Source organism: Proteus sp. TSJ240517 (genome assembly GCF_047921575.1).
GTDB lineage: Bacteria > Pseudomonadota > Gammaproteobacteria > Enterobacterales > Enterobacteriaceae > Proteus.
Window position 1 is genome coordinate 115,343 of record NZ_JBLRMH010000004.1, and the last position, 115,343, is coordinate 230,685.

Below are 115,343 nucleotides of genomic sequence, written 5' to 3' on the forward strand. Positions count from 1 at the left end.
CCGGGTTATACAAAATGACAAAGAAGCGAGGAGACAGTCGTGCTAGAAGAATACCGTAAGCACGTAGCAGAGCGTGCAGCTGAAGGTGTCGTTCCAAAACCTCTCGATGCCACACAAACAGCCGCACTTGTTGAGCTATTAAAAAATCCCCCTAAAGGTGAAGAAGAATTTCTTCTTGATTTAATTGTTAACCGCGTTCCACCCGGAGTTGATGAAGCTGCCTATGTTAAGGCGGGCTTTTTAACTGCCCTCGCGAAAGGCGAAACCACATCACCTCTTATCACACCAGAAAAAGCTGTTGAATTATTAGGCACCATGCAAGGTGGCTATAATATCCATGCATTAATTGAGTCTCTGGAAAATGATAAGTTAGCACCAATTGCAGCCAAAGCGCTTTCTCACACATTACTGATGTTTGATAACTTCTATGATGTTGAGGAAAAAGCGAAAGCAGGCAACGTTTATGCTAAGCAAATTATGCAATCTTGGGCTGATGCACAGTGGTTTACTGAGCGCCCTGCACTAGCGGAAAAAATTACTGTTACCGTATTTAAAGTCACTGGTGAAACTAATACCGATGACTTATCTCCAGCACCTGATGCTTGGTCCCGCCCTGATATCCCATTACATGCTTTAGCAATGCTGAAAAATGCGCGCGAAGGCATTGAGCCTGACCAGCCGGGTAGCGTAGGCCCAATTAAACAAATCGAAGCATTAAATAAGAAAGGCTTCCCACTGGCTTATGTTGGTGATGTTGTTGGGACTGGCTCATCACGTAAATCAGCAACTAACTCTGTACTCTGGTTTATGGGAGACGACATTCCGTTCGTTCCTAATAAACGAGGTGGTGGTGTTGTTCTTGGCGGCAAAATCGCGCCTATCTTCTTTAATACTATGGAAGATGCGGGAGCACTCCCAATCGAAGTCGATGTTTCTAAATTAAATATGGGTGATGTTATTGATATTTACCCATACAAAGGTGAAATTCGTAACCATGAAACAAATGAGTTACTGGAAACCTTTGAGCTGAAAACAGAAGTATTAATTGATGAAGTGCGTGCTGGTGGTCGTATTCCATTGATCATTGGTCGTGGATTAACGTCAAAAGCGCGTGAATCGCTAGGTTTACCGGTTAGCACATTGTTCCGTCATGCTAAACCTGTTGAAGAAAGCAACCGTGGATTCTCTTTAGCACAGAAAATGGTTGGTCGTGCTTGTGGTCGTACAGGTATTCGCCCTGGCGAATATTGCGAACCAAAAATGACCTCTGTGGGTTCACAAGATACCACAGGTCCAATGACCCGTGATGAGCTAAAAGACTTGGCGTGTCTTGGTTTCTCTGCTGATTTAGTGATGCAATCATTCTGTCATACCGCGGCCTATCCAAAACCAGTAGATGTTACAACACATCACACCTTACCTGATTTTATTATGAACCGTGGCGGAGTTTCACTGCGTCCTGGTGACGGTATTATCCACTCATGGTTAAACCGCATGTTACTGCCTGATACTGTTGGTACAGGCGGTGACTCACATACTCGTTTTCCTATTGGTATCTCATTCCCAGCAGGTTCAGGCTTAGTGGCTTTTGCTGCGGCAACAGGAGTAATGCCATTAGATATGCCAGAATCTGTTCTGGTACGTTTTAAAGGTGAAATGCAACCGGGTGTGACACTGCGTGATTTAGTTCATGCTATTCCTTATTACGCGATCCAAGACGGTTTACTGACAGTTGAGAAAAAAGGTAAGAAAAATATTTTCTCTGGTCGTATTCTTGAGATTGAAGGCTTACCAGAGCTTAAAGTAGAACAGGCATTTGAGCTTGCTGACGCATCAGCAGAGCGCTCAGCAGCAGGTTGTACGATTAAACTGGATAAAGCGCCTATCATTGAATATCTGCAATCTAATATCATCTTACTGAAATGGATGATTGCTGAAGGTTATGGCGACCGCCGTACTATCGAACGTCGTATTACATCAATGGAAAACTGGCTGAAAGATCCTCAATTACTTGAAGCTGATGCAGATGCAGAATATGCGGCTGTTATCGAAATCGATTTAAATGAGATCAAAGAGCCAATTTTATGTGCGCCGAATGATCCTGATGATGCACGTCTGCTCTCAGAAGTGGCAAACAGCAAAATTGATGAAGTGTTTATTGGTTCTTGTATGACCAATATTGGTCACTTCCGTGCCGCGGGTAAACTGCTTGATCAGCATAAAGGTCAATTACCAACACGTTTATGGGTTGCACCACCAACAAAAATGGATGCGGCACAATTAACGGAAGAAGGCTATTACAGCGTCTTTGGTAAGAGTGGTGCGCGTATCGAAGTGCCGGGTTGTTCATTGTGTATGGGTAACCAAGCACGCGTTGCTGATGGTGCAACAGTGGTTTCAACATCGACACGTAACTTCCCTAATCGTTTAGGTACAGGTGCGAATGTGTATCTTGCTTCTGCGGAGCTTGCCGCAGTTGCGTCATTATTAGGTCGTTTACCTGAGCCACAAGAGTATCTGGACTTTATGAGTAAAGTGGATGAAACCGCAGAAGATACTTATCGCTATTTAAACTTTGACCAACTAGAGCAATATACAGATAAAGCAGACCAAGTTATTTTCCAAACAACGGTATAATGATTAATTTATTGCTTTAAAGTATTTTATATGAACAAACGGGAGGCAAATGCCTCCCGTTTTTTGTTATTTTTGTCATAATAAGAATAAGATATTTTTTATCAAAAAGTAGCAGCTTAATAAGGGGCGTACACCATGGATTATGAATTTCAGCGAGATCTCACTGGCGGTATACTAGCCCGTTTTTCGATGGATCATGAAGCAATAGGCTATTGGCTGAATGATGAAATTCAGGGCGATATTAGTCTGATAGATCAAATTCTTGAAGAAATGGAAGGTATTAAAGGTAGTGAAAGACAGTGGGAATTAATCGGTAAAGAATACAGCCTTTCTATTGATGACGAAGAAGTGATGATAAGAGCGAATACATTACATTTTGAAACAGATGAAATGGAAGAGGGCATGAGTTATTACGATAACGAGAGTATTGCTTTTTGTGGGCTAGATGATTTCGCTACTATGCTACAAAAATACCGGTTATTTATTCTGGAAAATAGAAAAAATTAACAAATCCTATATATTTTTGGAATAAATCTGCCACAATATACTATTGAATTACTCTTCTTTTTATTACGTTTTTAAGTTTAAAAGGTGGTCTAATGAATGAATTACCTGCTAGTTTAGATGAAGCAACAGGTTGGTTTGTCGCCAATCAAGATCTCTTTATTCAGTATGCAGTCAATATTGTTGCCGCATTTTTGATCCTATTTATAGGTTTATTTGTGGCAAAAATGATTGGAAAAGGTGTTGCTAGAGTTTTAACGTTACGTCATATCGATGCTACTGTCGTGACATTCTTATCTGTTTTAGTGCGTTACACTGTTGTCGCTTTCACTTTAATTGCAGTATTAGGCCGATTAGGTGTACAAACGGCTTCTGTTATTGCTGTATTAGGTGCGGCTGGTTTAGCGGTTGGTTTAGCTTTACAAGGCTCACTTTCAAACTTTGCTGCTGGTGTGCTTATTGTTATTTTCCGCCCAATTCGTGCAGGCGAATATGTGATTATAGGGGCTGTGGAAGGTACCGTTAGAGATGTCCAAATTTTCTCAACGACTTTGCGCTCAGCCGATGACAGAATTATTGTTATCCCAAATAGTAAGATAATCAGTAGCGAAGTGATTAACTTAACGCGAGAGCCTGATCGCCGTACTCAAATCATTGTTGGTGTAGCGTATGATGCTGACATTGATACGGTAAAAAAAGTATTAGGTGATGTCGTTGCTAAAGACAAACGTATTCAACATGATAAAGGCGTGACTATCCGTTTACATGAAATGGCACCGTCTTCATTAAATTTTGTGGTACGAGTGTGGACAAAAAATGATGATGCGTGGCCTGTCTATTGGGACTTAATGGAAGACTTTAAACGCACATTGGATGCGAATAAAATTGGTATTCCATTCCCACAAATGGATGTCTATATGCATCAAATACAAAGTGCGACGACTAAAGCAGAATAGTCACACTAAAATAGATGATTTAGAGCCACGTTAATAACGTGGCTTTTTTGTATTTATTGCCATTAGTTTTTCTTATTATCAATAAGAATGATTCATTTCCTCTAATATCAAAACCCCTCTATTATTCATCCAATATTAAACGAATAATTATTAGGATATTTTGCATGTTCACAACTTTTTTTCAGGGGTTCTTATTAAGTGCAGCAATGATTTTACCAATAGGGGCTCAGAATGCCTTTGTTTTACAACAAGGAAGTAAAAAACAGTTTCATTTGATGAGTGCATTTTTATGCGCTTTAAGTGATGTTATTTTGATCTCGGCAGGTGTCTTTGGTGGAAGTGCCCTACTTAGCCAATCAGAAATACTTTTATTACTGATCACTTGGGGTGGAGTCGCGTTCTTATTATGGTATGGCTGGAATGCATTTAAAACTGCTTTTTCAAAAGATATTGAATTGTCACAAAGCGAAAATCAGGTAAAAAGCCGTTGGCGTGTGATCGTAACATTAGTTGCCGTAACATGGCTTAATCCTCATGTTTATTTAGATACTTTTGTTGTGATAGGTAGTATTGGCGGGCAATTAACGTCAGAACTTCGTCCTTGGTTTACATTTGGTGCGGTATTTGCCTCTATAAGCTGGTTTTTTGCGTTATCGCTCTTAGCAGCTTGGTTTTCTCCAATATTAAGCAAAGCGCGCGCTCAACGTATTATTAATCTGTTTGTAGGATGTATAATGTGGTTTATTGCTATTCAATTAGCTGCACAAGGATGGAAAACACTCTTTTAATCTTAAAGAACTTTACATCAGATATGCTAAGGTTCTTCTTAGCCATAAAAGATGGTCTTAAATTTTATTATGTCGGGGGTTTTTGTGAAATTAAAAGCAATTGTATTAGCATCCGTGTTTATGCTGGGATTACCTTCTTTTGCATTAGCGGCGTCTGAGCCAGAAGGGCCTCATATCACAACATCGGGTAATGCGACAATTAAAGCCGCTCCTGATATGGCAACATTAAATATTCAGGTTAACGAAAGAGCAAAAGATGCAGCTCAGGCTAAGAAACAAGTTGATGAGCGTGTTGCAAAATATTTTGCCTTCTTAAAAGAAAATGGTGTTGTTAAAGAAGATATTGATGCTGCTAATATCCGTACTCAACCAAATTATGAGTACGATAAAAAAGCAGAGCGTTCAGTGATTAATGGTTATACCGCAACACGTACTGTTAATGTTAAAATTAAGAAATTAGAACAGCTTAATACGTTGCTTGATGGCGCATTAGCAGCTGGTTTAAATGAGATTAATAACGTTGAATTTGGTGTCAATAATCCAGAACAATACAAAACAAAAGCACGAGAAGTTGCGATTAAAAATGCAATTGATCAAGCAACGTCAGTAGCAAAAGGTTTCGGTGCAGATTTAGGTGCTGTTTATAGCGTGAGCTATCGTGCGCCAGAAGCCACACCTTATCCAATCGCACAAGTGCGTATGGATGCAATGGCATTAAAAGCACAAGCACCTGCTGCTGTGCAAGAAACCTATGAACAGCAAAGCATCGAGTTTAAAGATTATGTTGATGTGGTTTTTGAATTAAAACGCACTAAATAATCATGTGGCGATAAAAATAAATAGGCTTCAATATGAAGCCTATTTTTTGTGTTAATAAGATAAAATAGCGTATTACTCTTCATCCTGTTTTAAAACTTTACGGCCAAAATCAATGAGTGCGTCTGTCACTTTTCTCATAGTTCTACTTTCTGGCGCAAATCGGTGCCAATAAAGCATACGTCGCTGGCAAAGCCCAGGAGTTAAATCAACCAACTCTCCGCTTTTTAGTTCATTAGCAATTTGCAGATGAGGGATCATACAACAGGTTGAACCTTGTTTAGCTAATTGCACAAAGGCTTCAGATGAGTTCACGATATGACACGGCACACTACCAGGTGATAAGCCGAAATTTTGTTGTAAAAATGCCTGATGCATATCATCAAGATGGTCAAATGCGACTGCTGGCGCTTTTAATAACGAAGATTTTGTTACGCCATTGGAAAAGTAGCGTTGAGCAAAGTCAGGAGAAGCAACGAATAGGTAATCGAGAGCGCCTAATTGATCGACAAGGCAACTTGGTAGTGCTTGTGGCTGAATACTGATTGCACCAACCACTTCGCCTCGTCTTAATCGTTCTTGAGTACGAGTTTCATCTTCTACTTGAATATTGAGACGAATAGGCAGTTGCGTTAAGACGGGATGTAAAGCAGGCAATAACCATGTTGCTAAACTGTCAGCATTCACCGCCAAAGAGAGTAAAAGAGGCGTAGAACCGCTATTTTCATCACCTAACCATTGTTCTTCAAGTAATTCTACTTGATGCAATAGCGCTAATAATTTTTGTCCTTGCTCAGTGGGTTGAGGTGGAACAGTTCTGACTAATAGCGGTTGCCCGAATAAGTTTTCTAATTGTTTGATACGCTGTGAAACGGCAGATTGTGTAATACATAACTTTTGCGCGGCTCTTTCAAAGCCACGTTCTCGAATGACGGCATCAAGGGCTTGTAATGCTCGATAATCAGGGCGTTTCATTAACAGACTCTCTTCGATTTTATATTCTATTGCTTACTATGCCATATTTTTCGTTGTAATGAGTTAAAATGTTGCTTCTCAGTTTTTGATGTGTCTCGTGCTAGTTTTGAATGCAATATGCTATTCTTAGTCCATTAACGTGATAAATAAGGTTTTTTAAATGACTCAGGATGAATTGAAAAAAGCAGTAGGTTGGGCGGCGCTTGAATATGTAAAACCAGGCACGATTGTGGGTGTCGGTACTGGCTCTACGGCTTCTCACTTTATTGATGCATTAGCAACAATGAAAGGTCAAATCGAAGGCACAGTTTCAAGTTCAGAAGCATCAACTGCAAAATTAAAAAGTTACGGCATTCCTGTTTTTGATTGTAATGAAGTTGACTCTTTAGACATTTATGTTGATGGTGCTGATGAAATTAACCATCACATGCAAATGATCAAAGGTGGCGGAGCAGCATTAACCCGTGAAAAAATTATCGCAGGTGTAGCGAAAACATTTATCTGTATTGTTGATGAATCTAAACAAGTCGACGTATTAGGTAAATTCCCACTACCAGTAGAAGTCATTCCAATGGCGCGCTCTTATGTTGCTCGTGAATTGGTCAAACTGGGTGGTTTACCTGAATATCGTGAAAATGTGGTAACGGATAACGGTAACGTTATTTTAGACGTTCATAACTTAACTATTCTTAATCCTATTGAACTGGAAAACAAAATTAACAGTATTCCAGGTGTTGTAACCGTAGGATTATTTGCTAACCGTGGTGCGAATGTTGTTTTAATGGGTACCTCTGAAGGTGTGAAAACCATTAAGTAATTCTTTTTAAGATAGGTAGCGATGGCTACCTATTTTTTAAATTATTTTAGAAACTGCAAATTCAGTGATATATATCACACGACAGTTATATCTCTCTTTAAAATCCTGCCATTTTCAAAGTCAAAATCATTTTACTCGGTAGAAAATCGCTTTCTTTACCGCTTATTCTGTCATCACAGCAATCGGTTGTATTGCCACAAAATCTATTTTTGTTATGTTGTTGAGACAGGATTTTGTTTTTCATTAAATGTAATAACGATAGGGCAGGGTAAATGGTCAAAGTATCTTTGGAAAAAGAAAAAATAAAGTTTCTACTCCTTGAAGGTGTGCACCAAAGTGCAGTAGAAAATTTAAGAGCTGCGGGTTATACCAATATTGAATATCACAAAGGCGCATTATCGGACGAAGAATTAAAAGAAGCTATCCGTGATGCACGTTTTGTTGGTCTTCGTTCCCGCACTCATTTAACAGAAGAGATTTTTGCTGCGGCTGAAAAATTAGTTGCAGTGGGATGCTTTTGTATTGGTACCAATCAGGTTGATTTAGAGGCTGCTGCCCGTCGTGGTATTCCTGTTTTCAACGCACCTTTCTCAAACACCCGTTCCGTGGCTGAGATGGTGCTTGGCGAATTACTGTTATTACTGCGTCGTATTCCTGAAGCCAATGCGAAAGCTCATCGTGGTGTTTGGGATAAACAAGCCAAAGGCTGTTTTGAAGCACGAGGTAAAAAACTGGGTATTATTGGTTATGGTCACATTGGCACACAATTAGGTATTTTAGCCGAAAGTGTGGGTTTAGATGTTTATTTCTATGATATTGAAAACAAACTGCCATTAGGTAATGCAACGCAAATTCGTCATCTCTCTGAACTGTTGAATATGTGTGACATTGTCAGCTTACATGTGCCAGAAACACCATCAACCAAGAATATGATTGGACATGAAGAAATTCAGCGTATGAAGCCGGGAGCAATTCTTGTCAACGCTTCTCGTGGTACGGTGGTTGATATTCCTGCATTGGCTCAAGCGTTAGAATCAAAACATTTATCTGGTGCTGCGGTTGACGTATTCCCATCAGAGCCGGGTGCAAATAACGATCCTAACGATCCGTTTGTTTCTGAACTTATCAAGTTCGACAATGTGATATTAACACCACATATCGGTGGTTCAACTCAAGAAGCGCAAGAAAACATTGGCTATGAAGTTGCGGGTAAATTAGCGAAATATTCAGATAACGGCTCTACATTATCTGCTGTTAATTTCCCAGAAGTATCACTGCCAAGCCACGGCGACGATGTAAACCGTTTACTGCATATTCATGAAAACCGCCCAGGTATGATGAATAGCATCAATAAAGTGTTTACTGAAGAAAATATCAACGTAGCCGCGCAATATTTACGTACGTCAGGTAACGTAGGTTATGTTGTGATCGATATTACAACACAAACGAAAGCTCAAGCTGAGTTAGTGTTACAAAAACTCAAAGCATTACCGGGAACAATCCGCGCTCGTATGCTTTACTAATTATTAATAAATTATTCGTAATATATTGAAGGCTCGAAATATCGAGCCTTTTTTGTATCTTTTAATCTTTATTTATTGAATTTGTTGCTGCCATAATTGGTAATAGAGTGCTTGGTTTTCTAATAAATGAGAGTGAGAGCCTTCTTCTAATACCTGCCCTTTATCTATTACATAAATATAATCTGAATGCGCTAATGTATTAAGACGGTGCGCAATACTAATTACGGTTCTGTTTTTACAAATCTGAGGTAAATTCGCTAAAATTTGTGCTTCAGACTCATAGTCTAATGCAGATGTTGCTTCATCTAAAATAAGAATACGTGGATTAGTTAATAAGGCTCTAGCAAGTGCAATACGCTGGCGTTGCCCGCCTGATAAATTAGAACCTCTTTCTCCTACTTGTGTATTAAATCCTAAAGGAAGTTGATTAATAAAATCTAAAGCGCCAGCAAGTCGAGCCGCTTCTGTTATTTCTTCTTCACTCGCATTCGGTTTTGATAAACGAATATTTTCAAAAATAGAGCCACTAAATAAAAAGCTCTCTTGTAAAACGATACTCATGCTTTGGCGTAGAGATAAAGGATCAGCGATAGCTAAATCCATGCCATCAATATAAATTTTTCCTTGTTGGGGCGTATAGAAACGTTGAATTAAGCGAGTAAGAGTACTTTTTCCTGAGCCAGAACGCCCTGTAATACCAATAAATTTCCCTGCTGGAATAGATAAAGAAAGTGACTCAATAACATCAGGTGTCTTGTCTGTGTAACGAAAATAGACATTTGAAAAAGTAATGCTCCCTGTTATTTTAGGAACGGTAGCTAATCCTTGGTATTGGTGTTCTGTGGGATTACTTAAAATATCACCAATACGGCGCAAAGAAATGGATGTTTGTTGAAAATCTTGCCAACATTGCGCTAAACGTAAAATAGGTTGTGTAATATGGGCGGCAAATAAATTAAACGCGATAAGTTCACCTACGGTCATTTGTGCATTAATAATGAAATTGACGCCTTGCCATAAAATAATTGCAGTAGTGATCTTATGAATAATAAAAATAAATTGCTGAGCGAATAACGCTTTTTTAGCACCTGAAAAACGTTTATTAATGTGATCGGTCAACTTGTATTGCCACTTTTCTATAAAATGATTTTCTGTCGCCGTCACTTTAATGGTTTCTATGCCATTTATCGCTTCTGTCAGTAGACTAATATTATCTGCGTTGGTTTGATATTCTTGCTTTACCCAATAACGAATGATAGGTCCTAGAATAAGCCAAAATATAAAATAAAGAACTAAAGAACTTAATGTTATCCACGTTAAGGTTGATGAATAAATAAACATCACAAAGATAAACACAGCAATAAAAATAAGATCAAGGACCATCATCAATGCTGAACCAGTAATAAATTGTCTGATATGTGAAAGCTCTTGTATACGAGCAATGATTTGTCCAGATGGGCGTTGAGTAAAAAAATGACTCGGTAAGCGGATGAGATGTTGATACGCTTTTCCTGAAAATTCAGCACTTAATTGACAAGATATAAATACATATAACTTATCTCGCAAAAAAAGATATATGGGTTCCGTGATAGCAATTAAGACGAATAGACAGCCAAATAGATGTAAATTAGATAAATTTCTCCCCGTTAAAACGGTATCGATAAATTTTTCAAAAATAATGGGATTCACTAAAGCAAAGAGTTGAATGCAACAAGATAAAATAAAAAACAGGAATAATGATTTTTTCTGCTTTAGTATAGAAGGAATAAACCAATTTAGATTAAATTTTGATAATGATGCAGAGGGCTCTTTAGCAATAAGTTGTAATGTATTAAGCTTTTTTTCTTTATCAATGACATGTTCGGTTTTTATATTATTTGTAGGATTTATAATAATTAATGTTTTTTCTTTTGTTTTTTTTAAAATATACCAAGAATCATTTATTTCTATAAGGGTATCGATAATAAGATGCTCATTATAATCGAATAAGCAGAAATCACCTTTTAATTCCAAAAGTTGAATGGCTTCAAGAATATCCCACTTATTAAGATGATCTTCTTTACCCAGGAAATGAATAACTTGCTCTTTTTTTATCTTTCCACTTTGTGTTTTTGAAAAATAAATTAGTCCATCAATAATTGATGAGTGATATTTTTTTTCTTTCTCTAAATTAATATTGTTCATGATATTAAGCACCTTATTATTTTTCTGTTAGTGCGTTATGACGGTAAACTTCTATTGGGCTTAAGAAATAGTCAATAACACGACGTCTATCGATAATAATTTCAGCGACTAAAGACATCCCAGGAGCAAGGTTATATTGTTGATTATTGCTTTCTATCATTTGCGTATTTAGTTCAATTTTTGCGGGATAAACTAAACCTAGCTGCTCATGTTGAACGGAATCTCTGGCGATATTGGTTATATTTCCTTCTAAGGTGCCATAACGAGTGTAAGGAAAAGCATCTATTTTTATCATTGCTTTTTGCCCTACATGAATAAAACCAATATCTTTATTGAGAATATTAACTTCTGCTATATTGTGCTGATTATCAGGAATTATCGTCATCACTTGTTGTGATGGCTGTAAGATACTGCCAAGTGTGTAATTTGTGATTTGTTGTACAGTACCTGTAACGGGAGAACGGACGATTTTTAGCTGTTGTCGTTTTTGGGCATGATTAAGATTTTGGCTATAAATTAATAGTTCACTTTCATACTGTTTATATTTATCATGCCATTCTAATTTTTTCTGTTTCTCTAACTGATCTAAATTTTCATTTAGTTTTTTCTCTTGACTCTTAATAAGTTGATATTCAGCATTCTTAATTGTAATGACTCGGTTTATTTCTAATAATTCTTTTTCATTTTCTAAATATTCCATTTGGCTAATTATTTTTTTTATAAAGAGCTTTTCCTTAAGAATAAAACGTTGTTTAATATTTTCTTTTAATATATTTAATGATAATAGTTCATTATGGATCATGGTTTGATTTTTATTATTCACCTCGATTTCGGCATCAATTAAATTTATATTACTTTCAAATTCATCTTTTTCTTTTTGGTAACTGATAAGAATAGATTTTTTTGTTTTTTCATCTAATTTATTAAAATGATAAAGTTTTTGTGGAGATGTTTCTTGGCTTAATGCTTGATAACGAAGTTTAAGTAACAGCAGACTATCTATTTTTTTCTGTATTCCCTTAACTTCCTCATCAACACCCAGTATATCGAGTGTTAATAATGCATCACCTTGATTTACTTTTTGTCCCTCTTTTACATGAAGGACAGCAAGGCGGCTATGCTCATAAATTTGAATAACTTGAGAATGCCCTGCAACAATAAGTTTACCTGTTGCAGATGATTGCACATTTAATTTACCTAAATAAGCCCACATAAGAAAAGCGATAACACTGAATGAAATAATTGATGCAATATAACGACTATATGGCGTTAAAGGTTTTTCAATAAGTGCAATATGATTAGGGTAGAAATCATAATTAATATTCTTTTTCTTACGCTGAAATACTTTAGAAAGTGCAGATTTTATATTTAGGTTCATACTCAACATCCTTGTTGACGTTGCCAAAGTTTTTTGTAGTGGCTATTTTTTGCAATTAATTCCTTATGTGTTCCTTCTTCAATAAGGTTGCCTTTTTCCAACACAATAATACGATGGCAAGTTCTCACCGTTGAAAGCCGATGAGCAATAATGATAACGGTTCTCTCTTTTGCAATAAGAGGAAGGTGCTCTTGGATAATAGCCTGAGATTCATCATCTAATGCGCTGGTGGCTTCATCAAAGATTAAAATTTTAGGCGAAGATAATAAGGCTCTTGCAATCGCAATACGTTGGCGTTGTCCTCCTGATAAGGATTGTCCTCCCTCTGCAATAATAGTGTCATAACCTAATGGTAGTTTTAAAATAAATTCATGAGCGCCCGTTAGTTTTGCTACGTAAATAACGTCTTCTAAAGAGGCATTTTGTCGAGTGAGTCGGATATTATCAAACACACTGAGATTAAATAAAAAATTTTGTTGTAGAATAATACCTATTTGCTGGCGTACTCTATTTAAATTAAGTTGTGAAAGAGGAATATTATCAAGTGCGATATGACCTGATTGTGGAATATAAAGACCTGAGATCATGCGTGCTAAAGTACTTTTTCCTGATCCTGATGTTCCAACAACACCAATAATTTCATGTCTTTTTATATGTAATGAAATATTATTTAAAATAGCAGGCGTATGATTTTGATAATGAAAACTGACATTATCAAAGGTAATTTTCCCTTTAATATTTGTTTCTAATATTGAACTATTTTGTTCTTTAGGAAGGTTAAGTATATCTTGTAAGTTGTAGATTGCTGTTTTTGTTTTGATATATTTTCCCCAAACATCAATAGCTGTCGCTAAAGGTTGTAAGCAATAGCCAAGTAGCATCGTAAAAGCAATAAGCTGACCTATTGTCATTGAGAGCGAAATAACTTCACAAGCCCCTACCCATAAGAGTAGTGCAACTGTTGTTTTATTTATGAATGACACAATAAAGCGAGATAAATTATCAATATTTTGAAGTTTTTCGTTTTCACCTGTTAGTTTATGAATTTGTGTATACCATTGTTGTGTAAACCTTGGTTCAAGAGAAAGGCTTTTAATTGTCTCAATACCACCTAAGCTTTCAGTAAGAAAGGCTGTATTGACTGCAACTTTTTGATAAAGATGCTGAACTGCAAATTCTATTTTTGGGGCAATTAATTTAGCTAAAATAAGATAAAGAGGAATTGTCGAAATAAATATTAATGTTAGCTTTAGCGATAATATTGCCATTGCAAATATAAATAAAAAAATAAAAGAAGAATCAACAAATAACAGTAACAGCGTTTTTGTTATAAATTCTCGAATAATATCTAATTCTTTTATTCGAGCCACAATGGCACCTGTTTGACGTGATTTAAAATAGCCGATAGGAAGTCTAAATAAATGTTGGGCGAGTTTTAGACTTAACGTTATATCAATTTTATTTGCTGTATGCTGATAAATATATTCTCGAATTCCTTTTAGTGTTCCTTCTAGAATAGCAATAAAAATCAATCCAATAATTAAAACATCTAGTGTTGATAGAGCCTGATGGATAATCACTTTATCCATAATAATTTGTATTATAAAAGGCGATGTGAGCATTAATAATTGGAGAATGAGTGAGTAAAATAAAATATTTATAAAGATAAGTTTGTATTTCTTTATTACTGTAAAAAACCATGAGAGACTAAAAAATGGGTTTTCTTTAAAACAGAGATAATAGCATTGTGAGATGTTTAATGAATTGAATTGGCTTTGACTTAGGTTTTCTGTTTTATCTGTTTGTATATTATAAATAAGATATGTATTTTTATTTTTTTTTAATAATATAAATGTATTGTTTTTATTATCTAAAAAAATAATGTGATGTTCTATTTTTTTTAAAATAAATGATTTTTTGTTTTTTTTAGTTTAAATTGATATTCAGTTTCTAATGAGTTTATAGTAGAATCTTTTTTTATTTCTATTTTTCTCTTTTTAGTTAGATTGATAATAATACTAATGCTTTTTATTATGTGACTTTTTGTTTTATTATCCATGACAATAAAATACCTTTTGTATAGCTGAAAATATAAAAAGGTATTTAATATTATTTTTTTTATCAAAAATATAAAAAAACACAGATGATAATCATTAATTTTAATCTAGCACTAATAAAAAGCTAAAAATGCCAGATCTTTTCTGGCGTAATAATTTCAGGTAATGGTACATCCCAATTCGCACTAGGAAGGTGAGCAACTTGTTGGCAAGTATGCGCTAATCCCATTGGGTAAAATGATTTTTGTTGCCAGTTTTCTAGTGTTCTATCGTAAAAACCCCCCCCCATACCTAATCGTTGACCTTGTTCATCAAATGCGACAAGTGGGGTAAAAATAATATCGATATTAGAAAGAGGGATCACCGCATTCACATTTAAAGGCGGCTCTGAAATATTAAAGCGATTTTTTACTAATGTAGTAGAAGGTGTGTAGCGTAAAAAAAGGAGGTGATGGCGATGAAAGGGATGCAATACAGGTAAGCAAACTTGTTTATTTAATGCCCATAGCTGGGAGATCAAAGGTGATGTATCAATTTCACCATCAAAAGAAAGAAACAGTGCAATCGTCTGCGCTTGTTTGATTTTAGGGTGAGTAAGAACTTGCTCGCATAGTTTTAGCGCAGCGTCCTGCTGTTGCTCTTGAGTGAGTAAACGTCTCTTTTGGCGGATAGACTTGCGTATTTCATCTCTTTGCTGAAAAAGTGAGGCTTCTATCATTCATCAACCCATCAGTAAGTCGTTAGTGTTAATGATGAAGTATCATTAACATCAATTTATTACACTTTAGAGGTAAAAAAGAGAAAAGCCAAGATTGGGTAAGGGAAAAGGGTATAAAAAAAGTTCTAAACATTAAGCATTTATAAAATACTCAGTGTTTAGAACTTAAATGGAGGTCTCCAAGATGCCGCCGCAAGCTGTAACCCTTGAACCCATGGTCCAAGGTGAACATAGTGTTGCTGCCATTAGGCTGCCTGAACGAATCGGGTATGCTCACAAGCAACAGATCACCACGTTCTATGTGTTTCGAATATCGGCTCAGGGGACTGGCCCGCTGGCAAACATCTCAGAGAAATTTGGTGGGTGTGTTAAACACCTTATCTATGAACTATTGTATTATTTTAATTGTAGAAAGCAACCTATTATCTGTGAATTTCGTGGTGTACGCGTGCTTTCTGAACAAATCTACTTCGCAGTTGAAAAAGTGCGATCATGATGCTTGCCTTGATCGTGTAAAGCTTGTTCAATGGATTGTTGTAGCATTTTTATCTTCTCTTCCATGTTGTAGGCATAGTCTCTGGTTTTTAACTTTTCTTCTGCCAACTCATGACTCATATTTAATGCCACGATAAAAATTAAGTGCTCTGTGTTGGAAACACCACTGCGTTCTTTGAGATCTTGTAATCGTTGTTCCAGTTCAGCAGCAGAAGCCAGTAAAGCATCTCTTTGTTCTGGTGGGCAATTGACACGTAATGAGCGCCCAAAAATTTGAAGATCAACGGGTTGTGCGGACATGATTCCTTCCTGACATAAAATCTGTGCTACGTGTTTAGTAGTGTATACGGTTATAACGCTGTATTAAACGCTATTACTGCAAAAATTCCAATGATTAACATGGCTTAACTGGTACAGCGACTTCTATTGATGGTAGCATATCTTGAACTATTCCCCTAAATGCGACGTTTATTCTTATGTCAAAACAGAACACATTACCGAATTATCAAACTATTGATGCATTATTACAGCAACATACAGTACCTTTAACCGCGGCTGAAATGCATGGTTTGATTACAGGATTTATTTGCGGTGCAGTGCGCGATAACAGTTGGAAAACCTTATTACACGATTTGACTAATGAGGGTTTAGCTTTTCCTAAAACGTTATCAGATCCACTTGAAGAGCTTTATCACCTCACCTATGAACAGCTCGATGACAGTGTGTTCAACTTCTCTATGTTAGTGCCTGACGAATCTGAATCTGTTTTTCTAAGAGCCGATGCCCTTGCGGGATGGGTTAATCATTTTCTTTTAGGTCTGGGTGTTGCTCAACCTAAGTTGTCTGATCATAAAGAATTGACCGAAGTGATTACTGATTTGCGTAATATTGGTGCGCTAGGTTACGAAGAAGACGAAAACCAAGAAGAACTTGAAGATGCACTTGAAGAAGTCAGTGAATATGTAAAAGTATCCGTTCAACTTTGTTATATCACTTTTGTCGCTCCAAAAGACAAAGGAAATGACAAAAAAAATGAGCAACGTGTACTACATTAATTTCATCATTAATTAGATAACCATAAAGATAAATGAAAGACAGGAGTGGGTATGAATAAGCAAGAATTTTTATCCCGTCGTCAGGCATTATTAGCTCAAATGAAGCCTGCGAGTGCAGCTATCTTTTTTGCCGCACCACCAGCGCAACGTAATGCCGATAGTGAGTATCCTTATCGCCAACATAGTGATTTCCTTTATCTAACTGGTTTCAGCGAGCCTGAAGCTATTCTTGTGCTGATTAAAAGTGATGAAACACATAATCACAGTGTGCTTTTTAATCGCGTTAGAGATTTAACCGCTGAAATTTGGTTTGGTCGTCGCCTTGGACAAGAAGCTGCACCTGAAAAATTAGGTGTTGATAAGGCGCTACCTTATGAAGATGTTGGTGAGCAACTGTACCAATTATTAAACGGGTTAGATGTTGTTTATCATGCTCAAGGTGAATATGCGTTTGCTGATGAGATAGTCTTTGGTGCATTAGAAACCTTAAGAAAAGGTTCTCGCCGTAACTTAAAAGCACCACAAACTATCATTGATTGGCGTCCAATTGTTCATGAGCAACGCCTATTTAAATCTGATTTTGAACTTGAATTACTGCGTAAAGCTGGAAAAATTACCGCATTAGCACATACGCGTGCGATGCAAAAATGTCAGCCGGGTATGTATGAATATCAACTTCAAGGTGAGATTGAACATGAGTTTACCTCTCATGGTGCGCGTTTCCCTTCGTATAATAGTATTGTCGGCAGTGGTGAAAATGGTTGTATTTTGCACTACACCGAAAACGAAACCAAAATGCGTGATGGGGATTTAGTTCTTATTGATGCAGGCTGTGAATATGAAGGTTATGCCGGTGATATCACCCGTACTTTCCCTGTTAATGGTAAATTTAGCCGTCAACAACGTGAAATTTATGACATAGTCTTAAAATCCATCAATGTTTCTTTGGAATTGTACAAACCTGGTACAAGTATCAAAGAAGTCACTGAGCATGTCGTGTATATCATGGTCGAAGGACTGGTTAAACTGGGCATTATGCACGGTGAAATCGAGCATCTTATTGAGACAAAAGCCTATCAGCGTTTCTTTATGCATAGCTTAAGCCATTGGCTAGGTCTTGATGTTCATGATGTTGGACATTATGGCACGGAGCGTGACCGCATTTTAGAACCTGGCATGGTACTGACCATTGAACCGGGACTTTACATTGCGCCAGATGCAGATGTGCCACAAGAGTATCGTGGCATTGGTATTCGCATTGAAGATGACATTGTTATCACGGAAACAGGCAATGAGAATTTAACGGCATCTGTCGTTAAAGATCCTGATGAAATTGAAGCTCTGATGGCAGGAAAAATTTAAGGCTAAAATCAGCATGAATGTGATTATTGTGGGTGGTGGAATGGCAGGTGCGACATTAGCACTTGCACTCTCTGCATTAAATAAAGGTAAGATTTCAATTTCGTTAATTGAAGCAAGAGAGCCTGACAATGGGCACCCTGGGTTTGATGCAAGAGCGATCGCATTAGCACATGGAACAGCGAAACGGTTAGAGCAAATCGGGCTTTGGTCAACATTAAAACCTTTTGTCACTCCCATTAATCATGTTCATGTCTCTGATAAAGGTCATTGTGGTTTTGTTAATATTCATGCACAAGACTATGATATCTTAGCACTGGGTTATGTTATTGAATTGCATGATGCTGGGCGTCAGCTTTTTGCTAAGTTAAAAAAACAATCTAATATCACGCTTTATTGCCCTGCTAAAGTTGAACAAGTTCAACGTAATATCGATTCTGTTGAGGTAACACTTGATGATGGTACGCAATTATCGGGTGATTTACTGATTGCTGCTGATGGTACTCATTCACCTATTGGTCACCAGTGCCATATTCAATGGCAACGAGAGCCTTATCATCAAGTGGCTGTGATCGCTAATGTCAAAACAGAAATTGATCCTCAAGGCAAAGCTTTTGAGCGTTTTACGGAGTTTGGTCCATTAGCCATGTTACCAATGAGTGAAGGGCGTAGCTCATTAGTATGGTGTCATCCTATTGAAAAATTGGATGAAGTTTCACTGTGGGATGATGAAACAACTATCGCGCATTTACAGCGTGACTTTGGCTGGCGTTTAGGAAAGATAGAGCATATTGGTAAGCGAAATTGCTACCCTTTAGCGCTACAAAAAGCTAATCAAATTATTGGTCATCGTTTAGCGTTAGTTGGAAATGCCTCGCAAACACTTCATCCTATTGCAGGACAAGGTTTTAACCTTGGTTTACGTGATGTTATGGCACTTGCCAATACGATCACCCAAGCGATTAATGCCAATACTGATATTGGTAGTTATCGAGTACTCTCTCAATATCAACAACTTCGCCAACAAGATAGAGAAAAAACAATCTCTATTACTGATGGGTTGGTGAAAGTGTTTGCAAATCGTTGTGTGCCACTGATTGTTTCTCGCAACTTAGGGCTAATGACGATGGAATTACTCCCAATGATGAGAGATAAATTGGCGCATCAAACACTTGGCTGGACAGACTAGAGCGTGTTGATCTTTGATGGTCAATTTTTATTCGAATTAAATATAGTCGCTTTTTAGGATACTTTTATTATGAAATCATTTGATGTTGTTATTGCTGGTGGTGGAATGGTTGGGCTTGCATTAGCCAGCGGATTACACGGGTGTGGATTACGTATAGCGATAATAGAAAATCACCCAGTAACGACGCTTTTTCACCCACAAGATGATTTTTCATTACGCGTATCTGCTATTAATACAGCCAGTGAAATGCTGCTGAAAAAATTAGGTGTTTGGGAAAATTTGCAAGCATTACGAACAGCACCTTATCAAGGTATGGAAGTTTGGGATCAAGATAGCTTTGGCCGTATTGAGTTTTCAGCACAAAAAGAAGGATTCAGCCACTTAGGCTCTATTATCGAAAATAACCTTATTCGTGAAGTGCTTTGGCAAAAATGTGAAAGCCATAGTGATATTACCTTCTATTCATCAACGCAAATTGAGCGTGTAGTGTGGGGGGAAAACGATGCTTTCATTACCCTTAATGATGGCGAAATGTTAACCGCAAGACTTGTTGTGGGCGCTGATGGTGCTAATTCATGGCTACGTAAACATGCTGATATTCCACTGACGTTTTGGGACTATGAACATCACGCATTAGTTGCCACTATTCGTACCGAACAACCTCATGAAAATGTTGCGCGCCAAGTTTTTCATGGCGAAGGTATTTTGGCATTTCTGCCTCTTTCTGATCCTCATACTTGTTCTATTGTTTGGTCTTTACCAAGCAACCTTGCTGAACGTTATAAAAGCGCAGAAAAAAGCTTATTTGAGCGCACATTGGGTGTGACCTTTGATATGCGTTTAGGTCAATGTGAATTAATAAGTGATCGCATGACCATACCATTAACAGGTCGTTATGCTCGCCAATTTGCCGCTCCTCGCTTAGCGTTATTAGGCGATGCTGCTCATACTATCCACCCTTTAGCTGGACAAGGTGTTAACCTTGGTTTTATGGATGTTGCAGAGTTAATTGGTGAAATTCGCCGTTTAAAAGCTGAAGGTAAAGATTTTGGTGAATATCTCTATTTGAGACGATTTGAACGCCGCCGCAAACATGCAGCCGCGGTGATGTTGGCAAGTATGCAAGGATTTCGTGAACTTTTTGCTGGCAATAACCCCGTTAAAAAACTGGTTCGAGATATCGGTCTTTCGTTAGCGGATAGTTTACCGGGGGTAAAACCTAAGTTACTTGAGCAAGCAATGGGACTTTCTGATTTACCTGAATGGTTAAGTAATAAAAATTTCACTTCAGTTGAAAAAATCTAATTTCTCTCTTATTTCACATTACTTTTATTTATATCTGACTGAAGAAATAGAACTAAAAAAATCTATTTTTTCAGTCTATTCTTTGCACTAATTCCCTTTTTTCAGTAATTCCTCGCTAAAAATGAGCGCTGATACGCATAATTGCAATCATTAGTTCTGCATACCCATATGTCTACATTATGATTAAAAGACACAATACCCTATTTTAACTTATGGTTTATTTTTTCTCACAATGCTAAGTTCAAGGGGATGGTATCGTTTGCGTTGTACGTTAATTGCTCGTATTTGTTAAATCAATGTTTAAAAATAAACTTAAGTTTGAGATTAACACTATGATTTCAAATCAAGTTTAATTTTATATTTAACAAATTACGTTCTCTGAATAATCTAAAGTAAAAGTAGAAAGAGGGAAGAATGGCAAAACAGACTCCGTTGTATGATGAGCACGTAGCCTGCGGTGCTCGTATGGTCGATTTTCATGGTTGGATGATGCCTTTGCATTATGGCTCCCAAATAGATGAACATCATATTGTACGTCGTGATGCAGGTATGTTTGATGTTTCTCATATGACCATTGTTGACTTACATGGCTCACAAGTTAAAGATTTTCTACGTTATTTATTAGCGAATGATATCGCTAAACTCACCGAAAAAGGTAAGGCGCTTTATACCGGTATGCTAAATGCATCAGGTGGTGTAATTGATGATCTTATCGTCTATTACTTTGATGACTCTTTCTATCGTCTCGTTGTGAATTCTGCCACTCGTGAAAAAGATCTCGCGTGGATTGAACAACATGCTTCAGATTATGTGGTTGATATCACTGTTCGTGACGACTTAGCATTAATCGCTGTTCAAGGTCCTCATGCACAAGAGAAAGTACAAAGCTTATTAAGCGAAGCGCAACGCCAAGTCGTTTCTGCCATGAAGCCTTTCTATGGTGTAGAGCTTGGAGACTTGTTTATTGCGACAACGGGCTATACCGGTGAAGCTGGCTATGAAATCGCAATGCCAAAAGAGCAAGCAGTCGATTTTTGGAAAAAATTATTAGCTGTGGGAGTTAAACCCGCAGGATTAGGTGCAAGAGACACATTACGCCTAGAAGCGGGAATGAACCTCTATAGCCAAGAGATGGATGAAACGATTAATCCACTTGAAGCAAATATGGGATGGACGATTGCATGGGCACCAGAAGATCGTCAATTTATTGGTAGAGAAGCATTAGAAAAATTACGCGCAACAGGCACAGATAAACTTGTTGGTCTTGTAATGCGAGAGAAAGGTGTGTTACGTGCTGGCACTGCCGTACACTTTACTGATGATTTAGGCGAGTTAAGAGAAGGTATTATTACAAGTGGTACTTTTTCGCCTACATTAGGCTTTAGTATTGCATTAGCAAGAGTTCCAGCAGGTATAAAAGATAGCGCAATTGTATTAATGCGTAATCGTGAGATGCCAGTAGAAGTGGTAAAACCTGGTTTTGTTCGTTCAGGTAAAGCATTGGTATAACACGTACAATTATTTTAAATGGAGAGTAAGGTCAATGAGTCAAATACCTAGTGAATTAAAATACGCACAATCTCATGAGTGGATCCGTTCAGAAGGCAATGGTGAATACACTATCGGTATTACTGAACATGCACAGGAATTATTAGGTGACATGGTGTTTGTTGATCTACCAGAAGTGGGTAGAGAAGTCGCAGCTGGTGATGATTGTGCGGTAGCGGAATCAGTAAAAGCAGCATCAGATATTTACGCACCATTATCGGGTGAAATTATCGCAGTAAATGAAGAGTTAGATGGTTCTCCAGAACTGGTGAACAGTGCGCCTTACGGAGAAGGTTGGTTATTTCGCATTAAAGCAAATAATGAAAGCGAATTAGATAACTTACTTGATGCCGCCGGTTATCAAGAGCTGGTAGATAGCGAAGAGTAAAACGAAGCGCCCCGTCAAATCAATGTCGGGGCGTTTTTATTTGTTAGCTTGTTATCGTAATGCTATCTCAACGCGTTTTAAGCCTTGTGCTATTTACCTATCCATTCATAGTGAATTCAGGAAATTACTTGCAATGACACAGACTTTAAATCAGTTAGAGTATCGCGATGAATTTATTCGTCGCCATATTGGCTCATCACCAGAACAGATTAAAGAGATGCTCAGTGCTGTTGGCGTCTCCTCATTAAATGAATTAACTCAAAAAATTGTTCCAGATAATATTCAATTAGAAACACCACCGAATGTGGGTGCAGGGGCAACAGAGCAAGAAGCCTTGGCTGAATTAAAAGCGATCGCCAGCCAAAATAAACGTTTTACTTCTTACATTGGAATGGGTTACGCACCTTCTTTATTGCCTCCTGTGATTTTGCGTAATTTATTAGAAAATCCAGGTTGGTATACCGCTTATACACCTTATCAGCCAGAAGTTTCTCAAGGTCGTCTAGAATCACTATTGAATTTCCAACAGGTTACAATTGATTACACGGGAATGGATCTCGCTTCCGCATCGTTGCTAGATGAAGCAACGGCCGCAGCTGAAGCAATGGCAATGGCAAAACGTGTAAGCAAATTGAAAAATGCGGATCGTTTCTTTGTCGCTGATGATATTCACCCTCAAACCTTAGATGTTGTCAGAACGCGTGCAGATACTTTTGGTTTTGAGGTTGTTGTTGATAAAGCTGAAAAAGTATTAGAGCTTGAAGGTGTCTTTGGTGTGCTATTACAACAAGTCGGCACAACGGGCGAAGTTCATGATCACAGCAAGTTATTAGCCGCACTAAAAGAGCGCAAAATAATTACCAGTGTTGCCGCTGATTTAATGGCGCTGGTGGTTCTCACTGCGCCAGGTCATCAAGGTGCTGATATCGTATTAGGTTCAGCGCAACGCTTTGGTGTCCCTATGGGTTACGGTGGCCCACATGCGGCATTCTTTGCTTGCCGTGATGAATATAAACGTGCGATGCCGGGTCGTATTATTGGTGTCTCTCGCGATGCTGCGGGTAATCGAGCATTACGTATGGCGATGCAAACGCGTGAACAGCATATTCGTCGTGAAAAAGCGAACTCGAATATTTGTACATCCCAAGTTTTACTTGCCAATATCGCGGCTATGTATGCGGTTTATCATGGGCCAGAGGGGTTAAAAACCATCGCTCAACGTATTCATCGTTTAACGGATATTTTAGCTGTGGGTTTACAACAAAACGGTATGGTATTACGCCATAAAACTTGGTTTGATACATTAACGATTGATACCGCAGATAAAGCCGCTGTATTACAACGTGCTAAAGATGCCGAAATTAACTTACGTACCGATATTGTGGGTGCTGTAGGTGTAACACTAAGCGAAATTACAACGCGTGAAGATGTATTAAAGCTTGTTGAAATTATCAGTGGTAAAGCATTCACTGGTGATATTGATGCACTTGATAAACAAGTTGCCTCCTCATCAGTATCAATTCCTGCTTCTATGCAACGTAAAGACACTGTGCTGACACATGAAAACTTTCATCAGTATCACAGTGAAACAGAAATGATGCGCTATATGCATCGTTTAGAAAATAAAGACTTAGCATTGAATCAAGCGATGATCCCATTAGGATCATGTACGATGAAACTTAATGCTGCTGCTGAAATGATCCCTATTACATGGCCTGAATTTACAGAGCTACATCCATTCTGCCCAGCCTATCAAGCGAAAGGCTATCAAGTGATGATTGGACAACTGTCCAATTGGCTTGCTGCATTAACGGGTTATGATGCGATGTGTATGCAACCAAACTCGGGTGCGCAAGGTGAATATGCGGGCTTATTAGCGATTCGTCGTTATCACCAAAGCCGTGGTGAAGGTGCGCGACATATCTGCTTGATCCCAAGTTCAGCACACGGTACTAACCCAGCTTCTGCTCATATGGCTGGCATGACAGTGGTGGTGGTCGGTTGTGATGATAACGGCAATATCGATATTGCAGACTTAAAAGCCAAAGCAGAAAAACATCAAGCTGAACTCTCTTGTGTGATGGTGACATACCCATCAACGCATGGTGTTTATGAAGAAGGTATTCGTGAAGTTTGTGAAATCATTCATCAATATGGCGGACAAGTTTATCTTGATGGTGCCAATATGAATGCGCAAGTGGGGATCACAACACCGGGCTTTATTGGTTCTGATGTTTCTCACTTAAACTTACATAAAACCTTCTGTATTCCTCATGGTGGAGGTGGTCCAGGAATGGGGCCTATTGGCGTGAAATCACATTTAGCGCCATTTGTACCAGGTCATTCTGTTGTTGAAATGGAAAATGTCACTACACAAGGTGCTGTTTCTGCGGCTCAATTTGGTAGCGCTTCAATACTACCGATTAGTTGGATGTATATTCGTATGATGGGCGCACAAGGGCTTAAACAAGCAAGCCAAGTGGCAATCTTAAATGCGAACTATATCGCACAACGTTTGAAAAATGATTATGACATTCTTTATGCTGGCGCTGATGGTTATGTCGCACATGAATGTATTATCGATATTCGCCCATTAAAAGCGAATTACGGTATCAGTGAAATGGATGTGGCTAAGCGTTTAATTGATTATGGATTCCACGCTCCAACTATGTCATTCCCTGTTGCGGGCACATTAATGATTGAGCCAACAGAGTCTGAAAGTAAAGTTGAAATTGATCGCTTTATTGAAGCTCTGCTTTCTATTCGTGCTGAAATTGCACAAGTAGATAAAGGTGTATGGCCAATTGATGACAATCCATTAGTTAATGCACCTCACACACAATATGAATTAGTGCAAGAGTGGTCACATAGTTATAGTCGTGAATGTGCGGTGTTCCCAAGTGAAGCAACGAAACAAAGCAAATATTGGCCAGCGGTTAAACGTCTGGATGATGTGTATGGCGACCGCCATTTACATTGTTCATGTGCGCCAATTAGTGACTATGAATAAGCTTTAATCTAGCTATATTCTTAAATTTAAATACCGATGGTTAAGTTAGCCATCGGTATTTTTTATTTAACAAATTCAGCATTGAATAGATTACTTCAGCCAGCCTTTTTTCTGTGCCTCTAATAATTGAGGGTAGAGATATTGCCAAAATTCAGGCCACTGTTTTTCAATAAACAGATTACGTGCTAATACTTGCTCTAAGCGGATATTATTTTCGACCCAGCTTTGACCTTTATTATGTAAATTCATCAGCATCGGCATGGTGCGATCAAGAATATTAGCAAACTGAGATTCTGGTGTTTCAGCCGCATCATATTCCAGCCATAAATTGAGGAAATATTCACTTTGTGGGGAAGGCAATAAAGAGAAAATACGTTTTGCGGCTTTTTGCTCGTGCTCTTTAATCGCTTCGCGAGCGGCAACGTCATAAACCATCACATCGCCAGCATCTATTTCGACGATATCGTGAACAAGGGCTAATTGAATAGCTCGTCCCATATCAATGTCACCCGCGTAAGGCTGAAAACTCATTGCTGCAACGGCAAAGTGCCAACTATGTTCTGCGGTATTTTCGGAACGACTATTGTCTAATACATTATTTTTACGATAAACACGTTTTAGTTTATCTAACTCCATAATAAAGTTAATAGTATCAGAGAAGGGGCCAAATGCCCCTTTTGGTAATTGTGTCATAAAAGTCCGTATTGGTTATGATAAATAAGAATTACTCTTCTTCTAAAGAATAAGGCAGTGGTTTAATGGATAAACGACTGATGTTATCGTCTTGAACTCGAAATACACTATCTGGCTCCATATCGTTATTCATAACAACTTCAGCCAAAATAGTATTATCAGCCATACGTACAGCGCTTAATACCGTTCCTGTTTTACGCCATTTATCTTCGCCTAATTGCCATTCAACGCTACCACCAATCTCTGGCAATTCAGTACCACCACCTGATAACAAATACATAGCACGTTTATTTGCGCCTCTGAATTTCGCACGAGATACCATCTCTTGCCCAGTATAACAGCCTTTTTTAAAGCAGATACTCAGCGGTAATGCTTGCAGATTTGTTGCTTGAGGTAAGAATTGCTCAATATTTGGAGTATCAATAATAGGATATCCAGCCTCAATATCTAAGGCTAACCATTGTTCACTATTACTGGTTTCTGCTTTTAATGTTGTTGCAAGATTTTTTGCTGTTTCTTCGTCTGTTACGATTAAAAAGCGTTCAGTAGGTAAAGGTAATTGCAGTATATAAGTATTATCGTGATTAACCACTTCGTTTGCTTTACGAGGGATATTTGGAAAGTAATCTGCTAATGCAAGAGCAGCACCTTGCCCTGCTAATCCTAATAAAACGCTATCTGTATTTTCAGCTAAGGTTACTTTTGAAAATACAGCATATTTTTTTAATTCAGCAAGTTGTTTTTGTGCGACATTTTTACGCAAAATATAAGCAAAACCCTCTTGCTGGTGGAATAAGCGAAGTGTACTCCACATTTTACCTTTTGCTTCACAGTGTGCAGACAATGCATGTGTTGTTGTTGGAAGTGCTGCAATATCCGTTGTTAGTTGACCTTGTAGATATTTTTCACTGTCAGCACCTGTTGCTGTTATCAGTGACCATTCATCTAAAGAAACCAGTGTTAATGGCAAATTGATTGCTGCATGAGGGCGTTTAGCCTGAGTAGAATTTTGAGTCATGATGTCACCAGCTATTAAATTAATCAGATACATCAGTTATGGTAAAAGAGTGGCAAGACAATGCAAGTCATTATTATTTTTAACGCACGGAAAATGAACTTGATAAATAACAAATGAAAGCATGTTCAATAGGTTGTCTATGAGACTAAACCTGCAAACTGTGATCATTTTGATGTTAAAAATTTTGCGATAAGACTATTATCAATGCTAGGAAGAAATAGTGGTATTTCTTGATTTGAACAATGTAAAGAGCAGAGTATGACTATCGATATAGAGAATAAAGCACGAATTAACTGGGCATGTCGTCGTGGAATGCGTGAACTGGATATTTCTATCATGCCTTTTTTCGAGAATGAGTACGATACGCTATCTGATAACGATAAAGCACTTTTTGTTCGTTTACTAGAGTGTGCAGATCCTGATTTATTTAACTGGTTAATGAATCATGGACGCCCTGATGATGATGCGCTCTATTATATGGTGAAATTAATCCAAGATCGCAATAAAGCTAGAATGGCAGAGATCGTTGATAAATATTAATAAAATAGATTATCAAATCAACGATAGGATTAAATAGTAATTAAGATTGATTAAAAATGACGCCTTTATTTTCTCATCAAATAAAGGCGTTTTCATTTTTTATGTAAAAATTTAATAATATTAAGGATACTCTAAAATTTACTGAAATAAAAAATGTAGTTGCGTTAAATTTGCGCACTACCTCTAAAAATGATCGCTTAAATCGTCTTTTTTTGATGTTTTTCGCTTTATACTTAATAAATCAGGTATGCTGACTTTATTAAAACAGCGATTAAGAAAGAATAGAAATTTCGTACTTATTATTAAGTTATATTTTTTTAATACATATTAAATCGAAAAAGTAACAATAAATAATTAAGCTAAAATATAAGATAAACTATTTGCAAGGTTAAGGAAGAAGTTACATTATAAATAGATTGGTCTTTATTATCTTTAACTTATTTATATTCGTATAGAATTATAGCAGGAGTTAATATAACTCGTGATTTTATGGAAGTCGCACCTCACAGTATCATGGTTTACTCAACTCTTCTCAACAGTTGCTTATGTTGCCTTTGAGATCGGTTTACTGTTGTATCCATGGCCTCCTGATTTTATTTATGTTTGGGTTCCATTGTTACTTTTCTTGATAGGTGGTTGGTATTTCACACAAAAGAATATTAGTCGTATCAAAGGGGATTTTATTTTACTGAATGGCAACCGAATTCAATGGAAACTGCATGAATGGCAAATAACAAAACGCCCTTGGATCAGCCGTTTTGGTGCTCGAATAACGTTAACCTCTATTCTAAATAAAAAGCAAATCACGTTATGGGTTGCTTTTGATAGTATGACTGAAAATGAGTGGCGTAACTTTTCTCAGTTATTGATGCAATATCCAGATATTTAATATCTGGATATTAAATTTATAAATTTTCTTCTACTTCACGCAGAATTTGCATACACCATTGTGATAAACGTTCATCAGTTTCTTCAAATTGGTTTACGTCATCTAATGCAAGACCAACAAAATGTTTACCATCACCAGATAAAGGTTTTGGGCTGACAAATTCATACCCATCAACAGGCCAGAACCCAATAAACTTAACACCACTTGGTAATAAATGATGGTAGAGCATACCCAGCGCATCAAGGAACCATTCGCTGTAATCAACCTGATCACCCATTCCATACATTGCAATAAGCTTATTTTTTAAATTTAATGTCGGCAATGTATCCCAAATATTGAGCCAATCTTCTTGGATCTCACCAAAATCCCAAGTTGGAATACCTAAAATAAGGATGTCATATTGTTCCATAAGCGTGATATCACACTCTTGAACATTATGAAGATCAACGAACTCTTCACCGAGAATATCACGAATTTTTTCTGCTGCCATTTCGGTGTAACAAGTGCTGGAACCGTAAAATAGACCAATTTTCATAAAGGTTTTTAGGATATTTTTGCCAATAAAGGTCACTATTGTACCAGAAAAATTTTTTTATAAGGCATAATGTAAAGGCGATAAGCTAAAGAGAGGGAGAGTAAGACTGTGTCACAAACCAAATTATCGACAAAAAAGGCAACTCATATCAATGAAGATACTGATATTATCATTGAACAATTTCTCGACAATATTTGGTTAGAGCAAGGCTTATCTGCAAATACGCTCAGCTCTTATCGCTTAGACTTACAAGCATTAGGGCAATGGCTTGCACATCACGAATTAGACTGGTTATCAGTCACTACTTTGGATTTGCAATCCTTTCTCGCAACGCGTTTAGATGAAGGCTATAAAGCCAGTAGTGCCGCGCGTCTACTCAGCACAATGCGTCGATTATTCCAGTATCTGTATCGTGAAAAATTACGTTTAGATGACCCAAGCTCATTACTGTCAACACCTAAGCTTCCTAAGCGTTTACCAAAAGATTTAAGTGAGCGACAAGTTGATGATTTACTCAATGCCCCTTGTATTGATGAGCCACTTGAATTGCGCGATAAAGCAATGCTTGAAGTCCTTTATGCATGTGGGCTTCGTGTTTCTGAATTAGTGGGATTATCCCTCTCTGATATCAGCTTACGACAAGGCGTACTACGTGTTATTGGTAAGGGCGATAAAGAACGATTAGTTCCTTTAGGTGAAGAAGCTATTTACTGGCTGGAGCAATATCTGCAATATGGAAGACCCACTTTAATGCAAGGAAAAACAGACGATATTGTTTTTCCTAGCTTAAGAGGGCAAAAAATGACACGCCAAACATTTTGGCATCGGATAAAACATTATGCAGTGATAGCAGGGATCGATACGGAAAAACTATCACCTCATGTGTTGCGTCATGCATTTGCGACACATCTCTTAAATCATGGAGCAGACTTGCGTGTTGTACAGATGTTATTGGGGCACAGTGACCTCTCTACAACACAGATTTATACCCATGTTGCAACAGAACGCTTGAAAGCGCTTCATCAGCAACATCATCCAAGGGGATAGCCGCTAAAGAGCAGGCGTTAAATAGGAATTCAAATGAAAAAGAAATTATTCTGGTTGCCAATATTATTAAGCATGGTGTCAATGCCTGTGCTTGCTGACAATGCCTCAATTGAAGCGCAACTGGCTAAAATGCAAATTAAAGCAGAAAGTATCCAACCTACACCGATTGTTGGGTTAAATGCGGTGTTATCAGACAAAGGTATTTTTTATATTACGGATGATGGTAAGTATCTAACAGCGGGCCCTATTTATAATATCAGTAATGGTGAGCCAGTCAGTATTGCCAATCAAATTATTATGAAAAAAGTAGATTCACTTAAAAATGAAATGATTGTCTATAAAGCACAAAATGAACGCCATGTGATCACTATTTTTACTGATATTAGTTGCCCCTATTGCCAAAAACTTCATCAAGAAGTACCCGAATTGAATAAACAAGGAGTGACAGTACGCTATTTAGCGTTTCCTCGTAATGGCATTAGCAACAATATTGTGAGCAAAGAAATGAATGCTGTGTGGTGTAGTGGCTTCCCTAATAAATCATTAGACAGTGCATTTAAAGGTGACAAAATTATTGCGATTGATGATTGCAAAAAAATCAATATCAATGAACATTTTAAATTAGGCACTATGATGGGGATCCAAGGCACACCTGCTATTGTATTACCTAATGCTAGTATTTATGGTGGATATATTTCTGCACAAAACCTTGTTGAATTATTAGATAAAAAAGAGAAGTAATTACGTTTTATGGTCACTATTGAACCGACATTGCGTCGTCGAATTGCACAGGCAACTCAATTACCAGATAACTTAGATCCCTTATTACGACAAATTTATGCTAATCGTGGAATAACCTCTGAAGCTCAACTAGAACGATCGTTAAAAGGCTTACTTCATTATCAAGCATTAAAAGGAATAGAAACGGCAATTTCATTACTGATTGATGCATTACAGCAACAATCTCGTATTGTTATTGTTGGCGATTTTGATGCTGATGGTGCAACAAGTACCGCACTTGCGATTAAAGCATTACGCCAAATGGGATTTAAGCAGGTTAGCTATCATATCCCTAATCGCTTTGATGATGGTTATGGTTTAAGCCCTCAAGTTGTTCATGACGTTGCTAAAAAAGGGGTTGATCTCATTATCACTGTAGATAATGGAATTTCCTCTTTTGAAGGTGTAGATGCGGCTCATGAATATGGTATTCGTGTCCTCGTTACCGATCACCATCTACCGGGACAAACCTTACCTGCCGCTGATGCGATTATTAATCCTAATCTGACAGATTGTTCTTTTTTATCTAAATCATTAGCAGGTGTTGGCGTTACTTTTTATTTAATGACGGCATTAAGAGCTGAATTAGAAAAACAAGGCTGGTTCGAGCAACAAAACTTAACTCGCCCAAATATGGCGGATTTTCTCGATTTAGTTGCACTAGGCACAGTGGCAGACGTTGTTCCTCTTGATGAAAATAACCGTATTTTTGTTTATGAAGGATTACGCCGAATTAGAGCTGGACGTTGTTGTGTGGGTATTAAAGCGTTAACAGAAGTGTCTCGTAAAGAACTATCTCAATTGGTTAGTAGTGACTTAGGTTTTTCTTTAGGGCCTCGCTTAAATGCAGCAGGGCGTCTAGATGATATGTCGGTGGGGGTTGCTTTACTCTTAACTGACAATATTGGTACTGCTCGTGAAATTGCCAATGAACTTGATGGATTAAATCAAACTCGGCGTGAAATTGAAGCGGGAATGCAAGAAGAAGCCTCAACCATTTTTCGCCAGTTTATGGGCACTCAACATGATTTACCTAATGGTTTAGCGATATATCATCCCGAATGGCATCAAGGCGTTGTGGGTATTTTAGCCTCTCGTATTAAAGAGAAATTGCATCGTCCTGTTATTGCGTTCGCACCTAGTGGTGATGGTCTGTTAAAAGGCTCTGGTCGTTCAATTAGTGGCGTACATTTGCGAGATGCCTTAGAGCGATTAAATACATTAAATCCGGGGTTGATGGTGAAATTTGGTGGGCATGCAATGGCAGCAGGGCTTTCACTTGAAGAAGATAAATTCCCTTTATTTCAGCGTCATTTTTCGTTTTTAATGGCAGAGTTAGTTTCTGACGAGCAATTGCAAGGCGTTATTTTATCTGATGGTGAGCTAACAGAAAACCAGCTATCACTACCAATTGCGGAAATGCTAAGAGAAGCTGGTCCGTGGGGACAAGCTTTTCCAGAGCCTTTATTTGACGGTAAATTCACGTTATTACAGCAACGTATTGTGGGTAGTAAGCATTTAAAAATGATGCTTCAGCCCGTAAATAGCCATCTTATGATTGATGCTATTGCCTTTAATGTTGATATTAATATGTGGCCTGATAACAGCATTAAAATGGTTGAGCTAGCGTATCGATTAGATGTGAATGAATTTAGAGGGCAACGTAATGCTCAATTGCTTGTTGAGCACATTTGGCCTTGTTAATGCGAATAAATTAAACAATTTACTGTGATATAGAGAGTCACGTTGTTATGGTAACAACTATCTGATAGACAGTTGTATATAAATGCTATAAACCCGCTGATATATCCGTTACAATATGCGGTTCAAAATTTATTCCAATTGTTTTTGAAAACAACATAAAGACGAAAAAATATGTTTGAAATCAACCCCGTAAAACACCAAATTGAAGAAGTCTCTGAAAGAACGAATGTTCTCAGGGGGTATCTTTGACTATGATGCCAAGAAAGAGCGTTTAGAAGAAGTTAACGCTGAATTAGAACAACCTGATGTATGGAACGAGCCAGAAAGGGCACAAGCATTAGGCAAAGAGCGTTCATCTCTTGAGGCTATCGTAGAAACAATCGATCAGTTAGAGCAAGGACTAGAAGATGTTTCTGGTTTACTTGAATTAGCGGTTGAAGCTGATGACGAAGAAACATTTAACGAAGCTATTGCAGAGTTAGATGGTTTAAATAAAAAGCTTGAGCAATTAGAATTCCGTCGCATGTTCTCTGGTGAATATGACAGTGCGGATTGCTACCTTGATTTACAAGCTGGCTCTGGTGGTACAGAAGCGCAAGATTGGGCAAGTATGCTGATGCGCATGTACTTACGTTGGGCTGAATCAAGAGGCTTTAAAACAGAAATTATTGAAGAATCTGACGGTGATGTTGCAGGATTAAAATCAGCGACTATCAAAATTATTGGTGAGTACGCTTATGGTTGGTTACGTACAGAAACAGGTGTTCATCGCCTAGTTCGTAAAAGCCCATTTGACTCAGGCGGCCGTCGCCATACCTCATTTAGTTCTGCCTTTATTTACCCTGAAGTTGATGACAATATTGATATTGAAATCAATCCAGCTGATTTACGTATTGACGTTTATCGCGCTTCGGGTGCGGGTGGACAGCACGTTAACAAAACAGAATCTGCGGTTCGTATTACCCACGTTCCAACAGGTCTTGTTACTCAATGCCAAAACGATCGCTCTCAGCATAAGAACAAAGATCAGGCAATGAAGCAGATGAAAGCGAAGTTATACGAGCTGGAAATGCAGAAGAAAAATGCAGATAAGCAAGTAATGGAAGATAACAAGTCCGATATTGGCTGGGGTAGTCAAATTCGTTCTTATGTTCTTGATGATTCACGTATTAAAGATTTACGTACTGGTGTGGAAACGCGTAATACACAAGCAGTATTAGACGGTGATCTTGATAAATTTATTGAAGCTAGCTTAAAAGCGGGCCTGTGAGGAAAAACATGTCGCAACAGCAACAAGGTGCGGAGCAGGCACCTGATTTAAATAACGAACTGCAAACACGCCGCGAAAAATTATCCGCTTTACGGGATAATGGTAACGCATTCCCAAATGATTTCCGCAGAGATGCGCTGTCTGACGAATTACATCAAAAGTATGATGCAATGAGTGCAGAAGAGTTAGAAGCAGCAAATGTGGAAGTTTCTATTGCAGGTCGTATGATGACTCGCCGTATTATGGGCAAGGCATCTTTCGCTACATTGCAAGACATGGGTGGTCGTATTCAGCTTTATGTTTCTCGTGATGATTTACCAGAAGGTATCTATAACGAGCAATTTAAAAAATGGGATCTCGGCGATATCTTAGGTGCTCGCGGTCGTGTTTTCAAAACGAAAACGGGTGAATTAAGTGTTCACTGTACAGAAGTGCGTTTATTAACGAAAGCACTACGCCCATTACCAGATAAATTCCACGGTTTAGCTGACCAAGAAATGCGTTATCGTCAGCGTTATTTAGATCTGATTTCTAATGAAGAATCGCGTAAAACTTTCCAAATTCGTTCACAAGTCATGGCGGGTATCCGTCAATTTATGGTGAACAAAGGCTTTATGGAAGTTGAAACGCCAATGATGCAAACCATTCCTGGTGGAGCAAGTGCGCGTCCGTTCATTACCCATCATAATGCGTTAGATATCGATATGTATCTACGTATTGCACCTGAATTATATTTAAAACGTTTAGTTGTGGGTGGTTTTGATCGTGTATTCGAAATCAACCGTAACTTCCGTAACGAAGGTGTATCACCACGTCATAACCCAGAGTTCACCATGATGGAACTCTATATGGCGTATGCAGATTACCGTGACTTGATTGAATTAACTGAAGAATTATTCCGTACATTAACTGAAAATGTACTGGGCTCTTCATTAGTGAAATATGGTGATCAAGAGTTTGATTTTGGTAAACCTTTTGCCAAATTAACCATGAAAGAAGCTATCTGCAAATATCGCCCAGAAACCGTAATGGCTGATCTTGATGATATGGATAAAGCGGTTGCTATTGCTCAATCTATTGGTATTAAGATTGAGAAAAGCTGGGGCTTAGGCCGTGTTCAGTGTGAAATTTTTGAAGAAGTTGCAGAAAGCCACTTAATTCAACCAACATTCATTATTGAATACCCAGCAGAAGTTTCTCCACTGGCTCGTCGTAACGATGATAATCCATTTATTACTGACCGCTTCGAATTCTTTATTGGTGGTCGTGAAATTGGTAATGGTTTCTCAGAACTCAATGATGCACAAGACCAAGCAGAGCGTTTTGAAGATCAAGTTCGCCAAAAAGAAGCGGGTGATGCAGAAGCAATGTTCTTCGACCATGACTATATCACGGCATTAGAACACGGCTTACCGCCAACTGCAGGTTTAGGTATTGGTATTGACCGTATGGTGATGTTATTTACTAACAGTCATACTATTCGTGATGTTATTTTATTCCCAGCAATGCGCCCTAATAAATAATTGTTATTTTAAATAACTGTTATTTTAAATAAATGGTTAATTAACGAATAGCATTAACGAATATCAATATAGTTATAAAGCCACCGAAAGGTGGCTTTATTGTTTTTTAAAACAAATGGTTATCTTTTTTTCGATGATTAAATAATCATTTAAATAAAAAGGGGATTGTCGTTCAATCAAGGAGGCGTATAATCAAAAAAATCTAATGCGGGCGTAGTTCAATGGTAGAACGAGAGCTTCCCAAGCTCTATACGAGGGTTCGATTCCCTTCGCCCGCTCCAATTTTTCATCGTGAATTTTCTTGGCTCCATAAATTTGATTGCGTAATCTGTATACAACATTAAGTTGATATTTTACATATCTAATATACTAATCTTAACGCAGGAGGTTAAAATGGCTATTACAAGTAGTACGTTCGGTCGCACCATCCTGACGGGAAAAGATGCAGAACAAATGCTTAAGCAAATAAAGAACTCTAAGCCTAATGCTAATGCTAAACGTTCTTTAGAAAATGCACGTCAGAATCGCCAAAAAACAGTAAAAAATGCATAGTTTAAATTTAGGGTAGGTTGTTGAACTAAAATGGAATTATTATAACCTAACCTAATCATCCTTCCTTTAAATCAATATCATAAACATAAAAATTTTAGTGGTGGTTCAAAAGAATATCAACCGCTAAAATCTTTCATTCAAAAAGATGCCTTATTATTCCAAGATGGTTGTATCGCTCAAACATATATTGTAGCTGATGACAATATGCGAGAAGACAAAAATAAGCCTATCGACACTTTTCCTTTTAAAATACTAGGCTACATTACATTAACTTGTAGTCAGGTTAACCTTAAAGAATATGATTTAGGTGATTGTGTTCGTGCTAGTTCATATGAATTTTTACCAGCTGTTAAAATCGCACGTTTAGCTGTTGATTCTAATAATCGGACTTCAGGAATTGGTTCAATGCTTTTTGAATATGCATTGTTAATGTCACTGGATGATATTCGTCCTATGGTTGGATGTAGGTTTTTGATAACAGATGCTAAAAAAAGTGCTATGGAATTTTATTCTAAAAAGGGAATGGAATTGCTTGATACTGAAGAAAATAAGAGTGCAGATCACCCAATTATGTTTATTGATTTGTTTACGTTGATTGAAAGTTAATTGCGTCATTCTATCCTTGCTCTACTTTTAGCTAATTTAAGAATATTCCAAACCTTATTTTCCCCTTCAATTATCCTTTTATCTCTTTAATACTTCTTATTTGTTTTTCAAGTCACTAATTTTATAGTTTGTTGATTTTAAATGAATTTGTTATTCTCATGTCAAATTATAAAAAATGATAGATAAGTAACATTTTTGCTTCCTCCATCTAACTCTTTTTATGTATAGAAAATAAAAAACCAATTTATAAAAAACTTTAGTAAAAAATTAAAATAAATTGAAAAAGTGTCGATAAAAGTACATTACGCCCTATTGGGCTTACTTTATCTTGTTAGTTGAGAAATTCGATGCGGAAACTTCGTAACATTACTATTCGTCTGATGATGTTAGTCATACTGGGGACTTTATGTGTGCTATTTGGCGGTGTCAGTCTTTATAGCGCATGGGCGCTAGAGCAAATATCCAAAGGTAATCAATCTGATAATCAAATAATAAAACAAATGGCTGCGCTCAGTCAGGGAAATGATCAGTATTTTCGATTCACTTCTCGATTAAATCGTCTCGTTGAGGAAAAAGCAGAAGGCAAAGACGTCGATTTTACACAAGTACAATTGGCGATGGAAAATATGGAAAAACAGATCACGTATATGAAATCTGTTTCTCCAGGGCCGATGGATGAAAAAGTATCAAAAGAACTAATGGACGTATGGCAAGCACTTTTTGAACAAGGCGTAAAAAAGCAGATGGAATTAGCGCTCAATGGCACTATCGAGCAATATGTACATCATGCAAAAAATGTAACACCTGCGTTGAGTCGCGAATTAGGTAATGTAAGTGAAAACTTTAATAATGCCGCAAATATAAAAATTGATAGTACGATTGAAGAAGTGGATAACCTTATTGAGGTGACACAAATTGTTATTATTATTAGTGTCATTTTAGGGGGAATTATTCTGCTCCTCACTGATCGTTATTTAGTCGCTATGTTACAAAAACCACTCGAAAATATTCGCCAACATTTTGTGAAAATTACAGAAGGTGATCTGAGTCAGTCACTAGAACCTTTTGGTAATAACTGTGCTGGGCGATTAATACCGTTATTAAATGATATGCAAAATAGTTTGCATGAAGCGGTAAGTACGATCCGAATGGGAAGTGATAGTATTTATCGTGGCGCATCTGAAATAGCCAAAGGGAATAACGATTTAGCTTCTCGTACAGAAGAGCAAGCAACAGCATTAGAGCAAACAGCAGCAAGTATGGAAGAGATAACAGCTGCCGTTAACCAGAATATGGAACACGCTTATCAAGCGAGAGAGTTGGCTGAAGTTGCATCAGTGACTGTTGAAAAAGGCAATGAATTAGCTGAATCTGTTGTGACAACAATGGACGGGATATCTAATAGTTCAAGTAAGATTGCAGATATCATCAATGTCATTAACAACATTGCGTTTCAAACAAATATACTCGCCTTAAATGCGTCAGTGGAAGCGGCAAGAGCAGGGGCTCATGGTCGAGGATTTATGGTTGTCGCTAATGAAGTGCGTAATTTAGCAGGAGATAGTGCCAAAGCAGCTAAAGAGATTGAAGTCCTTATTGCTGATTCCACTGCGCGTGTAAAAAAAGGTGCAAAATTAGTGAGTGATATGGAAAACACGATGGAAGACATTTTGATGGGAGTTAAGCAGGTAACGTCAATAATGAAAGAAATCACTATTGCATCTGAAGAGCAAAGTAAAGGTATTGGTCAAGTGAGTGTAGCTATTACTCAAATGGATGGTGTAACACAACAGAATGCTTCTTTAGTTGAACAAGTTTCAGCGGCAGCTATTTCATTAGAAAGACAAACCGAAGAATTACAGTTATCGGTACAAAAATTCAATCTTGCTCATCGTTGATATAGAGAATATTCATAAAGTGTGTCTAAGGTGGTAAGTTTTTACTCTTTAGACGCATAAACATAATAAATCTAAAGTTTAAATTCTTATTATTCGTGCTTTTATTTAAAATTAGAAATAAGTTTAACTTAATCATTGATCGAGTATTGAAACAGTAATGGTTTATAATTTTTTTCATAAGGAACAGAAAATCATTATTCAAATTAAGTGAGCCATAAATAATAATATTATTTCGTTTATACTCAATCAATTAAAAAGTACTTTTTATTTCAACTTTCATAATCAATCAGTGATTATGTTAAAGTTTAAATCGATTTGATTTTTAAAGATATAGATATAAATCCTCTCTAATATAAATAATAATAGAGAGGGCGATGAAGAATGTAGCTTTAATGTTTAGAGTATTTTTTTTATATACTGTTCGGTCTTGCTTATAATATTTTGGTATTGAGGATGATCGATATAAGCATCATTGATGGTCTTATTTATATCGTGGATCACTATTTCTTTTTGTTTATCTGTCAAAGTCAATAACAAGGCTTTTAGAACTACTTTTACTGCTGCAATTTCATACTCTATATTGACAACTTTTTTTTCCATAAGATCCTCAAAAGAACGACAATTTATTGCTGTGTGATAAATTATTTTTATATTAATTAATTGTTTATTTAAATCCAAGAAAAAATTAAATTGATAAAAGAATATACAACTTTATCGCATTTTTCGTTAGAACAGTAACTGTGAGGATATTTGAGATGTAGGAAATAGACACTCAGTAAATTTAACTTAGCGTTGTGTGAATGAAAGAAAAATCACAGTATATCCTATACAAAATAATCAATAGGATACTATTAGTACCCTATAAGAATTAGGGGATAAATTTAATAGCAATAGAAAATATCGTTTTCATTAGGTTTGAATAAGCTTTTTCACATATTGCTCAGTTAAGTTAATAACTTCATTAAGCTGAGGGTATTTGTTAGATGTATCCTCAAGCACTATAGATATATTGCCCAACATATCTCTTCGTTGTTTATCATTTAGCGTGGAAAGTAAAGATTTGATAACAATTTTTAGAGCAGCGATTTCACATTCAATTTCTTTTAAATTTTTATCCATGACTTACCTGCCAGTATTTAATGGATGAATAATATAGATAATTTTTTTGTTTATCACAATTATAGAAGCATATTATTTAGATATGTATCGCACATTATGGCTAACGTTCTTACCTAATATAAATTATTAAAAATAATTATCAAATTTTAAGTTTTATATGTGGTAGTAGATTGAAGTCTATTGATATTTTCTGACTTTAGAACGAATAAGATAAATGATTAAATTTGATCTCAAGCCCGATTCTATTTAAATCACTTTATTTTTGGTTATATAACAAACAGTTTTTAATTGTAATAATAAAGTATATCTCTTAAAGATAATCTATTTTTGTCTTTTGTTATTAAATGTTGAAGTGAGCAAGATTATTATCACTTTTTATCTATAAAATGTTAAAACTTTTATTTGTCAGTAGAGATATTATAACCAAATAAATTAAATTAACTTTGATGTTCAAAAAAAGAGCTTATGTTTTTCACATAAAGCTCTTTTTAGTCTATTTGATTATTGATTATTTTGCTTCACAAAAGCCACGTAGGCATCAACCCAGTTTTGCATAAAAGTTGCTGTTTTCTCTGAAAACTGCCCATTCTCAACCATTCCGTCATACCATTTTAGATAACATTCAGGTTGATTTAGCGTCGGCATATTTAAGAAGGCTAATGAATTACGTAAATGCTGTTGAGCTATTGCCGTACTAATATTACCAATTGAAACACCAATAATACCGGCTGGAATTTCATTCCAAGCATTCGTTCCATAAGGGCGAGAAGCTTGGTCAATCGCATTTTTAAGTACACCAGGTATTGAGCGGTTATATTCTGGTGTGACAAAGATGATACCTTGGCACGCTTTTATTTGTTGTTTGAAATCGATAACAGAAGAAGGGGTATGACTGTCATCATCTTGGTTATAGAGAGGAAGAGCACTAATATCGATAAACTGACAGGTAAATTCTTGAGGAAATAACTTAATTAAAGCATGTGCTGTTTGTCTATTAAACGAATCTTTTCTTAAACTACCGACAACGATACCAATTTTAAAATGACTCATCTTAGTTCTCCTATTTGGAAGGATAAAATGAATATCAATACCGATATTAGATATTCATTTTTTGATTTTATCTCGGTATTAAAAAACAGCAACAAAATATAAGGGTATTTTTTACACGTAAATTACGTAAATAAATGATAAAATTAGTATTATTATTTTTATTATTATCTGGTATTATTCCATCAATATAAAAAACGATCAGTTTATATGACAACATTTTTACTAAATAAATCCGATATTCAATATTTGATGTATTTAGTGTGATGTAAGTAGTGTTTTAAGAAAAAATAAATGAAATGATAGGAACACTCATTGCAACCAAGGGTGTTAGCCTATTTATTTAGTATACAGTAGGTAATAGAAAATTATAATAAAATGGCTTAAAATGCGACAACTCATATGCTCTTATTTAAGTCTGATCGGAATTAAGGAAAAATGATGTCCTTATTACAAAATAAAAAGAATGTCCTCGCTGTATTTATGGCAACCAGCGTCCTCGCCCTATCTGGGTGTGCGTGGACTGATCACACTCGTCCAATTGAAACGCCAGCGCCAACACAAACCACACAGCCTGTAGCAACTACTCAACCAGTGGCTGTTGCACAACCGCTTTCTATGGCACCTGCAGCAGAGCCTGCTGATAGTGGCGTAGATGCAAGAAAATTGGGGCTAGCACCACAAAGTGCTTGCATTAAACAACTTGATTCTTTGAAAACTTTTTCTCCATCTGACTATCAATCCATGATGAGTTCATTTAAAGAAATTAGCGAAATCAATGCGATGTACCGTAGTGTTCAAGGTACAGCAAGTAAAGATAGCTTAGATTTATTGAAAATGAGTATTGAATCAAAAACAGAAGTTTTATGTGCAAAAGTTCGCTATTTGTCGATTATGTCAGTTAATTCGACATTAAAAAAATTAGGTGAATAATTACTATGAAATTAAAGCAGAGTGTTTGTCTCGCTTTTATGCTGTTTCCAACACTATCGTTTGCCAATAATGAGTTTAATTCTGTTATTGAAGATTTTGACCGTTATTTTGAAACGCAAGAGCCAATTAAAATTGAGCCTAAAACATCTGCTACAATTTCATCGTCAACGAGAGCTGGTCAGGCTAATCGTGGAGTAAACCGCACCACAACAGCGACTCAACAAACAAAACCAGAGCAACGAGTTAAACCTTCTACGCCAGCTAAAATAGATAATCAGGCAGTCGAACCTGTTAAGACTCCTGATATCACGCTGGCAGAAAATTGCCCTGTGTTACCCGCCAGTTATTCAAAATTAAAGAGTGATTACACTCGTTATTTAACGCCGTTGCTTTCATTTGTTCCGATTAAACCACAATTTACACCAGAGGATCTTAATCGTTATAGCTACCGAAATAATGTAACGGTTTATAACCCGTTAGCTCTTTATTCAAAAGAGAGTTATACAAGGCCTCAACGTAATGACAACTTCTTGTTAGATATTATTCCAGGAACATTTTATTCTGTTACGGCCATCCCTTTTCACTTTGCATATCAGTTCAATCGCTCTGTACTCGATCATAAACAACCTCTTTTTAATAAAGAGCTATTAAATCGTTTAGCTGATACGAGAAATAAATACCAAACGTTGTATCAAAAATACACTGAACAGGCAGCTATAACAAAAGAGCATTTGGAAAAACTTCAAAATGCCAATAACCAAATTAAACAACTCGAATTGACGCTGGCTGAAACAGAAGAAAAATTAGCTACGGCGAATAACTTACTTACTGATGACACGTTAAAACAAGCTGTTTCCAAGCTACAAAGTGATTTGGAAACAATAAAAAAAGAGCGTGACTTATTAGTTAAGCAATTAGCTGAAAAAGAGAACGTATTACAGGCTACAACAGTAAAAAATACAGAATTAGCAAAACAGCAACAAGATTTTGAAAAACAAGCAGGGATACTTAAAAGCTTAGAGGCGAAATATACTCAGCTTGAGCAAGACAAAGAGCAATTAGAATCTCAGTATCAACAGGCTCAGGCTCTGTTAAAAGATGATAGCGCCAAAAAAGAGATTGATAAATTACAAAGTTCACTTGAAAGCATAAAATTAGAGCAAGAGAAGTTAATTAGCCAATTAAATGAAAAGCAGACACTACTCGCTAAAATTGAACAAGAAAAAGAAGCTATACAAGCTCAGTATGTCGAATCTCAGCAATTGCTAAATAGTAACAATGAGCAAAAAGAACAAGAATTAGCTAATTTAGAAGCAGCAAAAAATAAAGAGATAGCAACATTAGAAAATTCGTTATCAACAATAACGACTGAGCAAGATAAATTAACGAAACAACTCACAGATGTACAAAATCAATTAGCAACAATAAAGAAAGAGAAAGAAGATGTGCAGACTCAATTTGCACAGGCTCAACTTTTGCTAAAAGATGACTCTGCGAAAAAAGAGATAGATAAATTACAAAGCACATTATTGAAGATCACGTCAGAACGTGAAGATTTATCTAAAGAACTTGCATTAAAAGTGGCAGAAGCAGAAAAGCAACAAGATGCTAATAGCAAACTTGTTGAGGAACAACGTAAAGAAATAGCACAATTACAAACACAGGTTGAAAAAAATAATCAGGAACAAACTCAACTTAATAAAACGCTTTTAGCTGTCCAGCAACAAAAAGAGCAGGCAGATGAAAAACTAAAAGCAATTCCAGAATTAAAATTACAGTTAGATAATAAAATAACTGAATTAGCTGATCTGAAAAAGAGCTTATCTGCGGGTGAAAAAGCCGTTGATAGTTTAATTACTGATAAAAATAATCTGATAGCTAAGTTAGAGAAAGCGCAAAGTGAGCTATCGAATAAATATCAAACATTAGATACACAATTTAAAGAGAATAATATCGCATTAGCTCAAGTCACCACAAGCAAAACAGAAAGTGAGAAAACGTTAGTATTGCTAGAAAAACAACTCTCTGAAAAGCAAAATACGACAGATAAATTGAGAGCTCAATTAGCTGAAGCGAAAGTACAATTAGAAAAACAAAATACAGAAAGTACACAGCAAATTAGTACATTAAAGCAACAGCAAACAGAATCTATTGCTAAATTAAATGAGCAAATTAAAGCAAAAGATGCTGAATTAGCGAAAGTTAATACAGATACTAGTAATATTTTAAAAGAAAATAAAACGCTAAAAGAGCAGCTTGAGAAAATGGCGGGCGAAGGGCAAATGATTGCAGGACAACTTGCTTATGCTTATTCGATTATTGGAAAAGATAATGCCCAGCGTAATAAATCCATTTTATCTGAGATCCAAAAACAGAATTACGTACAATATGACGACAATACCTATTTTAAAATTTTAAAACAGGGTAAACCCGTTACATCAATTGCGGGCAAAACAGTTGTATTTACTATGCATGAAGAGCTAACAGATGGCACTGTGACGCTTAATTATGATAAAGCTAAGCCTCTTATTTTACCTTATCGCCAATTACCACTACCATTGAATACCTTTATTGCCAAAGCAGGTATCAATGGTAAAGCTAAAATTTATATAAAACCAGGTGGTGGTTATGGGAAAAATGGTGTTCCAGGGCAAGTGCCTCCAGAGTCCATGTCTATCGTTACAATTGAGATCTTAGATATTAAATAGAATAATTAAAAGTTAATATCAGCTCTTCTCTTTTTATTTAGAGAAGAGCTGAAATTTTATTATCGCCATAAAAATTCATCGTTCTTTAAGCAAAGATCTCTTTCTAATAACCAAATTTTTAAATTTTGACAATTTTCAGGATTTTTTGGAATACTGTTTAAAATCTTCCATAGCGGTTTTATCAATTCTGAACGTGGTGTTACACCTTGGATATAATCTAGTGTGTTATTTATTTCAAAATTAAATACTGGTTCATTTTTCCAATTCTCTAAAAGTAACTTAATATCTTTTTGTAGTAGATCATTAATCACAATGAGTCGGACTTTATCTGAATTTAGTTTGATATTAATGTCATCTAAAGATAAAAAAGAATCACTTGTATTTGATAGCTGTTTTCTTTCGAATGACTTAATATTTTCACACTGCTTAATTTGAGACTCTAGCTCTCTTTTAGTTTTATAAAGTGTGAATAGTTGAGGGGCAAGATGCTGAACCCACCAAATAAATAGAGGCTTTATAACAGCTTGAATTAAGCGCATATGTTCATTGATATTGACAGTAGCTCTCAATGATTTATCCCAATCCATTGGGGTTAACGTAGAATTTGCTTGTTGCGTATGAAATGAACTTGCTAAGCCAACAACATCACGAATTTCTTCTTTAGTGATATCAACAAAACAGTATTTTTTTCGTAAAAACCAAGTGGATTGCAATAAATTGTCTAAGCTTTCACGACATAATACTCGAGATAATATTTTTATCTGATGTGCATTAACATCACATTCAGTGTCGCCGTTTTTATTAGACTGCAAAGAAAACTGTAGATCAAACAAATCATCTACAGTTTTTTTATCACTGGTTGCCATCATTTTTTTTAGTAAAGCTAAATAGTCATAATAATGGGCTTGTGGGGTATGTTTATTTTCTTTGATCACGATATAGAACTCACTCATAAGAATAAATTTCAAGTATTCTAACTATGAATGACTTTTAGATATTATGATATTCGGTCGGATTTTTTATAATTTTAATCTGATGTTTCTCGCTTTACTTGGTGTCATATTAAAACGACGATGGTAACTTTGTGTAAAGTAAGATTGGCTTGAAAAGCCTGACTCCATTGAAATATCAACAATACTCATTTCAGTAGTCAGCAATAGTTGATGTGCGTAAATAATTCTTCTTTCGCAGATCCATGTTCTTGGTGATGTGCCATAGACGTGGTTAAAAAGCTCTTTAAATGTTGTTAACCCCATACCAAATTCACGGGCAAATTGTTTTAGCTTCCAACTTTTTAAATGGTTTTTTTCCATAAATATTTTCAAGCGATCAACTTGGCGATGACTGAGTTGACGCAATAATGCCATTAAATCTGAACCTTGTTCCGTTGACAGTAAAAGAATTAAAAGCTCTTCAATTCGTAACCGTGTGAACGCTTCAGGGCAGGATTGGGCGGTGAGATATTCAAAACCATTGCTACAAAAGTGAATAAGAGGAGAGTTTTGAAAACAAATAAAAGCACTAGAAAATTCTTCATCCCTTTCTATATTACACAAAATATCGTTGTATTTTGACATGAAATCTCTTAAGAAATCATCTGAAAGGGGTATCGCAATAATCTCTACAGGATCGGCGCCTTGTGTTTTTAATGTGTAATTGCCCTGTTGTAAAAAAAGAACTTGATCTTGGTTTGCTGTGATTGTATCCGTACAGTTTTGCAAAATAAGTGCATTTTTCCGAATAAGGAAGAGAGCTTTTTGTTCATTTTCTAGTATTTGATATTGTGGATAGAAAAAAGATTTTTTTTGAATCGCACAATTGTTTTGATTATTTTTGTCACATTGCATTGTATTCATAATTCGCCCAAAAATTATTATATGAGTATCACTGTATTTTTATAATGATAAATATAAGTACATTTATAAAAACACTTCTTTATTATTGAGTGCTATTAAAAATAAAAAGGAGACTATTTTCTTTAATTTGATGATGTTTTTTTTTAGATATTAGACACTGCATTTTGTTTTGCTAATTTAAGATAAGTCATTTTGTTAATTTAATGTGGTTTGGTATAAATTGCAAAAGAAAATTAAATAAGAAAAAATTTTTATTTGAGACAATAAAGAATGGTAAGTGCATTTGTGTAATCAATAATTTACACTTATTTTTTCAAGTGTTAAAGTTTATATATAACATGGAGTTATTCTTACTTAGTTTTCTTTACAGTGTAAATAAATAATAGATGCATTTAAAAGATAGGTATAATCATTGTTTTTTTATTGTCGTTGTTTTGTTATTTTATTGTTGTGTTTTATTTGAAAAGATAAAGTTCATAAAATGAAAGTTAAAACTAAAAAAGCAAACTAGTTTTCCCTGTTATATTAACATAAGTTATAAAAATAGATAAATAAAGATTGATTTTAACAAAAAATAAACACAAATCTCACATTTAAATCTAATTTTTTCTTGGTGATTTTTCATTTCTATTTTTACTGTGACTGATGTCTCATATTTTTATTTTTGAAAAATTAGATTGTTCTGCGGTTTTAAAATAAATATTTTGAACAATATTTTTATAAAAAAGAATATAAGTATAAAATGTTAATTTTTAATGCGAAATATTTGTCTAGATAAGTGTTTGCTACTCATAATTTATTTACATTAAAGTTTGGTGATTAAAATAGATAATCTTTGTGTTTAATTAAATATTTTTTAGCCTAAGGAACAAATCAAAAAACTAAAAGGTAATAATAGGCTTATTGCTGGCATTATGCTTGCCATCTGTTTATTAGAATGGTGAATGCATAAGTGTATTTATTGTCAGGGAGGTAAGGATATAGCTAATTATGGAGAATAAGCGAACACTGCGAAATATTATATTCAGCGGGATATGGATAATTTGGACTCTTGCCTTAATTGCTTTTTGGCGTTATCAGATGGCAGGCGAATTTTTGATTATTCTAATCCTAATTTTTAGCATTATTATTTATTATATGACGTTGAGGTTAAAAAAAGCCGCTATGTTTAGTCGTAAAACTGAAACACCAAAAGCAGCAGAGCCTGTTGCACCAGTAATAACAGAAGAGAAAAAACCGATGCCAGAGCAAAAACTATACACGATTATTGCAAAAGGAACGGTATTCCAAGGCGATATTAATGTTGAAGGCGATATCCAAATTTGGGGGAAAGTAGCTGGTAATATTAATGTCAAAGATGGCGTTATTCGTGTTATGCATGCGGGGCAAGTTGAAGGCGAATTAACAGCACCAGATATTATTATTGACGGTTTTGTAAAAGGAATTTGTGCTGCTAATAACCTAGATATCTTAGAGCATGGTGAATTACGTGGTACGAGCCGTTGTGGCAGTATGTCTATTAAGCGTGGCGGTATATTTACTGGGCAATCAGAGCAAGTTGAACATCAAGCAAAATCAGTTGCTCAACAACGCGTTGTTTCAATAAAAGAAAGCGCTAATGCAAATAAAGATAAAGTTGTTGCTCCAGTAGAAAACCAACTAAAAGAAAACAAAAAATAAAGTACCATTTTTCTTTTCATTGTTCGTTGTTTATCCTATTTTATCGCTATTGTCTTAATTTTATATAAACAGAGAATAACGATGAATTTAGATACTCCCAGACTACACCTAAGAGAATGGCGTGAGAGTGATAAAGCGCCATTTTTTTCTGAAATCAACTCTTCACCTGAAGTGATGCGCTATTTTCCTTGCACTTTATCTCAATTAGAAAGTGATAATATGGTTGAGGTTATCCGTGAAAAATTTGTTCAACAAAATGGATGGGGAATGTGGGCAGTTGAATTAAAAGAGACTCAAGAGTTTATTGGTTTTGTTGGATTAAATATTCCAGCCGCGCCTTTGCCATTTAATCCCTGCATAGAGATTGGTTGGCGTATTGCGAAAAAGTTTTGGCGAAAAGGTTATACTTATGAAGCGGCTTTAGCTGTATTTAAATTTGCTTTTGAGACTTTGCAGTTAGAGGAAGTTGTTGCTTTTACCGCAGTTTCAAACCTTCCATCTCAAGGTGTAATGCAAAAACTAGGTATGCATCAGTCTGATAATTTCTTTCATCCAGCATTAGATAAAACCCATCCTCTCGCTGAGCATGTTTTATACCGCTTGAAGAAATCCAACTTTACTTTTCAGTCGAACGAATAGTGCGTTTTTTTTCAGGAAGTGGAGGAACAGGTTTTTTATCGTCAATAAGATGGCGTATTGCTAAGATTGGATGATAAATTAACATTCGTGGACCAGCCCAACGCATGATTTGTTTCATCGTTTCTCGTTTTGCTGGTTGGTAACAATGGATAGGGCATTGTTTACAAGCGGGTTTATCTTCACCATAACGACATTTATCTAATCGGTTATAGGAATAATTGATTAATTGTTGATAATAATCTGAGTCAGCTTCAGGATGTGAATGAGCATAAAGGTGAACCATTTTTTGAATGGTTTTTTTTTCACGATTTATTCTTTTTCCTGACATACCTTTCTCTCTTAGTTGTATGTTGTATTTATTATGCATCTTATCATTAAGCAGATAGAGACGCTAAAATATTATTTAATGCGTAATAATAAAAATTTTACTAAAAAGACTTTTCTTTTTTCTTAGAATATACTACTGTATTTATATACAGTTTATTTGCCTTTAAATGGTGAAACCAATGCGTGTGGAAATTTTATTTAATAAACAATCTAAGATAACCGACTCATTATTTCCGCTCTTAGAACACGAACTGAGAAAAAAGATCATTCCAGAATATCCAGATATGCAGTTTCGTATCGCCTTTAGTAGCATGAATTCGATTCAAGTTACAGGCATAAAAGATGAAACTAAGCATGAACACATAATGGAACTTATTCAAAGTGTTTGGGAAGATGATGGCTGGTTGCAAACAGACGATGAATAAAATGTAGTAAATAAAGTAATTACGATTGTCAGAACGAATTGGCTTTTTATTTGTTTATATAAAAAGCCAATGACATAGAAAAGGAAATCACTGGCAATCGAGCTTTAAAACTGTATATCTATCAATGATGACAAATCTTATTTTCACTCGTTGTAAATCCACCTTCTGCTGGAATAAATTTACCTTTCCTTTCTAAGAAATCAACTAATTCAGTCGCTGTCATATTTTCAGCTGAACAAGTATGAAAACGTGAGTCATTGCCGAATTGTTTATGGATAGCATCAATTAGCGATGTTTTAGTAAATGCAGTCTCTGAAGAAAGGATCATTTGCAAAACTTCATGACCATGTATTGATGACATATTGAGCCCCTAAAAAATAAAAGATACATTAATTATGCATCTTTATGGGGTAGTATCTTTGTTTTTAATCATAAAAAGCGATGACAGATTATCATCGCTTAAAAAGAGCCTTATTTTTCACTTCGTTGAAGTATTTTTTGCATTTCATCTTTAAGATGAAGCTTTTCTTTTTTTAGTTTGGCAACTTCATCGTTATAGCCAGCTCCGTTAGGGCCTTCTAATTTAGCAATTTCTTGATCGAGTCGATGATGTTTATCGTAGAGAGCTTCAAAGCGGGGATCACTATTTCTTAATTGAGAAACAAGGGCTTGTTGATCTGAGAACATATAACCTCCTATGAAAAGAAATTGGGTCTCTATTTCAGTATAATCATAGATAGCTTATCTGCACGGTGATGTATCACAAATTTACATTTCATGAAAAAACGTGATTTTTCTTTTTAAAACATTCAGAATTATCCACTCATAGTACTATTTACTAAGATGTTAGCATTCAATCACTAAAAATATTAGTATTCAGATAATGAGCAATAAAAACATCTGACTAATTTTGTTAACGGCGAAGTGTTCGCTGTAAAAATGGAGAGAGTGATGAACAAAGTAATATTATCTTTAGTAGCAGCAATGTCTTTATCTGCGTGTGCACAAGCTACTGACAGTTTAGATAAAGTTGCACCTTATCCTAAGGCTCAAGAAAATCAAGTTCGTCATGTTATCGAATTAGAGAAAAAAGATAATGAAAGCAATTACCAAGTTGAATTAATTATTGGTAAAGAACTTAAAGTAGATTGCAACCATCAGTGGTTTGGTGCGGATTTAGATGAAAAGAATTTAGAAGGTTGGGGTTATAGCTATTATGTTGTTGGCGATTTAAATGGTCCAATGTCAACAATGATGGGATGTGCTGACAATACGAAAAAAGATGCCTTTGTACAGGCAAATATAGGATCAGATGCCTTTATCCGCTATAACAGCAAATTACCTATCGTTGTTTATGCACCAAAAGATGTTGATGTGAAATATCGTATTTGGTCAGCGGCTGAGACTACTCAAGATTCAGTTAAAAAATAACAGTCAACCTGATTTTAAATAAACCATCATTTGCTAAAAAGCCCTTTGTTGTTGAGACAAAGGGCTTTGTTGTTATTTAAGCTAAATATTAGCGTATAACTAAAACTGACATTTTGGCATGGCGTACAATTGATGATGCTGTTGAGCCTAATAAATAAGAGGAAACATTAGGTCTATGTGACGCAATCGCAATTAAATCAGCATCAATGTGGCGGGCATATTCTAAAATTTCATCTTTTGCGTTACCAACACCAACATTACATATAATTTGCTCATCAGGAATTTTTGCATCTTTAATCATGTCTTGTAGTGCAACAAAAGCAAGACGAGTACGTTCTGACGAGTCTTTGAATTTTTCAGGAATAGCAGCAAACTCGATACCAAAGAAAAGTTCAGCATTAGGAATAACGGTGAGGAAGTGGATCTCAGGTTTACCCACCTTTGCTATTTGTTCAATGTGAGCGATTAGTTCCTGAGAAAGTTCATCTTCTAAAATATCAATGGGAACTAGGATTTTCTTATACATTACAAACCTCACTTAGCGTTAGTTTAAAATATTTACCATTATCGCCTAATAGTAAAAAATAGCTGTGATCTGTGTTTTAAATAAGAGTGAGAATGATTATTTACTACTTTACATTATTAAGCATTAAAAATTAAAAACAGGCTGAAATAATATTAACAATATAATGAAAATAAGTTATATACCTTAACTCGTTGACAGGGAAGCAATTAATAATGTCATGTTAAAAATAAATTTCTCTTTTTCTCATTAAAAATAGAAAATGCATAAAAGAATGATTATCAATTATATTATTGTTCTGTATCTATAAGATTTTATTGATAAAAATAAGAGACAGAAAGATTTAAATATGGCATATTAATAGACAATGACATCTCAATATGATGTCTGGACAGCAATCTTAGTCCCTAAACTGGATTGTTATTCAGAGTCGTCCTTTATCCTCACCAATGAGTTATGGAACCTGAAATAACCTATGGAACTCTATTTATTTATGGCAATAGAGTAGGCTATTTAAAACCAAATAAGATTATTATTATGACACATAATCACATTGATGATATTGAGTTGGATCGGGCTGATAATAAGCAGTCTGAAAAATTTAAGGCAGCTAAGAAAAGCACGTTAGTGAGTGTTTTTGTCAATATCATTTTATCCATTTGGCAAATTACAGTGGGCTTTTTTTCACACTCTCAAGGTTTAATTGCCGATGGCATTCACTCACTCTCTGATCTTATTGCTGACTTTGTTGTTTTAATTGCCAATAAAGGTAGTCAGAAACAACCTGATGCTGATCATCCTTATGGGCATTTTCGTTATGAAAATGCGGCATCACTTATTCTTGGGACGATTTTATTAATTGTTGGTTTAGGAATGGTGTTTTCTGCCATTCATAAAATTTTAGATCCCTCTACTATTCCTGAAGTTCATAGTGTTGCTTTATATGTGGCTTTACTTGCATTAGCTGCTAAAGAAGGATTATTTCGCTATATGCTTGCTGTTGCAAAAAAAGTGGACTCAAATATGTTAGTCGCAAATGCTTGGCATGCGCGTTCTGATGCAGCTTCTTCATTAGTTGTTGCAATTGGTATTATCGGAAGTTTGGCTGGATTTAAATTTTTTGACCCATTAGCAGCATTAATTGTCGGATTATTTGTCGGTCGTATGGGATGGCGTTTTACTTATCAAGCTCTACAGGATTTAATGGACAGAGGGGCTGATAAAGAGACGCTGGAAGAGATTAAACAGATGCTGGTTTCAACACCAGGCGTGCAAGGCGTTCATGATTTAAAGACGCGTCGTTCAGGTGATTATTTACTCGTAGATGTACATCTTGAAATTAAAGGTGATCTCACCGTTAATGAAAGTCACGAGATTGTTGTTAATGCACGTAATAAGGTTTTGCAAAATAAACAGATCTTGAGTGTGATGGCTCACGTTGATCCTGCTTAAACTGATTTGCACATCTAATAAAAAAGGTAATGATAGATTTTCATTACCTTTTTTTGTATCTAAAAAAACGCTATTTACTATTTTAGAAATTGACGCAGTTTTCTTTTACGTGATCACTTAGCGCCGCAATCAGATTATCTACTGCACATTCAGCCATCGCATAGCGAGTCTCTTTTGTTGCAGAGCCTATATGTGGAACAGCAACGACATTCTTCATCGTTAATAAAGGTGAAGATGAAGATAGAGGTTCTTTTTCAAAAACATCAAGTCCAGCACCTGCGATCTCTTTTTGTTCTAATGCATGGATTAGTGCCAATTCGTCCACCACAGCTCCGCGCCCTGCATTAATTAAATAAGCGTCAGGTTTCATCATCGAAAATTGTTTCTGTCCCATTAAATGATGCGTTTCTGGTGTTAATGGTAACGTGATACAGACGAAATCAGATTGCTGTAATAAGGTCTCTAAAGTGCAATGCTTTGCAGTAAATTTATCATTTACTTCTGTATATTCTGTACGTGAGTGATAAAGAATATTCATATTAAAACCAAAGTGTGCGCGCTGTGCTAAAGCTTTTCCTATTCGCCCCATTCCAATAATACCCATGGTTTTATGATGAACATCAGTACCATACCAATCAGGTGTGATACCTTTAATCCATAAGCCTTGTTTAATATTATCAGCAAGTTCAGGAATGCGTCTTGCTACGGCAAGTACTAATCCCATCATGGTATCTGCGACGGTGTCTGTTAATACGGTTGGAGTATGCATTAGTTTAATATTACGTTTAGTGAGTGCATTAACGTCAACATTGTCATAGCCAACAGAAACCGTTGAAACGGCTTTTAAATGAGGTGCTTGGTTAATAAAATTTTCATCGATGTTGCCACCAGCACCTAGTAATCCAGAGGCATTGGCAAGTGCTGAACGAAAATCATTAGAGTCTAAAGAGAGCGTTTTAAATTGTTTGATATCAGCAAAATTAGCTAATTTTTTGTACAGTTTTTCAGGAAGATCTTGATATAGCACGACAATCGGTTTCATTATATTTTCCTTATATACTCGTCATACTTCAAACCATAGCGTTGTTGACTTGGTTCACTCGCATTAGTCACATACTTCAATACTCGTCATACTTCAAACCACAGCGTTGTTGACTGCGTTCATTCGCACTAGTCACATACTAATGTATGCTCCTAGCGACTCATTTACTTGTCGCCTAGCTGTGCCTTGAATTATTTAGAGTATCTATTTAATCATTAGAATATCTATTTAATCATTAGAATATCTATTTAATCATTAGAATATCTATTTAATAAGATGTTTATAGCATTTACTCAAGTAGATGTAGTGTAGGCTCACTTTTCGTAGAATTATTGAGAGTGTTCTTACTACGCTTAAACATATTAGCGAGGAAGTTAATAAGGTATGATAAAACCCATTGAATGTCAGTTTTATCATATAATTAGCGCATTAAATGAGATGTAATCGTTTACTTTTAATGTGTGTTATTTTTAGTGTTAAGGCGAGATATAGTGTTACTTATTCTATTGAATTACTGTAATACAATTCTAAATTAGGATGTTGTATAAAAATTTAAAGCGCACAAAAAGAGTGTAAACGTTTACACTAAATGTCGGTTTGATCACGAAATGATTTTGTTGATCTTGCTAAACTCTGTGTCAGTGAACAGAAACCGTCTTGCGCTTTTCCTTTGAATCAAAAGAGGTGAATGTGGAAATATTAGTGACAGGTGGTATGGGATATATCGGTAGTCATACTTGCGTACAAATGATTGAAGCAGGCATGACACCGATTATTTACGATAATCTTAGCAATGCGAATGAAGAAGTACTTAATCGTGTTGAAGCCCTAACAGGTAAACGCCCTCTGTTTTATAACGGTGATATTCGTGATGAGCAGCTATTAGCATCAATTTTTGCTAAGCATTCTATTCAGTCTGTTATTCATTTCGCGGGATTAAAAGCGGTTGGTGAATCCGTCCAGAAGCCAATTGAATATTATGACAACAATGTTAATGGCACATTGGTGCTCGTACGTTGTATGCGTGATGCGGGCGTAAAAAGCATTATTTTTAGCTCATCTGCAACTGTTTATGGTGATCCGCAAGCGGTTCCTATCACTGAAGATTCGCCAGTAGGGGGCACGACTAACCCTTATGGCACCAGTAAATATATGGTTGAGCGCATTTTATCTGACTTATTTATTGCTGATGAAAGTTGGTCTATTAGTTTGTTGCGTTATTTTAACCCAGTAGGGGCGCATCCATCAGGTACGATGGGGGAAGATCCTAAAGGTATTCCAAATAACTTAACCCCTTATATTGCTCAAGTGGCAATTGGTCGTCGTGAACAAGTGGCTGTTTTTGGCGATGATTACCCAACAAAAGACGGTACCGGTGTTCGTGATTATATCCATGTTATGGATCTGGCAGATGGTCATATCGCAGCATTAAATGCATTAGGTAAAAAAGCGGGCTTACATATTTATAATTTGGGAACAGGTAACGGTACTAGCGTGATTGAAATGATTGAAGCATTTCGTAAAGCTAGCGGTAAACCTATTCCTTATCAATTACAAGCTCGTCGTCCTGGTGATATTGCAGAATGTTGGTCAAGCCCTGCAAAAGCAGAGAAAGATTTACACTGGAAAGCCATTCGTTCAATTGATGATATGGCTGCGGATGCTTGGCGTTGGCAGTTACAAAACCCAAATGGTTATCTGAAATAAGACGTAAAGTATTCAGATAATCTTGAATAAATAAGAGAGAAGGCTATGTCGAAACTGATTTTTGATCCTGTTGAACATCCTCATCGTCGTTATAATCCGCTAACTGGCCAGTGGATTTTAGTTTCACCACATAGAGCGAAACGACCTTGGAATGGCAAAGATGAAAAGCCTCAGATTGCGACACTTCCCTCTTATGATCCTCACTGTTATTTGTGTCCAAATAACACCCGTGTCTCTGGCGATAAAAATCCAGATTACACAGGAACGTATGTCTTTAATAATGACCATTCTGCGTTGTTGCAAGACGAATATCATATTGAGCCTTCATCAAATCCTTTATTTCAAACTCAAGCAGTAAGAGGAATTAGTCGAGTTGTCTGTTTCTCACCTGATCATGGAAAAACTATTCCTGAATTATCCGTCAGTAGCTTACGTAAAATCGTTGATACTTGGGATAATCAAATAGAAGAACTCAGCAAAGAATATCTTTGGGTTCAAGTATTTGAGAATAAAGGTGAAACGATGGGATGTTCTCAACCTCATCCTCATGGGCAAATTTGGGCGAGTGATTTTTTACCTAATGAATTAGCGCGAAAAGATGCGCAATTAAAAGCTTATTTTGAAAAATACGGGCGCAATCTATTAATCGATTATGTCGATGCTGAATGTAAAGATGCAAGTCGTACCGTAGTTGAAACTGAGCATTGGCTGGCGGTAGTACCTTATTGGGCTTCTTGGCCTTATGAAACGATGTTATTACCTAAAGCGCATATTCGAAGAATGAGTGAATTAAATAGTGCTCAGCGAGATGATCTTGCTATTGCAATGAAAAAATTAACAAGTCGTTATGATAATTTATTCCACTGTTCTTTCCCTTATTCAATGGGATGGCATTTTGCGCCTTCTTTTAAAGATGATAGAAATATCGATCATTGGCAATTACATGCGCTTTATTATCCGCCATTATTACGTTCAGCCACTGTGCGTAAATTTATGGTGGGATATGAAATGCTGGCAGAATCGCAAAGAGATCTAACGCCAGAACAAGCCGCGAATAATTTACGTCAAGTAAGTGACATTCATTATAAAGAGCAACGTTAATGGCCATGCAATATAGCAAGGTATTTTAATTAATCTGCTTTTTGCGCACGAAATAAATTAAATCAAGCATCTTATTATTTACATAATGATGTGATGGGTTTTTTATACTCCTCATCCTTCAAGTTGCAGAGGTGTTGGCTACGCTCAGCTACCCGAATCATATACATGAGTATGCTCATCGGGATATCTTTGCTTGCCACCTACCTGCAACTCAAATGATTTAGAATATATTACTTAATTTTAAGCTAAGGATTTATTATGCAGGCACTTATTAATAATGTGACTCGTTCATTTTCATCTATTTTTGGTTACGCACCTACACATTTTATTCAAGCGCCTGGTAGGGTAAATCTTATTGGCGAACACACTGATTATAATGATGGGTTTGTTTTACCTTGTGCAATTAACTATCAAATGGTCGTTGCCGCAGCAAAACGAGAAGATAATATTATTCGTGTCATTGCTGTTGATTACCAAAATGAAGTTGATGAATTTAGCCTCGATAATACCATTGAGTTTTTACCTAATAAAATGTGGGCTAACTACGTTCGGGGTGTTATTCATTTTCTACAACAAGATAACTATTCTTTTCATGGTATGGATATTGCGATATCCGGAAATGTCCCTCAAGGCGCAGGGTTAAGTTCTTCTGCTGCGTTAGAAGTCGCCATTGGTCAAACGCTTAAAACACTTTATCAATTACCTATTAGCCAAAAAGAGATTGCATTAAATGGTCAAAAAGCAGAAAACCAATTTGTTGGTTGTAACTGCGGCATTATGGATCAGCTTATTTCGGCTTGTGGTGAAGAGAATCATGCACTATTAATTGATTGTCGTTCATTAGAAACGTCGGCAGTGACAATGCCCGAAAATATGGTTGTGATGATTATCAATACTAATAAAAAGCGTGGGTTAGTTGATAGTGAGTACAATACTCGTCGCCAACAGTGTGAAGAAGCCGCTCAGATTTTAAATGTGACTGCATTAAGAGATGCCACATTAGAGGATCTACTTGCAAAAAAAGCATTAATGAGCGACGTGGTTTATCGTCGGGCACGCCATGTTATTACTGAAAATAGCCGTACATTAGAAGCGGCTGACGCCTTGCGTGAAGGGGATTTAACAACATTAAGTCAACTGATGATGCAATCACATCACTCAATGCGTGATGATTTTGAAATTACAGTCAAGGAGGTTGATTCATTGGTTGAAATTGTTAAATCGGTGATTGGTGATCGTGGTGGTGTAAGAATGACTGGTGGTGGATTTGGCGGTTGTGTCGTAGCATTAGTGACACCAGATTTAGTTGATAAAGTCATTGACTCTGTTAAGGCGCAATACGAAGCTAAAACGGGATTAAAAGAAACTATCTATGTCTGCTCTGCAAGCCAAGGAGCGGGCTATTCGGAGGCAAAATAATGGCGACTAATGAGCTTCGTTTTCTTGAACCTGAACAAATGACAGCACAACCCGCATCAGATGGAAAACCTGCGCAAATAGTAGTGCTTAAAAATCGTTTTGGTATGTCTATCTCTTTAATGGATATTGGTGCGACTTGGTTAACCTGTATTGTACCAGTTAATGGATATCGTCGAGATGTGTTATTAGGCTCGGCGGATATGAATGCCCATAAACAACAAACCGCATATTTAGGTGCAACGGTTGGGCGTTTTGCTAATCGCATTGCCGGGGCAAAGTTTGTATTAGAGGGGCAAGAATATAAAATTAGCGCGAATGAAGGTAAAAATACCTTACATGGTGGTAAGCAAAACTTTAGCCATCTTCGCTGGGGGATCACCGCGCAATCTTCTCAATCTGTCACTTTTTCACTAATTTCAAATGATGGTGACCAAGGTTTTCCCGGTACTGTAAAAGTAAGCGTGACCTATACACTGACAGATAATAATGAAGTGTGTATTGATTATCAGGCGATGAGTGATAAAACGACACCATTAAGTTTAACTAATCATGCTTATTTCAATCTTGCGGGTGAACATACTGCGCGCACTGCACTTGAGCATGATTTAAAAATTTGTGCGACTCATTATTTAAAAAATGGTAAAGGCAATATTCCTACAGGTGAGTTTGCAAGCGTCATAGGGACAGGGTTTGATTTTCGTAAATTAAAGCGTGTTGGCCTTGATTTTATGGCAGATGAGTGCCAAAAAGTCGCAAATGGTTACGATCATGCGTTTATTTTAGATAAGAAAGCGATTGATGATAAAACCCCTGTTGCGACGGTGATTGCTCCTGAAGGCGAACTTAAAATGGATGTTTTTACAACCATGCCTTCTGTGCAGTTCTATACAGGTAACTTTCTAGTAGGAACAAGAGGAAAGAGTCGTCATTACGGCAATTACTCAGGGTTGGCATTAGAAACACAATATTTCCCAGATGGCCCTAATCATCCAGAATGGCATGAAAACCAAGGTATTTTACCTGCAAATACCGCGTGGAATAGCCAAACAATTTATAAGTTTTATTCGTAACAACAAAAGGAAAGTGTAAACGCTTTCCTTTTCACTATTTATTTGATCTTTTTACTTTTTAAATTTCCCTTCTTCGCTGATAATCAAGCAACTTAAATTCTATTACTCTCTTTTTTCTTTGTTTGTAGATTAACGGTTCGTTATTTCTTAACCATGAATAAAGGTGATCCATAAGGGGTGGATATGGCGACTATCAAAGATGTAGCGAAAGAAGCGGGTGTTTCTGTCGCGACTGTATCTAGAGTCATTAATAACTCGCCGAAAGCAAGTCAGACATCTATTGAAACCGTTAATGCTGCGATGCAAAAGCTAGGCTATCGACCTAATGCAGCAGCAAGGGCTTTGGTTAGCCAAAGTACGCAAACTTTGGGTGTTTTAGTGCATGACGTTTCTGATCCCTTTTTTGGTACACTCGTTAAAGCGGTTGATAACGTTGCAAGACAATCAGGGAAACACATCTTGGTCTGTAATGGTTATCATGATGCTCAAGATGAGCGACAATCTATCGAGTTATTGATTAATAGTCGCTGTGATGGTCTGGTGATCCATTCAAAAGCACTCTCTGATGAAGAGTTGCTGGCTTATGCTCAAGAAGTTAAAAGCATGGTATTGATTAACCGTTTTATTCCTGCAATTGCCGAACGTTGTGTCGCTTTAGATAATTATAAAGGGGCATGGATGGCAACAGAGCATCTTATTCGTCAAGGTCATACTAAAATCGCATATATTTCATCTACTCATCATATTGAAGATACAACTCAGCGTCTTGCTGGTTATAGAGCTGCTTTAGAAGCTAATAATATCTCATTGCCAGAAAGCTATATTGAGTATGGTGAGCCTGAAGGTGAAGGCGGTGAAAAAGCAATGATGCATCTACTAACGAAATCTATCGATTTTACAGCCGTAGTGACTTACAACGATTTTATGGCCGCTGGGGCTTTATCTGTTCTTGATGAAAATGAAATCCCTGTGCCTGAAAAAATCTCAGTTATTGGCTTTGATGACGTATTAATTGCACGCTATATTCACCCTCGTTTAACCACGGTGCGTTATCCCGTACAAATGATGGCAGAACAAGCCGCAACACTCGCTATCAGGCTTTCTAAAGGTGAAGTGCTTGAACAAAAACAACGTATTTTTTCGCCAACATTAGTTCAACGTAATTCCGTTTTTAATCTTAGTCACCTCTCTTAATTACCTCATTTGCTTTTTAATTTAATCGATCCTCTTAATGGTTTTTACATTAAGAGGTCATACTTAATTAATTTGTGTAATCGTTATCATTTGTAGGGTTTTTTCAACGATTATTTTAATATCTGAAATTTATAAAATAAAACTATCATCGTATTTTAAGCTTAAATTTTGCTTTGCTCGTTATGCTAATTGTTCGTTTTCCTGTTTTATGATCCATTTACGTAACATAAGCGATAAATTTGTGAACAGAGTAACGGAAAAAGATTGTGAAAACGTTTACATTAAAATCCTATTCTCTCTATGGGTCTGAAAGGAAAATATTATGCATACAGAAGGTGTTGGGTTAAGCACAATAGACTATGCAATTTTTGCCCTCTATGTCGTCATCATTATTAGTCTAGGATTATGGGTTTCTCGTTCAAAGGATGGTGAGAAAAAAGGAACAAAGGACTATTTCTTAGCAGGTAAAACCCTTCCTTGGTGGGCAATTGGTTCTTCGCTTATTGCTGCTAATATTTCAGCAGAACAATTCATTGGTATGTCTGGTTCTGGTTTTTCCATTGGTCTTGCTATCGCTTCTTATGAATGGATGGCTGCACTGACATTAATTATTGTTGCTAAATACTTTTTACCTGTTTTTATCGAAAAAGGTATTTATACCATTCCAGAATTTGTCGAGAATCGTTTTAAAAGCCGTAACTTAAAAACCATTCTTGCCGTATTCTGGCTGGCATTATTTATCTTTGTTAACTTAACATCGGTACTATATTTAGGTTCATTGGCATTAGAAACCATCCTTGGTGTACCAATGATGTATGCCATTATTGGTTTAGCATTATTTGCTGTTGTCTATTCACTCTATGGCGGACTCTCTGCTGTTGCGTGGACAGACGTGGTACAAGTATTTTTCCTTATCCTTGGTGGCTTATTTACCACTGTATTAGCAGTCAGCTATATCGGTGGAGATGGCGGGATTATGGAAGGTTTGAGCAAAATGACACAAGCTGCACCTGATCACTTTAAAATGATCTTAGAAAAAGATAATCCGCAGTTTATGAACTTGCCGGGTATCGCGGTGCTGATTGGTGGCTTATGGGTGGCTAACCTTTATTATTGGGGCTTTAACCAATACATTATTCAGCGTGCTTTAGCAGCTAAATCCATTAATGAAGCACAAAAAGGGTTAGTGTTTGCTGCATTCTTAAAACTGATAGTGCCTGTTCTTGTGGTTGTGCCGGGTATTGCTGCATTTGTTATTACGACTAACCCTGAATTAATGGCAGGTTTAGGTACAATGGCACAACAGCATATTCCAACGTTATCACAAGCAGATAAAGCTTATCCTTGGTTAACTCAGTTCTTACCAGTAGGTGCAAAAGGTGTTGTTTTTGCTGCACTTGCCGCTGCAATAGTTTCATCTTTGGCATCTATGCTTAACTCTATTGCGACTATTTTCACGATGGATATCTATAAAGAGTATATTGAGCCAAAAGCTTCTGAAACCCGTTTAGTGAACGTGGGTCGTATTAGTGCAGTTGTTGCTTTAATTATTGCTTGCTTTATTGCACCATTATTAGGTGGTATCGATCAGGCATTCCAATATATTCAAGAATATACAGGCTTAGTCAGCCCAGGAATTTTAGCGGTATTCCTGTTAGGTTTGTTCTGGAAAAAAACGAATGCAAAAGGCGCAATCATTGGTGTGGTTTTATCTATACCGTTTGCATTATTTCTAAAATTAATGCCATTAGGTATGCCATTCCTTGATCAAATGATGTACACCTTTATGTTTACTACTGTTGTGATTGGTTTAGTGAGTTTAACCTCGACTAAAACTGATGACAGTGTAGGGGCGATTGCATTAACAGATAAAACCTTTAAAACACAAAGCGGATTCAATATTGCTTCTTACGCCATTATGGTCATTTTGTGTGTGCTTTACGCCGTATTCTGGTAATAGCAAGAGTGTAATTTGTTAATTTTCTAAATCTAAAAATACCCTACAAAACGATACAAAGCAGATGGTTATGCCATCTGCTTTTTTTGTGCTCAAGATCCGCTATTTCTGTACTTAATCGGAATAGCACTAATTTGCTTTGATGCAGATTAAAAAAAAACACTAAATATGAAAAGAAAATCATTCTCATGAATATTTGATTAAGATAATATTAATCATTCTCATTACTATAACCGTTATTAATTCAGGGAACTGCTATGAACTTTAAAATGGGTGTTTTAACAGCCTGTATTTTATCTGCCTCTTATCCGCTGTATGCACAAGAAAACAAAGAAGAAAAACTTGTAGTATCAGCATCAGGGTTTGCTCAACAAATTACAGATGCACCAGCAAGTATCACCGTGATCAGCAAAGAACAACTCGCTAAAAAGCCCGTTCATGATTTAGCTGACGCCGTAAAAGGTGTTGAAGGTGTTAGCATTAATGGTAATGCTAATAAACAAGAAATCACCATGCGTGGTTTACCAGGTGACTACACCCTTATTCTTGTTGATGGTCGTCGCCAAAATAGCCGTGAGTCACGTCCTAATGGGAGTGGTGGTTATGAAGGTGGTTTTATTCCACCAGCAGAGGCGATTGAACGTATAGAAGTTATTCGTGGACCAATGTCATCTCTGTATGGTTCAGATGCAATGGGTGGTGTTATCAATATCATCACGAAACCAGTAACAAAAGAGTGGCATGGCTCTGTTGCACTTGGCGGTACATTGCAACATAACCGTGATGCAGGCGATTCCATTAATGGTGATTTTTATCTTTCAGGACCTTTAATTGAAGATAAATTAGGCTTACAGCTTTATGGCAGTAGCTATTTACGTGCTGAAGATAAAATCACTTATGGCCAAGGTCGTAATGACAATAAAAATATTACGGCAAAATTGGCTTTCACACCGACTGATAATCAAACCATTTTATTAGAAGCGGGTCGCAATACGTTACAACGTACAACGACACCAGGTAAATCCATGAGTGAATTTACTATCCGTGGTGGAAAAGCGGATGAAAATAAAATGCTGGAAACCAATAATGACCGTAATCACTGGGCATTAACCTATAAAAATCAGTTTGATATTCTGCATTCAGAATTAAGTGTTTATCAAGAACAGACTAAACGCATCACCAAAACAGAAATGATTGATAAGGTGACAAAAGAGCGCGAGAAGTATTATGAAGATCGTCGCCCTGAAATTACCAATACTGTTTTTGATGCGAAATTTACTGCATTCTTGCCTGATAACGTGATGACTTTTGGTGGTCAATATCAATATTCACGTTTAAAAGATGAATCATCCACTGGCTCTGGTATTAAACAATCCACCATTACCGCAGATCAAAAAGCGTTATTCCTTGAAGATGAATATAGCGTAACAGACAACCTCGCATTAACTGGCGGTGTGCGTCTTGATGATCACGAATATTACGGTAATCACTGGAGCCCAAGAGCGTACGCCGTTTATCATTTAACGGATGAATTCACCTTAAAAGGTGGTGTAGCTAAAGCCTTTAAAGCACCAAGCTTACGTGAAATTAGCCCAGAATATGGCACTTCAACAGAGAAAGGTCGCGCGATTATGTACGGTAATCGTGATTTAAAACCTGAAACGTCTGTTAGCCAAGAAATTGGTATTGGCTATGATAATGGAGATGGTGTTACTGCAAGTGTGACGTTCTTTAATACTGATTTTAAAGATAAGCTAACTAACTACGATACAGGCGAAATAGACCCAATTACGGGTTTAAAACTGTATCAATACGATAATGTCGGTAAAGCGAATATTAAAGGGATTGAAACCGCGGTTGGTTTCCCAATTACAGAAAGTTGGCATGTCAATGCAAACTACACTTATATCGATTCAGAACGTAAAAGTGATGATGAAAAATTAGCATCAGGTGAATCCTTAAAAGGCTATCCATTAGATTTAACACCAAAACACAGCGCCAATGCACGAGTTGATTGGCAGTTTGACGAAGCAACCAGTTTTTATGCCAATACCGCTTATACTGGTAAGCAAGTTTGGGCGGCACAACGTAATGGTTACACTGGGGCACGTTATCGTAGTGGGTACACAACCTTTGATTTAGGAATGACCTACAACTTTAATAAAAACACGATGTTTAATTTTGCAGTATTAAATATTACAGATGAAACAGGTCCTGCTGTAAATGATAAAGGCGGCAACTGGGTTGTCGATGAAGGTCGTCGTTATTGGGCAAATATTAAATATAGCTTCTAATCGAGCCTAAATTTAAATAAACCCCGTTAAGTATGGGGTTTATTTTTTTATGCCTCTCTATTATTTTCATCTTAATGGCTTACTTTTTAAATTACCGACAGAGTATCTGATTTATGCGAATACTAATGTTATGTGGAATGATTATGTTATCTGCGGTGGCTCAAGCTAGACCTAACCAAGAAGTTCCTGAAATTGAGTCTCAGGCTCACTCTTATTATCAAATTACAAATAAGGAAGTGGCATATGAAGGAAAACAATATCGCCTCTTTCTTGCTATTCCTAAAAACGCCACTAAGACAACGCTAATTTATAGTGTTGATGGAAATGCCCAGTTTCCGTTGATGATAAACGAAGCCATAAAGCAGAAAAACAAACCGTTGCCTGCGATTATCAGTGTGGGGTATGTGGGGGATAAAGCTTATTTTATTACAGAGAGAACGCATGACTACACGCCGAGTGTAAAAGGAGAGGCATTTAGCCGAGGTGGAAATGCAGAAAATTTTTATCAATTCTTCTTAACGCAAGTAAGGCCTTATGCGTTAGAGCAACTCGCTAAAGAACACGTTTCGATCACTCAGCAATCTTTGTTTGGTCACTCCTTTGGTGGCGTGTTTACCCTCTATGTTTTATTCAATCATCCAGAAACATTTCAACGTTATATCGCAGCAAGCCCATCATTATGGTGGGGAAAAGGCGAATGGGTGAAACAAGAGCAATGGCAAGCTATTCCTAATGATATTTCTATTGCAATAACCTTGGGGGAAAAAGAAGAAAAACCAGATTTAAGCCAATTAAGTGAAGAACAACAGAAAAATTATCAAAAGCGTAGTAGCTGGTTAACGCAACGTCAGTTATGTCAATATTTATCGGAAGCGGGAAAACAGTGTGAGTTTTATCTGTTTGAGGGCAAAGGTCACGGTGGTTCAATTCCTGATGCCATTAAAATTGCTTTAGAGAAAAGTGTGGAATAAACAAAAGTATCTCTTCATTTTTAGCTATCCTATCGAGTAACGATAGGATAGTAATGAATGTTTATTATTTTTATTTTATTTAGCACGTATTTACTCATAGTCTTCTTAATAAAAAATACTTATCATTTAATAAAAATAAATATTAGATTAGCGCTATTTCTTTTTGGTGGAAAAAGACGATAATCATGATTGATATAAATAAAATTGTTTTCTGACATTAGATTTTATAATTTTATTTATCATCATTTAAACGCTATATTCGCGTCTCCTGAATTTAGGAACGCCATCCACTGTTTTCACCTTTGTTTCTTTTATCTTTCCTAGATAAAAGAACCGCCTCTATCAGGCATCGAGAAAACAGCGCATCATCAACCGTTTTGACTGTGGAGACGAGGGTAGTGAAACAGAACACTACTTTGGTACGCAAAGGCGACAGTACATTAGTACCTGTGGCTGGGTTAACGGTATTTGCTATCGCGTCAGGCTATTTAATGAGTTTAATTCCACTGTCTATGAGCAGTTTTGGAATGGATACGCTCTATGCCAGTTGGTTAGCAAGTATTTATTTTATTGGATTGTTAATAGGTTCAGTCATGATAGAACCTATTATTGCAAGAATAGGGCACAGTCTTTCTTTCGTTGTATTTTTATTATTGTTGGCAGTGACGGTCGGTGTGTTGCCTTTAATGCCTTATTTATCAGCATGGATGGTTTTCCGTTTTATTGGTGGTATGGCGGTTGCAGGTATATTTGTTGTTGTCGAGTCATGGTTATTAATTGGCGATAATCCTAAAGAGCGAGCTAAACGCTTAGGTTTTTATATGACCTCGCTTTATGGCGGCACAACATTAGGACAATTGGCGATTGGTGCAATTGGTACGCAAGGCGCTATCCCGTTTATGGCGATATTAGTTTTATTACTCATTGCCGTATTACCGCCTCTACTTTTTAAACAAGGGCAACCACAAGGGCACTCTCATAAAAGTTTATCACTCAAGCAGATGAGCCGATTAAATAAAGCCGCTTTAGTGGGCTGTATGGTATCTGGCGTTGTGATGGGTAGTATTTATGGCATGATGCCATTGGCTTTAAATCAAGGGCAATTTACAACAGACCAAATAGGTGTGTTGATGGCAGCAATTATTTTAGGCGGAATGGTGATCCAGCCTATTATTAGCAAATTGTCTGTGATGATCAGCAAGACACTGTTATTAGCGATGATGTGTTTAGTGGGAGTTTTTGCCATGGGACTGACTTATCTTTCTAGCGATTATATGGTGCTTATTATTGCACTAGCGCTATTGGGAATGTCTTCTTTTGCACTTTATCCTATCGCTATTACATTGGCATGCGATCATGTGAACGCGAGTTACATTGTCGCTATTACACAAGTGATGCTATTAAGTTATAGCATTGGCTCCGCTATTGGGCCTTTAGGGGCGGGAATGTTTATGGCGCAAGCCAATAACGGCATTATGAATTTCTTCTTTGTGGTGTTATTAGTGACGGCAGTTTACATGCTGTTTGCAAGTTTACGCCGTAAAAGTCATATTGTGTTGAACTAAACTGTATTCTCTTACTTTTTCTCTTTCTTATTTTTTTCCCTTATTTATCAGCCGAGCTTACCCTAAAGGTGGCTCGGTTTTTTTATCTCTACTCTAAAAACGGCTCTAAAAACGAATTAAGACTTCCCTGATATTTTTATGCTGTGCTTTATCAGTATAAACAGATAATGTTATTTCTTTCTTAAATAATGGATTTAACTTTTTCATGGAGAACATACAGTGAAAATAATGGGAATTACTGTTTTACTCTTACTCATTACTCCCTTTTCAAGTGCACAAGCGCTAACTTCAGAACAAAATAAAAAGCTGGTGGAGTATGCGGCTAACTTACCAAGAGCCGTATTTTACGACTCTGATTATCGTAAAATAGACTACCCAATGGGGGACGTGCCTGCTTATAAAGGAGTCTGTAGTGATGTGATTATTCGTAGTTATCGTGGGATTGATATCGATTTACAAAAATTATTACATGAAGATATTAAAGCAAATTTTTCTGCTTACCCAAGTAAACGAATGTGGGGATTGAATAAACCCGATACGAATATTGATCACCGTAGAGTTCCCAATTTAGAGGTCTTTTTCACACGAAAAGGAAAAGTAAAACCGATTACAAAAAATGCCGAAGATTATGTGCCAGGCGATATTGTTAGCTGGCGTTTAGATAATGGGCGACCTCATATTGGCATTGTAGTAAATAAGAAAAGCGGGGATAACCAACGCTATCTAGTTATGCATAATATTGGGTTTGGACAAGTCGCAGAGGATGTCTTATTTTCATGGAAAATAACGGGGCATTTTACTTACTAAATAGATAAACGAGGAAAGTTTGGGTATCTGGTTTTTTATAAAAAATAGAATAAAAATAATAACAGGAAAAATAAATCTAGAATTTAAACGACAAGTAAAATAATGCCCATACTGATTTTATGTAAAGTATGGGCATTATTTCTGGGGAAGAATATTTTCATCAGAAATATTCATAATCATTCCTCTAAGCCACCGAGTAACATACTAACGACAGCAGTAGAACAGATAAAAGAAAGGAAAAGGATAAAAAAAGAGCTACTGATCATAATACCCTCCAAATATATCGCTATTTTTAAATAAAAAACCTCGCTAAACACACGTTATTAATTCATTACCTTATATACTAGGTTATTTAAAAATAAAGTCAAACTAACGTGTTATTTAATAACAATTTTTTGCACTGTTATTTTATTTTTTATAAAAAAGCGTGTTGGGTATTACTAAATAATCAGGAGGGGCTTAACCCCTCTGATGTCTTACGCGCTGTGAGGTAAGGTGATATGAGTTAATGGCGGTAAACCATAAGCCGCTCTCGCACGATCACAAGCTTCATTAGGAATGCCATTTACCCAAGATTGTTGAAACTCACGACAAGGAGAAGGACGTTGTTCGTAGATAGAACAGCTTACACACTCTCCAACTTCACCAATCAGTTTGTCACAGCGTGGTTTTTTAGAATTTGTTCCTTTCATGCAAGAGAGAAAAGGCGTTAATGGTTCTGTTAATTCATCTGGAACCACACCGCCACCACTTACCATTTCAGCCCAATAGAACGAAACTCTAAAATAGGCGCAACAAGCACCACAATGCATACAGGGATTATCCTGCATATAAATAAAATCGTTAGAATGTTTGCTCATACCAGATACCATTTTATCTGACGTTAAAGTGACAAAACGCACGTTTTAAGGGTGCGGTAGTTTAAGAGAGGCAAAAAAAGACAGAGAAACGATGCTTCTCTTAGAGCAATCATTATGCGCCGAATGAAAAATATTTTTCAAGAGAAATGTTTCTATATATAGAATATTTTTATTACAAAACAGACTATTATTTTGGAAAAAAAATCTGAGTAGACTATATAACTTAATGGTAAGTGATGATGTTATTTAATCCTCCGTAAAAATCACACTATAAATAGTATTAAAAGTAATCAGAAAATGAGATTTCGAATAAAAAAAGCCTTATCAGTTTTGATAAGGCGATAACAAAATAAGCGTAGATAACATGCTGTAAAAATGAGCTAATGATATCTACTAATCGGTTTTTCTAAAAAGGGCCTTTAAAAATAAATAAAGCACCTGCACCAATTAAAAGAAAACCAATAAAATGATTTAATGTAAAATTTTCTCCCAAGTAAGTGACAGAAAAAATAGCGAAAATAGTTAATGTGATCACTTCTTGTATGGTTTTTAATTCTGCTGCACTGTAATAATTATGACCAATGCGATTTGCGGGTACAGCAAAGCAGTATTCAACAAATGCAATCAACCAGCTTAAAATAATGACAACAATAAGGGGTTTATTGCCATATTTTAGATGTCCATACCAAGCAAATGTCATAAAAACGTTGGAAATTATAAGAAGAATAATAGGGGTAAATTTGTAGAACATATTAGTGATACCACTGGTCGTTTTTAGGCAAAAATTGCCAATAAGAATAGTATGAGATTACTGCAAAAAAAGAGGGTTTTCTATTGCTATGCTAAGAAAAAAAATAGTGAAAACTAAAATGGCAGACTTTTTTCGATATAAGAAAGTTTGTTATTTTATCAATTCAATGCAAAGTTAAAGTAGTAAATGGCTATTTTTAAAATTATTGGCTGAATTTCAATCTATTGATATTGTGTTAAATAATATTTTCTTATTATTAATCGATTGAAATTTAAATTTATCAAGTAAGATGCGATATGTCCTAAAATGAAGTTATTCGCACTAATAGATATGATATTAGTTATTTTATACATTATGTTAAACATAAATTTTATTATAAATATCTATAAGGAATTCGCGTGAAGATAAGTTTATTTCTGATCTCTTGTAGTTTACTTACAGTGAGCTTTTTTTCTTCAGCACAAGGTAAATACGATCCTTTAGCGAAATGTTATGAAGTGACCGCAAACGAGCCAAGAACCGCTGTGCAAGCTTGTTTATTGGATGAGTTAAAACTGACAGAACAGCAAATGAATGTCATTTATGACAAAAGTAAGAGTGATCTTGAAGATACTGATTCTGTTGCAGCGAAAAGTGCCATTGATGCATTAGCCAGTTCTCAGCAGCATTTTATTCAATTTAGAAGCGCTGAATGTCAACGACAATCCGCATTATTAATGGGCGGTTCTGGGGCAGGAGATGTTTTACTCGCATGTGAAATAAAATTAAATCAATGGAGAGCAAAAGTTTTATTAAATAATTAATTGGTAAATAATAGAGAAAAACCCAAAAGCCATTAACTTATCTTTTGGGTTTGATTTAGGCGTCGATGATCGACTCTGACTGTTAGCTATTTTGTTATCGTTTTAACGTTATTTTATCTTGAATTAGCAATCTTCAATAATAAGATAAGCTGCATGAACAGGGCCATGAACCCCCCATACTTTAATCAATTCAATGTCAGCAGTGGAACTTGCACCACCAATTAAATTGATACAAGACGGCATTCTCACACCTTCTTGAGCCATCTTATGTAAACGCTCAGCAATTTGAGCCACACGAGGCAAAATATCGCTTTTACGTAGGATCACAATTGAGGTTTCAGGTAATAAACTCACGGCACGTCCTTTCTCTGGAGACGAAAATAAAACAATTCCACCAGATTCCGTTAATCCCGCTTCAGCAAAAACAATTCCGATTTGAGAGCGTTCAGCATGAACAATATTTTCACGCCCAAGTGTAGGATCCCAAATATAAGTTTCGTATTTTTCGCTAACCGCTTTTGTGATGCCAAGTGCATCTAAACGCTCATCACCACTTATTACCACCGAGCCTTTACAATCATAACTTTCACATAGCTCAATTAGGCTATTAATAACTTCATTCGGTTTGCTAACAACACATTTCACCATTTGAGTCTGTGCAAAGTCCGTAAACTCTTTGCACAGTTCATCTTGAGTTAAATTAGTTAAGCGTGTTTTCGCTAAATCATTCACTGGTGTAGGCTGCGGCTGTGGCTTATGCGCAATAGGACGTCCTAATTTTTCAGCAATAGTTTGCAGAAATTCATTACGATTTTGTTCGTTTAACATATTATTTTTTTCCTTCTGCTTTATGGCGTTTAAACCAACTACGGAAGCTATAACCATCTGGTTTAGGGAGATCACGTGATTCCATCCAATCATTAAGAACACTAATTTTGATTGGTGTAGAACCATTTTTGATCATTAATCCCGCCATTTTTGCACCGACATTCATACCCACTTTCCAAAGGGCAGGGTGTGAATTGAGGTAGTTAAACATACCTGTCACTCGACGTTCTGCTTTTGGTGTAAGGCCTGTTTCTGCCATCACACGGCGATGTTTTAAAATCAGTTGTGCTAAAGGAATTTTGACTGGGCAAACTACATTACAAGCGTTACATAGCGAACATGCATAAGGGAGATCGTGGAAATCTTTATAACCCCCTAATAATGGTGAAATTACCGCACCAATTGGACCAGGATAAATTGATCCATAAGCATGACCACCAATATTACGATAAGCAGGGCATGTATTTAGGCAAGCACCACAACGAATACAACGTAAAATATCTTTAAATTGTGAGCCTAAAATTTCAGAACGACCATTATCGACAATTACTAAATGGAACTCTTCAGGGCCATCAACATTGCCCGCTTCGCGTGGGCCTGTCACCCAAGTGTTATAACTGGTTAAACGTGAGCCAACGGCACTACGACATAACATGGTTATCAACGGATCAACTTCTTCAAAGGTAGGAGCCACACGTTCCATACCCATAACCGCTATATGGGTTTTAGGTAGTGTTGTGGTCATTCTTGCATTACCTTCATTGGTGACTAAACAGACAGTACCTGTTTCAGCCACGGCAAAGTTACAGCCAGTGATACCAATATCAGCAGAAAGGAAATCTTGTCTTATACGTTGTCTAATGAAAAGCGTCATATCTTCTGGCGTTTCACTGCCTTCATAATTGAGTTTTTCATTTAAGACTTTGCGAATTTGATAACGATCTTTGTGGATCGCTGGAACCACGATATGAGACGGTGGATCATTATCTAATTGAAGAATATATTCACCAAGGTCAGTTTCGATGATTTCAATGCCTTCATTTTGTAAGGCTTTATTCATCCCAATTTCTTCGGTGACCATCGATTTAGATTTTACAATCTTCTTCGCATTTTTCTTTTTGGCAACTTCACAAATATAACGAGAGGCATCTTCTGCTGTTTTAGCAAAATAAACATGGCCTCCGTTTTCAGTCACTTTTTCGGATAATTGATAGAGATAAGCATCTAAGTTTTCAAGAACATGGTTACGGATTTGTTCAGCGCGATCACGCCACTCTTCCCAATTACCTAGCTCCTTCACCATGATTTGACGGTTAGCCCCAATGCGTTCTTGCGCCATAACAACCGCATTACGCATGATTGTGTCTTTCATTTCATGTTCTAGACGAGGTCTGAAATCTATATCACTGGTTTTGATAGACATAAGCAGGCTCCCTTATTGGCTCATTAAAACTTGTGCAATATGCAACACTTTTACAGGACGTTTTTCACGACTTAAACGACCTTGAATGTTGATTAAGCAGCTTGTATCGGCACCAATGACATAATCAGGACTCACATCCATAATATGTTTGACTTTTTCAGTCACCATTTCGCCTGAAATTTCAGACATCTTCACGGAGAAAGTTCCCCCAAAGCCACAGCAGGTTTCTGAGTTTGCAAAAGGTAACATTTCAAGACCTTCAACATGTTTTAACAGCGTTAAAGGCTCACTTACGACACCTAATTTTCTGGTTAAACTGCAAGATGGGTGATAAACCGCTTTACCTGGCAGACGAGCCCCAACATCGACAACACCAAGAGTGTTAACAATAAAGCTGGTTAAATCAATAAGGCGATCGGCAACACCTTGTGCCCGTAATGCCCATTGTGGTTCATCAGCAAGATAAGTTGGGTAACCTTTAATGGCATAAGTACAGGAGCCTGCGGGTGAAATAATGGGATAGTCGTTCACTTCCAATGTTTCAATTAACGATTTCATGGCGGGTTTTGCATTATTAACATAACCGCTATTAAGCGCAGGCTGACCACAGCAACCTTGGCGTTCCTGAAATAAGACTTCGCAGCCTAATTTTTCAAGTAACAAGACGGTGTCTCGGGCTGAATCTGCTTTCAGCACATCACCAAGACAGGTCGCATAAAAATTAACTTTCATTAATCGAACTCCAAAACATCGCTCAGATGTTATTATTTTTACTAAAGATAAAATTCTTTTATTGCTTCGTTATAAGAGGAGAAGTGAATGGAATAAACACGCTCACTTCTCCTTATTAATTAGTTCATTAGATGATAAATAATACCGATCTTCGCCCCAAGAATAACAATGTAGGCGATACAGTATTTTAAGGTTTCACGCATAATGGCACTGCTTTGGCCATCCATTTTTGTCGCTGAAACAGCAATGGCGATACTTTGAGGTGAAATCATTTTACCGCCCGTTGCACCAGAGGTATTGGCAGCGGCCAGAATGAATGGGTCAATATTAAGTTTAGCGGCTGCACTGGTTTGTAACTTACCAAACAGTACGTTAGAGTTGGTGTCACTACCTGTTACGAACGTTCCTAACGCACCGATCACTGGGGCAATAAAGATAAATCCTGCACCTGTGAAATCGACTAAGGTTTCAGCGATACTGCCAATCATGCCACTGAAATCCATGACAGTTGCCATCGCTACGATTGCTGTGATGGCAATAATTGAGTTTTTCAGTTGGATAGTCGTTTTAACCAGAACAGAGATAAGTGTTGAAACACTTGCGCCTTGAATGGTTCCCCCCACAAAGCTGGCGAGAATAATTAATACCCCCGGTGTACTTAACCAAGCAATGGTTTGATATTCCGTTTGTGTTTCACTTAATACAAATGGGATCTTTGTGGAAATCGCACTTGCCATGCTTTGGAGCGTAGGGAATAAAGGTGAACACGCTAAAATAAAGATAAAAGTAAACAGATAAATAGAACTTGCTACTAACAACTCTTTGCCAGTATGTTTTTGGACATTTTTCTGTTTATCACCACTATTTTTCATGCGTTTAGCAAGGAAAATAACCACAATTAAGCTGACTAAGCTACCTGCAAACGCTGGTAATTCAGCACCTAAATTAGCTGCAACGATATATTGAGGGATCAGTGTACTGATACCACACATTAAGGTAATAAATCCGACACCTTTAATCGCTTTAATTCCGCCACCAGCAATGGCAACGATGACAAAAGGCAATACGATATTAAATAATCCCAACTGAATAATAATCGTTTTACTCAGTACTAATACATCAAGCCCAGTATTTTGCGCCAAAATTGAAACTGGAATACCGACTGCACCAAAAGCAGTAGGAACTGTATTGGCAACTAAAGAGGCAACTGCTGCTTTAAAAGGATCAAATCCAAGTGCAATTAAAATACCGATAGGAATGGCAACCGCAGTACCATAACCCGCAACAGCTTCAAGAAAGCCACCAAAACACCATGAGATAAGCAGAACTTGCACTCGCTTATCATCACTTATGCCAGCCAGTACATCTTTAAGGACATCCATGCCACCTGTTTTTAGCATTAAGTTATAGCTATAAATGGCAGCAAGAATAACGATGATGATTGGCCACAATCCTTTAACTGCGCCATAAAGGACAGAGACTGAAGCAAATTGAATGGTGTTGTTCCAATGGAAAATAGCAAGTGCAACAGTTATCACTAAAGATACAAGCACGGCATGGTGAACGGCTGATTTCATTTTTAAAATCATAAAAATCAAAACCGCTAAAGGCACAATGCCTAATAAGAATGATAGATAGTCTGACATGATTATTTTTATCCTTAAGTTTGCAATTGTTATCGTTTATAACTGCGTTGGCAAACCTATAAGTTGGTCATTATATAATTGTGTAGGGTACTAGGTTTTATTAATGCTCTACTTTGCTGAAACGATAAATCATAAATAAAAAAAGATAGTTACTAACCTAAACAATGAAAGATATCATCACTTAGGAAATTGTCAGGTTAGATTAGTTGGCTATTGTAGGGAATATTTATTGATATGTAATAGAATAAAATCAATTGTGTGACAAATATAAAAAAATTCCTTTTTTCTCATTATTTGCTTGTTAATTGTCGTGTTTTTTGACGCTCATCAATGTAATTGCATTGCTAATGTTGTTGCAAAATTGGTTTTTGATGAAAAAAAGAACGATATTGATGGTTTTAGCTATGTAATAAAAAGATAAATTGAAGTCTAAAATGCCATTTTTAGGGTAAAAAAAGACCATCAACCCCCAAAATAAACATAAATTAAATTAATGAATTACTTTTTTACCTATTTTATTAACAAATAAACTAAAAATTTTTTATTTCGATATTTTATTGTTATAAATTTTGTTGTCTTAATAATTTAAATTATCGTTTTTTTATTTTTATAATACTTTATTTCATTATCAATAATATTTTACTTTGTATTTTTAATATTTTATTTTGTTTTTTCTATCTTGTTTTAATGTTTAGTGTTTTCTTTATTTTGTTTTTTTTATTTCTTGCCTATTCTTTACGTGTTTTTTATTTATTAAAATATATTTATTTTTTTATTTCTAATTTATATCTATTTTTATCTAGTGTGAAAATAAATTGTTATCATTGATTTGTTTTTATTTATTCTTAATATAATAATTTTAATTATACAAAATTAATATTATTATATTAACTGTTTAAATGGACTTTAATATGATTTTCTCATCAATGATTAACTTCTTTTTGTATCCAGAGGCGCACAATTACTCGCTTTCAAACTAGATTTAATTGTAATACAAATCAGTGGGATAATGGAACCATGATAAGAAAAGTAAATAATAAATGAGAATGGTTCTTCCTAATGTTCCTCAATTAAAGATATGATTGACGTGATCTTGATCGTATTGATAAAAGTAAAAAGTCTATTTTTTTTATTCTTTATAAATAAGAAAACGTGAAATAAATTCTATTTAATAATAGGAAAATATTTATTTAAGGGGATTTCTTACCTTTTTAAAAGTGTTTAAGTTGACTGTTATAGAACAAAGATAAGATATGAAATATTTTTGAAGTAATAGTCTCATTTTTAGGTGAAATATTAATTTCATCTAGATAATTGTCATACAAATATTCAAAGTAAAAAAGGTGATTGAAAAGTGAGTTTACAGATAATTATTTTCGATTCAGCTACGTAATAATCTCTAACGGAATATTTTCTTTAGTGTGTAAATGTGTTGCTGCCTGTTTTAGCTCTATAAGCTTATCTCACAATAAGTGACATTATCCTGAGATTATTATGGGAGTATTAATAGTGAAAAGATTATTTTCATCATTAAATAGCTCTGTTTTGATAATGGAAATCAGCGATTATGTTAGCGATGTTTTAGGATTTAACATTTGACGCCATCCATAAACGTTGAAATAAGTTGGCAAAAACAAACAGTTTGTCTGATATTGGTAAAATTGTTTACATTTTATTGTCGACGTTGTTACACATGAAAAAAAAGAACCAAAGTGTGAACTAGGTTCATTTTTTAGTGAGTATGAATAGGGCGTTAAAGACTAAGCCAAGCTTCTTTGTGGTTCTCTTTTCACTTTATATTGAGCAAAAACCAGTAATAAACCAATGATCCCAACTAAGGCCGCACTTAAAGGGACAATGTTGTAACTGTATTTTAAAGCAACTCCGCCAATAACGGCTCCAATAGCGTTGCCTAAATTAAATGCACCGATATTTACTGATGAAACTAAACCCGGCGCATCATGGGCTATCTGCATTGTTTTTATTTGCAGTGGTGGAACAAGGGCGAAGCTCGCCACACTCCAAATAAAAAGAGTGATAATCGTTAAGAACAAATGATTTGAAACTAAGGGTAAAAGGATCATTGATAAAATCAGTAATATAAAAAACATCACTAATGTTCTATCAATTCCTTTTGCCGATAACTTACCCCCTAAGTAATTACCTACGGTAAATCCTAATCCAATCACAACAAGTAGCATTGCGACATCGCTTTCGCTGATATGAACAATATTAATAAGGAAAGGGGCGATGTATGTATAAAGAGCAAAAAGAGCAGAGGCGCCAAATACGGTAGTCAGTAGTGCTAACACAACAGGTAAACGAGTGAGTACTTTTAATTCATACTTGATATTAGGCTTGTTTCCTTTAGGGATCGTAGGGAGCAGCATTAATAAACCCATCAGTGTCACAACACCTAATCCAGAAATAAGAACAAAGGCTAAACGCCAGCCATAAACTTGACCAATCCAAGTAATAAAAGGAACACCGATCAAGTTTGAAAGAGTTAATCCCATAAACATAGCGGCAACGGCAGCAGCTTGTTTATGTTTTTCAACAAGACTTGCGGCTACTACTGATCCAATACCAAAAAAAGCACCATGATTAAGACTCGTTATTAGCCTTGCAACCATTAATCCCCAATAGCTATCAGATTGTGAGGCGAATAAATTGCCTGCAATAAAGAGCAATAATAGGAAAATTAAAGCATGTCGTTTTGTTAATCGACCTAAGCCCAATGTCATAATAGGAGCGCCAACCATAACACCGACAGCATAACCTGTAATGAGGCCACCTGCTGTTGTGATCGAGATATCTAGCCCTGAAGCAATATTAGGTAGTAATCCCATTGGTGTAAATTCAGAGGCTCCTATTGCAAATGCCCCAGTAGCCAGAGCTAATAAAGGGAGAAAGGTTTTCATAGCGCATCCTAATAAGGTGAATAATAAATTTGAAATTTAATAGGGTGCTAGTGTAATGAAGTAAAAAAATGCAATAAATAATGAAAAAAACAATAGACTATTGCTTTAATGGCAATAATGATTGTGGTGTTTATATTATTGAATTGCTTTTTAATAAAAATAATAATCATTATGACAATAACAATATCAGCAACTTATTTTTGCCTAAATGTAAATAATGAAATAAAGAATTATGCTAGAGTAATTTCAGGTTGTTATTTATTTGTCATTTACACTTATGTTGGAATATAGGATTTCATATGAATAATGTCAGATTAATTGCCACAATTGTGGCAAAAGAAAATCATGAAAATGAAGTGTTATCTGCTTGCAAAGCAATGATAAAACCAAGCCATAAAGATGAAGGATGTATCCAGTATGAACTTCATAAGGATACCACTCAACCAAGAACCTTTATTTTCTTTGAAATATGGGAAAACCAGAGCGCTATCGATAAACACAATGAAACAGCACATATGAAAGCGTTTGTTGAAAACCTAAAAGATAAAATTGAATTATTAGATATCAAATTTATTGAAAAATTAGCCTGATTTTATTTACCCTCCGTTAATGTGTCTTATTATTTTAAATAAAAATTTTATGTTTAAACCATGATTTAAGCAGATGTACATTATGTATATCTGCTTATTTTTTAAGTAGTAACGCTTATTTATACCATTCACACTATTTACAATAACTCACTATTCTCCCCTGATTATTAACTTAATTGCAATAATAAAAAAATGTCCGTATCCTTAAATCCCAATATACTACCTAATAGCACTGGAACTTATTGTATGAAAGCAACGTCAGAAGAAGCGAGAGTATTCGTTGAAGTTGTTGAACATAAAAGCTTTACAAAAGCAGCTGATAAACTGAATCTGGCTAATTCAGCCGTCAGCCGAACAGTGAAGAAATTAGAAGATAAATTAGGTGTTAATTTACTGAATAGAACGACCCGCCAAATTGATCTTACCGTAGAAGGTGAACTTTATTTTCAGCGAATGAAAGTTATTTTGCAGGAAATGCAAGCCGCTGAAAATGAGTTATATGGCACACAAAATTCACCTAAAGGTTTACTGCGTATCGATGCGGCAACTCCTGTTGTATTACATTTGTTGATCCCTTTTATTTCTATTTTTCGCCAACAATACCCTGATATTATTTTGTCATTAGTCTCATCAGAAACTTTTGTGAATTTAATTGAGCGTAAAGTGGATGTGGCCATACGAGTTGGCCATTTAACAGACTCAAGTTTACGTGCTCGCCCTTTATTTAATAGCTATCGTAAAATTATTGCTTCGCCAAAATATATAGAGCGAAAAGGAATTCCGACAGCAGCGCAAGCATTGAGCGAACATACTTGTTTAACATTTACTGAGCCAGTTTCATTAAATACATGGCCTTTAGAAATCGAAAAAAATGCATTAATTACGGTAACAGAAGGGATATCTTCAAACAGTGGCGAAACATTAAGGCAATTATGCGTGAGTGGTGAAGGGATTGCTTGTTTATCTGATTTTATGGTGAATAAAGATATTCAAGAAGGCAAACTAGTTGAGCTATTTAGCGATAAATTACAATCTATACCATTACCTTTTCATGCTGTTTATTATAGTGATCGCGTGGTGAGCCAACGTATCCGTGTTTTTATTGATAGTTTAACTCAATATTTATCTGACACATTAAAGCTGTAACTTTTAGCACACTAATATCCTTAATTTCTTACAGTTTATCTTGGTGTGATAGTAAGACGATCCTATCAGATTAGAAGATATTCTTATTAATGTTATAACAGCCAACGGTTTAACAAAATAGCCTGAGCAACAATAGACTTTTGCCTAAAAAGCAATAATCTCTATTATTAATATACCCAATCGTAAAAGCGGTCTATTTTGGTTTTTTATTCTTAATTATCTTTGTTAATTTTTAATAATAAGAAAATAATCCTGAATTTTAATTTTTTATAGATTTTGGTGTTGCGTGCGAATTTTTTTATTTCCTGTTAAATTAACTCTATTAAACGTATCGCAAGAGAAAATTTAGGAGTTGGCATGAATATTTTATTGATTAATGGTGGTCAAAACTTCGGTCATTCTGCTGGTCAATTAAACCGTACACTACATGATGTTGCTGCTGAGCATTTAGTTACATTAGGTCATAGCGTTAAAGAAACCCAAATAGAAGATGGCTATGATATTGACGACGAAATCGAGAAATTTCTATGGGCAGACACCATTATTTATCAAATGCCTGGCTGGTGGATGATGATGCCGTGGAAAGTAAAAAAATATATGGATGATGTGTATACATTTGGTCATGGCAAGTTATATGAGAACGATGGGCGTACGCGTCGTGATCTTAAAAAGCAATACGGTACAGGAGGGCTGTTACAAGGTAAGAAATACATGATCTCTGTAACGTGGAATGCGCCTGTTGAAGCCTTTAATGAATTTGGTAATTTTTTTGATGGCAGAGGTGTTGATGGTGTTTATTTCGCTTTCCACAAGTCACAACAATTTTTAGGATTATCTCAATTACCGACTTTTATGGTCAATGATGTTATTAAAGAGCCAACGGTTGAGAATGATATTGCTGAATATAAAGCACATTTAACTCACGTCTTTGGTTGAGTTTATTTATTCGTATAGCCGTTTGGAACATACATAAAACACGTTTAAAGGTCACTATGATAGAAGACTAGTGACCTTTATTTTTTCAATAAACTTATTCAACTAAATATTAGATACTTTTAATCTGAAAGTAATTCACTAATTTATTCAGATTAAGTGCTTGTTCATTAAGTGAACTTGCAGCAGCTACCGATTCCTCAACTAATCCCGCATTCTGTTGAGTTGTTGAATCAAGCTGACTTATAGCGTTATTGATTTGCGATATACCATCACTTTGTTCATTACTTGCCTGCCCAATTTCACGCAATAGCGCACTGATCTCTTCGACATCAGCGATCATTTTTTGGATTTGTGAGCCAGCTTGTTCAACTAATTCCATTCCTTCTTGTGTTTGAGTTGATGAATTATCGATAAGAGTGCGTATATCATTAGCGGAGTCTGCACTTTTTTGTGCCAGTAGTCTGACTTCACCAGCAACAACTGCAAAACCTTTACCATGTTCACCCGCTCTAGCGGCTTCAACAGCGGCATTTAGTGCAAGAATATTAGTTTGGAATGCAATGGCATTAATTAAGTTAATAATATCTGTCATTTGAGATGATGAGCTATTAATGGCTCTCATTTTTTCAGTTAGCTGAAGCATTATTTCGCCATTATGATGTACGGCGATTTCAGTTTTTTCAGCAACATTAATCGCATCATGAGTATGATCTGCGGTGTTTTTAACAGTTGATGTCATTTGCTCCATTGAGCTTGCCGTTTCTTCTACTGATGTTGCTTGTTCTTCTGTTCTTGCTGCTAAATTTTGGCTACCAGCTGTAATTTGCTCTGCTGCTGACGAAATATTTTCAGCGCTGTTTTGTACATTTTGCACAACTTCTAATAGGTGCGTTTTCATTTCAGCAAGGGCTTGTAATAATATTCCTGCTTCATCATGATAATCAATATTCACTTCTTGTGTTAAATCACCATTGGCAATCGCTTTAGCAAAATTTATTGCTTTCTCTAATGGAAGAGTAATGCCTTTAGTAATAAACCATCCTAAAATACTACCCACAATAATACTGATGAGGGTTAATAAGACTAAAAAGATCCTTTTCTCAATAAAATCACGTTCAACAGCGTCACCTGCCTCTTCCATTTTTTTGTCTTGTAATTTGATAAACTCTAATATTTTATCGCGATACTTTAACTGAATAGCGGAAGTTTTTGTGATCAGTTCATTGACAGCGGCGTGTTTGTTATTTTCATTAAATGCCTTCACCACAAAGTTTTGAGAGTTTATATATTGCTGACGGATCTCATAAACCTCAGCTAAGATTTTTTTTGATTCAGCATCGTGTGTGGTTTCGTCTAATTCTTTCAGTAATTGCGCAACTTTAGCGGTGATCTCTGCTTTTTTGCTCTCTTGCTCAGCCGCTAAACTTCCTTGCTCATCAAGCATAGTAAGTTGCTGAAATATAATAAATTCATTGAAATTATTAATCAGTAAGTTGGCTCTGACTGTGGCTGGATAGATATCATCAACGACATCATGAATATCTTGATTCGCACTATTTAAACCCATTAATGCGAAACTGGAACCCAACATAATTAGCATCACAAAAGTTGTAAATGCGATGGTTAACTTTGTACGAATTTTAAAGTTTTTAAAGAACATGCTTAACCCTGGATAAATAATAATTAATAAGTATTGGTAACTTATTTAAGAACAAACAGTATCGGTAAGCAGAGGAAGAACTTTAGTCATTAAACTAAATAGAGGGAGATAAAAAGGCTTGTATTGATTTTTAATACATTATTTTTTCTATTAAAAAGAGATCTCTTCCATTTTTTATCTAAATGTACTGAGTATTTAAGTTTCATTTAGCTTTATAAAATTGGGTGTAAAGTAATGAAAAATTAAAAAAATCCTTTATTTTTTGTTAACAATTGTTTGATTGATTTTAATATTTGTTAATTAGTTTTGAGGCGTTTAGAAGGTAGAATAAAGGTCAATAGAGTATAAAAGTGGCTAAATATGCGCTATCTAAGATTTGCTCACCGCTGAAACACTTTTGGCTATGATAGACTGAGTGACTTAAACTCAGTGAGTTTATGGTTAATATTAGATGTGTTTTAATTTCCCATATTTCTTATACTCAATTGACTTAAAGGTAACGCTGTATGCGCAGTGTATTTATATTTTTGAGCGTATTTATTCTAGGATTTAGTCATATGGCGTATTCCGATCAAACACTGGTTTTTATAAGACATGGTGAAAAACCTGATAATGATAGTGGGCAACTGACCTGTAAAGGGTTAAATAGAGCATTAGCCCTACCCGATGTGCTTATAAATCAATTTGGCAAACCTGATGCATTATTCGCCGCGGCACCTAAACAGAGTAAGTTAGGGAATTCATTGCGTTCACTCCAAACGATTTCACCTATCGCTATTAAAACCTCATTGCCTATTCATCTTCAATATCACGCTAAAGAGATAAAAGCATTACGAGAGGAACTGTTAAGTCGACAGTATGAAAACTCGGTTATTTTTATTGCCTGGGAGCATGATAATTTAACCAAGGTTGCGCGAGATATTATGAAACAAGAGGGAGGCGATCCTAAATTAATTCCTAAATGGAAAAGTAGTGATTTTGATAGTATTTATATCTTAAAAATTATCCGAGAAGGGGATAAAAAAAACGTCGTATTTGAACAAAGACAACAAGGGCTAGATGGCGTGTCAGAAGTTTGCCCTAATTAATGCGTATTTTATAACACTCTATTTTTACACACAGATTTAATGCTATTCGAAGCAATGCGGGAAATATATGCAAAATGAAGCTATACGCTCAGTAGAGCACGAGATCAAAGTACACCTTATAAACTCATTTACTCGAAATAATAAAGGTGGCAATCCTGCTGGCGTGGTACTTAATCCTCCTAAATTAAGTGATGAACAGAAAATTACCATCGCTAAAGAAGTCGGATTTTCTGAAACAGCTTTTGTTTATCAAGGTGAAGAGACGGATTTTAAGGTTGATTTTTTCACTCCTGAAGGTGAGGTCGATTTTTGCGGTCATGCGACATTAGCGGTATTTTTCACTTTATCTTCACTCAACTTATTGGCTTCTGGTCATTACACACAAAAAACGAAAGCAGGTATTCTAAGTGTCGCAATTAATGCTGAAAATATCGTTATGGAGCAAACACTACCTGTTTCACGTCAAGCTCCAAATATCGATGCAGTGGCTGCAGCACTGGGAATAAATTGCGAAACTATTTCAGAAACAGGCTTACCCATTGAGATATTTTCAACGGGACTACCTGATATTTTGATCCCTGTACAATTTGGGAAATTAGATACGCTAAAACCTAATTTTGAAGCGATTGCAAACTTAAGCCGTGAATTTAATACTATCGGTTTTCATGTTTTTGAACTTAGTCAAGATAAAGAAATTACTGCTCATTGCCGTAATTTTGCACCTTTATATGGCATCAATGAAGAATCTGCGACAGGGAGTTCTAGTGGCGCTTTAGGCTGCTATCTTGTTAAGCATGTTTTCCCTCATCAAACACATTTTTTATTAGAGCAAGGGCGTGCAATGCAATGTTCCTCTCTTATTCACGTTATTATTGATTCAACAGAAAATACGATTAGTCGAGTTAGAGTAGGTGGAAAAGCGACAATGATAGGCACGAAGATTATTACTCTTTAGAGAAAATAAAAGATTTTTAATTTCGAAAACTTATTTAAAATTGAAATCCGATTTGAGCCTAGCTATAAAATAAATCCAGTGTATCTATCCTAAAATAGGAAGAACTACTGGAAAATTATTTTTATAGTCGAGAATAGATATATAATTAATTAATTTTTATATAAAAACAATACATCCATTATTTCTTAATTTGTTTATTATTGATGGTTCTTTGGTGAAGTTGTTCCAACATAAATCTAGTTTGGTGAGTTGTGTTAAATTAATCATACTAAATCAAACTCGTTTGGGGAAAAAATTGCTCGAGTATTACTTCCTGTGACATTAGCTTTAGATGTCGTTACATTACCTTTGCAGTACCTATTTTTCTGCCATAAAGAAATACCATTGTGGGTATTTTGATATTCAAACTGAATATGAGATCACATCACCGGGCTTTAGCACTAACCAATTTGGCCGATGTGACTACGGTATATGGATAAAAGAAATTTCTACAGAACGGTGGAAATTACTTTGTATTAGCAATTCAAAATCGAAAACCAAGGAACAGTATGGGTAACAGTAAAAACAGGGTCTATGGGGGTATATATTGTTGATTACCAGTTCTCTCCTTTTCGCAAGTAATGAGATTGATGGTTTCAATGATGGTGATAGAGAGTTGTTCGATGATAAGCCCGTTTATCAGACATATCTTGACGTTTGTAATAGGCTTACCAGTGATTTTCATAAAACAACATAAACAGATAGTTAAAAGTAATGGCGATATATAATGGCTACGCCATATGAGTTGGAGTGAATTAGCTGATTTAATTATTAAAGGTATGGAAGAGGCAATTGAGATTAAGACTGCAACTTATGATTTTGTGCTTTTTTATTCTTAAAGAATGCATTTAAATTAATATATGTAAACATAAATATAATTAATTTATTATTAATTAGATAAAACAACTAAATTTTCAATTGTATTACAATTCCTTTTCTTGAATTGAATGATAATGATTATAATTATCATTCAATACCTTAATTAAGGAGTGTTTATGAAAAAAACGTTACTCTATCTAGTTGTTACCTCGATAGTTTTTTTTAATAATAAAGCTATATCTGAAGATGTTCTTTATGTGATTGAAAAAAAAGAAGAAAAAATTAATGAAAAAACATTAAATTCAGAACAATTGGAAAAAAATTTAATATTTAGCATGGAAGATATTGTTCGCCATCTTCCTGGTGTCGGTGTCTCATCCGAAGGACGTTTTGGTAATAATGGATATGCAATAAGAGGTGTTGATAAAGATCGTGTTGCTATACAGGTTGATGATATCCCTCAAGCAGAAACCTTCGATAATACCATTTATAAAGGTTATGGTTATTTTAATGGAAGTATGAATGATATCGAAACAGAACATTTAAAGTCTGTAATTATATCTAAGGGTGCTGATTCTATATTTTCAGGTAGTGGAGCATTAGGAGGGGCTGTAAAATACGTTACTAAAGATCCTGCTGATTTGATTAGTGAAGGTAATTGGGGATTTGTTTCTCGTAGTGTTTATACTTCTAAAAATAATGAAAAAATGCAAACGATAGGTATTGCAACTTCCCAACAAGATGTAGAAGGGATGCTCTTATATGTTTATCGTAATGGGCATGAAACTAATAATTATAAACATGAAAATGATATATTCGGTTCTGCTAGGGGAACACCAGATCCTCAAGAAAAAACGCGTCATTCTTTACTATCAAAAATTAATCTATTAGGTATTCAAAACCATAAAATAGGTGCTACTTTTGAATACAGTGAGGGTAAAACATATACAGATGAAAAATCTTGGTACTTATTTTCTTCCTATTATCGTACTGGTGATGATTTATCAAAAAGAATTAGATATACACTCTCTGATACGTGGACTCCAGAAAGATATATTGACAGTATGACGACAAGCTTTAATTGGCAAAAAATAGAACAAAAAGCATTTAGCTCTACGTTTGATGAACATTATAATGGTCATTATTATGATATTTTTGAAGAAAATAGTAGGAATATCATTCAATATGGTAGGTTTATTAATAATGAAATAGTATTAATGCCATTATCTTTATTTAATACAACGCACTCATTAGCACTACGAACTTCATATTCTACAAAAACACTTAACAATAAAAATATAGATACTAAATATCTAGGAAAGCCTAAAGTTCCTTATCAATCTAATTATAGCATCATCAGACCTGTATATACTCAAGATATTAGTATTGCTTTTGTTGATGAAATAAAAATGTTTGATGACAAATTAAATGTAGTTTTAGGCAGTAGATATGATAATGTTTCTCATCATACAGATAATGCTAAATTATCTTTAGCGAAAGATAGCGATCTCACTGATAATCATTATCAGGCTTTATCTTTGGCATTATCAACCAGTTATAACATAACACCAAATTATACTTTCCAATATAAAATTGGGCAGGGTTTTCGTATTCCAACAGCTCAAGAGCTTTATTTTGATTATGGAGGTAATGATGCTCGTAATCGCTTAGAGCCTAACCCTAATTTAAAGCAAGAAAAAGGATTAAGTAATGAAATATCATTAAGTTATAATAATGATAAATTATTTAATAAAGTAAATGTATATTATACTAAATACAATAACTTTATTGATCTTAAGCAGAGCGAAAAACAAGTTCCTAATCCGTGGTATGATCCTAATATGGGCGATAGTTATTGGAATAAGCCAACATTACCACAAAATCATCTTCAATATAGTAATGTTGCCTCAGCATACGTTTATGGTTTTGAGCTAACGAATGAAATTCGGCTTTCTAAAATATTCGGCTTAGATAATACATATATATTGCGTAATACATTTAATTATACACGCGGAAAAGATGCTTCTGGAGATTCATTACTTTCTGTACAACCTTTTAAATGGGTTTCTTCCTTATCTTATGATAATGCGGATAAAAAATATGGTGCAGGGATATTTATGACTTATTCAGCACGAAAAGAAGGTAATCAAGCAATACGGAATGGTCGTGAATGGCCATATCTTAGTGATTCTTATACTATATTTGACACAACAGCTTACTATAATGTAAATAAAAATATTGTATTACGTGCTGGGGTTTTTAATTTATTTAATAGAAAATATAGTACTTGGGATGCATTAAGAAGTCTGCCAGAATTTGGTACAACAAATCAAATAGATCGTGATCGTCTTGGTTTACAACGTTTTACTGCTCCTGGGCGTAATTTTTCTATGGATATATCATTGTATTTCTAATACTGAATTGATAGGCAACTATTTAGTTTATTACAATTTGTTAAAGCCTCTTAAATGAGGCTTTAACAAGATCATTTATATAATATTAGAATTAAATTGGTGGGTAGGCTATTTTATATATTAGTTGATTTGTTTTTTTTCTGTTGCCAAAAGCGAAAAAGGTAAGTTAATCCAATAATAATTAGATAAATAATAGGCTCTGGTGTTGGCGATTTTAATGATAAAAAATAATGAATACAGACTAATAATAAGAGTGGATAAAACAGATTATGTATTCTTTTCCATTCTTGATTAAATTTATTTTTTAACCAATCAAATGAACTTATAGCCATCAATAATAAAATTATCCAACATAAAGCGCCTATAATAAGATAAATACGGGAAAAAACTTCGCTAAAAAAGAAAGTAATATTTCCCCAACCTATTTCAAGTAGCAGATAACTTGCTAAATGTAAATTAGCCCAAAAAAAACACCATAATCCTAATAGTTTTCTTACTTGAAATAATGTGTTTAATTTTAAGTAAAAGGCAACCATAGGGATCAGAGCTAATATAATTAATAAACGTAACGTTGTAATTCCAGTAAAATGCTGAATATCTTTTGAAGGATCTGCGCTGAAATTTTGCGTATAAATTGTATAAATAAGCCAAGTGAAAGCCAATAAACCAATAAGATGGAATATGGTTTTTAATAACTTAACTTTTATTCCATATATTGGTTGCATTAAAAATTTCTCCGCAAATCTAAATCTTTATATAAATGTGCGACTTGGTCGCCATAGCCATTGAACAATAATGTTGGTTGTCTTGTAACTTGACCTAATCCACCTGTGCCTATAAAGCGTTCTGTTGCTTGTGACCAACGAGGATGGCTAACATCTGGATTAACATTTGCATAAAAACCATATTCATGCGGTGCTGAAAGATTCCACGTTGTTGGTGGGATTGACTCAGTTAAACGAATTTTGACAATAGATTTGATCCCCTTAAATCCATATTTCCACGGAACAACAAGGCGAATAGGTGCACCATTTTGGTTTGGCAAGGATTTTCCATATACCCCTGTCGCCAATAATGTGAGTGGATTCATCGCTTCATCGAGTCTTAATCCCTCGACATACGGGTATTGCAAACCGCCGCCAATGAAGCGACTATCTTGTCCGCGCATCTCCTGTGGTGCATAACGCGTTTCAAAGGCAACATATTTTGCACGACTATTGGGCTCAACCAAAGAAAGTAAGCTCGCTAATGGAAAACCGACCCAGGGAATGACCATCGACCATGCTTCAACACAACGCATACGATAGATACGTTCTTCTAATTGAAATTTATGATTAATATCGTCTAAGTTTAAAGTAAGTGGGCGATTAACTTCACCATCAATAGTTAATGTCCATTCTTCTGTTTTCATTGTGTGTGCATACTTAGCAGGATCGGATTTATTAAGGCCAAATTCATAGAAATTGTTATATCCAATTACCTTATCTTCATGAGTTAATTGTAATGAAGATTGATATTCTTCAGGTTGAATAAATTGTAATTCTTTACGGGATGATTTTGGTGTTGTTGGTTTGTTATCTTCAGTAAGCCATGAAAATAAATCGGCTTTTACAGTGGATGAAACCGCTATTCCAGCAGCGCCGATGCCTAATAATTTTAGTAAATTACGTCGTTTCATCATAAAAACAGATTCAGGTGTAATTTCTGATAGGTTATTTTTCCTGTTTTTTTTCATGATGTTACCTCTACATAATTAAGAAGATATTTGATTGATAAATTAATTATGCAGAGATGTTTTATAAAAAAGCTGACAAAAAGATGACAATTTTGTCATATCGCGTAATTAGCATGGAAAGGTTAAAATAAATACATTATGTTTTCCAATACGCTCGTAACTGACTTTACCCTCATGTAATGTCATAATCGCTTGCACAATTGATAAGCCTAAGCCATTTCCATCTGTTGTTCTTGCATTATCACCACGCCAAAAACGAGTAAATATTTGTTCATGTTGATTCAATTCATCACCAATATTACTGATACAAATCAGTAACTGATTTTTTTCTTTTTTACATTGAGTGACGACTTGTGTATTAGCGGGAGAATATTTTATTGCATTTGATATGAGGTTCATTAATATGCGAGTAAAAAGTAAGTGATCTGCACTAACTGTTAATGTTGTAGGCTCTTTTAATAAGGTAATCTGTTTTTCTTCTGCATAAAATGAAAATAGGTTATAAATTTCATCAATTAGATCCGATAAATCCAAGCTTTCTCTATTTAAAATGATATTTTTATTTTCAGCACGAGCGATAAATAAAATATTTTCAATTATTTTTGCAAGTTTATCCAGTTCTTCAATATTACTAATAATAATTGATTCATATTCTTCTACGCTACGAGAGCGTTGTAACATAATTTCATTTTGAACTTTTATAGCGTTAATGGGGGTTCTGAGTTCATGAGCCAAGTCATCGGCTAATTGAGTTAGCTTTACAAAATCATTTTTTAACCTTTTTCTCATTATATTTAATGAGTCACCTAAACTTTTCAGTTCATTGGGAAGTTGTGAGATATTTATGGTTTGGCTAAGAGTATGTATGTCTGTTTTAGCCGTAATTTGGCTAAGAAAACGGATATCCCTCAATCCATGTTTAATTAACCAAAAACTTAATATTCCCATAAATAAAATAGAAGCTAATGAGATAATCAATATTTTACTTAAATATTCGCTTAGCATACTGATGCGCACAAAGGATGCTTTGGCAATCACTACATTTAGCACACCTATTGGTGATTCTATTGTAAAGTTAATAGCCGAAACAGGAATACCTGATTCTGTTTCCCAGGAGGTAATCATGTTTAAATCTATATTCTTTGTATCAGTGGTTTTTAGATGATCTGCAAATAAAATATCTGAATTAGTATCAACTAAAATTTTATTATTAGCATCCGTAATATAAATAATATCTTGTTGCATATCCATCATACGTTGAAAATAGATAGGTAATGTTTTGATATCAATTCCACTATTAATTAACTTTACTAATTGGTCTGCACGATTTACAAGTAAGTTATTATCACGAGATATTAATTCATTTTTAAGCGATTGATAAAGCGTTAAAGACATAAAACCTGCATTTGCAATCATCAATATGATAAATAAAAAGATAATTTTAAATCTCAGTGATTTTGTTTTCATTATTGACTCCATTTAACCTATATCCCATTCCTCTAACCGTTTCGATTAATTTGATTTCAAATCCATCATCAATTTTTTTTCGTAAACGACGGATAGCAACATCTACAATATTAGTATCACTATCAAAGTTAATTCCCCAAATCTCGCTTGCAATTAATGTCCTTGGTAATATTTCATTAATATGTAAAGCAAAAAAAAGTAATAAAGAATATTCTTGGCGAGTCATTGGGATCTGTATATTATTACGCTCCACTTCATGACGAGATAAATTGATTTTTAAGTCAGCAATTTCAATAATTGTTGAAATATTTTTTTGAACTCTTAATTGATTTTTGACCCTTGCCAATAATTCTGAAAATGAGAAAGGTTTTACTAAATAATCGTTTGCACCTAATTCTAATCCTTTAACTCGGTCATCTATAGCATCCCTTGCTGTTAAACAAATCACAGGGACTGACTTTGATGTGCGTAATATTTTTAAAATATTCCAACCGTTCATTCCGGGAAGCATGATATCAAGAATAATCAATTTGTAATCATTTTCTAATGCTAAATAGAGGCCATCACGACCATCATTCGTAATATCAATAGTATATCCAGCTTCTTCTAGCCCTTTTTTAACCCAATTGGCTGTTTTTTCGTGATCTTCAATTAAGAGTATTTTCATTATGATCCTCTTAAACTCTTTAGAATAGGTATTTTGTATTATTTTAAACCAGTCATATATAGGATTAATAGAGCTAATTAAATATGATAGTTTTTACTAAAAATGACCTTGTAATAATAGATTTTAGAGATTCATAACATTGTTATTAAATAGCTTTTATGTAAAAGAGTAAGTAACTAATTTTATTCCAGAAATTTTTTATGTCAGTAGATTCACTCGTTTTTGTATTTTCATTCTTAAGAAAAAATTGTAAAACTTATATGTATGCGGCTAGGGTTTAGCAATAATTTATGATGAATATGCTATAAAAGTTGAAGAGGAAGAATGTATTTGCTTGGTCATTGAAACTAAAAAAGCCCACCGAAGTGAGCTTTTCTAAACTTTAAAATGCACGTGCATTGGGCGTGCACTTTAAAGTCTTTTTATTGTCAGTGTGTAGTTCTGTCGATTTCGCTAACTTATTGTTTTGAAACCGTTGTCCTATCACTGACCCACCAAATTTGGTGGAGCTGGCGGGAGTTGAACCCGCATCTGTAATTCTATAACTATCTGTTTTATATATTTAATATTTTATTTTATTTTCTTGCGTGTCAAATACGGCTCTTTTGTAGTCATATTGCTGTCATTACGCTGTTCACTTATTACTTGCTTTTGATTTTATATTTGTATTGCCGTCATACTCAGATAAGTATGATCCATAGTGTCTAAATAACATTTCAGGCCCTTTATGACCCATTTGATTTGCTAACCAAAATAGGTTTGCCCCTTGACTGATATGCATTGTCGCAAATGTATGTCGGGTTTGATAAGGGTTACGATATCTAACACCAGCCTTTCTTAATGTCGGTACCCACGCTTTTTTCCTAATTGCATCAGCACCAGCCCATGCTTTGTTGTTCTTAGGATCTTCAAAAATTACATCACCTTTCATAAAGGTCAGCGCTTTTTGCTCTTGCAGTGCAAACATAGCCTGGTCATTTAATTCAATTTTTCTATTCCCTGATCTTGTTTTTGTTCCTTTAATAACCCCAACAACACTTGCTGAATTTACATGAGCAATTTTATTTAGGAAATCTATATCACTCCATTTTATCGCGCATAATTCAGAGCTTCTCATTCCTGTATTAAATGCAAATCTAAATAAATTCTTCCACTGAGGTTCTTTTGATGATTCAAGTAGTGCGTTAATTTCTTTGGGGGAAAATGGATCTACAATATATTCATTTTCGTTACTTTCATTTTTATCCGATTGATATCTTGAAGCCGTAACTAAGTTAACAGGGTTCATTGCGATTAAACCGTCAGTGACAGCCTCATCTATTGAGCTTCTTAAAAAAGAAAGTTGGTTTCTAATGGTTTTTAACGATGTAGATTGAGACTGTATCCAGTTTTTAAGCATTGCTGGTGTTAATTCAGAGACGGAAACACTATGCAATCTTTTTAAAGCTGTCTTGCATTTTTTGTAGCCATTAATTGTTGAAGGGGATAAACCTCTAGTTTCACATATTGATAGGTATTCAGTGAGATAATCCTCTATATTACGTCCAGCTTTTCTGCTACCAAATAATTTTATTTTTGATGAATTTGGGAAATACTCAACATAAGAAAATGTTCCTTTTTCTATTTTGTTATATATTTCGCCGATTAGTCTTTCTGCATATTTAATATTCTTTGCTGAAATTTCTAAGTTTGAAAGGGGTTCTCTACATCTCACCCCTTTATATGTAAAAGCTATATTGATTGTTTCTCCTGCACTATGCTTTCTAATTACAACCCCCCTAGGGAGGCATGTTGCATCTTGTTTTTTCGTGCCCATTTGTTCACCTCGGTTACATCAATCCATCGCTCCTTGGAGCCTTCCACTTTTAAAACCTGAACTCCCTCATGCCAGAATTGTCTTTGTAACCGTTTATTTATTGCGTCAGGTGATTCACCAAACAGTTTGCAATACATAGAAATTGGTATGCATTCAAAGTACATATTTTCTCTCCACACTGTCCGTACACAGTTTAAATAGGTATTAATGCTGGTGGTTATTATTTACTTTCTCTATAAAGCATTCTAGATTTTAGTATGAAGAAATATACTAATTCCTACAAAGGAATTAGATCTCCAAATGTACTAATTACCGTTGATGTTATTATCAAAAAAACACCATACATAATATTTATAGATACTTTTCTTCCTTCTTCTGTTGTTCTTATTATATTTCCTTCATTATCTGTTTCTGCTAATTTAAATACTTCTGGGCGAGATAAATATATCCCATTAACAAACATTGGTGATAAGGTTAATAATGTTCCAATCATTGAACCTATGGAACCAGATTTTGTTAAATAAATGGAATCACCAGAAAAAAATGATATAAATAAACCTATAGATATAGTCAATATGAATAGTAGTAACATTAAAAACTTGTTTGCCATTATTTTTATATATTTATCTAAAGGATGAATATCAAGTTTACTAATTTGTAACTTAGTCATTTTTATACCATATAGTTAGTAGTTGATTTTTTATTATATCATTCTAAACTCAATCACCCATACCCACGGATTATCTGCATATTTAAAGTTAGTAGGTGACACTGAATCCCAAATATTACGAAACCAACAAAACGGATCCATACTGCCACCAGTTAACTCTCGCTCTAAAGGGTAGCCTTCAGCTTTAAACTCAGTATCGCCAGCACTTTTTAAACGCTCAACACGAACATCAGTGATTTCTAATGTAATGCGTGAAGCCCAGCGAGGCATGTGTATAGATGGAGTCCACTTAATTTCTTCATACCATCCTTTTTCTAAATCAGATGGTTTATGTGTAGCTTTATATGCAATTGTTGATTCAGTGCATACCCCTGCTTTAAATGTTTCACGAACCCAAAGACGATCACTAACCTTGCCAAGAGGGCAAGCAAACCAACCGCTAGTATCGTTATGCAAATCGCCAGCCCATCTGAAATTAGAACCATCCTGTTGTACGGAAATATTTTCTTCTGGTAGTGTGCAAGGCTGGTTGTTCATTACTCTACGAGTTTGAGTTTTACGCCCATCTAAAATGGCGCGCACCATTTCAGCATTAAAAATAATTCCACGTTCTTTACTCATGGCACTCACCAATAACTAGGAATTTATCCATCGCATTGTTTGCTAACTCTTTTATCAGGATCCGTCTACTTGCATACTGAATAGCTTCACATGCCCATACAAAACCAGATGTTGGCTTTGTTACAGGATATAGTGACTCCCAATCCCAAGGTGATTCTATGCCTCCTATTGACGGATCTGTAAAACCGGAGTTCTCAATAGCAAAGGAATATGACTGTTCCGAAATTGAACCGCTAATGCAGTAATCATTGATTAATGATTTCAACTCACCAATTCTTCTGGAAAAATCTTTATAAGCCTTTTTTAAATCAGCTAATTTTTCGCGATCTTCTTCCTCATCTAAAATATCATTCTTCCATTGCTGGAGTTCATTGTTTAAATATTCGAGTGTTCTTTTAACATCAACTTCTTTATAAATTGCTGCGGCTTCACTACGACATGATCCAAGCTGTAATTTTTCAGCTAAATAACCTAAGTCAAGGCTTTCTTTATTAAAGAAATGAAGCATATCTTTAATACGGCTAAATACCCAAGTGCCCATGTCACCAGTCATATATAGATAATAAGGTGTTGTTACAATATCAAACCAATATGCTGAATTTTTAGGGGATGAAAAGTGGTAATGACGATATAACCCATCGGATTTGAAGCATGCCATTTCGTGCATTTTAGTATCTTTATGGAAGCGCCCCATAGTAAATATCTCCTTAAATCACATTAATTAAATGGCGTGGATACATAAGCCCAATAGGAGCGAAGGGAATATCATCTTCAAAATCCATCGGAGGTTGAGATGGTGGCTGGTTTTGTTGTGCTTGTTGTGATCCAGCTGATTTACTAGCACCACCTAACATTTGCATTTTTCCGCCAACATTGACGATGATTTCAGTTGTATAACGCTTAATTCCGTTATCATCCCACTCCTTAGTCTGCAGCTGTCCTTCGATATAAATTTGTGAGCCTTTACACAGGTAACCACCTGCAATTTCCGCTAACTTGCCGAAAATTACTACACGATGCCATTCCGTTTTTTCACGGCTTTCACCCGTTTTTTTATCACGCCAATTTTCACTTGTGGCCACAGCTAAATTGGCAACAGCACCACCAGAAGGCAGGTAGCGAATATCGGGATCACGACCTAAATTGCCAATGAGAATTACTTTATTTACCGATCCGTTAGCCATTTTCAGTTATTCCTATTTTTGAGTAATATCGCCACCAATAAGATGGCGATTAATTAATAATTAAGCTGAAAACTTGCCAATGAATGTTTCGATTTCACTTTCATCGAATTCATCACAAAGAAGATTGCGAAATTCTTGAGCTATTTGCTCTTCAAGGTTTTCAAGTTGAACAATACGGAGCACTAAAGTAGGAACATCACCGCCAGTAAGCACGCTATAACGCAATTTAATGCTACGTTCTTTTAACTCGTCATACGGAGTGCATGTAAACTGGAATGCAGTAGGCATAACATCTTTGCTTCTTGCTTCAACATTTTCTAATACTGAACGTTTGGCACTAAAATCGTGATCTTCATGTTCGGCAGAGCGTGTTGATTCAATCGTAATACGGCGAACAGCAGAAATAGCTTGTTTGATATCTAAAACATTACCTTCTGCATCGAACGCCATTAAATAATCACGCCAGTCTTCTAACCATTCCGCTAATTCTTTTTGACGATGTTTAACACCATCAATTTTTAATAGTGCTGCGAATGGGGCAGTTTGTTTTAATTTCACAAGAGCCGTATTATCCGCATGACCAGGCTCACCAATTGTGCCAATATTGAAAATAGTTTTGGCGCTCATTTCATCGGCATCAATAAAGCAGCTAACACCTTCATCAATTGCATTTTTGATTGAGTATTTAACAAAATCACTGATGCTGGTTGTTTTCATTTCACCGCGAAAACGGAAGCGACCTTCTTGTAAATTTTCCAAACTACTTACTTTAAAGTCGTTCGGAAGAACAATAGCAGGGCAAAGAGACTTCTCTATTGCATCGAGACTTAATGAAGCCACAGCCATATTTTGAATTTGCGAAATAGCAGTGCCGTCTAATTGAGACATGAATAAACTCCTACTTATTTAAAAGCATTAAATTAAATGGATAGGTTTAATTAAAAATAAGGAAACTAATTAACGGATTTTAATTTCCCTTCGGGCTGACCTTGCAAAGAAAATAATTGACCTTGATCTTCTTGCATAATTGTCAACTTACCACCTTTACCCACGTACATTGGTGTTTTGGTGGTGTCTTCTTCAGCCCGTTTTCCGCGTGGTGTTGGTGCAGAGAATTTAAGTTTATGAGTTATTTCAACTCGTTTTTCTTCCATTGAATTACTAAGGCGAGCAATATCTAATTCAATAGTGACTTTGCCTTTTCCACCATTATTTAAAACGCCTAAAGCCACATCATTTAAAACAGCAGAGACTTTATTTTCAAAAACGCCAGCGTCCAATTCGGAAAGAAAGTCGGGAACATTTGTTTTGCGATCTTCTTGGCTCATTTCTATAACCTCACGTTATCACTTCACACAATAAGAAGGGGCACTAGCTACAGTGGATACCTGATATGGACTGTCATGGATGAATGCCAGTACCCTTACTTATTGAGTTAGTTTTAGTGATTGGCGGTAGGTGCTTATCTCCTACTTTCGGTCTTGTTGTGCAAGTATCCGCGTGGGTTAAGTGTCCACTGCTAATCAGCCTTAGCATTCACCAATCCTAAAACTAACTTTATAAAAATGGCTGACTGAGCAGAACATTATCACCACACCCCCGTTAATGGTTTAAGACTCAGCCAGCCATTGTTTCTCTTCACACGTTCTCTTCACACATAAAAATCATTTTCTTTGTATACAAACTTGCTTCTGAGATAACAATAATGCAAATTTGCATATTGCGCAATATTAATTTGCGAAATTTACAATTTAACAGACAAAAAAAAGCCTGAAATATAATCAGGCTATTTATGCAAATGATAGTTTTGTTATGCGTGACGTCTATATTCGTGGCTTTGGCTGATTAAAACCTTCCCATGCACACAAAATCTATGCTCATTTGAACTATTTATTTTCCACTGTGTATATTTAGGGTTATCAGAGAGAACAATCACTTCATCGGGAACTATTTGAAGGCGTTTTACGTGTATATTTCCATCAAAAGAAAACACATAAATACCATCACCATCAATATAATCTATCGAAATATCAACAAAAATAAGATCGCCGGGTTCAATTGTACCCGACATGCTATCACCACGAACATTGATAACTTTTACTGAGTTCGCTGGGCGAGAACCGAATAGCAACCTAGCTTGTTCTGTATCATATTCAATGGAATGAATGACATCTATGACATCACTTGTTCTCACGCAACCTGGTCCTGCACTCGCGCTAATATCAAGTAGTTGCACTTTATAAAGATCCTCGTTTATTACGTCATGATTCAAATCACTGTGTTTATATACAGTATGATTATCACCATCTGAAAATAAATCAAGTAAAGATATTGATAGTGCGTTAGCAATTTTTCTTAATTGTTGTTCAGTAAACGATTTTTGTTTACCTGTTTCAAGACGAGACACATTACCCGGATCGCTATCAATAGCGTTAGCCAGCTCGGCAATTGTCATATTCCGCTCTAAGCGGATTGATCTGATTTTTTTTCCTATTTCCATGCCGTAATTACAAATCCTTTTTGCGTTATTTGCAAAGTAAATTGCGCAAATTGAATTGGTGTTATATTATGCTTAAAACGCAAAATTAGGAGGTATAATGCAAACACCATTAAGAGCTTTGCGAATAAAGCAAAATCTTACATTAAGTAAAGTAGCTGAAGCTGTTCAAATTGATGTAGGTAATCTTAGCCGCATTGAAAGAGGAGCCCAAAAAACCTCATTAGAGGTCGCTGAGCGACTGGTTGCTTTTTTCAACGGTGAATTAACAGAAATGCAAATTTTATATCCGAAGAAGTTCAGCAATTACAAATAAGTTACTTCTTATTCTCTGAAATTGTAACTACAAGAATTTATCAATGGTGGTAGGAAATGAGTAACCAATCAATAAAACAGGTAGTGAAAGAAATGTGTGAAGCGACAGCTGGTGGACGCGAGGCAATGGCTGGAGCACTAGGTCTGTCTTTAACATCATTCAACAACAAGCTTTATGAGAAAAATGGTTGTCGCTCATTTGATTTAAACGAGTTGTTAGCGATGCAAGATATTTCTAAGACCGTTTTATTTGCTGAATTTGTCGCTCGTGAATCAAATCGTTTACTCGTTGACAGAATTAGTCCTGCGGAACTGGATGAAACGGAATTGTTTGTACTGCGTAGTGGTGTTGACGAAATGCAGGGGCGTTTGGCGTTATTGATGAAAGATAGCTTGGCTGATGGCGTTATTGATAACGAAGAAGAGCAGAAAATAAAAATGATGTTGGATGGATTAATTTCGCAGATCCGCACATTTATGAATGCGTTTGTTTCGTTACATCAAAAGAGAAATTAAAGATGGCTATATCCAGAAAGGGTGAAGCCAACGATGTACGGTCGCTGGCTTCGGTTTGCAAATTTCAATTGTGTGAAGAGAAATTAGCATGAGTAGATTATCAAACTTAGCATGCCGTACGCAAGTACGGGCTTCAATGCGTGATGGTCGTTTTGTCTATGAAATTAAAGTACCAGAAGGCTATGAAGAAACAAACTACCAATTTATGCGTTGGCTTGTAGATGATTTCAATTCAAAACATGGTTTAAGGGCGGGCAATGAACAATGAGAACCCAAACCAACTTGATCGCTACTACAAAAATCACAGGGGTATCGTTGTTCATGTTGTTCGTTATGACAGAGAAAAACAGCGTGTCATTTTTATGCTGGATGGTTGTGACGATCCGCAATGTGAACCCTTGCAACGATTTAAAGAGAAGTACACACGTATTAAGTAATGAGGTGGCAAGATGAGTTTATTATTACTAAAAAGTCGCCCTTTAGTCGTTATTCCTGAATTAGCGATACGTCTTGGTTTAAATGAGGCGATGCTGTTACAGCAAATTCAATATTGGCTAACTGAAACTACTTCAGGTGTTGAATATGACGGCTCACGCTGGATTTATAACACAGTCGAAGAGTGGAAGAATCAATTTCCTTTTTTCTCTGAATCAACGATTAAACGTGCTTTTACTAATTTAAAAAAGCAGGGCGTTTTACGCATCGAGCAAATCAATAAATCGAACCATGACCGTACTAATTATTATGCGATTAACTACGATCACCACTTGCTGACCGATGAGGTCAATATGACCCAATCGAACGATGATAATTCATCTAATCGAATAGTTCAAAATGACCTTATCGATAAGCGCAAATTGAAGCCTTCAAACAGTTCAAAATGCGCTGTTCTGAACGGGTCAAAATGGCCTGTTCTTACAGAGAATACAACAGAGATTACTTCAGAGAGTACAACAGAAACAGATCATTCGTCGCAGAATTCTGGCGAATCCAGCGACCAGCCAAAAAATGATTTTTTAACTCGTTATCCAGAAGCGGTAATTTACAGCCCTAACTTCCAAAAATGGGGCGATGAAGGTGATTTAAAAACGGCAAAATGGATGTTTGGTCGTGTTAAAAAACTGAATCCATCTGCGTTAGAACCTACTTGGTATGACTGGGCGAACGATATTCGTTTGATGCGTCAAATCGATGGACGTACCCATGAGCAAATTTGTGGATTGTTCGACTGGGCCAACAAAGATTCATTCTGGCACCAAAACATTTTAAGCTCTCGTAAATTACGTAAACACTTTGATGAGCTGATCGTTCGTAGCCAAAAGCCAAAGGATGAGCCAAAGGTTCAAGTTGATACCGTTGAACGTGACAGCGCATTCTCACGCTTGATTGGTTCTCGTTCTAAACCTCAAAACCGTATTGAAGAGATTGCACTTGAATTAGCGGGTAAAACAGGCATTCGTCGTATGAGTGAGTTTTCTGGTCGCCAAGCATGGAACAGTATTTGGAAGCAAGCGACTGAAATGTCACAGGAGGTTCAGCAATGATTGATTACGCACTGAAATTACAGGCATTAAAAAGCCAATCTGCTCATAAATTAAAAGAAATAGGCGATCAGTGGCGAACACCTGAAAATCTGTATTGGGGTATCAATTCGCTCTATGGACCTTTCACGCTAGATCTCTTTACTGATGCACAAAACAGCAAATGTCCTCATTTTTACACCGTTGAGGATAATGCGCTCACTCAAGATTGGTCGGAAAAACTGAAAGAAATTGGCGGTGCAGCTTTCGCTAATCCACCATATTCACGTAGTTCATATCATGAAAAACAAGCTGTTACTGGTGTTCGCCACATTATGAATCATACGTTGGCAATGCGTGAAAAAGGCGGGCGCTATGTTTTCTTGTTGAAAGTTGCCACAAGCGAAACATGGTGGTGTGAAGAAGCGGACCATATTTGTTTTATTCGCGGTCGTGTTGGTTTTGACGTTCCTCAATGGTTTGTTCCTGCAGATGAAAACCAAGTACCAACAGGGGCATTTTTTGCTGGTGCTATCGTGGTGTTTGATAAAACGTGGAATGGTAAAGCCATTGATTACATTCAACGTAGTGAGCTAGAGCAAATCGGCAAAACATTTATTGAACAAGCAAAATGGCTTGTATCGAGAAGTGTTGCATGAAAATCACAGAGCAAATCTTAGCGTTATACAAAGTTGGTGAAGTCGTAGATCGCGATATTGTTACTCGTGATTTAGAAACCACTTTAGGTGGTGCCTCTCGTGCACTTGTTCATCTTCATAGTCTCGGTGCATTAACCAGAGTTAGTGAAAAGTACCCGCTTTACTATCAAGTGACGAATGAGGCTAAAAGAGTTTACAACGCAATGATAGAGGAGCGTAAGTCAGGAGAATCTGTCTACCTCGAAAAGCTAAATGCTCAGAAAGCCAAAAAACGAGGTATTCCAACAATCATATGGGTAAAACACGCCACCTCTAATTTTGCACATATGGGTAAATTACCCACTGAGCCGTATGACTCATTAGTAAGAGCAGCAAGAGGTAATCACTCATGAACAATGCCCACTGCCCATTCTGTGATTCTAAAAAACTGGAAGTCATGCAGGTGATGTTCAATACATTTACTCGTTGTCAAAAATGTGGGGCAAGAGGACCTATTGCTAATGATTTCGACGGTGCTTTGAAGGCTTGGAATAAAAGGGAGATGAACAATGCTAACTAAATACGCGCTGTTTATAGGTTTTTGGTTTGTTCTCATGCTGGCTATTGGCTTATGGGGGACTTATGCCTGAACTTATGCTCACGTTGCCATTTCCACCTAGCGTAAATACTTATTGGAGAAATACCCAAAGAGGAACCTTAGTCAGTGCAAAAGGGCGAGTCTTTAGAGCAAATGCGATTGCAGCAGTCTATGAACAATTAAAGCGTAGACCTAAGACTATTGAGAGTGATTTGTTTGTTTCAGTGAAATTATATCCACCAACTAAACAAGCCAGAGATATTGATAATTTCTTAAAGGCACCTTTTGATGCGCTTACTCATGCCGGTGTATGGGTTGATGATAAACAGATTAAAAAAATGGATGTTGAATGGATGGACGTTATTAAAGGCGGGAAGCTTGAAATAACCATTCGTCAGCATGGTAAAAGCGTGATGTACGGTCACGAGTAAAACGTGGAGAGAAATAGCATGAATGGATTAATTGTTATTGATGGTTTTCAGGTTCGCAGAGATGTAGCTGGTCGTTATTGTTTAAATGATTTACATCGAGTATCGGGTGGTGAAAAGCGCCATCAGCCATCGAATTGGAGTTCACTGGCTCAAACTAAAGAGTTAATTGATGAAATTTCGACCGCTCCTGAGATCACAGGAGCGCCTATTGTCACTGTGGCTGGTGGATATAATCAAGGTACTTATGTTTGCAAAGAATTGGTTTACGCCTATGCAATGTGGATCAGTGCATCTTTTCATTTAAAAGTGATCCGTACCTTTGATGTCCTAGTGACACAACAGCACCAAGAGAAACTCAGTGATAAGGTTCAGGCGGGTGTAATACTGCTTGAGTCAATGTCTAAAAGTTTAAATTTCTCGAATTCATCAAAGTTAGGGGCTTATCAAAAGTTACAAGCAATGGCAGGCTTACCCGAATTAGCCCCTGTTTATGCGATTGATGCACCAAGTGGATCTATGGATGGTTCCAGTCGTCCAACAGTTGCATTATCAACATTGATCAACAAACACAACTTACCTATTTCAGCACAGCAAGCCTATAAGCGATTAGCCGAACTAGGCATTGTTGAGCGTTTATCACGTCCAAGCACGAAAACAGCTAACAAAATGAAAGAGTTTTGGTCTGTTACTGCTAGAGGGTGTCAGTTTGGTAAGAATATGACTAGCCCTAATAATCCTCGTGAAACCCAACCGCATTTCTTTGAGAGTAAAACGGATGAGTTGATCCGCATGGTGATGTTGAATAAACAGGTGAGTGCATGAAATTATTATTAACGCCTTATATTCAACCAGAACTTGGTGTTGTGTTACTTAAACCGGGTGCTGAATTACTCGAGCAATTTAAGAAGCACCATCGTGTGATCATCAGTGATGTACCAAAAAGTTTAGATGTGTTGCCCTCAGGCGCATTAACGGGTGATGAACAGCCGATTTTAAACAATAAGCACATTGTCCAATTTCTCAATAGCAAAAAAGTGATCCACACAATAGATAAAGTGGCACCAATGGATACGTGGGTTATCCGTAATATCAAGTGCTGCCAGATTGATAATGATGAAGATAATTACCATCACCATGAGTTAGTGACGACTTTTCACGAGGTTGGGGTGATCCGCACTTGTTGGCATCATGATAACCATATTAGAAATTCATCTGCTGGGTGGGTTGCTGAATTAGCTCATAAAAATCGTATCAATTGGATGTTAGACACTATTCGTTTTCGATTGAGATTAGATAGTGGCCACCAGCTAACTATTCCTGATTTTTTCTCATTTGCAGTAATGCATAGCTTGGTTGATGAATTGCCAGAAGCAATATTGCGCCAGATTTTAAATTGGTCAGATAAACAAGAAGAACGCAGAGTTCACGGCGGTTTTCCTGAATCTGACATTATTCCAAGTAACGTAACGGCACTATCCGCAATGAATGCGCGTTTAGATGCGATAAAGCCGATTATTAAAGTTGCTGTTGATCCTGAGCCACCAGCGTCATTTCTTCTTAAACCTAAAATGCAACGTTGGGAAAATACCCAATGGTTGCAATGGGTAAAGACTCAACCGTGTTGCGTGTGTGGGCAACAGGCTGATGATCCGCACCATATTATCGGTCATGGCATGGGCGGTATGGGTACTAAGGCTCACGACTTATTCACTATTCCATTATGTCGCATTCACCATGACGAGCTACACCGTGACCCAAAACAATGGGAAGCCACTCACGGCAATCAACTCGAATTGTTATTTCATTTTTTAAACCGTTCATTAGGTATCGGTGCATTTATTTAACGTGTGTACGGCACGAGTGGAGGAAATATGCCAATTTATGCGCATGATTTGGAGTATTTAAGTGATATGGCATCGATAGCTACATCAAACTTAAGAGCTTCAACAAAAGGTCAGTTAGAAGCATTTGAAGATTTTGGGTTAACAGACACGAGAGCAACACCGAGAGTTAGAATGCGAGATTTAAAATTAAATGGTCGTTTTGTTTGTCGTGATACTGATCCAATCTATGTATTAGAAACTCGCTGTCGTCGAACACCAAAACCGATGATAGAGCCTGTGGATTTTTTATTATGCTCATGGCGTAGGGCTATCAATGCATTAAGTGAAGAACAACACTCATGGATAATGTATTGTTATGGGTATAGTTTGAAATTTGAGCATCAAGTTAATATCAGTGTTCATGTGTGGTCTAAATTTGAAAAACAGCATAAAGGTAAAAAGATAACTAAAAAGGTTAAAGAACGACTAAGATCATTAGTCTGGTTATCGGTTCAGACTTGCACTGGGCGTAATTATTCACAAACAGATCTGGCTCGCTTAGTGGGTGTTAAGCGTAATAATTGGAAAATGAATTATGATATATATTGGAATAGCCTTTTAGATATTTGTTGTGAGTTAGATAAGTCGGCATTACTTTCCATGAGACGAGTTAGAATAGAGCTGATTAATAAAAATAGTCACGACAACTTGCAAAAATGAACAAAATAGGTGATATTTAAGCCTAATTTGGTATGTTGCCAAAATTGTTTATAACCTCGCTATTGCGGGGTTTTTTGTTAATAAGACTTGCTGTTCTCTTTGGTCAGAGTTACATGTGTAGTTATGCACAATAACTAACCAAAGGTATAAAATATCATGTTAAAACAGAGTGATATGACAACACAGGCAAGTTGTGTACTTGAAACAATCTCAAAAAGTGATTGGCAAACAGTACAAGCAATTTCAAATCAAACTGGGTTAAGTAATGAAAATTGTGAGTTTTTATTAACTCAGTTTGAAATAGCAGGGTTTGTCGCAAAGCAAGGAAATAGCTATATGCGTACAGCCTAAAAATATAAAGAATTTATAAAGCTGGTGGCTTAACAGTCATCGGCTTTTTTATTGCGTAGAAAAGGACTTCTGATGCAACTATTTAACGACGACGCACTCTCTGTATTGAAAACACTACCCGAAAATAGCATTGATTTAATTGCGACTGATCCACCGTATTTCAGAGTGAAATCGTGTGCATGGGATAATCAGTGGGATAGTGTTGAGGCATATTTGTTTTGGCTTGATGAGGTATTAGCTGAATTTTGGCGAGTATTAAAACCCAATGGCAGTTTGTATTTATTCTGTGGATCTAAACTTGCGTCAGATACTGAATTGCTCGTTCGTGGGCGATTTAATGTATTAAGCCATATTATTTGGGCTAAACCATCAGGTCCATGGAGACGACAAAATAAAGAAAGTCTCCGTGCCTTTTTTCCTTCAACAGAACGAATACTTTTCGCTGAACATTATCAGAGACCGGTTACAGCCAAAGGTTCTGAATTCTCTTTAAAATGCAAAGAGCTAAAGCAGAGCGTATTTAATCCTCTGATTGATTATTTTAGACATGCTCGTTTAGCACTGCAGGTGAGTGCAAAAGAAATAGACCAAGCAACAGGTAAGCAAATGTGCAGTCATTGGTTCAGTAATAGTCAGTGGCAATTACCTAGCGAGGAAGACTATAAAAAGTTACAAACACTGTTTACACATATTGCTGATAAACAAGAAAAACTATCACCGTTATCTCGTCACTTTAGTGAGTTAGAACGAGAACAACTCACTTTACAAAAAGACTACCAAGAGTTAATAAAAGAATATGGTTTATTAAGACGACCATTCTTTGTGACTGCAGATGTACCTTATACAGATGTGTGGACTTATCCCCCTATTCAATATTACCCCGGCAAACATCCTTGCGAGAAACCATCAGACATGATGGAACATATTATTCGTTCTAGCAGTCGTGAGGGAGATCTGGTTGCTGATTTCTTTATGGGATCAGGCGCAACTCTGAAAGCAGCATTAAAACTTAATCGAAAGGTTTTAGGTGTTGAGCTTGAGAAAGAGCGCTTTGAACAAACAGAGAAAGAAATAAAAACGAACTTGTAAGAGTTACTTACAAGCTCAACTATCCGGTAATTCCGGATGGTTCACATTGTTTCGTTTAGAGGCTGATATGACGATTAATAATTTAAAAGCAATCAATGATCGGTATATAGCCGAAGAACGGAGAAAGGCAGTTATTGAAAGAGCAAAAATAAAAGCGAATGTTTATGAATCAGCTAAAAGATTATTTCAGCTTGCAGAAGATAATGATTATGTAAAACGTAGTGATGGTTATATTGATGTAATTCTAACAGGTTGCAATATTAATGTTTTTCTCAACCTAACTAATCATAGCGGGTTGTTTAAAAATTGTGGTAATAAAATATACCAGCACATGTTCTGCAATAAACTCCTTATGCATGAAAAACTAAATCATATGGGCGGAGTTAATTTCGCCAGAATTATCCTTTCCTAAATATGCCGACCACAGTATCAATCACACACTAATCACTTCACACAAGAGCTGTGTGTCTGCATCCCTTTAACTAAACTCGGACACTCCGTAGGGGGTGTATATGCGCATGGAAAAATTGACCAATGCTACCTACGGAACAGCTGGCTTAACTGCCTTTTTTGCAAGCCTCTCACTTTATGAATGGGGATTTGTAATAGGGATGGGATTCAGCATGCTCCTTGGATTAGCAACTTACTTTATGACACAGCGAGAACAACGGAAACGAACAGCGTTATTTGCTGAATTAGTTCATCGAAATTGTTCTAGCGATCCGCAAGACATAGAAAAGATAGTTGGCGAGATGCTGACTAAAGCTAAAAAGGACATTTAATGAATCTAAAACAGAAGGTAGCTGCAGTTGCGAGTGCTGGTGCGGTAAGTATTGCGATAACCGTGATTGGTTACTTTGAAGGTGTGCGTTATGAACCTTATCGTGATGTGGCAGGTGTTTTGACAGTTTGTTATGGGCATACAGGCAAAGACATTATTCAAGGTAAGACATACACACAACAAGAATGTGACGAGTTACTTCAGAAAGATTTTATCAGAACGCAACAACAAGTTGATATCCTGGTTAAAGTACCGCTGGAAGATAAAACAAAAGCTTCTCTATATTCCTTTGCTTTTAATGTGGGTTCCACAGCCTTTGCGCGTTCTACGTTGCTAAAGAAATTAAATGCTGGCGATCAGTATGGCGCTTGTGAAGAAATGAAACGCTGGGTTTATGCGGGTGGAAAGGTTTGGCGAGGGCTAGTCAGTCGTAGAGATGCGGAGTCAGCACTATGTCATGGAAACCTTTAATTATCATTATCAGCTTTATCCTCGTATTACTCATCACGGTAGCTGGTGGTATTTATCTCTCAATTGATAATTCATGTGTTAACGATAAAGCCAGTTTAGAAAAGCGCTGTCAGGTAGCTCTCTCACATCATCGGTACTAATTATGAAGCACTGGAAACTTTACATAGTCATTGTGATGGTGGGTATTGTTGCTGGTGGTTGCGTTCTGATTAATACACAAGCTGAAAAAATTAACACGCTGGCAGAAAACAATAAAAAGCTTACTGCAACACTTGAAGAGCAGAAGGCTATCAATACTGACTATCAAGTGCGCATAGCGCGACTAAATCAACTTGATACAAGGCACACACAGGAGCTTGTTAATGCAAAGAATGAAATTAGTCGCTTGCGTGATATTAGTGAGCGTAATCCTGAGCGGGTGTACATCAAAGCCAACTGTCCAAAGAGCACCAGCAATCCCACCACCAGCATGGATGATGCAACCACCGCCCGACCTACTGACACCGCTATCAGAAATTATTGGTTACTCCGAGAGCGAATTGCACAGTCAGAGCAAGTAACATTGGGATTGCAGGATTACATTAGAACGGAGTGTTTAAAATGAGTAAAGCAACACAGCCAAAAAATAGCGGTGAGCTGTGGGATTGGTTTGGATTGTCTTATGCATCATTCCTAGTTATACCAAGAGTTCTCATGCATGAAATGCCCACTGAATGGCAAGATAAAATGGCAGCTTTATTGTATGAATACGATGAGACTTTTGATACATCATCAGTAGTCAGCTCAGTTTCAGTGTCTGGGCGTAACGGCGATGGTAGGCTGACAAAGTTACCTGATTACATCCTCAACTATCGTCACCCTGACCGTGAAGAGATTGATAAGCTCAAGCGTTAACAGATAAGAAAGCAATACGGGAAATTGAACAACAACGAGCCTCTAAGTAATTAGGGGTTTTTTTTATACCAACAGAAACAGGAAGAAAATATGTTTACTTTAAAAACTATTGTTAACGGTGATGTAAGCCTCAGAAGCGAAAGTAGTCTATCAATAATTAAGCTGGGTAGCTCTCGATTCATTGAGTTACTTGATAAGTTTAAAAATTGGTCAAACCCTGATTACGCTATTGAGACTCCAGCGGTTTACGAAGATGCTGAGTGTACAAAAGCGATACAGGAAGAAGAGCTAATTGTTAGCGAAAAGAGCATTAATCACGTTGATGTGCAGAAAGACTGCATTGCAATCATCGTTACAGAATGTGAGTCAATCACTCACCCGAATATGAAAGAATTTAACGGGCAGATGTTTGAATTCATTTACAAGGGTGAATCAGCTTATATAACTGACGCAAACGGACATACCGTAGAAGTAGTTCGATAGAAAACAATCGCCTTGCTCAATAGCGGGGCTTTTTAATGGAGAAATATTATGGCAGCACAAGGCTTCGATAACCCAACTCAATTCCGTGAAGAACTGGATAAAAGCATTCCGAAAGAATAAAAAAAAGCCCAGCATGGGGGCTGGGCAATACTAACAAGATATCAATCAAAGTATAGTTATAATTACTTAGTATAGCTTAAGTAAGTATATATACCAGATTGATAATTCTGATTAACCTATTTTTTACCTAAATAAAAAACGCAAGATAAAAATAACCCTGTGAACATGGAGCAACACAGGGTGGCTAAATTTAAGTAAAAAATAAATACCCATTAATCATACTGCTATTCTTATTTCGTGCCAACAGAAGAAGGTGTAGCGTTGTCGCTGTCTCCTATGTTAGCCATGACCTGAGTTACCTCACAGCGAGCGCATAGTGAGAATCAAAAACAATGAATCCACTCAATTCTAGTACGAGTAGCAACGTCAGCTATGAGAGAAGAAATGGCGTGACTATGGAGAGACATAATTAATTTTACAAACGTCATTCATTGAGTGGCGTTGATAGAGTTTATTTAGATAGCCATCAGTTAACCGCTGGTGGCTTTTTTATTGGAGATAGATATGTCAGATAACACTATTCAATTAAAAGTCTCAGTAGATACAACGTCTGATGCTATTAATCGAACATGGTGTAGTCAGAAGTAAAGGTGAGAAATCCCACCTTTAAAATCAATGAGGATTATTCTCCTCTTTAGGTTATAGGAGATAACATGCCACCTCGCATACCAAGAGCGTGTCGTAAACAGGGATGCGCCAAGACAACAATAGAACGTAACGGTTACTGTGAAGACCATCAGAACTTAGGATGGGAAACCCACCAGCGTGGTAAGTCTCGTCATCAACGTGGTTATGGTACCCAATGGGATAAGTTACGAGCACGTATACTCAAGCGTGATAAGTATCTGTGTCAAGAGTGCTTAAGAGCAGGACGAGCCACTGAAGCAAAAACGGTGGACCACATCATTGCTAAAGCACATGGGGGTACCGATGCAGAAGACAACCTACAGTCGTTATGTATTCCATGTCATAGAACTAAGACAGCAAAGGAAGGGAAATAATTCCGTAGCTTAAAGCAACCCTATTATTCATAGGGGAGGGGAGGGTCAAATCTCTACCACTTTCGCCTTATAGGACCGCCCCCTTACCTCTTTTCACATCACCGCAGGTTAGAAAACTTTTTTTGGGGAACCCCAAGCGATTATTGATAGGAGATTTCTATTATGGCTGGACCGCCTAAAACCCCGTCACATCTGCAATTGGTGAGGGGGAACCCATCAAAACGACCGATTAATAAAAAAGAGCCAAAGCCCCCTTCAGGGGTACCCCCAACTCCGAAGTATTTTGATAAGCGGGGAAAGTATTGGTTTAAGCGGATGGGCGAAGAATTAAACGCATTGGGCGTGATGAGCACACTCGATGCTAAAGCATTAGAAATGTTAGTCGAAGCCTATGTTGAGTATCGACAACATTGCGAGACACTCGATGAAGAAGGTTATACCTACGATGTCATATCATCGATGGGCGATAAATTAAAAAAAGCTCACCCAGCCGCAGCAATGAAGGCCGATGCATGGAAACGTATTCGCGCCATGTTAAGTGAATTTGGTATGACTCCCGCTTCTCGAGCAAAAGTCACTATGAACACTCCTGCCGAAGAAGATCCTTTTGAGGCATTTTTGAAAAAGCGCAAATGATGAATGGCAATCGTAGCAGATGGAATTCAGTACGCCGAACAGGTGGTTGCTGGAGAAATTGTTGCGTGCGAACTGGTACGTTTAGCGTGCCAACGGTTTTTGAATGATTTAGAGCATGGGCCTGAGCGTGGCATCTATTTCATTGAAGATCGCGCACAGCACATACTCGATTTTTATAGGTTTATTCCTCATGTCAAAGGAGCATTAGCCGGTAAACCCATTGATTTAATGCCTTGGCATGTATTTATCTTAATTAATATTTTTGGCTTTGTTATTCCGTTAATTGATGAACAAACGGGTAAAGAAGTTATGGATGAAGACGGTGATGTTGTCTTTGTCCGTCGTTTCCGCACAGCTTATAACGAAGTTGCACGTAAAAATGCAAAATCCACATTGTCATCAGGTATTGGGCTTTATATGACCGGTGCTGATGGTGAGGGCGGTGCCGAAGTTTATTCAGCAGCTACAACGCGTGATCAGGCTCGTATCGTATTTGAAGATGCGAAGAACATGCTGAAGAAGTCCAAAGCGACATTGGGACGTTTATTTGAGTTTAATAAACTCGCTATCTATCAAGAAAGAACCGCCTCTAAGTTTGAACCGCTTTCCAGTGATGCCAATAACCTTGATGGTTTAAATATTCATTGTGGCATTGTTGATGAATTACATGCACACAAAACTCGTGATGTATGGGATGTATTAGAAACCGCTACCGGTGCGCGTCTGCAGTCTCTTCTTTTTGGGATCACCACAGCCGGTTTTAATAAGGAGGGGATTTGTTACGAACTGCGAGATTACGGTATTAAAGTGCTTCGTGGCCAAGTGGATGATGACTCGTTTTTCGCCATTATTTATACCTTAGATAAAGACGATGATCCCTTTAATGAAACCGTATGGCAAAAAGCGAATCCGGGTCTCGGTGTTTGTAAGCGCTGGGATGATTTACGCCGTTTAGCCAAGAAAGCCAAAGAGCAGGTTTCTGCACGGATTAACTTCTTCACTAAACACATGAATATTTGGGTCACGGCTGAATCTTCATGGATGGATATGATGAAGTGGGATAATGCGCCTGAACTCGCATCACAACAGGAATTACAAACTTATCCGTTATGGGTTGGTGTTGACCTTGCTAATAAAATTGATATTTGTGCGGCCGCTAAAGTATGGAAACAGCCCGATAACGGTCATGTTCATGCTGATTTTAAGTTTTGGTTACCTGAAGACCGACTTGAGCGTTGTTCTAAACAAATGGCAGAACTCTATCGTAAATGGGCTGATATGGGGCATCTCACATTAACCGATGGTGAAGTTGTCGATCATGCTCAAATTAAAGAAGAAATCATCGAATGGGTGACGGGCGAGAACTTAAACGAACTGGGTTTTGACCCGTGGAGTGCGACACAATTTAGTTTATCACTGGCTGAAGAAGGGCTACCCCTTGTAGAAGTCGCACAAACGGTGCGTAACTTTTCTGAGTCCATGAAAGAGATTGAAGCACTGGTTTATGCGGGTAAGTTTCATCATGGCCAACACCCTGTTATGAACTGGATGATGTCGAACGTCACGGTTAAACCAGATAAAAACGACAATATTTTCCCTAATAAATCAACCCCTGAAGCCAAAATAGACGGCCCTGTTGCACTATTTACAGGCATGAGTCGATTATTGGTGAATGGAGGCAGTGATAAACCCGATATCTCAGGATTTATAAATAACCCAATCATAGTAGGTATCTAATGCAACACAATAAAAAACCAGGGCGCATTAAAAGTACGCTTCTTAGTTGGTTGGGCGTACCCATTTCGCTGACCAGTGGAGAGTTTTGGCAAGAATGGAGTGGCACAAGCAGTAGTGGAAAAGTCGTAACAGCAGATAAAGCAATGCAACTTTCTGCGGTTTGGGCATGTGTAAGATTGCTTAGTGAATCAATATCAACATTACCGATCAAGATTTATAAAAGTGAAAGTGATGGCTCAAGAAGCTTAGCGAAAGAGCACCCTATTTATAGATTGCTCTGCAAGCAACCTAACTTTGAAATGACGCCTTCCCGCTTTATGTTAATGGTTGTTGCTAGCCTTTGTTTGCGTGGTAATAGTTTTATTGAGAAAAAGTATATTGGCTCAAAGTTGGTTGCTTTAGAGCCTTTATTGCCACAAAACATGACGGTTAAACGCAGTGAGCAAACGGGTATGCTCGAATATAAATACACCGATCCGTTAGGGCAAAAAATACGAACTATCCCTATTAATAACATTATGCACATTCGTGGGTTTGGCATGGATGGCATTTGCGGAATGATCCCCGTAAAAATAGGGCGTGATGTTATTGGTGCTGCATTATCTGTTGAAGAATCAGCCGCTAAGATATTTGAAAATGGATTGCAAAGTTCGGGTTTTTTATCTGCTGAACAACCGCTTAATGAAGAACAAAGAGAACGAATTAGAAGTTATTTATTAAGCTTTGTGGGTTCAAAAAATGCGGGAAAAATGATGGTGCTTGAAGGGGGGATGAAATACAACAATGTCACCATGAATCCTGAAGCGGCTCAAATGCTAGAAAGTAGAACATTCAGTATTGAAGAGATTTGTCGATGGTTTCGTGTTCCACCCTTTATGGTGGGTCATATGGATAAACAAAGTAGTTGGGCATCGAGCGTCGAAGGTATGAATATGCAGTTTCTTACTAATACGCTAAGACCTCTTTTAGTTAATATAGAACAAGAAATTAGCCGATGCTTATTGAATGGCGGCGATGATTATTATGCTGAATTCTCTGTTGAAGGTTTATTACGGGCTGACAGTGCAGGTCGTTCTGCTTACTACACAACGGCATTACAAAATGGCTGGATGAGTCGAAATGATGTGAGACGACTAGAGAATTTACCGCCGATTGAGGGTGGTGATATTTACACTGTTCAGCTTAATTTAACGCCTCTTGATCAGCTTGGACAAGAAGTCTCTAGTAATGAAGCTGAAAAACTTAAAGCGCAGATCACCAACTGGTTATTTCCTGAAAGCAATCCTGTAGCCCCACATTCTCAAGCCAATCAACCTCACTCTGAGGAGTAAATTTATGAAAAAAAGTCATTTGCCAGTTGCGCTGGAGGATCGCCCCTGCGCATCGATTAGCTACGAGCTGAAATCCAAAGCACTGGATAAATGGAATAGCAGTATTCGTGCATCAAGTACAGATAACACCATCTCAATATTAGATGTGATTGGTGAAGATTATTGGGGGGAGGGGGTTACCGCAAAACGTATTTCTGCCGCACTTCACGCCATTGGAAATAATGATGTGGTTGTCAATATCAATAGCCCGGGTGGCGATATGTTTGAAGGGTTAGCCATTTATAACTTACTTCGTTCTCACAGTGGAAAAGTGACCGTCAATATTTTAGGTATTGCCGCTTCCGCTGCGTCCATTATTGCGATGGCAGGGGATGAAATAAAAATGGGCCGAGGTGCCTTTTTGATGATCCATAACTGTTGGGCTGTCGGTGTGGGTAATCGGCATGACTTTGCAAAATTAGCTAATGATCTCGCCCCTTTTGATACATCTATGGCAGATATCTATGTGGCACGTAGTGGGCAATCAAATGAAGTCGTGAGTCAGATGATGGACGACGAGACCTATATTGGCGCGAGTGAGGCGATAGAGAAAGGCTTTGCTGATAATTTGCTTACTGCAGATATCGTTGATGATGGTGATGAAAGCCCACAAGCCGCCATTCGTAAATTAGATGCGTTACTTGCTAAGGCGCACACTTCTCGCTCTGAGCGTAGAAAACTTATTAGTGCTTTAACACGAAGTATGCCGAGCGCTACTTCCAATCCTCACGGTACGCCAAGCGCTACCTCTGAAATTAATCCTGAAACTCTTTCTGAATTGGAAAAGGCGGTAAATGCCTTCGCCACAGCTAACTAATTGGAGACATTATGTCTGATACAAATGAATTATTAAAAAATCTATCGGCAAAAATTGAAGAAGCCAACGGTAAATTTAATGCTAAAGCCGAAGAGGCCTTAAAAGAAGCCCAAAAAGTCGGTAGTTTAAGCAATGAAACTAAAGCCGCAGTAGATAAGATGGCAACAGAACTGAATGCATTGCGTGAATCTGAAAAAACACTCAAAGCTTCATTAGGTGAATTAGAGCAACATGTAGCACAAATGCCATTGAATAATGCGGTTCAAGCAGCCAAAACAATTGGCCAGCAAGTCATTTCTGCAGATGTACTGAAAGAAATTAATTCTAGCATTCAATCAAGTAAGCGCATTTCTATTCCAGTGCAAGCCGCATTAACTTCAACCGGTGTGGCTGAAGGTGTTGTTGAGCCTCAACGTTTACCTGGTATTGATGTTGCGCCAAAACAGCGTTTATTTATCCGTGATCTGATTGCGCCGGGCAAAACAACTTCACCAGCTATTTTCTGGGTTCAGCAGACGGGCTTTACAAATAAAGCTTCTGTGGTACCAGAAAATACCGCTAAGCCTTACAGTGATATTGAATTTGCAACCAAAATCACACCAGTAACCACCATTGCTCATATGTTCAAAGCCTCTAAACAAATCCTAGATGACTTTGCACAACTGCAGTCTTTAGTTGATGCTGAAATGCGTTATGGCTTGAAGTTCGTTGAAGAGCAAGAAATCTTGTTTGGTGACGGA

Annotated in this window: 114 protein-coding genes, 1 tRNA gene, 1 other RNA gene and 1 pseudogene (1 of these 117 cut by a window edge); 77 read left to right on the forward strand and 40 right to left on the reverse strand. The window is 36.4% G+C overall.

Annotated features, from left to right (window positions below; translation table 11 throughout):
- The first annotated feature begins 39 nt into the window (after nucleotides 1-39).
- The 5 genes from acnB to ACNARN_RS08485 all read left to right on the forward strand — a co-directional run bounded on the left by acnB (nucleotide 40) and on the right by ACNARN_RS08485 (nucleotide 5,704).
- The gene (acnB, locus tag ACNARN_RS08465; RefSeq protein WP_198620815.1) at nucleotides 40-2,637 is read left to right on the forward strand and encodes a bifunctional aconitate hydratase 2/2-methylisocitrate dehydratase; all 2,598 of its coding nucleotides are present in this window, start codon (nucleotides 40-42) and stop codon (nucleotides 2,635-2,637) included.
- A 135-nt stretch (nucleotides 2,638-2,772) separates the two neighbouring features.
- Complete coding sequence (locus ACNARN_RS08470; RefSeq protein ID WP_198620814.1) at nucleotides 2,773-3,144, forward strand: YacL family protein; 372 nt, start codon at nucleotides 2,773-2,775, stop codon at nucleotides 3,142-3,144.
- A 92-nt stretch (nucleotides 3,145-3,236) separates the two neighbouring features.
- Nucleotides 3,237-4,097 (forward strand): small-conductance mechanosensitive channel MscS, encoded by an 861-nt coding sequence (gene mscS / locus ACNARN_RS08475; RefSeq protein ID WP_109371100.1) that lies wholly within the window; start codon nucleotides 3,237-3,239, stop codon nucleotides 4,095-4,097.
- Between the two features lie 164 nt (nucleotides 4,098-4,261).
- The gene (gene argO, locus ACNARN_RS08480; RefSeq protein ID WP_198620812.1) at nucleotides 4,262-4,885 is read left to right on the forward strand and encodes an arginine exporter ArgO; all 624 of its coding nucleotides are present in this window, start codon (nucleotides 4,262-4,264) and stop codon (nucleotides 4,883-4,885) included.
- Nucleotides 4,886-4,969: 84 nt separating this feature from the next.
- A complete protein-coding gene (locus ACNARN_RS08485) occupies nucleotides 4,970-5,704 on the forward strand; it encodes an oxidative stress defense protein (RefSeq protein WP_198620811.1) in 735 nt (244 codons plus the stop codon).
- 72 nt (nucleotides 5,705-5,776) lie between these two features.
- Here the strand turns inward: ACNARN_RS08485 and ACNARN_RS08490 are convergent, their stop codons facing one another.
- Nucleotides 5,777-6,676, reverse strand: a complete 900-nt coding sequence (locus ACNARN_RS08490; RefSeq protein ID WP_088494952.1) for a LysR family transcriptional regulator ArgP — start codon at nucleotides 6,674-6,676, stop codon at nucleotides 5,777-5,779.
- Nucleotides 6,677-6,836: 160 nt separating this feature from the next.
- Here ACNARN_RS08490 and rpiA point away from each other — a divergent pair, with 160 nt between their 5' ends.
- Entirely contained in the window at nucleotides 6,837-7,493 is a 657-nt protein-coding gene (gene rpiA / locus ACNARN_RS08495; protein ID WP_072063358.1) for a ribose-5-phosphate isomerase RpiA, read from the forward strand.
- A gap of 272 nt (nucleotides 7,494-7,765) precedes the next feature.
- Nucleotides 7,766-9,016: a phosphoglycerate dehydrogenase gene (serA, locus tag ACNARN_RS08500; RefSeq protein WP_198620809.1), complete on the forward strand. Its 1,251-nt coding sequence runs from the start codon at nucleotides 7,766-7,768 to the stop codon at nucleotides 9,014-9,016.
- A gap of 72 nt (nucleotides 9,017-9,088) precedes the next feature.
- On the opposite strand, the gene ACNARN_RS08505 is transcribed toward serA, so the two are convergent.
- The 6 genes from ACNARN_RS08505 to zapA form a co-directional block, all read right to left on the reverse strand.
- Nucleotides 9,089-11,200 (reverse strand): type I secretion system permease/ATPase, encoded by a 2,112-nt coding sequence (locus ACNARN_RS08505; protein WP_416304341.1) that lies wholly within the window; start codon nucleotides 11,198-11,200, stop codon nucleotides 9,089-9,091.
- Between the two features lie 16 nt (nucleotides 11,201-11,216).
- Nucleotides 11,217-12,578 (reverse strand): HlyD family type I secretion periplasmic adaptor subunit, encoded by a 1,362-nt coding sequence (locus tag ACNARN_RS08510; RefSeq protein ID WP_198620807.1) that lies wholly within the window; start codon nucleotides 12,576-12,578, stop codon nucleotides 11,217-11,219.
- 2 nt (nucleotides 12,579-12,580) lie between these two features.
- Nucleotides 12,581-14,200, reverse strand: a complete 1,620-nt coding sequence (locus ACNARN_RS08515) for a peptidase domain-containing ABC transporter (protein WP_416304342.1) — start codon at nucleotides 14,198-14,200, stop codon at nucleotides 12,581-12,583.
- A 559-nt stretch (nucleotides 14,201-14,759) separates the two neighbouring features.
- Nucleotides 14,760-15,353 carry a 5-formyltetrahydrofolate cyclo-ligase gene (locus ACNARN_RS08520; RefSeq protein ID WP_198632513.1) on the reverse strand — a complete coding sequence of 198 codons (594 nt, stop codon included), beginning with the start codon at nucleotides 15,351-15,353 and terminating at the stop codon, nucleotides 14,760-14,762.
- Between the two features lie 172 nt (nucleotides 15,354-15,525).
- Nucleotides 15,526-15,709: non-coding RNA, 6S RNA (ssrS, locus tag ACNARN_RS08525), on the reverse strand.
- Between the two features lie 109 nt (nucleotides 15,710-15,818).
- Nucleotides 15,819-16,148 (reverse strand): cell division protein ZapA, encoded by a 330-nt coding sequence (zapA, locus tag ACNARN_RS08530; RefSeq protein ID WP_023581530.1) that lies wholly within the window; start codon nucleotides 16,146-16,148, stop codon nucleotides 15,819-15,821.
- Between the two features lie 176 nt (nucleotides 16,149-16,324).
- Between zapA and ACNARN_RS08535 the strand changes: the two genes are divergently transcribed.
- The 7 genes from ACNARN_RS08535 to gcvP all read left to right on the forward strand — a co-directional run bounded on the left by ACNARN_RS08535 (nucleotide 16,325) and on the right by gcvP (nucleotide 25,702).
- Nucleotides 16,325-16,903 (forward strand): YecA family protein, encoded by a 579-nt coding sequence (locus ACNARN_RS08535; RefSeq protein ID WP_416304343.1) that lies wholly within the window; start codon nucleotides 16,325-16,327, stop codon nucleotides 16,901-16,903.
- 51 nt (nucleotides 16,904-16,954) lie between these two features.
- A complete protein-coding gene (gene pepP / locus ACNARN_RS08540) occupies nucleotides 16,955-18,265 on the forward strand; it encodes a Xaa-Pro aminopeptidase (RefSeq protein ID WP_198629867.1) in 1,311 nt (436 codons plus the stop codon).
- 13 nt (nucleotides 18,266-18,278) lie between these two features.
- Entirely contained in the window at nucleotides 18,279-19,451 is a 1,173-nt protein-coding gene (gene ubiH / locus ACNARN_RS08545) for a 2-octaprenyl-6-methoxyphenyl hydroxylase (protein WP_416304344.1), read from the forward strand.
- 69 nt (nucleotides 19,452-19,520) lie between these two features.
- Nucleotides 19,521-20,756 carry an FAD-dependent 2-octaprenylphenol hydroxylase gene (gene ubiI, locus ACNARN_RS08550; protein ID WP_109371080.1) on the forward strand — a complete coding sequence of 412 codons (1,236 nt, stop codon included), beginning with the start codon at nucleotides 19,521-19,523 and terminating at the stop codon, nucleotides 20,754-20,756.
- Between the two features lie 414 nt (nucleotides 20,757-21,170).
- Nucleotides 21,171-22,265, forward strand: a complete 1,095-nt coding sequence (gene gcvT, locus ACNARN_RS08555; protein WP_196570298.1) for a glycine cleavage system aminomethyltransferase GcvT — start codon at nucleotides 21,171-21,173, stop codon at nucleotides 22,263-22,265.
- 34 nt (nucleotides 22,266-22,299) lie between these two features.
- A complete protein-coding gene (gene gcvH / locus ACNARN_RS08560; RefSeq protein ID WP_368927816.1) occupies nucleotides 22,300-22,692 on the forward strand; it encodes a glycine cleavage system protein GcvH in 393 nt (130 codons plus the stop codon).
- Nucleotides 22,693-22,825: 133 nt separating this feature from the next.
- Nucleotides 22,826-25,702, forward strand: a complete 2,877-nt coding sequence (gene gcvP / locus ACNARN_RS08565) for an aminomethyl-transferring glycine dehydrogenase (RefSeq protein WP_416304345.1) — start codon at nucleotides 22,826-22,828, stop codon at nucleotides 25,700-25,702.
- Nucleotides 25,703-25,792: 90 nt separating this feature from the next.
- Here gcvP and ACNARN_RS08570 read toward each other — a convergent pair whose 3' ends face one another.
- Both ACNARN_RS08570 and ygfZ read right to left on the reverse strand, forming a co-directional pair.
- The gene (locus ACNARN_RS08570) at nucleotides 25,793-26,395 is read right to left on the reverse strand and encodes an HD domain-containing protein (RefSeq protein ID WP_198620801.1); all 603 of its coding nucleotides are present in this window, start codon (nucleotides 26,393-26,395) and stop codon (nucleotides 25,793-25,795) included.
- A gap of 31 nt (nucleotides 26,396-26,426) precedes the next feature.
- Nucleotides 26,427-27,413 (reverse strand): tRNA-modifying protein YgfZ, encoded by a 987-nt coding sequence (gene ygfZ, locus ACNARN_RS08575; RefSeq protein ID WP_416304346.1) that lies wholly within the window; start codon nucleotides 27,411-27,413, stop codon nucleotides 26,427-26,429.
- A gap of 264 nt (nucleotides 27,414-27,677) precedes the next feature.
- Between ygfZ and sdhE the strand changes: the two genes are divergently transcribed.
- Both sdhE and ACNARN_RS08585 read left to right on the forward strand, forming a co-directional pair.
- The gene (gene sdhE / locus ACNARN_RS08580) at nucleotides 27,678-27,953 is read left to right on the forward strand and encodes an FAD assembly factor SdhE (protein ID WP_036913402.1); all 276 of its coding nucleotides are present in this window, start codon (nucleotides 27,678-27,680) and stop codon (nucleotides 27,951-27,953) included.
- 481 nt (nucleotides 27,954-28,434) lie between these two features.
- Nucleotides 28,435-28,842, forward strand: coding sequence for a protein YgfX (locus ACNARN_RS08585; RefSeq protein WP_198620799.1), 408 nt, complete (start codon nucleotides 28,435-28,437; stop codon nucleotides 28,840-28,842).
- A 16-nt stretch (nucleotides 28,843-28,858) separates the two neighbouring features.
- On the opposite strand, the gene fldB is transcribed toward ACNARN_RS08585, so the two are convergent.
- Nucleotides 28,859-29,377, reverse strand: coding sequence for a flavodoxin FldB (fldB, locus tag ACNARN_RS08590; RefSeq protein ID WP_416304347.1), 519 nt, complete (start codon nucleotides 29,375-29,377; stop codon nucleotides 28,859-28,861).
- Between the two features lie 108 nt (nucleotides 29,378-29,485).
- Between fldB and xerD the strand changes: the two genes are divergently transcribed.
- The 9 genes from xerD to ACNARN_RS08635 all read left to right on the forward strand — a co-directional run bounded on the left by xerD (nucleotide 29,486) and on the right by ACNARN_RS08635 (nucleotide 38,757).
- Nucleotides 29,486-30,424, forward strand: a complete 939-nt coding sequence (xerD, locus tag ACNARN_RS08595; RefSeq protein WP_198625843.1) for a site-specific tyrosine recombinase XerD — start codon at nucleotides 29,486-29,488, stop codon at nucleotides 30,422-30,424.
- Between the two features lie 33 nt (nucleotides 30,425-30,457).
- Nucleotides 30,458-31,165 carry a bifunctional protein-disulfide isomerase/oxidoreductase DsbC gene (gene dsbC, locus ACNARN_RS08600; RefSeq protein WP_196533415.1) on the forward strand — a complete coding sequence of 236 codons (708 nt, stop codon included), beginning with the start codon at nucleotides 30,458-30,460 and terminating at the stop codon, nucleotides 31,163-31,165.
- 9 nt (nucleotides 31,166-31,174) lie between these two features.
- Entirely contained in the window at nucleotides 31,175-32,908 is a 1,734-nt protein-coding gene (gene recJ, locus ACNARN_RS08605) for a single-stranded-DNA-specific exonuclease RecJ (RefSeq protein ID WP_416304348.1), read from the forward strand.
- 171 nt (nucleotides 32,909-33,079) lie between these two features.
- A protein-coding gene (gene prfB / locus ACNARN_RS08610) for a peptide chain release factor 2 (protein ID WP_109371064.1) occupies nucleotides 33,080-34,178 on the forward strand; the annotation gives its coding sequence in 2 pieces (ribosomal slippage) (nucleotides 33,080-33,154 and nucleotides 33,156-34,178; 1,098 coding nt in all).
- Between the two features lie 8 nt (nucleotides 34,179-34,186).
- Nucleotides 34,187-35,701, forward strand: a complete 1,515-nt coding sequence (gene lysS / locus ACNARN_RS08615) for a lysine--tRNA ligase (RefSeq protein ID WP_198620795.1) — start codon at nucleotides 34,187-34,189, stop codon at nucleotides 35,699-35,701.
- Nucleotides 35,702-35,908: 207 nt separating this feature from the next.
- Nucleotides 35,909-35,982, forward strand: a tRNA-Gly gene (locus ACNARN_RS08620).
- Between the two features lie 112 nt (nucleotides 35,983-36,094).
- On the forward strand, nucleotides 36,095-36,253 hold the full coding sequence (locus ACNARN_RS08625; RefSeq protein WP_196554920.1) for a hypothetical protein: 159 nt from the start codon (nucleotides 36,095-36,097) through the stop codon (nucleotides 36,251-36,253).
- Nucleotides 36,254-36,457: 204 nt separating this feature from the next.
- Entirely contained in the window at nucleotides 36,458-36,859 is a 402-nt protein-coding gene (locus ACNARN_RS08630; protein ID WP_232797517.1) for a GNAT family N-acetyltransferase, read from the forward strand.
- A 347-nt stretch (nucleotides 36,860-37,206) separates the two neighbouring features.
- Nucleotides 37,207-38,757: a methyl-accepting chemotaxis protein gene (locus ACNARN_RS08635; RefSeq protein ID WP_198620793.1), complete on the forward strand. Its 1,551-nt coding sequence runs from the start codon at nucleotides 37,207-37,209 to the stop codon at nucleotides 38,755-38,757.
- Nucleotides 38,758-39,153: 396 nt separating this feature from the next.
- Here ACNARN_RS08635 and ACNARN_RS08640 read toward each other — a convergent pair whose 3' ends face one another.
- The 3 genes from ACNARN_RS08640 to ACNARN_RS08650 form a co-directional block, all read right to left on the reverse strand.
- Nucleotides 39,154-39,357, reverse strand: coding sequence for a hypothetical protein (locus ACNARN_RS08640; protein WP_198620792.1), 204 nt, complete (start codon nucleotides 39,355-39,357; stop codon nucleotides 39,154-39,156).
- A gap of 309 nt (nucleotides 39,358-39,666) precedes the next feature.
- Nucleotides 39,667-39,876: a sigma-S stabilization anti-adapter protein IraP gene (locus ACNARN_RS08645; RefSeq protein WP_109371058.1), complete on the reverse strand. Its 210-nt coding sequence runs from the start codon at nucleotides 39,874-39,876 to the stop codon at nucleotides 39,667-39,669.
- Between the two features lie 501 nt (nucleotides 39,877-40,377).
- Nucleotides 40,378-40,926: an NADPH-dependent FMN reductase gene (locus tag ACNARN_RS08650; RefSeq protein ID WP_198620791.1), complete on the reverse strand. Its 549-nt coding sequence runs from the start codon at nucleotides 40,924-40,926 to the stop codon at nucleotides 40,378-40,380.
- A 438-nt stretch (nucleotides 40,927-41,364) separates the two neighbouring features.
- Here ACNARN_RS08650 and ACNARN_RS08655 point away from each other — a divergent pair, with 438 nt between their 5' ends.
- The gene (locus ACNARN_RS08655) at nucleotides 41,365-41,856 is read left to right on the forward strand and encodes a hypothetical protein (protein WP_232797516.1); all 492 of its coding nucleotides are present in this window, start codon (nucleotides 41,365-41,367) and stop codon (nucleotides 41,854-41,856) included.
- 5 nt (nucleotides 41,857-41,861) lie between these two features.
- Entirely contained in the window at nucleotides 41,862-44,564 is a 2,703-nt protein-coding gene (locus ACNARN_RS08660) for a sugar transporter (protein ID WP_416304349.1), read from the forward strand.
- 59 nt (nucleotides 44,565-44,623) lie between these two features.
- Here the strand turns inward: ACNARN_RS08660 and ACNARN_RS08665 are convergent, their stop codons facing one another.
- Both ACNARN_RS08665 and ACNARN_RS08670 read right to left on the reverse strand, forming a co-directional pair.
- Complete coding sequence (locus tag ACNARN_RS08665; RefSeq protein WP_311747757.1) at nucleotides 44,624-45,499, reverse strand: T3SS regulon anti-activator ExsD domain-containing protein; 876 nt, start codon at nucleotides 45,497-45,499, stop codon at nucleotides 44,624-44,626.
- Nucleotides 45,500-45,583: 84 nt separating this feature from the next.
- Nucleotides 45,584-46,420 (reverse strand): helix-turn-helix transcriptional regulator, encoded by an 837-nt coding sequence (locus ACNARN_RS08670; RefSeq protein WP_198620787.1) that lies wholly within the window; start codon nucleotides 46,418-46,420, stop codon nucleotides 45,584-45,586.
- A gap of 1,164 nt (nucleotides 46,421-47,584) precedes the next feature.
- Here ACNARN_RS08670 and ACNARN_RS08675 point away from each other — a divergent pair.
- Together ACNARN_RS08675 and ACNARN_RS08680 are read left to right on the forward strand one after the other, a co-directional pair.
- The gene (locus tag ACNARN_RS08675) at nucleotides 47,585-48,100 is read left to right on the forward strand and encodes a bactofilin family protein (RefSeq protein WP_232797515.1); all 516 of its coding nucleotides are present in this window, start codon (nucleotides 47,585-47,587) and stop codon (nucleotides 48,098-48,100) included.
- 81 nt (nucleotides 48,101-48,181) lie between these two features.
- Nucleotides 48,182-48,739, forward strand: a complete 558-nt coding sequence (locus ACNARN_RS08680; RefSeq protein WP_416304350.1) for a GNAT family N-acetyltransferase — start codon at nucleotides 48,182-48,184, stop codon at nucleotides 48,737-48,739.
- Here ACNARN_RS08680 and ACNARN_RS08685 read toward each other — a convergent pair.
- Nucleotides 48,717-49,067 (reverse strand): nitrous oxide-stimulated promoter family protein, encoded by a 351-nt coding sequence (locus ACNARN_RS08685; RefSeq protein ID WP_098942243.1) that lies wholly within the window; start codon nucleotides 49,065-49,067, stop codon nucleotides 48,717-48,719. The genes ACNARN_RS08680 and ACNARN_RS08685 overlap by 23 nt on opposite strands.
- 178 nt (nucleotides 49,068-49,245) lie before the next feature.
- On the opposite strand from ACNARN_RS08685, the gene ACNARN_RS08690 reads away from it, so the two are divergent.
- Entirely contained in the window at nucleotides 49,246-49,491 is a 246-nt protein-coding gene (locus ACNARN_RS08690) for a DinI-like family protein (protein ID WP_036934877.1), read from the forward strand.
- A 121-nt stretch (nucleotides 49,492-49,612) separates the two neighbouring features.
- On the opposite strand, the gene ACNARN_RS08695 is transcribed toward ACNARN_RS08690, so the two are convergent.
- Both ACNARN_RS08695 and ACNARN_RS08700 read right to left on the reverse strand, forming a co-directional pair.
- Nucleotides 49,613-49,852 (reverse strand): YecH family metal-binding protein, encoded by a 240-nt coding sequence (locus tag ACNARN_RS08695; RefSeq protein WP_023581559.1) that lies wholly within the window; start codon nucleotides 49,850-49,852, stop codon nucleotides 49,613-49,615.
- 110 nt (nucleotides 49,853-49,962) lie between these two features.
- Nucleotides 49,963-50,178: a DUF465 domain-containing protein gene (locus ACNARN_RS08700; protein ID WP_023581560.1), complete on the reverse strand. Its 216-nt coding sequence runs from the start codon at nucleotides 50,176-50,178 to the stop codon at nucleotides 49,963-49,965.
- Between the two features lie 252 nt (nucleotides 50,179-50,430).
- Between ACNARN_RS08700 and eco the strand changes: the two genes are divergently transcribed.
- A complete protein-coding gene (eco, locus tag ACNARN_RS08705; protein WP_255311068.1) occupies nucleotides 50,431-50,922 on the forward strand; it encodes a serine protease inhibitor ecotin in 492 nt (163 codons plus the stop codon).
- 88 nt (nucleotides 50,923-51,010) lie between these two features.
- Here the strand turns inward: eco and ACNARN_RS08710 are convergent, their stop codons facing one another.
- Complete coding sequence (locus ACNARN_RS08710; RefSeq protein WP_151435692.1) at nucleotides 51,011-51,448, reverse strand: universal stress protein; 438 nt, start codon at nucleotides 51,446-51,448, stop codon at nucleotides 51,011-51,013.
- A gap of 534 nt (nucleotides 51,449-51,982) precedes the next feature.
- Between ACNARN_RS08710 and ACNARN_RS08715 the strand changes: the two genes are divergently transcribed.
- Nucleotides 51,983-52,897: a cation diffusion facilitator family transporter gene (locus tag ACNARN_RS08715; protein ID WP_109371479.1), complete on the forward strand. Its 915-nt coding sequence runs from the start codon at nucleotides 51,983-51,985 to the stop codon at nucleotides 52,895-52,897.
- A gap of 82 nt (nucleotides 52,898-52,979) precedes the next feature.
- Here the strand turns inward: ACNARN_RS08715 and ghrB are convergent, their stop codons facing one another.
- Nucleotides 52,980-53,939 (reverse strand): glyoxylate/hydroxypyruvate reductase GhrB, encoded by a 960-nt coding sequence (gene ghrB / locus ACNARN_RS08720; RefSeq protein ID WP_198625841.1) that lies wholly within the window; start codon nucleotides 53,937-53,939, stop codon nucleotides 52,980-52,982.
- 690 nt (nucleotides 53,940-54,629) lie between these two features.
- On the opposite strand from ghrB, the gene galE reads away from it, so the two are divergent.
- The 10 genes from galE (at nucleotide 54,630) to ACNARN_RS08770 (ending at nucleotide 68,024) form a co-directional block, all read left to right on the forward strand.
- Nucleotides 54,630-55,646: a UDP-glucose 4-epimerase GalE gene (galE, locus tag ACNARN_RS08725; RefSeq protein ID WP_198620784.1), complete on the forward strand. Its 1,017-nt coding sequence runs from the start codon at nucleotides 54,630-54,632 to the stop codon at nucleotides 55,644-55,646.
- Nucleotides 55,647-55,691: 45 nt separating this feature from the next.
- Complete coding sequence (locus ACNARN_RS08730; protein ID WP_198620783.1) at nucleotides 55,692-56,747, forward strand: UDP-glucose--hexose-1-phosphate uridylyltransferase; 1,056 nt, start codon at nucleotides 55,692-55,694, stop codon at nucleotides 56,745-56,747.
- A gap of 258 nt (nucleotides 56,748-57,005) precedes the next feature.
- On the forward strand, nucleotides 57,006-58,166 hold the full coding sequence (galK, locus tag ACNARN_RS08735; RefSeq protein ID WP_198620782.1) for a galactokinase: 1,161 nt from the start codon (nucleotides 57,006-57,008) through the stop codon (nucleotides 58,164-58,166).
- Nucleotides 58,166-59,236 carry a galactose-1-epimerase gene (gene galM, locus ACNARN_RS08740; protein WP_416304351.1) on the forward strand — a complete coding sequence of 357 codons (1,071 nt, stop codon included), beginning with the start codon at nucleotides 58,166-58,168 and terminating at the stop codon, nucleotides 59,234-59,236. The genes galK and galM overlap by 1 nt, the downstream gene beginning before the upstream one ends.
- A 183-nt stretch (nucleotides 59,237-59,419) precedes the next feature.
- Complete coding sequence (locus tag ACNARN_RS08745; RefSeq protein WP_416304352.1) at nucleotides 59,420-60,430, forward strand: substrate-binding domain-containing protein; 1,011 nt, start codon at nucleotides 59,420-59,422, stop codon at nucleotides 60,428-60,430.
- Nucleotides 60,431-60,752: 322 nt separating this feature from the next.
- Nucleotides 60,753-62,387, forward strand: coding sequence for a sodium/sugar symporter (locus tag ACNARN_RS08750; RefSeq protein WP_368927672.1), 1,635 nt, complete (start codon nucleotides 60,753-60,755; stop codon nucleotides 62,385-62,387).
- A 257-nt stretch (nucleotides 62,388-62,644) separates the two neighbouring features.
- A complete protein-coding gene (locus tag ACNARN_RS08755; protein WP_198620778.1) occupies nucleotides 62,645-64,681 on the forward strand; it encodes an IreA family TonB-dependent siderophore receptor in 2,037 nt (678 codons plus the stop codon).
- A gap of 113 nt (nucleotides 64,682-64,794) precedes the next feature.
- Nucleotides 64,795-65,652 (forward strand): alpha/beta hydrolase, encoded by an 858-nt coding sequence (locus ACNARN_RS08760; RefSeq protein WP_232799455.1) that lies wholly within the window; start codon nucleotides 64,795-64,797, stop codon nucleotides 65,650-65,652.
- 398 nt (nucleotides 65,653-66,050) lie between these two features.
- Nucleotides 66,051-67,217, forward strand: coding sequence for an MFS transporter (locus ACNARN_RS08765; protein WP_109371020.1), 1,167 nt, complete (start codon nucleotides 66,051-66,053; stop codon nucleotides 67,215-67,217).
- Nucleotides 67,218-67,445: 228 nt separating this feature from the next.
- Nucleotides 67,446-68,024: a DUF1287 domain-containing protein gene (locus ACNARN_RS08770; RefSeq protein WP_232797532.1), complete on the forward strand. Its 579-nt coding sequence runs from the start codon at nucleotides 67,446-67,448 to the stop codon at nucleotides 68,022-68,024.
- Between the two features lie 476 nt (nucleotides 68,025-68,500).
- Here ACNARN_RS08770 and ACNARN_RS08775 read toward each other — a convergent pair whose 3' ends face one another.
- Nucleotides 68,501-68,884, reverse strand: a complete 384-nt coding sequence (locus ACNARN_RS08775; RefSeq protein ID WP_109371014.1) for a YkgJ family cysteine cluster protein — start codon at nucleotides 68,882-68,884, stop codon at nucleotides 68,501-68,503.
- Between the two features lie 406 nt (nucleotides 68,885-69,290).
- On the reverse strand, nucleotides 69,291-69,635 hold the full coding sequence (locus tag ACNARN_RS08780; protein WP_075670926.1) for a DMT family protein: 345 nt from the start codon (nucleotides 69,633-69,635) through the stop codon (nucleotides 69,291-69,293).
- A gap of 398 nt (nucleotides 69,636-70,033) precedes the next feature.
- Between ACNARN_RS08780 and umoC the strand changes: the two genes are divergently transcribed.
- The gene (gene umoC, locus ACNARN_RS08785; protein ID WP_100159051.1) at nucleotides 70,034-70,438 is read left to right on the forward strand and encodes a lysozyme inhibitor LprI family protein; all 405 of its coding nucleotides are present in this window, start codon (nucleotides 70,034-70,036) and stop codon (nucleotides 70,436-70,438) included.
- A 123-nt stretch (nucleotides 70,439-70,561) separates the two neighbouring features.
- On the opposite strand, the gene ACNARN_RS08790 is transcribed toward umoC, so the two are convergent.
- The 5 genes from ACNARN_RS08790 to ACNARN_RS08810 all read right to left on the reverse strand — a co-directional run bounded on the left by ACNARN_RS08790 (nucleotide 70,562) and on the right by ACNARN_RS08810 (nucleotide 77,988).
- Nucleotides 70,562-71,266: a LutC/YkgG family protein gene (locus ACNARN_RS08790; protein WP_198620776.1), complete on the reverse strand. Its 705-nt coding sequence runs from the start codon at nucleotides 71,264-71,266 to the stop codon at nucleotides 70,562-70,564.
- 1 nt (nucleotide 71,267) lies between these two features.
- Complete coding sequence (locus tag ACNARN_RS08795) at nucleotides 71,268-72,689, reverse strand: LutB/LldF family L-lactate oxidation iron-sulfur protein (protein WP_198620775.1); 1,422 nt, start codon at nucleotides 72,687-72,689, stop codon at nucleotides 71,268-71,270.
- A gap of 12 nt (nucleotides 72,690-72,701) precedes the next feature.
- Nucleotides 72,702-73,421: a (Fe-S)-binding protein gene (locus ACNARN_RS08800; RefSeq protein ID WP_099659343.1), complete on the reverse strand. Its 720-nt coding sequence runs from the start codon at nucleotides 73,419-73,421 to the stop codon at nucleotides 72,702-72,704.
- A 119-nt stretch (nucleotides 73,422-73,540) separates the two neighbouring features.
- On the reverse strand, nucleotides 73,541-75,067 hold the full coding sequence (locus ACNARN_RS08805; RefSeq protein WP_198620774.1) for an L-lactate permease: 1,527 nt from the start codon (nucleotides 75,065-75,067) through the stop codon (nucleotides 73,541-73,543).
- Between the two features lie 1,760 nt (nucleotides 75,068-76,827).
- Nucleotides 76,828-77,988 carry an MFS transporter gene (locus ACNARN_RS08810; RefSeq protein WP_198619700.1) on the reverse strand — a complete coding sequence of 387 codons (1,161 nt, stop codon included), beginning with the start codon at nucleotides 77,986-77,988 and terminating at the stop codon, nucleotides 76,828-76,830.
- Nucleotides 77,989-78,287: 299 nt separating this feature from the next.
- On the opposite strand from ACNARN_RS08810, the gene ACNARN_RS08815 reads away from it, so the two are divergent.
- The 3 genes from ACNARN_RS08815 (at nucleotide 78,288) to ACNARN_RS08825 (ending at nucleotide 80,660) form a co-directional block, all read left to right on the forward strand.
- A complete protein-coding gene (locus ACNARN_RS08815) occupies nucleotides 78,288-78,578 on the forward strand; it encodes a putative quinol monooxygenase (protein WP_196533439.1) in 291 nt (96 codons plus the stop codon).
- A gap of 246 nt (nucleotides 78,579-78,824) precedes the next feature.
- Nucleotides 78,825-79,724 carry a DNA-binding transcriptional regulator YafC gene (yafC, locus tag ACNARN_RS08820; protein ID WP_198619701.1) on the forward strand — a complete coding sequence of 300 codons (900 nt, stop codon included), beginning with the start codon at nucleotides 78,825-78,827 and terminating at the stop codon, nucleotides 79,722-79,724.
- Between the two features lie 357 nt (nucleotides 79,725-80,081).
- A complete protein-coding gene (locus ACNARN_RS08825) occupies nucleotides 80,082-80,660 on the forward strand; it encodes an NAD(P)H-dependent oxidoreductase (protein ID WP_416304353.1) in 579 nt (192 codons plus the stop codon).
- A gap of 109 nt (nucleotides 80,661-80,769) precedes the next feature.
- Here ACNARN_RS08825 and ACNARN_RS08830 read toward each other — a convergent pair whose 3' ends face one another.
- On the reverse strand, nucleotides 80,770-82,320 hold the full coding sequence (locus ACNARN_RS08830; RefSeq protein ID WP_198632675.1) for a methyl-accepting chemotaxis protein: 1,551 nt from the start codon (nucleotides 82,318-82,320) through the stop codon (nucleotides 80,770-80,772).
- A 506-nt stretch (nucleotides 82,321-82,826) separates the two neighbouring features.
- Between ACNARN_RS08830 and ACNARN_RS08835 the strand changes: the two genes are divergently transcribed.
- The 4 genes and pseudogenes from ACNARN_RS08835 (at nucleotide 82,827) to ACNARN_RS08850 (ending at nucleotide 87,635) form a co-directional block, all read left to right on the forward strand.
- Nucleotides 82,827-83,408, forward strand: coding sequence for a histidine phosphatase family protein (locus ACNARN_RS08835; RefSeq protein WP_198619704.1), 582 nt, complete (start codon nucleotides 82,827-82,829; stop codon nucleotides 83,406-83,408).
- Between the two features lie 67 nt (nucleotides 83,409-83,475).
- Entirely contained in the window at nucleotides 83,476-84,363 is an 888-nt protein-coding gene (locus ACNARN_RS08840; protein ID WP_198619705.1) for a PhzF family phenazine biosynthesis protein, read from the forward strand.
- 770 nt (nucleotides 84,364-85,133) lie between these two features.
- Nucleotides 85,134-85,223: pseudogene (locus ACNARN_RS08845) on the forward strand (hypothetical protein); the annotation flags it as partial.
- Nucleotides 85,224-85,397: 174 nt separating this feature from the next.
- Nucleotides 85,398-87,635, forward strand: a complete 2,238-nt coding sequence (locus tag ACNARN_RS08850; protein WP_196534134.1) for a TonB-dependent hemoglobin/transferrin/lactoferrin family receptor — start codon at nucleotides 85,398-85,400, stop codon at nucleotides 87,633-87,635.
- Nucleotides 87,636-87,748: 113 nt separating this feature from the next.
- Here the strand turns inward: ACNARN_RS08850 and ACNARN_RS08855 are convergent, their stop codons facing one another.
- The 12 genes from ACNARN_RS08855 to ACNARN_RS08910 form a co-directional block, all read right to left on the reverse strand.
- Entirely contained in the window at nucleotides 87,749-88,360 is a 612-nt protein-coding gene (locus tag ACNARN_RS08855; RefSeq protein ID WP_311747478.1) for a protein-methionine-sulfoxide reductase heme-binding subunit MsrQ, read from the reverse strand.
- Complete coding sequence (msrP, locus tag ACNARN_RS08860; RefSeq protein ID WP_098942268.1) at nucleotides 88,360-89,370, reverse strand: protein-methionine-sulfoxide reductase catalytic subunit MsrP; 1,011 nt, start codon at nucleotides 89,368-89,370, stop codon at nucleotides 88,360-88,362. The genes ACNARN_RS08855 and msrP overlap by 1 nt, the downstream gene beginning before the upstream one ends.
- Nucleotides 89,371-89,478: 108 nt before the next feature.
- Nucleotides 89,479-90,837, reverse strand: coding sequence for a heavy metal sensor histidine kinase (locus tag ACNARN_RS08865; RefSeq protein WP_198632673.1), 1,359 nt, complete (start codon nucleotides 90,835-90,837; stop codon nucleotides 89,479-89,481).
- Nucleotides 90,812-91,504, reverse strand: a complete 693-nt coding sequence (hprR, locus tag ACNARN_RS08870; RefSeq protein WP_099074890.1) for a response regulator transcription factor HprR — start codon at nucleotides 91,502-91,504, stop codon at nucleotides 90,812-90,814. The genes ACNARN_RS08865 and hprR overlap by 26 nt, the downstream gene beginning before the upstream one ends.
- Nucleotides 91,505-92,138: 634 nt before the next feature.
- Nucleotides 92,139-93,320 carry an Arm DNA-binding domain-containing protein gene (locus ACNARN_RS08875; RefSeq protein WP_416304354.1) on the reverse strand — a complete coding sequence of 394 codons (1,182 nt, stop codon included), beginning with the start codon at nucleotides 93,318-93,320 and terminating at the stop codon, nucleotides 92,139-92,141.
- A gap of 277 nt (nucleotides 93,321-93,597) precedes the next feature.
- The gene (locus tag ACNARN_RS08880; RefSeq protein ID WP_416304355.1) at nucleotides 93,598-93,990 is read right to left on the reverse strand and encodes a hypothetical protein; all 393 of its coding nucleotides are present in this window, start codon (nucleotides 93,988-93,990) and stop codon (nucleotides 93,598-93,600) included.
- 33 nt (nucleotides 93,991-94,023) lie between these two features.
- The gene (locus ACNARN_RS08885) at nucleotides 94,024-94,611 is read right to left on the reverse strand and encodes a hypothetical protein (RefSeq protein WP_416304356.1); all 588 of its coding nucleotides are present in this window, start codon (nucleotides 94,609-94,611) and stop codon (nucleotides 94,024-94,026) included.
- Nucleotides 94,604-95,305: a hypothetical protein gene (locus ACNARN_RS08890; protein WP_416304357.1), complete on the reverse strand. Its 702-nt coding sequence runs from the start codon at nucleotides 95,303-95,305 to the stop codon at nucleotides 94,604-94,606. The genes ACNARN_RS08885 and ACNARN_RS08890 overlap by 8 nt, the downstream gene beginning before the upstream one ends.
- Before the next feature lie 13 nt (nucleotides 95,306-95,318).
- On the reverse strand, nucleotides 95,319-95,795 hold the full coding sequence (gene ssb / locus ACNARN_RS08895; protein ID WP_416304358.1) for a single-stranded DNA-binding protein: 477 nt from the start codon (nucleotides 95,793-95,795) through the stop codon (nucleotides 95,319-95,321).
- Between the two features lie 60 nt (nucleotides 95,796-95,855).
- The gene (locus tag ACNARN_RS08900; protein ID WP_416304359.1) at nucleotides 95,856-96,683 is read right to left on the reverse strand and encodes a YfdQ family protein; all 828 of its coding nucleotides are present in this window, start codon (nucleotides 96,681-96,683) and stop codon (nucleotides 95,856-95,858) included.
- Nucleotides 96,684-96,748: 65 nt separating this feature from the next.
- Nucleotides 96,749-97,123, reverse strand: a complete 375-nt coding sequence (locus tag ACNARN_RS08905) for a hypothetical protein (RefSeq protein ID WP_252447340.1) — start codon at nucleotides 97,121-97,123, stop codon at nucleotides 96,749-96,751.
- Nucleotides 97,124-97,605: 482 nt separating this feature from the next.
- Nucleotides 97,606-98,295 carry an XRE family transcriptional regulator gene (locus ACNARN_RS08910; RefSeq protein ID WP_109391851.1) on the reverse strand — a complete coding sequence of 230 codons (690 nt, stop codon included), beginning with the start codon at nucleotides 98,293-98,295 and terminating at the stop codon, nucleotides 97,606-97,608.
- Nucleotides 98,296-98,392: 97 nt separating this feature from the next.
- Between ACNARN_RS08910 and ACNARN_RS08915 the strand changes: the two genes are divergently transcribed.
- The 27 genes from ACNARN_RS08915 to ACNARN_RS09045 form a co-directional block, all read left to right on the forward strand.
- Nucleotides 98,393-98,608, forward strand: coding sequence for a helix-turn-helix domain-containing protein (locus ACNARN_RS08915; RefSeq protein ID WP_069368310.1), 216 nt, complete (start codon nucleotides 98,393-98,395; stop codon nucleotides 98,606-98,608).
- Between the two features lie 56 nt (nucleotides 98,609-98,664).
- Nucleotides 98,665-99,123: a YmfL family putative regulatory protein gene (locus ACNARN_RS08920; protein ID WP_109400941.1), complete on the forward strand. Its 459-nt coding sequence runs from the start codon at nucleotides 98,665-98,667 to the stop codon at nucleotides 99,121-99,123.
- Between the two features lie 88 nt (nucleotides 99,124-99,211).
- Nucleotides 99,212-99,391 carry a hypothetical protein gene (locus tag ACNARN_RS08925; protein ID WP_109395845.1) on the forward strand — a complete coding sequence of 60 codons (180 nt, stop codon included), beginning with the start codon at nucleotides 99,212-99,214 and terminating at the stop codon, nucleotides 99,389-99,391.
- Nucleotides 99,381-99,560 carry a DUF4222 domain-containing protein gene (locus tag ACNARN_RS08930; protein WP_069369408.1) on the forward strand — a complete coding sequence of 60 codons (180 nt, stop codon included), beginning with the start codon at nucleotides 99,381-99,383 and terminating at the stop codon, nucleotides 99,558-99,560. The genes ACNARN_RS08925 and ACNARN_RS08930 overlap by 11 nt, the downstream gene beginning before the upstream one ends.
- A gap of 12 nt (nucleotides 99,561-99,572) precedes the next feature.
- Nucleotides 99,573-100,667, forward strand: a complete 1,095-nt coding sequence (locus ACNARN_RS08935; RefSeq protein WP_416304360.1) for a replication protein — start codon at nucleotides 99,573-99,575, stop codon at nucleotides 100,665-100,667.
- The gene (locus ACNARN_RS08940; RefSeq protein ID WP_416304361.1) at nucleotides 100,664-101,302 is read left to right on the forward strand and encodes a phage N-6-adenine-methyltransferase; all 639 of its coding nucleotides are present in this window, start codon (nucleotides 100,664-100,666) and stop codon (nucleotides 101,300-101,302) included. The genes ACNARN_RS08935 and ACNARN_RS08940 overlap by 4 nt, the downstream gene beginning before the upstream one ends.
- Complete coding sequence (locus ACNARN_RS08945) at nucleotides 101,299-101,694, forward strand: hypothetical protein (RefSeq protein ID WP_123822429.1); 396 nt, start codon at nucleotides 101,299-101,301, stop codon at nucleotides 101,692-101,694. Before ACNARN_RS08940 ends, ACNARN_RS08945 begins: the two co-directional genes overlap by 4 nt.
- Entirely contained in the window at nucleotides 101,691-101,861 is a 171-nt protein-coding gene (locus tag ACNARN_RS08950) for a Lar family restriction alleviation protein (protein ID WP_416304362.1), read from the forward strand. Before ACNARN_RS08945 ends, ACNARN_RS08950 begins: the two co-directional genes overlap by 4 nt.
- Nucleotides 101,862-101,923: 62 nt before the next feature.
- Nucleotides 101,924-102,310 (forward strand): RusA family crossover junction endodeoxyribonuclease, encoded by a 387-nt coding sequence (locus ACNARN_RS08955; protein ID WP_416304363.1) that lies wholly within the window; start codon nucleotides 101,924-101,926, stop codon nucleotides 102,308-102,310.
- An 18-nt stretch (nucleotides 102,311-102,328) separates the two neighbouring features.
- Complete coding sequence (locus tag ACNARN_RS08960) at nucleotides 102,329-103,132, forward strand: KilA-N domain-containing protein (RefSeq protein ID WP_416304364.1); 804 nt, start codon at nucleotides 102,329-102,331, stop codon at nucleotides 103,130-103,132.
- Nucleotides 103,129-104,154 (forward strand): DUF968 domain-containing protein, encoded by a 1,026-nt coding sequence (locus tag ACNARN_RS08965; RefSeq protein WP_416304365.1) that lies wholly within the window; start codon nucleotides 103,129-103,131, stop codon nucleotides 104,152-104,154. The genes ACNARN_RS08960 and ACNARN_RS08965 overlap by 4 nt, the downstream gene beginning before the upstream one ends.
- Nucleotides 104,155-104,181: 27 nt before the next feature.
- On the forward strand, nucleotides 104,182-104,853 hold the full coding sequence (locus ACNARN_RS08970; RefSeq protein WP_416304366.1) for a bacteriophage antitermination protein Q: 672 nt from the start codon (nucleotides 104,182-104,184) through the stop codon (nucleotides 104,851-104,853).
- Between the two features lie 156 nt (nucleotides 104,854-105,009).
- Complete coding sequence (locus tag ACNARN_RS08975; RefSeq protein ID WP_185901986.1) at nucleotides 105,010-105,204, forward strand: hypothetical protein; 195 nt, start codon at nucleotides 105,010-105,012, stop codon at nucleotides 105,202-105,204.
- 72 nt (nucleotides 105,205-105,276) lie between these two features.
- Nucleotides 105,277-106,293, forward strand: coding sequence for a DNA-methyltransferase (locus ACNARN_RS08980; protein WP_416304367.1), 1,017 nt, complete (start codon nucleotides 105,277-105,279; stop codon nucleotides 106,291-106,293).
- 67 nt (nucleotides 106,294-106,360) lie between these two features.
- Nucleotides 106,361-106,705 carry a hypothetical protein gene (locus tag ACNARN_RS08985; protein ID WP_416304368.1) on the forward strand — a complete coding sequence of 115 codons (345 nt, stop codon included), beginning with the start codon at nucleotides 106,361-106,363 and terminating at the stop codon, nucleotides 106,703-106,705.
- A gap of 100 nt (nucleotides 106,706-106,805) precedes the next feature.
- Entirely contained in the window at nucleotides 106,806-107,075 is a 270-nt protein-coding gene (locus ACNARN_RS08990) for a bacteriophage protein (protein ID WP_036904926.1), read from the forward strand.
- The gene (locus tag ACNARN_RS08995; RefSeq protein WP_416304369.1) at nucleotides 107,075-107,545 is read left to right on the forward strand and encodes a lysozyme; all 471 of its coding nucleotides are present in this window, start codon (nucleotides 107,075-107,077) and stop codon (nucleotides 107,543-107,545) included. The genes ACNARN_RS08990 and ACNARN_RS08995 overlap by 1 nt, the downstream gene beginning before the upstream one ends.
- Nucleotides 107,527-107,685 (forward strand): hypothetical protein, encoded by a 159-nt coding sequence (locus tag ACNARN_RS09000; RefSeq protein ID WP_416304370.1) that lies wholly within the window; start codon nucleotides 107,527-107,529, stop codon nucleotides 107,683-107,685. Before ACNARN_RS08995 ends, ACNARN_RS09000 begins: the two co-directional genes overlap by 19 nt.
- Before the next feature lie 2 nt (nucleotides 107,686-107,687).
- Nucleotides 107,688-108,149: a lysis protein gene (locus ACNARN_RS09005; protein WP_416304371.1), complete on the forward strand. Its 462-nt coding sequence runs from the start codon at nucleotides 107,688-107,690 to the stop codon at nucleotides 108,147-108,149.
- Between the two features lie 89 nt (nucleotides 108,150-108,238).
- The gene (locus ACNARN_RS09010) at nucleotides 108,239-108,439 is read left to right on the forward strand and encodes a hypothetical protein (RefSeq protein ID WP_416304372.1); all 201 of its coding nucleotides are present in this window, start codon (nucleotides 108,239-108,241) and stop codon (nucleotides 108,437-108,439) included.
- A gap of 90 nt (nucleotides 108,440-108,529) precedes the next feature.
- On the forward strand, nucleotides 108,530-108,922 hold the full coding sequence (locus ACNARN_RS09015; protein WP_416304373.1) for a hypothetical protein: 393 nt from the start codon (nucleotides 108,530-108,532) through the stop codon (nucleotides 108,920-108,922).
- 773 nt (nucleotides 108,923-109,695) lie between these two features.
- Nucleotides 109,696-110,043, forward strand: a complete 348-nt coding sequence (locus ACNARN_RS09020; protein ID WP_416304374.1) for an HNH endonuclease — start codon at nucleotides 109,696-109,698, stop codon at nucleotides 110,041-110,043.
- A 162-nt stretch (nucleotides 110,044-110,205) separates the two neighbouring features.
- Nucleotides 110,206-110,679, forward strand: a complete 474-nt coding sequence (locus ACNARN_RS09025) for a phage terminase small subunit P27 family (RefSeq protein WP_164526124.1) — start codon at nucleotides 110,206-110,208, stop codon at nucleotides 110,677-110,679.
- Nucleotides 110,680-110,682: 3 nt separating this feature from the next.
- Nucleotides 110,683-112,416: a terminase large subunit gene (locus tag ACNARN_RS09030; protein ID WP_416304375.1), complete on the forward strand. Its 1,734-nt coding sequence runs from the start codon at nucleotides 110,683-110,685 to the stop codon at nucleotides 112,414-112,416.
- Nucleotides 112,416-113,747, forward strand: a complete 1,332-nt coding sequence (locus ACNARN_RS09035; RefSeq protein ID WP_416304376.1) for a phage portal protein — start codon at nucleotides 112,416-112,418, stop codon at nucleotides 113,745-113,747. Before ACNARN_RS09030 ends, ACNARN_RS09035 begins: the two co-directional genes overlap by 1 nt.
- 4 nt (nucleotides 113,748-113,751) lie before the next feature.
- Nucleotides 113,752-114,603 (forward strand): head maturation protease, ClpP-related, encoded by an 852-nt coding sequence (locus ACNARN_RS09040; protein ID WP_161770174.1) that lies wholly within the window; start codon nucleotides 113,752-113,754, stop codon nucleotides 114,601-114,603.
- Between the two features lie 11 nt (nucleotides 114,604-114,614).
- On the forward strand, nucleotides 114,615-115,343 hold the 5' portion of the coding sequence (locus ACNARN_RS09045) for a phage major capsid protein (protein ID WP_416304377.1). The gene runs 486 nt beyond the window's last position; 729 of the gene's 1,215 nt are visible here — the first part of the coding sequence; it begins with the start codon at nucleotides 114,615-114,617; its stop codon lies beyond the right edge, outside the window.

Coding starts and splice junctions, on each gene's coding strand:
- yafC (WP_198619701.1), top strand. CDS start 78,825: ATGAAAGCAACGTCAGAAGAAGCGAGAGTATTCGTTGAAGTTGTTGAA.
- ACNARN_RS08955 (WP_416304363.1), top strand. CDS start 101,924: ATGCCTGAACTTATGCTCACGTTGCCATTTCCACCTAGCGTAAATACT.
- ACNARN_RS08800 (WP_099659343.1), bottom strand. CDS start 73,421: ATGAAAGTTAATTTTTATGCGACCTGTCTTGGTGATGTGCTGAAAGCA.
- ACNARN_RS08865 (WP_198632673.1), bottom strand. CDS start 90,837: ATGAAAACAAAATCACTGAGATTTAAAATTATCTTTTTATTTATCATA.
- serA (WP_198620809.1), top strand. CDS start 7,766: ATGGTCAAAGTATCTTTGGAAAAAGAAAAAATAAAGTTTCTACTCCTT.
- ACNARN_RS08640 (WP_198620792.1), bottom strand. CDS start 39,357: ATGGAAAAAAAAGTTGTCAATATAGAGTATGAAATTGCAGCAGTAAAA.
- ACNARN_RS08825 (WP_416304353.1), top strand. CDS start 80,082: ATGAATATTTTATTGATTAATGGTGGTCAAAACTTCGGTCATTCTGCT.
- ACNARN_RS08910 (WP_109391851.1), bottom strand. CDS start 98,295: ATGGAAATAGGAAAAAAAATCAGATCAATCCGCTTAGAGCGGAATATG.
- fldB (WP_416304347.1), bottom strand. CDS start 29,377: ATGAAAATTGGTCTATTTTACGGTTCCAGCACTTGTTACACCGAAATG.
- lysS (WP_198620795.1), top strand. CDS start 34,187: ATGTCGCAACAGCAACAAGGTGCGGAGCAGGCACCTGATTTAAATAAC.
- gcvT (WP_196570298.1), top strand. CDS start 21,171: ATGGCAAAACAGACTCCGTTGTATGATGAGCACGTAGCCTGCGGTGCT.
- galK (WP_198620782.1), top strand. CDS start 57,006: ATGCAGGCACTTATTAATAATGTGACTCGTTCATTTTCATCTATTTTT.
- ACNARN_RS08920 (WP_109400941.1), top strand. CDS start 98,665: ATGAGTAACCAATCAATAAAACAGGTAGTGAAAGAAATGTGTGAAGCG.
- ACNARN_RS08700 (WP_023581560.1), bottom strand. CDS start 50,178: ATGTTCTCAGATCAACAAGCCCTTGTTTCTCAATTAAGAAATAGTGAT.
- ACNARN_RS08900 (WP_416304359.1), bottom strand. CDS start 96,683: ATGTCTCAATTAGACGGCACTGCTATTTCGCAAATTCAAAATATGGCT.
- ACNARN_RS08780 (WP_075670926.1), bottom strand. CDS start 69,635: ATGTTCTACAAATTTACCCCTATTATTCTTCTTATAATTTCCAACGTT.
- ACNARN_RS08935 (WP_416304360.1), top strand. CDS start 99,573: ATGAGTTTATTATTACTAAAAAGTCGCCCTTTAGTCGTTATTCCTGAA.
- ACNARN_RS09020 (WP_416304374.1), top strand. CDS start 109,696: ATGCCACCTCGCATACCAAGAGCGTGTCGTAAACAGGGATGCGCCAAG.
- ACNARN_RS08805 (WP_198620774.1), bottom strand. CDS start 75,067: ATGTCAGACTATCTATCATTCTTATTAGGCATTGTGCCTTTAGCGGTT.
- ACNARN_RS08755 (WP_198620778.1), top strand. CDS start 62,645: ATGAACTTTAAAATGGGTGTTTTAACAGCCTGTATTTTATCTGCCTCT.
- dsbC (WP_196533415.1), top strand. CDS start 30,458: ATGAAAAAGAAATTATTCTGGTTGCCAATATTATTAAGCATGGTGTCA.
- ACNARN_RS08625 (WP_196554920.1), top strand. CDS start 36,095: ATGGCTATTACAAGTAGTACGTTCGGTCGCACCATCCTGACGGGAAAA.
- ACNARN_RS08505 (WP_416304341.1), bottom strand. CDS start 11,200: ATGAACAATATTAATTTAGAGAAAGAAAAAAAATATCACTCATCAATT.
- ACNARN_RS08510 (WP_198620807.1), bottom strand. CDS start 12,578: ATGAACCTAAATATAAAATCTGCACTTTCTAAAGTATTTCAGCGTAAG.
- ghrB (WP_198625841.1), bottom strand. CDS start 53,939: ATGAAACCGATTGTCGTGCTATATCAAGATCTTCCTGAAAAACTGTAC.
- ACNARN_RS08985 (WP_416304368.1), top strand. CDS start 106,361: ATGACGATTAATAATTTAAAAGCAATCAATGATCGGTATATAGCCGAA.
- ACNARN_RS08890 (WP_416304357.1), bottom strand. CDS start 95,305: ATGGGGCGCTTCCATAAAGATACTAAAATGCACGAAATGGCATGCTTC.
- ACNARN_RS09040 (WP_161770174.1), top strand. CDS start 113,752: ATGAAAAAAAGTCATTTGCCAGTTGCGCTGGAGGATCGCCCCTGCGCA.
- ssb (WP_416304358.1), bottom strand. CDS start 95,795: ATGGCTAACGGATCGGTAAATAAAGTAATTCTCATTGGCAATTTAGGT.
- ACNARN_RS08520 (WP_198632513.1), bottom strand. CDS start 15,353: ATGATAGAAGCCTCACTTTTTCAGCAAAGAGATGAAATACGCAAGTCT.
- pepP (WP_198629867.1), top strand. CDS start 16,955: ATGAATAAGCAAGAATTTTTATCCCGTCGTCAGGCATTATTAGCTCAA.
- ACNARN_RS08515 (WP_416304342.1), bottom strand. CDS start 14,200: ATGCTCACATCGCCTTTTATAATACAAATTATTATGGATAAAGTGATT.
- ACNARN_RS08960 (WP_416304364.1), top strand. CDS start 102,329: ATGAATGGATTAATTGTTATTGATGGTTTTCAGGTTCGCAGAGATGTA.
- ACNARN_RS08790 (WP_198620776.1), bottom strand. CDS start 71,266: ATGTTAAACGAACAAAATCGTAATGAATTTCTGCAAACTATTGCTGAA.
- ACNARN_RS08570 (WP_198620801.1), bottom strand. CDS start 26,395: ATGACACAATTACCAAAAGGGGCATTTGGCCCCTTCTCTGATACTATT.
- ACNARN_RS09000 (WP_416304370.1), top strand. CDS start 107,527: ATGTCATGGAAACCTTTAATTATCATTATCAGCTTTATCCTCGTATTA.
- ACNARN_RS08635 (WP_198620793.1), top strand. CDS start 37,207: ATGCGGAAACTTCGTAACATTACTATTCGTCTGATGATGTTAGTCATA.
- ACNARN_RS08685 (WP_098942243.1), bottom strand. CDS start 49,067: ATGTCAGGAAAAAGAATAAATCGTGAAAAAAAAACCATTCAAAAAATG.
- ACNARN_RS08880 (WP_416304355.1), bottom strand. CDS start 93,990: ATGACTAAGTTACAAATTAGTAAACTTGATATTCATCCTTTAGATAAA.
- zapA (WP_023581530.1), bottom strand. CDS start 16,148: ATGTCCGCACAACCCGTTGATCTTCAAATTTTTGGGCGCTCATTACGT.
- ACNARN_RS08490 (WP_088494952.1), bottom strand. CDS start 6,676: ATGAAACGCCCTGATTATCGAGCATTACAAGCCCTTGATGCCGTCATT.
- eco (WP_255311068.1), top strand. CDS start 50,431: ATGGAGAGAGTGATGAACAAAGTAATATTATCTTTAGTAGCAGCAATG.
- ACNARN_RS08950 (WP_416304362.1), top strand. CDS start 101,691: ATGAACAATGCCCACTGCCCATTCTGTGATTCTAAAAAACTGGAAGTC.
- ACNARN_RS08650 (WP_198620791.1), bottom strand. CDS start 40,926: ATGAGTCATTTTAAAATTGGTATCGTTGTCGGTAGTTTAAGAAAAGAT.
- ACNARN_RS08660 (WP_416304349.1), top strand. CDS start 41,862: ATGAAATTAAAGCAGAGTGTTTGTCTCGCTTTTATGCTGTTTCCAACA.
- ACNARN_RS08690 (WP_036934877.1), top strand. CDS start 49,246: ATGCGTGTGGAAATTTTATTTAATAAACAATCTAAGATAACCGACTCA.
- ACNARN_RS08645 (WP_109371058.1), bottom strand. CDS start 39,876: ATGGATAAAAATTTAAAAGAAATTGAATGTGAAATCGCTGCTCTAAAA.
- ACNARN_RS08875 (WP_416304354.1), bottom strand. CDS start 93,320: ATGGGCACGAAAAAACAAGATGCAACATGCCTCCCTAGGGGGGTTGTA.
- gcvH (WP_368927816.1), top strand. CDS start 22,300: ATGAGTCAAATACCTAGTGAATTAAAATACGCACAATCTCATGAGTGG.
- recJ (WP_416304348.1), top strand. CDS start 31,175: ATGGTCACTATTGAACCGACATTGCGTCGTCGAATTGCACAGGCAACT.
- ubiH (WP_416304344.1), top strand. CDS start 18,279: ATGAATGTGATTATTGTGGGTGGTGGAATGGCAGGTGCGACATTAGCA.
- ACNARN_RS08855 (WP_311747478.1), bottom strand. CDS start 88,360: ATGCAACCAATATATGGAATAAAAGTTAAGTTATTAAAAACCATATTC.
- argO (WP_198620812.1), top strand. CDS start 4,262: ATGTTCACAACTTTTTTTCAGGGGTTCTTATTAAGTGCAGCAATGATT.
- ACNARN_RS08930 (WP_069369408.1), top strand. CDS start 99,381: ATGAACAATGAGAACCCAAACCAACTTGATCGCTACTACAAAAATCAC.
- ACNARN_RS08965 (WP_416304365.1), top strand. CDS start 103,129: ATGAAATTATTATTAACGCCTTATATTCAACCAGAACTTGGTGTTGTG.
- ACNARN_RS08775 (WP_109371014.1), bottom strand. CDS start 68,884: ATGAGCAAACATTCTAACGATTTTATTTATATGCAGGATAATCCCTGT.
- ACNARN_RS08680 (WP_416304350.1), top strand. CDS start 48,182: ATGAATTTAGATACTCCCAGACTACACCTAAGAGAATGGCGTGAGAGT.
- ACNARN_RS08795 (WP_198620775.1), bottom strand. CDS start 72,689: ATGTCTATCAAAACCAGTGATATAGATTTCAGACCTCGTCTAGAACAT.
- ACNARN_RS08630 (WP_232797517.1), top strand. CDS start 36,458: ATGCGAGAAGACAAAAATAAGCCTATCGACACTTTTCCTTTTAAAATA.
- ACNARN_RS09025 (WP_164526124.1), top strand. CDS start 110,206: ATGGCTGGACCGCCTAAAACCCCGTCACATCTGCAATTGGTGAGGGGG.
- ACNARN_RS08970 (WP_416304366.1), top strand. CDS start 104,182: ATGCCAATTTATGCGCATGATTTGGAGTATTTAAGTGATATGGCATCG.
- ACNARN_RS09030 (WP_416304375.1), top strand. CDS start 110,683: ATGGCAATCGTAGCAGATGGAATTCAGTACGCCGAACAGGTGGTTGCT.
- ACNARN_RS08810 (WP_198619700.1), bottom strand. CDS start 77,988: ATGAAAACCTTTCTCCCTTTATTAGCTCTGGCTACTGGGGCATTTGCA.
- ACNARN_RS08925 (WP_109395845.1), top strand. CDS start 99,212: ATGAGTAGATTATCAAACTTAGCATGCCGTACGCAAGTACGGGCTTCA.
- mscS (WP_109371100.1), top strand. CDS start 3,237: ATGAATGAATTACCTGCTAGTTTAGATGAAGCAACAGGTTGGTTTGTC.
- ACNARN_RS09010 (WP_416304372.1), top strand. CDS start 108,239: ATGCATGAAATGCCCACTGAATGGCAAGATAAAATGGCAGCTTTATTG.
- ACNARN_RS08535 (WP_416304343.1), top strand. CDS start 16,325: ATGTCAAAACAGAACACATTACCGAATTATCAAACTATTGATGCATTA.
- ACNARN_RS08815 (WP_196533439.1), top strand. CDS start 78,288: ATGAATAATGTCAGATTAATTGCCACAATTGTGGCAAAAGAAAATCAT.
- ACNARN_RS08470 (WP_198620814.1), top strand. CDS start 2,773: ATGGATTATGAATTTCAGCGAGATCTCACTGGCGGTATACTAGCCCGT.
- ACNARN_RS08715 (WP_109371479.1), top strand. CDS start 51,983: ATGACACATAATCACATTGATGATATTGAGTTGGATCGGGCTGATAAT.
- ACNARN_RS08770 (WP_232797532.1), top strand. CDS start 67,446: ATGGGAATTACTGTTTTACTCTTACTCATTACTCCCTTTTCAAGTGCA.
- msrP (WP_098942268.1), bottom strand. CDS start 89,370: ATGAAAAAAAACAGGAAAAATAACCTATCAGAAATTACACCTGAATCT.
- ACNARN_RS08980 (WP_416304367.1), top strand. CDS start 105,277: ATGCAACTATTTAACGACGACGCACTCTCTGTATTGAAAACACTACCC.
- ACNARN_RS08730 (WP_198620783.1), top strand. CDS start 55,692: ATGTCGAAACTGATTTTTGATCCTGTTGAACATCCTCATCGTCGTTAT.
- galM (WP_416304351.1), top strand. CDS start 58,166: ATGGCGACTAATGAGCTTCGTTTTCTTGAACCTGAACAAATGACAGCA.
- ACNARN_RS08945 (WP_123822429.1), top strand. CDS start 101,299: ATGAAAATCACAGAGCAAATCTTAGCGTTATACAAAGTTGGTGAAGTC.
- ACNARN_RS08655 (WP_232797516.1), top strand. CDS start 41,365: ATGTCCTTATTACAAAATAAAAAGAATGTCCTCGCTGTATTTATGGCA.
- ACNARN_RS08750 (WP_368927672.1), top strand. CDS start 60,753: ATGCATACAGAAGGTGTTGGGTTAAGCACAATAGACTATGCAATTTTT.
- ACNARN_RS09005 (WP_416304371.1), top strand. CDS start 107,688: ATGAAGCACTGGAAACTTTACATAGTCATTGTGATGGTGGGTATTGTT.
- ACNARN_RS08670 (WP_198620787.1), bottom strand. CDS start 46,420: ATGAATACAATGCAATGTGACAAAAATAATCAAAACAATTGTGCGATT.
- ACNARN_RS08990 (WP_036904926.1), top strand. CDS start 106,806: ATGCGCATGGAAAAATTGACCAATGCTACCTACGGAACAGCTGGCTTA.
- gcvP (WP_416304345.1), top strand. CDS start 22,826: ATGACACAGACTTTAAATCAGTTAGAGTATCGCGATGAATTTATTCGT.
- ACNARN_RS08905 (WP_252447340.1), bottom strand. CDS start 97,123: ATGAGCCAAGAAGATCGCAAAACAAATGTTCCCGACTTTCTTTCCGAA.
- ACNARN_RS08835 (WP_198619704.1), top strand. CDS start 82,827: ATGCGCAGTGTATTTATATTTTTGAGCGTATTTATTCTAGGATTTAGT.
- ACNARN_RS08940 (WP_416304361.1), top strand. CDS start 100,664: ATGATTGATTACGCACTGAAATTACAGGCATTAAAAAGCCAATCTGCT.
- ACNARN_RS08745 (WP_416304352.1), top strand. CDS start 59,420: ATGGCGACTATCAAAGATGTAGCGAAAGAAGCGGGTGTTTCTGTCGCG.
- hprR (WP_099074890.1), bottom strand. CDS start 91,504: ATGAAAATACTCTTAATTGAAGATCACGAAAAAACAGCCAATTGGGTT.
- ACNARN_RS08840 (WP_198619705.1), top strand. CDS start 83,476: ATGCAAAATGAAGCTATACGCTCAGTAGAGCACGAGATCAAAGTACAC.
- ACNARN_RS08710 (WP_151435692.1), bottom strand. CDS start 51,448: ATGTATAAGAAAATCCTAGTTCCCATTGATATTTTAGAAGATGAACTT.
- ACNARN_RS08995 (WP_416304369.1), top strand. CDS start 107,075: ATGAATCTAAAACAGAAGGTAGCTGCAGTTGCGAGTGCTGGTGCGGTA.
- ACNARN_RS08885 (WP_416304356.1), bottom strand. CDS start 94,611: ATGAGTAAAGAACGTGGAATTATTTTTAATGCTGAAATGGTGCGCGCC.
- rpiA (WP_072063358.1), top strand. CDS start 6,837: ATGACTCAGGATGAATTGAAAAAAGCAGTAGGTTGGGCGGCGCTTGAA.
- ACNARN_RS08850 (WP_196534134.1), top strand. CDS start 85,398: ATGAAAAAAACGTTACTCTATCTAGTTGTTACCTCGATAGTTTTTTTT.
- ACNARN_RS08915 (WP_069368310.1), top strand. CDS start 98,393: ATGCAAACACCATTAAGAGCTTTGCGAATAAAGCAAAATCTTACATTA.
- ACNARN_RS08675 (WP_232797515.1), top strand. CDS start 47,585: ATGTTTAGTCGTAAAACTGAAACACCAAAAGCAGCAGAGCCTGTTGCA.
- ACNARN_RS09035 (WP_416304376.1), top strand. CDS start 112,416: ATGCAACACAATAAAAAACCAGGGCGCATTAAAAGTACGCTTCTTAGT.
- ygfZ (WP_416304346.1), bottom strand. CDS start 27,413: ATGACTCAAAATTCTACTCAGGCTAAACGCCCTCATGCAGCAATCAAT.
- ACNARN_RS08975 (WP_185901986.1), top strand. CDS start 105,010: ATGTTAAAACAGAGTGATATGACAACACAGGCAAGTTGTGTACTTGAA.
- ACNARN_RS09015 (WP_416304373.1), top strand. CDS start 108,530: ATGTTTACTTTAAAAACTATTGTTAACGGTGATGTAAGCCTCAGAAGC.
- ubiI (WP_109371080.1), top strand. CDS start 19,521: ATGAAATCATTTGATGTTGTTATTGCTGGTGGTGGAATGGTTGGGCTT.
- ACNARN_RS08695 (WP_023581559.1), bottom strand. CDS start 49,852: ATGTCATCAATACATGGTCATGAAGTTTTGCAAATGATCCTTTCTTCA.
- ACNARN_RS08760 (WP_232799455.1), top strand. CDS start 64,795: ATGCGAATACTAATGTTATGTGGAATGATTATGTTATCTGCGGTGGCT.
- ACNARN_RS08830 (WP_198632675.1), bottom strand. CDS start 82,320: ATGTTCTTTAAAAACTTTAAAATTCGTACAAAGTTAACCATCGCATTT.